The sequence below is a fragment of the Corynebacterium bouchesdurhonense genome, assembly GCF_900078305.2.
Classification (GTDB): Bacteria; Actinomycetota; Actinomycetes; order Mycobacteriales; family Mycobacteriaceae; genus Corynebacterium; species Corynebacterium bouchesdurhonense.
The window spans coordinates 55361-166830 of the sequence record NZ_LT546025.1 but is presented as its reverse complement, the minus strand read 5'-3'; the positions used below and the strand labels follow the sequence as shown (position 1 = coordinate 166830).

Annotated in this window: 112 protein-coding genes, 8 tRNA genes and 1 pseudogene (2 of these 121 running past the window's edge); 76 read left to right on the top strand and 45 right to left on the bottom strand. The window is 68.4% G+C overall.

What is annotated here, in order from left to right; translation table 11 throughout:
• Positions 1-2579, top strand: partial view of an ABC transporter permease gene (locus BN4252_RS02095; RefSeq protein ID WP_066524731.1) — the 3' portion only. Its footprint begins 13 nt before the window's first position; 2579 of the gene's 2592 nt are visible here — the last part of the coding sequence; the start codon falls outside the window, past its left edge; the stop codon is at positions 2577-2579.
• 47 nt (positions 2580-2626) lie between these two features.
• Here the strand turns inward: BN4252_RS02095 and BN4252_RS02090 are convergent, their stop codons facing one another.
• Together BN4252_RS02090 and BN4252_RS02085 are read right to left on the bottom strand one after the other, a co-directional pair.
• Positions 2627-2995, bottom strand: coding sequence for a fluoride efflux transporter FluC (locus BN4252_RS02090; protein ID WP_078056719.1), 369 nt, complete (start codon positions 2993-2995; stop codon positions 2627-2629).
• The gene (locus BN4252_RS02085) at positions 2988-3335 is read right to left on the bottom strand and encodes a CrcB family protein (RefSeq protein ID WP_230208542.1); all 348 of its coding nucleotides are present in this window, start codon (positions 3333-3335) and stop codon (positions 2988-2990) included. The genes BN4252_RS02090 and BN4252_RS02085 overlap by 8 nt, the downstream gene beginning before the upstream one ends.
• Here BN4252_RS02085 and pgm point away from each other — a divergent pair.
• From pgm to BN4252_RS02050, 7 genes are all read left to right on the top strand, one after another.
• Positions 3330-5006: a phosphoglucomutase (alpha-D-glucose-1,6-bisphosphate-dependent) gene (gene pgm, locus BN4252_RS02080; RefSeq protein ID WP_066524802.1), complete on the top strand. Its 1677-nt coding sequence runs from the start codon at positions 3330-3332 to the stop codon at positions 5004-5006. The genes BN4252_RS02085 and pgm overlap by 6 nt on opposite strands.
• 57 nt (positions 5007-5063) lie before the next feature.
• Positions 5064-5552, top strand: a complete 489-nt coding sequence (locus BN4252_RS02075) for a MauE/DoxX family redox-associated membrane protein (RefSeq protein ID WP_230208541.1) — start codon at positions 5064-5066, stop codon at positions 5550-5552.
• A 57-nt stretch (positions 5553-5609) separates the two neighbouring features.
• Positions 5610-6353, top strand: a complete 744-nt coding sequence (locus tag BN4252_RS02070) for a thioredoxin domain-containing protein (protein ID WP_066524728.1) — start codon at positions 5610-5612, stop codon at positions 6351-6353.
• Positions 6354-6448: 95 nt separating this feature from the next.
• Positions 6449-6521 (top strand) — tRNA-Ala (locus BN4252_RS02065).
• 41 nt (positions 6522-6562) lie between these two features.
• Positions 6563-6635, top strand: a tRNA-Ala gene (locus tag BN4252_RS02060).
• Between the two features lie 62 nt (positions 6636-6697).
• Positions 6698-7177 (top strand): methylated-DNA--[protein]-cysteine S-methyltransferase, encoded by a 480-nt coding sequence (locus BN4252_RS02055; protein WP_066524726.1) that lies wholly within the window; start codon positions 6698-6700, stop codon positions 7175-7177.
• Entirely contained in the window at positions 7170-7949 is a 780-nt protein-coding gene (locus BN4252_RS02050) for a fructosamine kinase family protein (protein ID WP_230208540.1), read from the top strand. The genes BN4252_RS02055 and BN4252_RS02050 overlap by 8 nt, the downstream gene beginning before the upstream one ends.
• Here BN4252_RS02050 and nadE read toward each other — a convergent pair.
• A complete protein-coding gene (nadE, locus tag BN4252_RS02045) occupies positions 7946-8818 on the bottom strand; it encodes an ammonia-dependent NAD(+) synthetase (RefSeq protein WP_066524725.1) in 873 nt (290 codons plus the stop codon). The genes BN4252_RS02050 and nadE overlap by 4 nt on opposite strands.
• 325 nt (positions 8819-9143) lie before the next feature.
• Between nadE and ykgO the strand changes: the two genes are divergently transcribed.
• The 4 genes and pseudogenes from ykgO to nrdE all read left to right on the top strand — a co-directional run bounded on the left by ykgO (position 9144) and on the right by nrdE (position 12659).
• Positions 9144-9266, top strand: coding sequence for a type B 50S ribosomal protein L36 (ykgO, locus tag BN4252_RS02040; protein ID WP_005511141.1), 123 nt, complete (start codon positions 9144-9146; stop codon positions 9264-9266).
• 327 nt (positions 9267-9593) lie between these two features.
• Positions 9594-9821 (top strand): glutaredoxin-like protein NrdH, encoded by a 228-nt coding sequence (gene nrdH / locus BN4252_RS02035; protein ID WP_066524723.1) that lies wholly within the window; start codon positions 9594-9596, stop codon positions 9819-9821.
• A gap of 24 nt (positions 9822-9845) precedes the next feature.
• A pseudogene (nrdI, locus tag BN4252_RS02030) lies at positions 9846-10268 on the top strand (class Ib ribonucleoside-diphosphate reductase assembly flavoprotein NrdI); the annotation flags it as partial.
• Positions 10269-10475: 207 nt separating this feature from the next.
• The gene (gene nrdE, locus BN4252_RS02025; RefSeq protein WP_066524718.1) at positions 10476-12659 is read left to right on the top strand and encodes a class 1b ribonucleoside-diphosphate reductase subunit alpha; all 2184 of its coding nucleotides are present in this window, start codon (positions 10476-10478) and stop codon (positions 12657-12659) included.
• Positions 12660-12724: 65 nt separating this feature from the next.
• Here the strand turns inward: nrdE and BN4252_RS02020 are convergent, their stop codons facing one another.
• A complete protein-coding gene (locus tag BN4252_RS02020) occupies positions 12725-13438 on the bottom strand; it encodes a FadR/GntR family transcriptional regulator (RefSeq protein WP_066524716.1) in 714 nt (237 codons plus the stop codon).
• Positions 13439-13588: 150 nt separating this feature from the next.
• Here BN4252_RS02020 and nrdF point away from each other — a divergent pair, with 150 nt between their 5' ends.
• From nrdF to BN4252_RS02000, 4 genes are all read left to right on the top strand, one after another.
• The gene (gene nrdF, locus BN4252_RS02015; protein WP_066524715.1) at positions 13589-14581 is read left to right on the top strand and encodes a class 1b ribonucleoside-diphosphate reductase subunit beta; all 993 of its coding nucleotides are present in this window, start codon (positions 13589-13591) and stop codon (positions 14579-14581) included.
• Between the two features lie 292 nt (positions 14582-14873).
• Entirely contained in the window at positions 14874-16661 is a 1788-nt protein-coding gene (gene ctaD, locus BN4252_RS02010) for an aa3-type cytochrome oxidase subunit I (RefSeq protein ID WP_066524713.1), read from the top strand.
• A gap of 78 nt (positions 16662-16739) precedes the next feature.
• Positions 16740-17972 (top strand): phosphoserine phosphatase SerB, encoded by a 1233-nt coding sequence (gene serB, locus BN4252_RS02005; RefSeq protein WP_066524708.1) that lies wholly within the window; start codon positions 16740-16742, stop codon positions 17970-17972.
• 2 nt (positions 17973-17974) lie between these two features.
• Entirely contained in the window at positions 17975-18715 is a 741-nt protein-coding gene (locus BN4252_RS02000) for an aminoacyl-tRNA hydrolase (protein WP_078056724.1), read from the top strand.
• A gap of 34 nt (positions 18716-18749) precedes the next feature.
• Here the strand turns inward: BN4252_RS02000 and BN4252_RS01995 are convergent, their stop codons facing one another.
• Both BN4252_RS01995 and BN4252_RS01990 read right to left on the bottom strand, forming a co-directional pair.
• Entirely contained in the window at positions 18750-20714 is a 1965-nt protein-coding gene (locus BN4252_RS01995; protein WP_066524697.1) for an ATP-dependent DNA helicase, read from the bottom strand.
• An 8-nt stretch (positions 20715-20722) separates the two neighbouring features.
• Complete coding sequence (locus BN4252_RS01990) at positions 20723-22090, bottom strand: nicotinate phosphoribosyltransferase (protein WP_066524694.1); 1368 nt, start codon at positions 22088-22090, stop codon at positions 20723-20725.
• A 356-nt stretch (positions 22091-22446) separates the two neighbouring features.
• Between BN4252_RS01990 and clpS the strand changes: the two genes are divergently transcribed.
• The 8 genes from clpS to rdgB all read left to right on the top strand — a co-directional run bounded on the left by clpS (position 22447) and on the right by rdgB (position 28105).
• Positions 22447-22746 carry an ATP-dependent Clp protease adapter ClpS gene (gene clpS / locus BN4252_RS01985; RefSeq protein ID WP_066524788.1) on the top strand — a complete coding sequence of 100 codons (300 nt, stop codon included), beginning with the start codon at positions 22447-22449 and terminating at the stop codon, positions 22744-22746.
• 16 nt (positions 22747-22762) lie between these two features.
• Positions 22763-23302 (top strand): DUF2017 domain-containing protein, encoded by a 540-nt coding sequence (locus tag BN4252_RS01980; protein WP_066524692.1) that lies wholly within the window; start codon positions 22763-22765, stop codon positions 23300-23302.
• Positions 23303-23315: 13 nt separating this feature from the next.
• Positions 23316-24266 carry a P1 family peptidase gene (locus BN4252_RS01975; protein ID WP_066524688.1) on the top strand — a complete coding sequence of 317 codons (951 nt, stop codon included), beginning with the start codon at positions 23316-23318 and terminating at the stop codon, positions 24264-24266.
• Between the two features lie 12 nt (positions 24267-24278).
• The gene (locus BN4252_RS01970) at positions 24279-25079 is read left to right on the top strand and encodes a rhomboid family intramembrane serine protease (protein ID WP_078056716.1); all 801 of its coding nucleotides are present in this window, start codon (positions 24279-24281) and stop codon (positions 25077-25079) included.
• A gap of 4 nt (positions 25080-25083) precedes the next feature.
• Positions 25084-25908 carry a glutamate racemase gene (gene murI, locus BN4252_RS01965; RefSeq protein ID WP_230208539.1) on the top strand — a complete coding sequence of 275 codons (825 nt, stop codon included), beginning with the start codon at positions 25084-25086 and terminating at the stop codon, positions 25906-25908.
• A gap of 66 nt (positions 25909-25974) precedes the next feature.
• Positions 25975-26745, top strand: coding sequence for an MBL fold metallo-hydrolase (locus BN4252_RS01960; RefSeq protein ID WP_066524683.1), 771 nt, complete (start codon positions 25975-25977; stop codon positions 26743-26745).
• Between the two features lie 29 nt (positions 26746-26774).
• The gene (rph, locus tag BN4252_RS01955) at positions 26775-27512 is read left to right on the top strand and encodes a ribonuclease PH (RefSeq protein WP_066524681.1); all 738 of its coding nucleotides are present in this window, start codon (positions 26775-26777) and stop codon (positions 27510-27512) included.
• A complete protein-coding gene (gene rdgB / locus BN4252_RS01950; protein ID WP_066524679.1) occupies positions 27509-28105 on the top strand; it encodes an RdgB/HAM1 family non-canonical purine NTP pyrophosphatase in 597 nt (198 codons plus the stop codon). Before rph ends, rdgB begins: the two co-directional genes overlap by 4 nt.
• Before the next feature lie 7 nt (positions 28106-28112).
• On the opposite strand, the gene BN4252_RS01945 is transcribed toward rdgB, so the two are convergent.
• Together BN4252_RS01945 and BN4252_RS01940 are read right to left on the bottom strand one after the other, a co-directional pair.
• Complete coding sequence (locus tag BN4252_RS01945; RefSeq protein ID WP_066524677.1) at positions 28113-28481, bottom strand: DUF3817 domain-containing protein; 369 nt, start codon at positions 28479-28481, stop codon at positions 28113-28115.
• A complete protein-coding gene (locus BN4252_RS01940) occupies positions 28481-28942 on the bottom strand; it encodes a hypothetical protein (RefSeq protein ID WP_066524675.1) in 462 nt (153 codons plus the stop codon). The genes BN4252_RS01945 and BN4252_RS01940 overlap by 1 nt, the downstream gene beginning before the upstream one ends.
• Before the next feature lie 97 nt (positions 28943-29039).
• Between BN4252_RS01940 and BN4252_RS01935 the strand changes: the two genes are divergently transcribed.
• A tRNA-Leu gene (locus BN4252_RS01935) sits at positions 29040-29121 on the top strand.
• 20 nt (positions 29122-29141) lie between these two features.
• Here BN4252_RS01935 and bcp read toward each other — a convergent pair.
• Positions 29142-29615, bottom strand: a complete 474-nt coding sequence (gene bcp / locus BN4252_RS01930) for a thioredoxin-dependent thiol peroxidase (RefSeq protein WP_066524673.1) — start codon at positions 29613-29615, stop codon at positions 29142-29144.
• A gap of 74 nt (positions 29616-29689) precedes the next feature.
• Here bcp and BN4252_RS01925 point away from each other — a divergent pair, with 74 nt between their 5' ends.
• Both BN4252_RS01925 and BN4252_RS01920 read left to right on the top strand, forming a co-directional pair.
• On the top strand, positions 29690-29965 hold the full coding sequence (locus BN4252_RS01925) for a DUF3618 domain-containing protein (protein WP_066524671.1): 276 nt from the start codon (positions 29690-29692) through the stop codon (positions 29963-29965).
• A 95-nt stretch (positions 29966-30060) separates the two neighbouring features.
• Positions 30061-30663, top strand: coding sequence for a DUF305 domain-containing protein (locus tag BN4252_RS01920; RefSeq protein ID WP_066524668.1), 603 nt, complete (start codon positions 30061-30063; stop codon positions 30661-30663).
• A 3-nt stretch (positions 30664-30666) separates the two neighbouring features.
• Here the strand turns inward: BN4252_RS01920 and BN4252_RS01915 are convergent, their stop codons facing one another.
• Both BN4252_RS01915 and BN4252_RS01910 read right to left on the bottom strand, forming a co-directional pair.
• Entirely contained in the window at positions 30667-31230 is a 564-nt protein-coding gene (locus tag BN4252_RS01915; RefSeq protein WP_066524667.1) for a nicotinamidase, read from the bottom strand.
• 94 nt (positions 31231-31324) lie between these two features.
• Positions 31325-31397, bottom strand: a tRNA-Lys gene (locus BN4252_RS01910).
• Between the two features lie 216 nt (positions 31398-31613).
• On the opposite strand from BN4252_RS01910, the gene BN4252_RS01905 reads away from it, so the two are divergent.
• The gene (locus BN4252_RS01905) at positions 31614-32813 is read left to right on the top strand and encodes a L,D-transpeptidase (RefSeq protein WP_066524665.1); all 1200 of its coding nucleotides are present in this window, start codon (positions 31614-31616) and stop codon (positions 32811-32813) included.
• 400 nt (positions 32814-33213) lie between these two features.
• Positions 33214-33876, top strand: coding sequence for a LysE family translocator (locus BN4252_RS01900; protein ID WP_066524663.1), 663 nt, complete (start codon positions 33214-33216; stop codon positions 33874-33876).
• A gap of 17 nt (positions 33877-33893) precedes the next feature.
• On the opposite strand, the gene BN4252_RS01895 is transcribed toward BN4252_RS01900, so the two are convergent.
• From BN4252_RS01895 to BN4252_RS01840, 13 genes are all read right to left on the bottom strand, one after another.
• Positions 33894-34229: a hypothetical protein gene (locus tag BN4252_RS01895; RefSeq protein ID WP_230208538.1), complete on the bottom strand. Its 336-nt coding sequence runs from the start codon at positions 34227-34229 to the stop codon at positions 33894-33896.
• A gap of 786 nt (positions 34230-35015) precedes the next feature.
• A tRNA-His gene (locus BN4252_RS01890) sits at positions 35016-35091 on the bottom strand.
• Positions 35092-35193: 102 nt separating this feature from the next.
• Positions 35194-36882, bottom strand: a complete 1689-nt coding sequence (locus BN4252_RS01885; protein ID WP_392389914.1) for a phospho-sugar mutase — start codon at positions 36880-36882, stop codon at positions 35194-35196.
• On the bottom strand, positions 36873-37529 hold the full coding sequence (gene deoC / locus BN4252_RS01880; protein WP_066524659.1) for a deoxyribose-phosphate aldolase: 657 nt from the start codon (positions 37527-37529) through the stop codon (positions 36873-36875). The genes BN4252_RS01885 and deoC overlap by 10 nt, the downstream gene beginning before the upstream one ends.
• A gap of 31 nt (positions 37530-37560) precedes the next feature.
• Entirely contained in the window at positions 37561-38946 is a 1386-nt protein-coding gene (locus tag BN4252_RS01875; RefSeq protein ID WP_066524657.1) for an MFS transporter, read from the bottom strand.
• Between the two features lie 205 nt (positions 38947-39151).
• Positions 39152-39871 carry a purine-nucleoside phosphorylase gene (gene deoD, locus BN4252_RS01870; RefSeq protein WP_066524656.1) on the bottom strand — a complete coding sequence of 240 codons (720 nt, stop codon included), beginning with the start codon at positions 39869-39871 and terminating at the stop codon, positions 39152-39154.
• Positions 39872-39926: 55 nt separating this feature from the next.
• Positions 39927-40583 (bottom strand): oligoribonuclease, encoded by a 657-nt coding sequence (gene orn, locus BN4252_RS01865; protein WP_066524654.1) that lies wholly within the window; start codon positions 40581-40583, stop codon positions 39927-39929.
• A complete protein-coding gene (gene cmrA / locus BN4252_RS01860; protein WP_066524651.1) occupies positions 40576-41391 on the bottom strand; it encodes a mycolate reductase in 816 nt (271 codons plus the stop codon). The genes orn and cmrA overlap by 8 nt, the downstream gene beginning before the upstream one ends.
• 31 nt (positions 41392-41422) lie before the next feature.
• The gene (locus BN4252_RS01855; protein WP_392389916.1) at positions 41423-41758 is read right to left on the bottom strand and encodes a transcriptional regulator; all 336 of its coding nucleotides are present in this window, start codon (positions 41756-41758) and stop codon (positions 41423-41425) included.
• A complete protein-coding gene (locus BN4252_RS01850) occupies positions 41758-42204 on the bottom strand; it encodes a hypothetical protein (RefSeq protein ID WP_066524645.1) in 447 nt (148 codons plus the stop codon). The genes BN4252_RS01855 and BN4252_RS01850 overlap by 1 nt, the downstream gene beginning before the upstream one ends.
• Before the next feature lie 107 nt (positions 42205-42311).
• Positions 42312-42563, bottom strand: a complete 252-nt coding sequence (locus BN4252_RS01845; RefSeq protein WP_066524640.1) for a hypothetical protein — start codon at positions 42561-42563, stop codon at positions 42312-42314.
• Positions 42564-42595: 32 nt separating this feature from the next.
• Positions 42596-42724 (bottom strand): hypothetical protein, encoded by a 129-nt coding sequence (locus tag BN4252_RS11535; protein ID WP_262360142.1) that lies wholly within the window; start codon positions 42722-42724, stop codon positions 42596-42598.
• A gap of 106 nt (positions 42725-42830) precedes the next feature.
• A tRNA-Arg gene (locus BN4252_RS01840) sits at positions 42831-42907 on the bottom strand.
• 116 nt (positions 42908-43023) lie between these two features.
• Between BN4252_RS01840 and BN4252_RS01835 the strand changes: the two genes are divergently transcribed.
• The 5 genes from BN4252_RS01835 (at position 43024) to BN4252_RS01815 (ending at position 48692) form a co-directional block, all read left to right on the top strand.
• Complete coding sequence (locus BN4252_RS01835; RefSeq protein ID WP_066524638.1) at positions 43024-44997, top strand: bifunctional copper resistance protein CopD/cytochrome c oxidase assembly protein; 1974 nt, start codon at positions 43024-43026, stop codon at positions 44995-44997.
• Positions 44998-45187: 190 nt separating this feature from the next.
• The gene (locus BN4252_RS01830) at positions 45188-45811 is read left to right on the top strand and encodes a single-stranded DNA-binding protein (protein ID WP_066524636.1); all 624 of its coding nucleotides are present in this window, start codon (positions 45188-45190) and stop codon (positions 45809-45811) included.
• An 86-nt stretch (positions 45812-45897) separates the two neighbouring features.
• A complete protein-coding gene (gene ettA, locus BN4252_RS01825) occupies positions 45898-47568 on the top strand; it encodes an energy-dependent translational throttle protein EttA (RefSeq protein ID WP_066524635.1) in 1671 nt (556 codons plus the stop codon).
• A gap of 37 nt (positions 47569-47605) precedes the next feature.
• Positions 47606-48025, top strand: coding sequence for an acyl-CoA thioesterase (locus BN4252_RS01820; RefSeq protein ID WP_066524632.1), 420 nt, complete (start codon positions 47606-47608; stop codon positions 48023-48025).
• A gap of 1 nt (position 48026) precedes the next feature.
• Complete coding sequence (locus tag BN4252_RS01815) at positions 48027-48692, top strand: hypothetical protein (RefSeq protein ID WP_066524631.1); 666 nt, start codon at positions 48027-48029, stop codon at positions 48690-48692.
• Between the two features lie 32 nt (positions 48693-48724).
• On the opposite strand, the gene BN4252_RS01810 is transcribed toward BN4252_RS01815, so the two are convergent.
• A complete protein-coding gene (locus BN4252_RS01810; protein WP_066524630.1) occupies positions 48725-49153 on the bottom strand; it encodes a globin in 429 nt (142 codons plus the stop codon).
• Positions 49125-50147 (bottom strand): mechanosensitive ion channel family protein, encoded by a 1023-nt coding sequence (locus tag BN4252_RS01805; RefSeq protein WP_078056714.1) that lies wholly within the window; start codon positions 50145-50147, stop codon positions 49125-49127. Before BN4252_RS01805 ends, BN4252_RS01810 begins: the two co-directional genes overlap by 29 nt.
• A 129-nt stretch (positions 50148-50276) precedes the next feature.
• On the opposite strand from BN4252_RS01805, the gene BN4252_RS01800 reads away from it, so the two are divergent.
• Positions 50277-51425, top strand: a complete 1149-nt coding sequence (locus BN4252_RS01800) for a cystathionine gamma-synthase (RefSeq protein WP_078056713.1) — start codon at positions 50277-50279, stop codon at positions 51423-51425.
• Positions 51426-51449: 24 nt separating this feature from the next.
• On the opposite strand, the gene pepN is transcribed toward BN4252_RS01800, so the two are convergent.
• The gene (gene pepN, locus BN4252_RS01795) at positions 51450-53846 is read right to left on the bottom strand and encodes an aminopeptidase N (protein ID WP_066524627.1); all 2397 of its coding nucleotides are present in this window, start codon (positions 53844-53846) and stop codon (positions 51450-51452) included.
• 43 nt (positions 53847-53889) lie between these two features.
• Here pepN and BN4252_RS01790 point away from each other — a divergent pair, with 43 nt between their 5' ends.
• Both BN4252_RS01790 and BN4252_RS01785 read left to right on the top strand, forming a co-directional pair.
• On the top strand, positions 53890-54507 hold the full coding sequence (locus BN4252_RS01790; RefSeq protein ID WP_066524770.1) for a mycothiol-dependent nitroreductase Rv2466c family protein: 618 nt from the start codon (positions 53890-53892) through the stop codon (positions 54505-54507).
• A 4-nt stretch (positions 54508-54511) separates the two neighbouring features.
• Positions 54512-54985 (top strand): ribose-5-phosphate isomerase, encoded by a 474-nt coding sequence (locus tag BN4252_RS01785; protein WP_066524626.1) that lies wholly within the window; start codon positions 54512-54514, stop codon positions 54983-54985.
• Positions 54986-55002: 17 nt separating this feature from the next.
• Here the strand turns inward: BN4252_RS01785 and BN4252_RS11260 are convergent, their stop codons facing one another.
• Genes BN4252_RS11260 through BN4252_RS01775 form a run of 3 tightly spaced genes read right to left on the bottom strand, consistent with a single transcriptional unit; the run spans position 55003 to position 57820 of the window.
• Positions 55003-56109, bottom strand: a complete 1107-nt coding sequence (locus BN4252_RS11260) for a glycosyltransferase family 2 protein (protein ID WP_187370907.1) — start codon at positions 56107-56109, stop codon at positions 55003-55005.
• A complete protein-coding gene (locus BN4252_RS11255) occupies positions 56085-56975 on the bottom strand; it encodes a glycosyltransferase family protein (protein ID WP_066524618.1) in 891 nt (296 codons plus the stop codon). Before BN4252_RS11255 ends, BN4252_RS11260 begins: the two co-directional genes overlap by 25 nt.
• Entirely contained in the window at positions 56972-57820 is an 849-nt protein-coding gene (locus BN4252_RS01775; protein ID WP_066524615.1) for a WcbI family polysaccharide biosynthesis putative acetyltransferase, read from the bottom strand. Before BN4252_RS01775 ends, BN4252_RS11255 begins: the two co-directional genes overlap by 4 nt.
• 49 nt (positions 57821-57869) lie before the next feature.
• On the opposite strand from BN4252_RS01775, the gene BN4252_RS01770 reads away from it, so the two are divergent.
• Genes BN4252_RS01770 through BN4252_RS01755 form a run of 4 tightly spaced genes read left to right on the top strand, consistent with a single transcriptional unit; the run spans position 57870 to position 62640 of the window.
• Entirely contained in the window at positions 57870-58862 is a 993-nt protein-coding gene (locus BN4252_RS01770; RefSeq protein ID WP_066524614.1) for a glycosyltransferase, read from the top strand.
• The gene (locus BN4252_RS01765; RefSeq protein WP_066524610.1) at positions 58859-59998 is read left to right on the top strand and encodes a glycosyltransferase; all 1140 of its coding nucleotides are present in this window, start codon (positions 58859-58861) and stop codon (positions 59996-59998) included. The genes BN4252_RS01770 and BN4252_RS01765 overlap by 4 nt, the downstream gene beginning before the upstream one ends.
• A 14-nt stretch (positions 59999-60012) precedes the next feature.
• Positions 60013-61782 (top strand): glycosyltransferase, encoded by a 1770-nt coding sequence (locus BN4252_RS01760; protein WP_066524609.1) that lies wholly within the window; start codon positions 60013-60015, stop codon positions 61780-61782.
• Positions 61783-61836: 54 nt separating this feature from the next.
• Positions 61837-62640, top strand: coding sequence for an N-formylglutamate amidohydrolase (locus BN4252_RS01755; RefSeq protein ID WP_066524608.1), 804 nt, complete (start codon positions 61837-61839; stop codon positions 62638-62640).
• A 34-nt stretch (positions 62641-62674) separates the two neighbouring features.
• Here BN4252_RS01755 and BN4252_RS01750 read toward each other — a convergent pair whose 3' ends face one another.
• From BN4252_RS01750 to BN4252_RS01735, 4 genes are all read right to left on the bottom strand, one after another.
• Positions 62675-64045, bottom strand: a complete 1371-nt coding sequence (locus BN4252_RS01750; RefSeq protein ID WP_078056711.1) for a cytochrome b/b6 domain-containing protein — start codon at positions 64043-64045, stop codon at positions 62675-62677.
• 2 nt (positions 64046-64047) lie between these two features.
• Complete coding sequence (locus BN4252_RS01745) at positions 64048-65001, bottom strand: electron transfer flavoprotein subunit alpha/FixB family protein (RefSeq protein ID WP_066524605.1); 954 nt, start codon at positions 64999-65001, stop codon at positions 64048-64050.
• 10 nt (positions 65002-65011) lie between these two features.
• Positions 65012-65791, bottom strand: a complete 780-nt coding sequence (locus BN4252_RS01740) for an electron transfer flavoprotein subunit beta/FixA family protein (protein ID WP_066524603.1) — start codon at positions 65789-65791, stop codon at positions 65012-65014.
• A 116-nt stretch (positions 65792-65907) separates the two neighbouring features.
• Positions 65908-66705, bottom strand: a complete 798-nt coding sequence (locus BN4252_RS01735) for a hypothetical protein (RefSeq protein WP_066524601.1) — start codon at positions 66703-66705, stop codon at positions 65908-65910.
• 130 nt (positions 66706-66835) lie between these two features.
• On the opposite strand from BN4252_RS01735, the gene BN4252_RS01730 reads away from it, so the two are divergent.
• From BN4252_RS01730 to BN4252_RS01710, 5 genes are all read left to right on the top strand, one after another.
• Positions 66836-66910: transfer RNA gene (locus tag BN4252_RS01730), tRNA-Gly, on the top strand.
• Between the two features lie 142 nt (positions 66911-67052).
• A tRNA-Pro gene (locus tag BN4252_RS01725) sits at positions 67053-67126 on the top strand.
• Positions 67127-67206: 80 nt separating this feature from the next.
• A complete protein-coding gene (gene tig / locus BN4252_RS01720; RefSeq protein ID WP_066524600.1) occupies positions 67207-68589 on the top strand; it encodes a trigger factor in 1383 nt (460 codons plus the stop codon).
• A gap of 187 nt (positions 68590-68776) precedes the next feature.
• Positions 68777-69367: an ATP-dependent Clp protease proteolytic subunit gene (locus BN4252_RS01715; RefSeq protein ID WP_066524597.1), complete on the top strand. Its 591-nt coding sequence runs from the start codon at positions 68777-68779 to the stop codon at positions 69365-69367.
• A 12-nt stretch (positions 69368-69379) separates the two neighbouring features.
• On the top strand, positions 69380-70000 hold the full coding sequence (locus tag BN4252_RS01710) for an ATP-dependent Clp protease proteolytic subunit (RefSeq protein ID WP_066524596.1): 621 nt from the start codon (positions 69380-69382) through the stop codon (positions 69998-70000).
• 87 nt (positions 70001-70087) lie between these two features.
• Here the strand turns inward: BN4252_RS01710 and BN4252_RS11160 are convergent, their stop codons facing one another.
• The gene (locus tag BN4252_RS11160; protein ID WP_154670151.1) at positions 70088-70252 is read right to left on the bottom strand and encodes a hypothetical protein; all 165 of its coding nucleotides are present in this window, start codon (positions 70250-70252) and stop codon (positions 70088-70090) included.
• A gap of 31 nt (positions 70253-70283) precedes the next feature.
• Between BN4252_RS11160 and BN4252_RS01705 the strand changes: the two genes are divergently transcribed.
• Positions 70284-70598 (top strand): hypothetical protein, encoded by a 315-nt coding sequence (locus BN4252_RS01705; protein ID WP_143341146.1) that lies wholly within the window; start codon positions 70284-70286, stop codon positions 70596-70598.
• A gap of 178 nt (positions 70599-70776) precedes the next feature.
• On the opposite strand, the gene BN4252_RS01700 is transcribed toward BN4252_RS01705, so the two are convergent.
• Positions 70777-71550 (bottom strand): alpha/beta fold hydrolase, encoded by a 774-nt coding sequence (locus BN4252_RS01700; RefSeq protein ID WP_066524590.1) that lies wholly within the window; start codon positions 71548-71550, stop codon positions 70777-70779.
• A 115-nt stretch (positions 71551-71665) separates the two neighbouring features.
• Here BN4252_RS01700 and clpX point away from each other — a divergent pair, with 115 nt between their 5' ends.
• Positions 71666-72943, top strand: coding sequence for an ATP-dependent Clp protease ATP-binding subunit ClpX (gene clpX, locus BN4252_RS01695; protein ID WP_066524586.1), 1278 nt, complete (start codon positions 71666-71668; stop codon positions 72941-72943).
• A 13-nt stretch (positions 72944-72956) separates the two neighbouring features.
• Here clpX and BN4252_RS01690 read toward each other — a convergent pair whose 3' ends face one another.
• Positions 72957-73700, bottom strand: a complete 744-nt coding sequence (locus tag BN4252_RS01690; protein ID WP_096877743.1) for a TetR/AcrR family transcriptional regulator — start codon at positions 73698-73700, stop codon at positions 72957-72959.
• 238 nt (positions 73701-73938) lie between these two features.
• Here BN4252_RS01690 and BN4252_RS01685 point away from each other — a divergent pair, with 238 nt between their 5' ends.
• From BN4252_RS01685 to BN4252_RS01665, 5 genes are read left to right on the top strand one after another with little or no spacing between them, the layout of a single operon-like run.
• A complete protein-coding gene (locus BN4252_RS01685; RefSeq protein WP_066524581.1) occupies positions 73939-74931 on the top strand; it encodes a malate dehydrogenase in 993 nt (330 codons plus the stop codon).
• 30 nt (positions 74932-74961) lie between these two features.
• The gene (locus tag BN4252_RS01680) at positions 74962-77706 is read left to right on the top strand and encodes a valine--tRNA ligase (protein ID WP_066524579.1); all 2745 of its coding nucleotides are present in this window, start codon (positions 74962-74964) and stop codon (positions 77704-77706) included.
• A 47-nt stretch (positions 77707-77753) separates the two neighbouring features.
• Entirely contained in the window at positions 77754-79280 is a 1527-nt protein-coding gene (locus BN4252_RS01675) for a bifunctional folylpolyglutamate synthase/dihydrofolate synthase (RefSeq protein WP_078056721.1), read from the top strand.
• The gene (locus BN4252_RS01670; protein WP_078056710.1) at positions 79277-80191 is read left to right on the top strand and encodes an ATP-grasp domain-containing protein; all 915 of its coding nucleotides are present in this window, start codon (positions 79277-79279) and stop codon (positions 80189-80191) included. The genes BN4252_RS01675 and BN4252_RS01670 overlap by 4 nt, the downstream gene beginning before the upstream one ends.
• Positions 80192-80201: 10 nt before the next feature.
• Positions 80202-80663: a DUF4233 domain-containing protein gene (locus BN4252_RS01665; protein WP_066524762.1), complete on the top strand. Its 462-nt coding sequence runs from the start codon at positions 80202-80204 to the stop codon at positions 80661-80663.
• Here BN4252_RS01665 and BN4252_RS01660 read toward each other — a convergent pair.
• The gene (locus BN4252_RS01660; protein ID WP_066524577.1) at positions 80660-82150 is read right to left on the bottom strand and encodes an AMP-binding protein; all 1491 of its coding nucleotides are present in this window, start codon (positions 82148-82150) and stop codon (positions 80660-80662) included. The two genes, BN4252_RS01665 and BN4252_RS01660, sit on opposite strands and share 4 nt — an antisense overlap.
• Positions 82151-82192: 42 nt before the next feature.
• Between BN4252_RS01660 and BN4252_RS01655 the strand changes: the two genes are divergently transcribed.
• The 8 genes from BN4252_RS01655 (at position 82193) to proB (ending at position 90504) form a co-directional block, all read left to right on the top strand.
• Entirely contained in the window at positions 82193-82498 is a 306-nt protein-coding gene (locus BN4252_RS01655) for a hypothetical protein (RefSeq protein ID WP_066524575.1), read from the top strand.
• Between the two features lie 36 nt (positions 82499-82534).
• Positions 82535-82945 carry a nucleoside-diphosphate kinase gene (gene ndk / locus BN4252_RS01650; protein WP_066524573.1) on the top strand — a complete coding sequence of 137 codons (411 nt, stop codon included), beginning with the start codon at positions 82535-82537 and terminating at the stop codon, positions 82943-82945.
• Positions 82946-83295: 350 nt separating this feature from the next.
• Positions 83296-86088: a translation initiation factor IF-2 N-terminal domain-containing protein gene (locus BN4252_RS01645; RefSeq protein ID WP_392389915.1), complete on the top strand. Its 2793-nt coding sequence runs from the start codon at positions 83296-83298 to the stop codon at positions 86086-86088.
• A gap of 185 nt (positions 86089-86273) precedes the next feature.
• Complete coding sequence (gene rplU / locus BN4252_RS01640; protein WP_066524569.1) at positions 86274-86579, top strand: 50S ribosomal protein L21; 306 nt, start codon at positions 86274-86276, stop codon at positions 86577-86579.
• Between the two features lie 40 nt (positions 86580-86619).
• Entirely contained in the window at positions 86620-86958 is a 339-nt protein-coding gene (gene rpmA / locus BN4252_RS01635) for a 50S ribosomal protein L27 (protein WP_066524568.1), read from the top strand.
• A gap of 79 nt (positions 86959-87037) precedes the next feature.
• Positions 87038-87832 carry a hypothetical protein gene (locus BN4252_RS01630; protein ID WP_143341145.1) on the top strand — a complete coding sequence of 265 codons (795 nt, stop codon included), beginning with the start codon at positions 87038-87040 and terminating at the stop codon, positions 87830-87832.
• Between the two features lie 37 nt (positions 87833-87869).
• Positions 87870-89375, top strand: coding sequence for a GTPase ObgE (gene obgE, locus BN4252_RS01625; RefSeq protein ID WP_066524563.1), 1506 nt, complete (start codon positions 87870-87872; stop codon positions 89373-89375).
• A complete protein-coding gene (proB, locus tag BN4252_RS01620; protein WP_066524561.1) occupies positions 89341-90504 on the top strand; it encodes a glutamate 5-kinase in 1164 nt (387 codons plus the stop codon). The genes obgE and proB overlap by 35 nt, the downstream gene beginning before the upstream one ends.
• A 6-nt stretch (positions 90505-90510) precedes the next feature.
• Here the strand turns inward: proB and BN4252_RS01615 are convergent, their stop codons facing one another.
• The gene (locus BN4252_RS01615) at positions 90511-90795 is read right to left on the bottom strand and encodes an ArsR/SmtB family transcription factor (RefSeq protein WP_078056709.1); all 285 of its coding nucleotides are present in this window, start codon (positions 90793-90795) and stop codon (positions 90511-90513) included.
• A 95-nt stretch (positions 90796-90890) separates the two neighbouring features.
• Here BN4252_RS01615 and arsB point away from each other — a divergent pair, with 95 nt between their 5' ends.
• From arsB to BN4252_RS01600, 3 genes are read left to right on the top strand one after another with little or no spacing between them, the layout of a single operon-like run.
• Complete coding sequence (gene arsB / locus BN4252_RS01610; protein WP_066524555.1) at positions 90891-91991, top strand: ACR3 family arsenite efflux transporter; 1101 nt, start codon at positions 90891-90893, stop codon at positions 91989-91991.
• A gap of 29 nt (positions 91992-92020) precedes the next feature.
• Positions 92021-92440: an arsenate-mycothiol transferase ArsC gene (locus BN4252_RS01605; RefSeq protein WP_066524553.1), complete on the top strand. Its 420-nt coding sequence runs from the start codon at positions 92021-92023 to the stop codon at positions 92438-92440.
• A 34-nt stretch (positions 92441-92474) separates the two neighbouring features.
• Positions 92475-93386, top strand: coding sequence for a D-isomer specific 2-hydroxyacid dehydrogenase family protein (locus BN4252_RS01600; protein ID WP_066524548.1), 912 nt, complete (start codon positions 92475-92477; stop codon positions 93384-93386).
• A 9-nt stretch (positions 93387-93395) separates the two neighbouring features.
• Here BN4252_RS01600 and BN4252_RS11625 read toward each other — a convergent pair whose 3' ends face one another.
• Positions 93396-93791: a type II toxin-antitoxin system VapC family toxin gene (locus BN4252_RS11625; protein ID WP_078056708.1), complete on the bottom strand. Its 396-nt coding sequence runs from the start codon at positions 93789-93791 to the stop codon at positions 93396-93398.
• A gap of 316 nt (positions 93792-94107) precedes the next feature.
• Between BN4252_RS11625 and BN4252_RS01590 the strand changes: the two genes are divergently transcribed.
• From BN4252_RS01590 to holA, 9 genes are all read left to right on the top strand, one after another.
• Positions 94108-95391 (top strand): glutamate-5-semialdehyde dehydrogenase, encoded by a 1284-nt coding sequence (locus tag BN4252_RS01590; protein WP_066524546.1) that lies wholly within the window; start codon positions 94108-94110, stop codon positions 95389-95391.
• Entirely contained in the window at positions 95392-96000 is a 609-nt protein-coding gene (gene nadD, locus BN4252_RS01585; protein ID WP_066524544.1) for a nicotinate-nucleotide adenylyltransferase, read from the top strand.
• Between the two features lie 79 nt (positions 96001-96079).
• Positions 96080-96556 (top strand): ribosome silencing factor, encoded by a 477-nt coding sequence (rsfS, locus tag BN4252_RS01580; RefSeq protein ID WP_066524543.1) that lies wholly within the window; start codon positions 96080-96082, stop codon positions 96554-96556.
• Complete coding sequence (locus BN4252_RS01575) at positions 96546-97217, top strand: histidine phosphatase family protein (RefSeq protein WP_078056707.1); 672 nt, start codon at positions 96546-96548, stop codon at positions 97215-97217. The genes rsfS and BN4252_RS01575 overlap by 11 nt, the downstream gene beginning before the upstream one ends.
• Positions 97214-98002: a DegV family protein gene (locus tag BN4252_RS01570; protein ID WP_066524540.1), complete on the top strand. Its 789-nt coding sequence runs from the start codon at positions 97214-97216 to the stop codon at positions 98000-98002. The genes BN4252_RS01575 and BN4252_RS01570 overlap by 4 nt, the downstream gene beginning before the upstream one ends.
• 94 nt (positions 98003-98096) lie before the next feature.
• Positions 98097-99032 (top strand): cutinase family protein, encoded by a 936-nt coding sequence (locus BN4252_RS01565; RefSeq protein ID WP_066524538.1) that lies wholly within the window; start codon positions 98097-98099, stop codon positions 99030-99032.
• A 246-nt stretch (positions 99033-99278) separates the two neighbouring features.
• On the top strand, positions 99279-99836 hold the full coding sequence (locus BN4252_RS01560) for a helix-hairpin-helix domain-containing protein (protein WP_316244769.1): 558 nt from the start codon (positions 99279-99281) through the stop codon (positions 99834-99836).
• Between the two features lie 2 nt (positions 99837-99838).
• Positions 99839-101500, top strand: a complete 1662-nt coding sequence (locus tag BN4252_RS01555) for a ComEC/Rec2 family competence protein (RefSeq protein WP_066524534.1) — start codon at positions 99839-99841, stop codon at positions 101498-101500.
• Positions 101460-102392, top strand: coding sequence for a DNA polymerase III subunit delta (holA, locus tag BN4252_RS01550; protein WP_066524532.1), 933 nt, complete (start codon positions 101460-101462; stop codon positions 102390-102392). The genes BN4252_RS01555 and holA overlap by 41 nt, the downstream gene beginning before the upstream one ends.
• A gap of 75 nt (positions 102393-102467) precedes the next feature.
• Here holA and rpsT read toward each other — a convergent pair whose 3' ends face one another.
• Positions 102468-102731: a 30S ribosomal protein S20 gene (gene rpsT, locus BN4252_RS01545; protein ID WP_066524530.1), complete on the bottom strand. Its 264-nt coding sequence runs from the start codon at positions 102729-102731 to the stop codon at positions 102468-102470.
• Between the two features lie 203 nt (positions 102732-102934).
• Entirely contained in the window at positions 102935-103435 is a 501-nt protein-coding gene (locus BN4252_RS01540; protein WP_230208535.1) for a type II toxin-antitoxin system PemK/MazF family toxin, read from the bottom strand.
• 151 nt (positions 103436-103586) lie between these two features.
• On the opposite strand from BN4252_RS01540, the gene lepA reads away from it, so the two are divergent.
• A complete protein-coding gene (lepA, locus tag BN4252_RS01535; RefSeq protein ID WP_066524527.1) occupies positions 103587-105443 on the top strand; it encodes a translation elongation factor 4 in 1857 nt (618 codons plus the stop codon).
• Between the two features lie 42 nt (positions 105444-105485).
• Here the strand turns inward: lepA and BN4252_RS01530 are convergent, their stop codons facing one another.
• On the bottom strand, positions 105486-107516 hold the full coding sequence (locus BN4252_RS01530; protein ID WP_066524526.1) for a hypothetical protein: 2031 nt from the start codon (positions 107514-107516) through the stop codon (positions 105486-105488).
• Positions 107517-107532: 16 nt separating this feature from the next.
• On the opposite strand from BN4252_RS01530, the gene BN4252_RS01525 reads away from it, so the two are divergent.
• Together BN4252_RS01525 and BN4252_RS01520 are read left to right on the top strand one after the other, a co-directional pair.
• Positions 107533-108750, top strand: coding sequence for an alpha/beta fold hydrolase (locus tag BN4252_RS01525; RefSeq protein ID WP_066524525.1), 1218 nt, complete (start codon positions 107533-107535; stop codon positions 108748-108750).
• A 50-nt stretch (positions 108751-108800) separates the two neighbouring features.
• Complete coding sequence (locus BN4252_RS01520) at positions 108801-110066, top strand: acid phosphatase (protein WP_230208534.1); 1266 nt, start codon at positions 108801-108803, stop codon at positions 110064-110066.
• Here BN4252_RS01520 and BN4252_RS01515 read toward each other — a convergent pair.
• Both BN4252_RS01515 and BN4252_RS01510 read right to left on the bottom strand, forming a co-directional pair.
• Positions 110029-110874 carry a CPBP family intramembrane glutamic endopeptidase gene (locus BN4252_RS01515; protein ID WP_066524522.1) on the bottom strand — a complete coding sequence of 282 codons (846 nt, stop codon included), beginning with the start codon at positions 110872-110874 and terminating at the stop codon, positions 110029-110031. The genes BN4252_RS01520 and BN4252_RS01515 overlap by 38 nt on opposite strands.
• An 11-nt stretch (positions 110875-110885) precedes the next feature.
• Positions 110886-111470: the 3' portion of an aldose epimerase family protein gene (locus BN4252_RS01510; protein ID WP_187370906.1), read on the bottom strand. 111 nt of this gene lie beyond the right edge of the window; the window shows 585 of its 696 coding nt (coding positions 112-696); its start codon lies beyond the right edge, outside the window; its stop codon occupies positions 110886-110888.

Below are 111470 nucleotides of genomic sequence, written 5' to 3'. Positions count from 1 at the left end.
ACCGGGCGCTGGCGAAGGTGTCGCTGCGCAACATTGGTGCGCACAAGCTGCGGCTCGGGTTGACGGTGCTGGCGGTCGTGTTGGGCACCGCGTTCATCGCCGGTTCGCTGATGTTCACCAACATGCTCGGGCGCACCTTCGACAGCGCCGTGGCCACCCGGTACTCGGGCGGCGATACGGTGGTGGAGCCGGCGGAGGAGGGTGGCTCGGTGAGCGCGGAGGACGCCGGTACCGCCGCCGCGCTGCCGGGTGCCGCGCGCGTGAACGTGATCGGTGCGAAGGTGGTTGTGGCGGCTACCGAAAGTGAGGAGCCGTTCCAGACGCGGCAGGGCTCCGCCAGCGCCGGTGTGTACTACGGGCCGGGGGAGTCGGTGGGCAAGCCGCCGGAGATCGCCCAGGGCCGGGCTCCCGAAGCCGGCGACGCGGGTGCCGGGATCCGCGACTCCGGCGCGGAGGCGGTGCTCAACCGCAACGGCGCCGAGCGGTACGGCATAGCGGTGGGCCAAAACCTCATCGTGGTGGACACCGCGGGACGGGCGAACTACTCGGTGGTGGGCCTCTACGAGGACCCGGACGTGCAGGACACGTCGCTGCGCTTCCTCGTACCCGAGGCGGACTACCTGGACATGTACTCGGCCGACGGCGCGCGCCCGGCGCTGCTCCTGGCGGCCGCTGACGGGACCTCGGCCGAGGAGCTGACGCGGGAGGCCGCGGAGGCGCTGCCCGGGTTGCGGGTTGTGGGTGCCGAGGAGGCTGCGGAGGAGGCGTCGAAAAGCGTGCGCGACGCGCTGAGCTTCATCTCCTACTTCCTCATCGCATTCGGGCTGGTGGGCCTTTTGGTGGGTACGTTCCTGATTGCCAACACGTTTGCGATGATCGTGGCGCAGCGCACCCGCGAGTTCGCGCTGCTGAGGGCGCTCGGGGCGTCGCGGCGGCAGATCACCCGCTCGGTGGCGGCGGAGGCGCTGGTGGTGGGACTGCTCGGCTCCGCGCTCGGCGTCGCTGCGGGTGCGGGCCTGGTTGCCCTGATCAAGCTCGTGATGGGCGGGCGCGGGATGGACCTCCCGGCAGGCGGGATCGGCTTGTCGCCGCGCGCGGTTTTGGTACCCATCGCGGCCGGCACCCTCGTCACGCTGCTCTCTGCGTGGGCGCCGGCGCGGCAGGCCGGCCGGGTGGAACCGGTGGCGGCGATGCGCTCCAGCGAAAGTGCCGCGCCCCAGCCGCTGACCGGCCGTACCGCGGCGGGCGGCCTCCTCATCGCGGCGGGCGTGGCCGCGGCGGCCGCGGGCCTGGCGTGGGATCAGCAGACCACGGGCAACCGCGCGAGCCTGATCGGCGTGGCGGCCGCCGCTGTGATCGCGGGGTTGTTCCTGGCCGGCCCCGCGCTGTCCCTGCCGGTGGTGCCGCCGCTGGGGAGGGTGTTGGGGGCGCCGTTCGGGAGCGTCGGCAAGCTAGCGTCAACAAACACCCGCCGCAACCCGCGGCGCACCTCCGCCACCGCGTTCGCCTTGATGCTGGGGATCGCGCTGGTGACCATCATCGGCATGCTGGGCGCGTCCATGAAGCAGTCCGTGGACACCGTGGCCGACAACGAGGTGAGCGCGGAGTACGTCCTGGCCGGGCCGGTCACGGGCGCGTTCCCCATACCCGGCGACCTGATGGAGCGGATCCCCGCGGTGCCGGGCGTAGGCGACGTGGCCGCGTACACTGAGGCGCCGATTACCGTGGACGGCGAGTACTCCAACAAGGTGGGCCAGTTCGGCTCGACCTCCGTGCTCTACGGTGACCCGGGCAACCTGATTACCATGGACATGGTCGCGGGCTCCTCCGCCCTCGAGGGCAATACGGTGATCGCCCCGCGCGAGTGGGCCGAGCGCCGCGGTTGGTCGGTGGGCGACACGGTGGAGGTGGCCGCGCCGGGGGTGGCCCCGGGCGCGGTAGAGGCCACGGTGGGCGGCATCTTCGAACACTCCTCCATCCTCACCTCGGTGGTGGTGGGCGCGGACGTGGCCAACCAGCTCGTGCCGGGCCGCGCCGACATGGTCATGCTGGGCGTGAGCGGGGACGGCAGCGTGGACGCCGAGCAGCTGCGGGCGAACCTCGAGGCCGAGGTCAAGCACGACATTGTGGTGAAGGTGCAGTCCAAGGACGACGTTTCGGGCGAGGTGCTGGACCTGATCGACCAGATGCTGTTCATCCTTTACGCCCTGCTCTCGCTGGCGGTGGTCATCGCCGTGCTGGGCATTGTCAATACGCTCACTCTCTCCGTGATCGAGCGCCGCCAGGAGATCGGCATGCTGCGCGCTGTGGGCACCCACCGCGGTCAGGTGCGCACCATGATCATCTTGGAATCGGTGCAGATGGCGCTCTTCGGCGCGTTAATCGGCGTGGCGCTGGGCTTGGGCCTGGGGTGGGCGTTTCTGACCGTGCTCGCGGACAAGGGCATCGAGGTAATCGTGGTGCCGTGGCCGCTGGTGTGGACGATGCTCGGCGGCAGCATCGTCGTGGGCATCCTTGCGGCCGTGTGGCCGGCCCAGCGCGCCGCGGCCACGCCGCCGCTCGATGCGATTGTGGAGTAGGGGATCGGGCTTTTTTGCATGCTTATCGACGCCCCCTTCGCCCGCGCCTAGCCCCCCAGCCACCACCGCCCGAGCCACATCCCCGTGAGGGCGGCGAGCAGCCCGCCGATAGCGGTCGCGCCGGCGTAGCCGAACGCCAGCGGGAGGTGGCGCCGCTGCAGCAATTCGCCGAGCTGGCGGGCCAAGAGCGCGAGCGTGGACAGTGCGCCGGCGAATCCGACGCCGATGGCAATCTGCCACTCGCCCGGCACCGCGGCCACGATCCCGACGATGAACGAGGCCGCCATGTTGGCCACGAAGGTGGCCACGCGCTGGTTTGCAATCAGCTGGGTGAGCAGCCAGCGGCAGAATCCCCCGGCGATCCCGCCGACGAAGACGCCGGCCACTGCGGCGGGCAGGCTGGGGGTACTAACCACTGCGCCTCCTGCAGGCGTCGCCCGCCAGCCAGGCGGCCACGGCCACGGCGACGCTGAGGGAGATGATGAACCACGCGAGCAGCGGCGGCATGGGCGCGCAGGCGAGGGCGACGGCGGAGAACGTGCTGAAGCCGCCGAGGAATCCCATGCCCCAGAACGGGCCGGGCTGCACAAGGCCCATGGCGAAGCAAGCGGACACGTTGATGGCGAAGGTGACGGCGAGGATCAGCGCCTCCGGCGAGGACGGCCCGGCGAGGTAGAGCACCAGCTCGCGCACGGTGGCCCCGGCGCCCGCCCCGAGGCCCACGGTGAGGCCTGTCCGGAGCGGTAATTGTTGCACCACTTCAGCCTACGCCGAGCGCGTCTCGCCCCGAAGGCCGCCCGCCCCGAAGACCTCATCGACATCGCCCAGCTGGTCACTGCCTACTACACCCGCGAGGTGGATCCGGAAAACCCGGACCAGCAGGTGGCCTTCGGCACCTCGGGGCACCGCGGCTCGTCTTTGGACAACGCGTTCAACGAGGCCCACATTCTGGCCACCACCCAGGCAATTGTGGATTACCGTCGGGAGCAGTCGATCGGCGGCCCGGTCTTCATCGGCCGCGACACCCACGCGCTCTCCGAGCCGGCGATGCTCTCGGCGCTGGAGGTGCTCATTGCCAACGAGGTAGCAGTGCTTGTCGACGCCGCGGGGAGGTACACGCCCACCCCAGCCGTCTCCCACGCCATCCTCTCGCACAACGCGGGCCTCGCCGGCGGGGTAACGGGCACGGACCCGAAGCGTGCCGACGGCATTGTGATCACCCCGTCCCACAACCCGCCGCGCGACGGCGGCTTCAAGTACAACCCGCCGAGCGGCGGCCCCGCGGGCACCGACGCCACGGACTGGATCGCCGAGCGCGCCAACGCCTACCTGCGCGCCGGGCTCGAAGGCGTGCGCCGCACCCCGGTTGCCGGCGTGCTGGACGATCGGGTGGAGCGCTTCGACTTCATGGGGCGCTACGTGGCCGACCTGGTCAACGTGGTGGACATCGACGCCATCCGTGGCTCGGACCTGCGCATCGGCGCCGACCCGATGGGCGGCGCCTCGGTGGACTACTGGGGCGCGATCGCCGACACGCACGGCCTGAACCTCACGGTGGTCAACCCGGAGGTGGACGCCACCTGGCGGTTCATGACGCTGGACACCGACGGCAAGATCCGGATGGACTGCTCCTCGCCGAACTCCATGGCGAGCTTGGTGCACAATAGTGACAAGTACGGCATCGCCACCGGCAACGACGCGGACGCGGACCGCCACGGCATTGTTACCCCGGACGCCGGGCTGATGAACCCGAACCACTACCTGGCGGTGGCCATCGAGTACCTCTTCAGCCACCGCGACGGCTGGCCGGAAACCACGGCGGTGGGCAAGACCCTGGTGTCCTCCTCGATGATTGACCGGGTGGTGGCCTCGCTGGGCCGCCGGCTAGTGGAGGTGCCGGTGGGCTTCAAGTGGTTCGTGCCGGGGCTGATCGACGGGAGCGTCGGCTTCGGCGGCGAGGAGTCCGCGGGGGCGTCGTTCCTGCGCAAGGATGGCACCGTCTGGTCCACCGACAAGGACGGCATCATCCTCGACTTGCTGGCCTCCGAAATGACCGCCGTGACGGGGAAGACCCCGTCGCAGCGCTACGCCGAGCTCGAAGCGCAGTTCGGCGCCCCCGCGTACGCGCGCATCGACGCGCCGGCGAACCGCGAGCAGAAGGCGGCGCTGAAAGCGCTCTCCCCGGACCAGGTGCCGGCGACCGAGCTGGCGGGGGAGGAGATCACCGCCAAACTCACTGAGGCGCCCGGCAACGGCGCGGCCATCGGCGGGCTGAAAGTGGTCACCGAGAACGCCTGGTTCGCGGCGCGGCCCTCCGGCACCGAGGACAAGTACAAGATTTACGCCGAGTCCTTCAAGGGCGCCGAGCACCTCGAGCAGGTGCAGGCGGAGGCGGTGAACATCGTCTCGGGCGTGCTGGGCGAGTAACCGGCACCACAGCCGTCGTGGGGCCGGGCGGCGTGCCGGTGCGCTAGGGTTTGACGGGTGAGCTCTACTGTTTCCGTCCAGCCGGCCGAGCGGCCCGGGGTGGCGAGCATCGTCCTGGACGTGCTGGCCGCGGCGGCGCGCTTTTTCCTCGCCTACGTGTGGATCTCGGCTGGTGTGTCAAAGATCGGCCACCACATGGAGGTGACGCAGTCGATCGAGGCGTACGAGGTGTTCACCCCGTACTGGTCGGAGATCCTCGCGCACCTCATTGGCCCGCTCGAGCTGGCGGGCGGCCTGTTCCTGCTGCTGGGCATCAAGCTGCGCTGGTCAGGGGCTGTGTCGCTGGTTGTCCTCGCGCTGTTCATCGCCGGTCTGTGGTCCGTGCACGCGCGCGGCATGGTCATTGACTGCGGCTGTTTCGACCCGGCGCAGGGCCACCCCGAGCCGGGGGATGTGCTGAAGACCATCTGGCGAGACCTCACCTTCGCGGCCGTCACCGTCTTCATGATGATCCGGCCGTTCCGGCGCCTGGCCATCTACCCGTAGACTCAGACACTTGGTAGCCATCTACCGCAACCCATCGTCGACACGTTAGGAACCACCGTGACTACTCGCAAAGTGCAGAACCCGAACCAGAAGGGCAACAGCGCCTTCATCTGGGCGCTCCTCGCTGTCGTGGCGATCGCCCTGCTGGTTATCGGCATCATCGTCTACAACGGCCGCAACCAGCAGGACGAGGCCCTGCAGCAGTATGCGGTGGACACCTCAGGCATCAACATCGAGTGGTCTGAGGGAGAGGACGTGATCCACTTGGCGGGCGAAGAGTCCGCGGCAGACGCCAAGACCGCAGACTACTTCGAGGACTTCTCCTGCTCCCACTGCGCGGACCTGCACATCGCGTCCGACGAGGCCATGATGGAGAAGCTTCGGGCCGGCGAGATCAAGGTCGACCTGCGCCCGATGACCGCGCTCGACCGCGGTACCGAGGGGCACTCAACGCGCGCGCTCGCGGCCGAGCTCGCACTGCTTGCCGACGGCGACTATGACGCAGCGTTCTCCCTGCGCAACTACCTCTTCCAGGACCAGGCCGAGGCCTACAAGGCAAAGATGGACAATGCAGCCTTCGCGGACAAGGCGGCAGCCTTTGGTGCGTCCGGCCAAGCGCAGCAGGACATCCGCGACGGGAAGTTCATCGACGCGGCGAAGAAGATGGGCGAGGACAACCAGAAACTCCAGAACGACACCACTGGCGAGTCTTGGACGCCGCGCGTGCTGATTGACGGCAAGGATGTCGAGGACATCAACCCCGACCGGGACGCGTGGCCGCAGACGCTGGCTGACCTCTAGGGCCGCGCTGCGGCACTGACAGCCGGCGGTGTGCTGGGGATTTGGTTGCCCGGCGCGCCGCCGGTATATTTAGCGAAGTTGCCCGCGGGCAAGCTGGGGCTATGGCGCAGCTGGTAGCGCACCACACTGGCAGTGTGGGGGTCACGGGTTCGAATCCCGTTAGCTCCACCCATACAACTTCATACACGCAGAGCCGCTTGCGGCTCCACGGGGCTATGGCGCAGCTGGTAGCGCACCACACTGGCAGTGTGGGGGTCACGGGTTCGAATCCCGTTAGCTCCACAACGTACGCACCTTTGGCGGCTCCTCGCCGGGGTCTGCTACATCCCGCTACGGTGGGGCCCATGGACGGGCTGAGCTTCCATCACATTGACACCCCGATTGGGCCGATCGGGCTCGTGGTGTCCCATGCCGGCGTTGCCAAGGTGCTCTTCGCCTCCGACGGCATCGTCGAGGAGCGCGAGCGCATCGGCGAGCACGCCGAGGTCCCGTTAGCGGCCCGCCAGCTGGAGGAGTACTTCGCGGGGCGGCGCCGCGCTTTCACCGTGCCCCTGGATTTCCGCTTTGCCAGCCGCTTCCGCGCCGGGGTCCTCGCCGAGCTGGCGAAGGTGCCGTTCGGCACCACCACCACGTACGGCGAGCTCGCCCGCGCGGCGGGCAACCCGAACGCCGTGCGGGCGGTAGGTGGGGCCTGCGCGCACAACCCGCTGCCGATCCTCGTCCCATGCCATCGCGTGCTGCGCTCCGACGGGGCGCTCGGGGGCTACCGCGGCGGCGCCGAGACGAAACGCCAGCTCCTCGCTCTGGAGGGTATACATGTCTGAGAAAACCATGCCTGAGAAACGCACGTTTGTGAAGCACGGCAGCGCACCGGGCGCGGCCGCGGCGGAGGCCGCGTACCTGCGCTGGCTGCGCGAGGGGTCGCACGCCGTGGTGGAGGTGCTCGACGTGGACGAGGGCGCCAACACGCTCACCATCGAGCGGGTGGACATCGCCCGCCCCACCGCGGACGCCGCCCGCGCCGCCGGCCGGGAGCTCGCGGCGATCCACGCCGCGGGCGCGGCCGCGTTCGGCGCGCCGGCCGACGGCTGGGAGGGACCGAACTTCATCGGCCGGGTCCGCCAGGAGTGCACACCCACTGACCGCTGGGCCGAGTTCTACGTGCACCAACGGGTGCTGCCCTTCCTGGAGCGCGCGCAGCGGGCGGGGAATGTTGGCGGCGGTGGGGGCGTCGTCAAGCAAGCGTGCGAAGCGATCCTCGCGCTGGATGAGGACGCTCCTCTAGCGCGCATCCACGGCGACCTCTGGGCGGGCAACCTTCTGTACTCGCCCGGCGGGCCGCGGTTCATCGACCCGGCTGCGCACGGCGGGCACCCGCTCACGGACATTGCCATGCTCGAGCTCTTCGGCGCGCCGCACCTCGATGCCCTTGTGGACGGCTACCTCGCCGCCGGGGGAGAGCTGGGCGAGGACTGGCGCCGGCGTATCCCCGTCCACCAGCTGCACCCGCTCGCGGTGCACGCGGCGACGCACGGCCCGGCGTACGGGGCCTCCCTGGTGCGGGCGGCAGAGGAAGCGTTGCGGGTACTGGCCTAGCGCCACCAGGTCTCGGCTGGCCCGGGCGGGAGGTGCCGCTTGTGCTGCCCCACCCGCCACAGGTGCTCGAGCCGTTCGCGGGCGTCCGGGGCGATGTGCTTGCCCTCGAGGTAGTCATCGATCTGCGCGTACGTCACGCCCAGGGCCTCTTCGTCAGGCAGCGCGGGGCGGTCCTCCTCCAGGTCCGCGGTGGGCACCTTCTCCCACAGCCGCGGGTCCGCCCCGAGGTGCTCGAGCATCTGCGCGCCCTGGCGCTTGTTCAGCCCCGCCAGCGGCACCAGGTCCGCCGCGCCGTCGCCGAACTTGGTGAAGAAGCCGGTGAGGTTCTCCGCCGCGTGGTCCGTGCCGATAACCAGCAGCCCCCGCTCGCCGGCGATGGCGTACTGCGCCACCATGCGCAACCTGGCCTTGACGTTGCCCTTGTTGAAATCCCCGAGTGCGTCCCCGCCCAGCGCCCCCGACACGGCCCCGGTCAAGGCGTCGGTGGCCGGCTTGATGTCCACCGTCACCGTGCGGTCCGGCCGGATGAAGCGCAGCGCGAGCTGGGCGTCGTCTTCGTCCGCCTGCACCCCGTGCGGCAGCCGCACCGCGACGAACTCCGCATCCGCTCCCCGGGCCCGTTGCTTTTCGACGGCCACCTGCGCCAGCCGCCCCGCCAGCGTCGAATCCTGGCCCCCCGATACGCCCAGCACGAAGCCCTGTGCGCCCGTTGCCTCGAGGTAGTCCGCGAGGAAGTTCACGCGCGCCTCCACCTCGGCGGCGGGGTCGATGCCTGGGCGCGCCCCCAGCGCCGCGATTATGTCGTTTTGGAGGGTATCTGCGGTGTCTTCGGTGTCTGCGGTGTCTGCGGTGTCTGCGGTGTCTGACATGGCCGCCATCGTAGACCGGGGAGCGGGTAGGCAGCGGGTACGTCAGGCCTGCAGCCCACATCTCGAATATGCCTGTTTGTCTGAATATGCCTAAACTTCAGTGGCTGGCGGGGCACTAGAAGCCCGGTGGGGCAGAGGTGGTGACCCTCTAAATCCAAACAGGCATATTGCGCTGGGCTGTTCACCTGCTGGGCATCGCCGGGATGCCGCTCCGGAGGTTTGGAGGTCGCCTGGGCGGTGTGTATTATCTATCGGCGTGTCGCGATGCGCCGGCATTCGCCGCGCCTCGCTTGAAATTACCAACCAGAGGAGAAAGGAGCGCCCGATGAAGGTCCGCAAGTCGCTTCGGTCGCTGAAGAACAAGCCGGGCGCCCAGGTTGTGCGCCGCCGCGGCAAGGTCTACGTGATCAACAAGAAGGAGCCGCGCTTCAAGGCTCGCCAGGGCTAATCCCAGCCCGAGAATCCCGCCTCCGGCACCCGCTGCCGGGGCGGGATTTTTGCGTTTTCCAGCCGCTGTGGCCGGCGGGGAGAAGTCTCAGCAAAAATTAATTCCACCGTTGTAAGCATTCGCGCACGCCGGTGGACTACATGTGGGTAATTCGCGGTACCCGTCCTGCGAGTTTCACCGGTGTAACTACTACATGTAGTATTGGTTGCCTTATATTGGCCCAAGGTATAGTGTCTCTGGTGTGTCGCCGAGGGGTTCGGCGAGGCGAGAAATCAACTGGGGAAGGCGCTGCGAACCGCCTTCGGAAGCAGCGTAGAAGGAAGCCAAATGTCTATCACCGTTTACACCAAGCCGGCGTGCCAGCAGTGCCGCGCCACCACCCGCGCCCTGGACAAGGCGGGCCTGGAATACACGCTCGTTGACATCTCGCTGGACAACAATGCGCGTGATTACGTCATGGCCCTCGGCCACCTGCAGGCGCCGGTTGTGGAGGTTGACGGCGAGCACTGGTCCGGGTTCCGCCCCGACCGCATTCGCACCCTCGCAGCGGCGTAGCGCCGCCGGAGGTTGGGGCGAGCTGTGCTGATCGTCTACTTTTCCTCCGCCACCGAGAACACGAAACGGTTCGTGGAACGGGTGGGCCTGCCCGCGCGCCGCATCCCGCTGCACCGCTCGGAGGGTGACCTCACCGTCGACGAGCCCTACGTCTTGGTGTGCCCGACGTACGGGGGAGGGGTGTCGATGACGCACCAGAACTCCCGGCCCGTGCCGCCTCAGGTCATCCGGTTCCTCAACAACGAGCACAACCGGGGGCTGATCCGCGGCGTCATCGCCGCGGGTAACTCCAACTTCGGCGAGGACTACTGCCGGGCTGGGGACGTCATCGCGGCGAAGTGCAGGGTGCCGTACCTGTACCGCTTCGAGCTCATGGGCATGCCCGGGGACGTCGAGCACGTGCGTTCCGAGCTGATCCGTCAGGCCGCCCGCCTCGGGCTGGAGCCGCTCAGCGCGCAGGCCGAGGCGGAGCTGCCGCGTTTGTGCGACGATAGCGCCCAGCGGCTCGCCTGGCTGCGGGCCAAGTACAGCCACCGGCCGCATACCGCGGGCGCCAAGTAGGAACAACCCACCACTCACTCAACTTGCAGTCCGCCACGCAGGCGGCGAACCTTTACATAACCTTTATAAAAGGACTCCAGGAAGGTAATACCCGTGACCACCCCCAGCCCTACGCCGTCCGCTGCACTCGGTAAGTCCGTGCCCGAGCCGGCCTCGCAAACCGACCAGCTGGATTACCACGCCCTCAACGCGCTGCTGAACCTGTACGACGAGCACGGCCAGATCCAGTTTGACAAGGACCGCGAGGCGGCCAACCAGTACTTCCTGCAGCACGTCAACCAGAACACCGTCTACTTCCACGACCTGGAAGAGAAGATGAAGTACCTGGTGGACAACAAGTACTACGAGCCGGGCGTGGTGGAGCAGTACGACTGGGAGTTTGTGAAGGACACGTTCAAGCGCGCCTACTCCTACAAGTTCCGCTTCAAGTCCTTCCTCGGCGCGTACAAGTACTACACCTCGTACACCCTGAAAACCTTCGACGGCCGCCGCTACCTGGAGCGCTTCGAGGACCGCGTGGCAATGACCGCCCTTTTCCTCGCCCACGGCGACACGGACTTGGCCACCGCGCTGGTGGACGAGATCATGACGGGCCGCTTCCAGCCCGCCACGCCGACCTTCCTCAACGCGGGCAAGGCGCAGCGCGGCGAGCTCGTGTCCTGCTTCCTCCTGCGCATCGAGGACAACATGGAGTCCATCGGCCGCGCCATCAACTCCGCACTCCAGCTGTCCAAGCGCGGCGGCGGCGTGGCGCTACTGCTGTCCAACATCCGCGAGGCCGGCGCGCCGATCAAGCACATTGAGAACCAGTCCTCTGGCGTGATCCCGGTGATGAAGCTGCTGGAGGACTCCTTCTCCTATGCCAACCAGCTGGGCGCGCGCCAGGGCGCGGGCGCGGTGTACCTCAACGCGCACCACCCGGACATCATGCGCTTCCTCGATACCAAGCGCGAGAACGCGGACGAGAAGATCCGCATCAAGACGCTCTCCCTCGGCGTGGTCATCCCGGACATCACCTTCGAGCTGGCGAAGCGCAACGACGACATGTACCTCTTCAGCCCGTACGACGTGGAGCGCGTGTACGGCGTGCCGTTCGCGGACATCTCCATCACGGAGAAGTACGAGGAGATGGTGGAGGATCCGCGGATCCGCAAGACCAAGATCAAGGCCCGCCAGTTCTTCCAAACCATCGCGGAGATCCAGTTCGAGTCCGGCTACCCGTACATCCTGTTCGAGGACACGGCCAACCGCGCGAACCCGGTGAAGACGGGCCGGATCAACATGTCCAACCTGTGCTCCGAGATCCTGCAGGTCAATTCGCCGTCCGTGTTCAACGAGGACCTGAGCTACCAGGAGATCGGCCACGACATCTCCTGCAACCTGGGCTCGCTGAACATCGCGATGACCATGGACTCGGACAATTTCTCCCGCACCATCGAGACCGCCATCCGCGGCCTGACGGCGGTGGCGGACTCGACCTCCATTGACTCGGTGCCGTCGGTGCGCGAGGGCAACGACGCCTCGCACGCCATCGGCCTGGGCCAGATGAACCTGCACGGCTACCTCGGCCGCGAGCACATCGAGTACGGCTCGGAGGAGGGCCTGGACTTCACCAACGCGTACTTCGCGGCCGTGATGTACGAGGCCATCCGCGCCTCCCACAAAATCGCGGTGGAAAAGGGCGAGGCGTTCCAGGACTTCGACAAGTCCGAGTACGCCACCGGCGCGTTCTTCGACCGCTACAACCCGGCTGACTTCCAGCCGAAGACGGAGAAGGTCAAGGCGCTGTTCGAGGCGTCTGATATCGCCGTTCCCACGGCCGAGGAATGGGCGCAGCTGAAGGCGGACGTGGCGCGCGACGGCATCTACAACCGCTACCTGCAGGCAATCCCACCGACCGGCTCGATCAGCTACATCAACAACTCCACGTCCTCGATCCACCCGATCGCCTCGAAGATCGAGATCCGCAAGGAGGGCAAGATCGGCCGCGTCTACTACCCGGCGCCGCACATGGACAACGAGAACGCCGCCTACTTCAAGGACGCGTACGAGATCGGCTTCGAGAAGATCATTGACACCTACGCCGAGGCCACCAAGTACGTGGACCAGGGCCTGTCGCTGACCCTCTTCTTCAAGGACACGGTGACCACCCGAGACATCAACCGCGCCCAGATCTACGCGTGGCGCAAGGGGATCAAGACCCTTTACTACATCCGCCTGCGCCAGATGGCACTGGAGGGCACCGAGGTTGAGGGTTGCGTGTCCTGCATGCTGTAGGTCAGTTTGGGGGCCTTTGCTTGTCGACGCACCCGTGACAAGGGAACGTCGACAAGCAAAGGCCCCTAAAACTCCATGAACGCGTTGATGCCGCGGAGCAGGTTGCGCGACGTGGCCTCGGCGGCCTCGGGGTCGCGCCGGGCGATGGCGTCGGCGAGGTCGCTGTGCAGGCGCATCGCGCCGAGCTCGGGTTCGTCGGGCATGATGCCGTAGCGCGTGCGGCCCTCGAGGACGTTCATGATGGGGGCTGCGAGCGCCGCGAACATCTCGTTACCGGAGGCGGTGAGCAGGAGGGTGTGGAACTCGACGTCGGCGGCGAGGAACTCGTCGGAGTTGCCCACGCGAGCCTCGGTGAGCTCGATGAGCTGCTGCGCAAGCTCGGTGAGCCTCGCCGTTTCCTCCGCGGAGGCGTTGAGGGCGGCGAGCCCGGCGGCGACCGGCTCCACCGCGGTGCGCAGCTGGTTGAGCGAGGTGATCTGGCCCGGGCGCTGTGCCTCCGCGGAGAGGCGCCACGTGATCACCGAGCGGTCGAACACCGCCCACCGGGACGCCGGGAGCACCTTGATGCCCACCCGCCGCGATGAGGAGACGAGCCCCAGCTGCTCGAGGGCCCGCATCGCCTCGCGCGCTACCGTGCGGGAGATGCCGAAGCGCGTGGAGAGGTCCTGCAGCGTAAAGGTATGGCCCTCCGGCATCTCGCCGGAGACGATCTCTTCTCCGAGCGTGTCAAGGATGGAAGCGAGCAGGGGAGCAGCCGAAGCATCGTTCGCAGGTGCCATACGGGGTCACACTTTCGTACCGCGTCAGGGGTGGTCGGGTGGGGGAAAATACTAAATTGTATTAGGTAGCATAACCGCCCCACTAGCGCGAACATACGCCCGCCGTCCCCGCACCCACTCGGCGCCGACCCGCTGGCTACTATTGGCACCATGAGCCACGAGGATTACGAGGGCTACATCGCAGCCCACCCCGCGCCGATGAGGGCGATCAACTGGAACGAGATCCCGGACGACAAAGACCAGGAAGTGTGGGACCGCCTGACCGGTAACTTCTGGCTGCCCGAGAAGATCCCGGTGTCCAACGACATCCAGAGCTGGAACACCCTCAACGACGCGGAGCGGCTCTCCACCATGCGTGTCTTTGCCAACCTGACGCTGCTGGACACGCTGCAGGGCACTGTCGGCGCCATCTCCCTGCTGCCGGACGCGCGCACGCTGCACGAGGAGGCGGTGCTGACCAACATCGCGTTCATGGAGTCCGTGCACGCGAAGAGTTACTCCAACATCTTCATGACGCTGGCCTCCACCCCCGAGATCAACGACGCGTTCCGCTGGACCGAGGAGAACGAGCAGGTGCAGCGCAAGGCGAAGATCATCGAGAGCTTCTACGTGGGCGATGACCCCCTGAAGCGCAAGATCGCCTCGGTGATGCTCGAGTCCTTCCTCTTCTACTCCGGTTTCTACCTGCCCCTGAACTGGTCGGTGCACTCCAAGCTGACCAACACCGCCGACATCATCCGCCTGATCATCCGTGACGAGGCGGTGCACGGCTACTACATCGGCTACAAGTACCAGGTGGGTGCGCGCGAGGAGTCGCCAGAGCGCCAGGAGGAGCTGAAGGAGTACGCCTTCGACCTGCTCTACGACCTCTACGACAACGAGACGCAGTACACCGAGGACCTCTACGACGAGCTGGGCTGGACCGAGGACGTGAAGCGCTTCCTGCGCTACAACGCCAACAAGGCGCTGAACAACCTGGGCTACGAGGGGCTGTTCCCGGCGGACGAGACCCGCGTCTCGCCCGCCATCCTCGCGTCGCTGGCGCCGAACGCGGACGAGAACCACGACTTCTTCTCCGGCTCCGGCTCCTCCTACGTCATCGGCCGCGCCGAGGACACCCAGGACGACGACTGGGATTTCTAGCACCGGCTTCCGGCACCGGCTTCCGGCACCGCACACGCCGCGCTCGACCCCCGTATGGGTGACACCCACGGTCGGGCGCGGCGCGTGTTTCTGCTGTTAAAAGAGATAAATAGGCGAGGGGCTCGCGGTTTCATTCGCCGGCCCGCCCCCGGGGTTAGACTGCAACTAGTGCTGGCCTGAGATGGCTGGCAATTCCATGTACCGGCGGTTATTATTGCCCGGTACCAAAAGTGGCCTCTTCACCGGTTTCGCTGCGGCGGGCAGGAGGGGAAGCCGTAGTCAGGAGGATCGTATGACCGCTGTGGCGCCAAGGCTGGACACTTACGTCCCGCCGACACGTCCGGAGCCGACGGGCAACGCTCGGCGTGGCTCCAAGTTTTACAAGCTGATCACCACGACTGACCACAAAGAACTGGGCATCCTGTACATCATCATGTCCTTCATCTGGTTCTTCGTCGGTGGCCTGATGGCGCTGCTGATCCGCGCCGAGCTTTTCAGCCCGGGCCTGCAGTTCCTGTCCAACGAGCAGTTCAACCAGCTGTTCACCATGCACGGCACCGTGATGCTGCTGGCGTTCGGTACGCCGGTGGTGTGGGGCTTTGCCAACTACATCTTGCCGCTGCAAATTGGCGCTCCGGACGTGGCGTTCCCGCGCCTGAACGCCTTCGGTTTCTGGATCACCCAGGTGGGTATCGTCGCGTTCCTCGCGGGCTTCCTCACCCCGGGTGGCGCGGCCGACTTCGGCTGGACCATGTACATGCCGCTGGCTGACGCGACCCACACCCCGTCCGTCTCCGCGAACCTCTGGATCGTCGGCGTCGGTGCTACCGGTGTCGGTACCGTGGCCTCCGCCGTGAACATGCTCACCACCGTGCTCACCCTGCGCGCGCCGGGCATGACCATGTTCCGCCTCCCGGTGTTCACCTGGACCATCTTCGTTACCTCGATCATCGCCCTGATGATCTTCCCGCTGCTGCTGGCCGCCGCCCTCGGCGTGCTGTACGACCGCCTGCTGGGCGCCCACATCTACGACACTGCGAACGGCGGTGCCATCCTCTGGCAGCACCTGTTCTGGTTCTTCGGCCACCCCGAGGTGTACGTCCTGGCTCTGCCGTTCTTTGGTGTCACCTCTGAGATCGTCCCGGTGTTCTCTCGTAAGCCGATCTTCGGCTACATCGGCCTGGTGTTCGCAACGCTCGCCATCGCTGGCCTGTCCATGGCCGTGTGGGCGCACCACATGTTCGCCACCGGCGCGATCCTGCTGCCGTTCTTCTCCTTCATGACCTTCCTCATCGCCGTGCCTACCGGTGTGAAGTTCTTCAACTGGCTCGGCACCATGTGGAACGGCCGCATCACCTTCGAGTCCCCGATGATGTGGGCGATGGGCTTCCTGTTCACCTTCCTCTTCGGCGGCCTGACCGGCATTATGCTGGCCTCCCCGCCGCTGGACTTCCACCTGCACGACTCCTACTTCGTGGTGGCGCACTTCCACTACACCCTGTTCGGCACCGTGGTGTTCTCCACCATCGCCGGCGTGCACTTCTGGTTCCCGAAGATGACGGGCCGCATGCTGGACGAGCGCCTGGCCAAGATTTCCTTCTGGCTCGTGTTCATCGGCTTCAACATGACCTTCCTGGTCCAGCACTGGCTGGGTAACATGGGCATGCCGCGCCGTTACGCCGACTACCTTGACACCGACGGCTTCACCTTCCTGAACCAAGTCTCCACTGTCGGCGCCCTGATCCTGGGCATCGGTATGCTGCCGTTCATCTGGAACGTGTTCAAGTCCTGGCGCTACGGGGAGGTTGTCACCGTGGATGACCCGTGGGGCTACGGCAACTCCCTCGAGTGGGCCACCTCCTGCCCGCCGCCGCGCCACAACTTCACCTCCCTGCCGCGTATCCGCTCCGAGCGCCCGGCGTTCGAGCTGCACTACCCGCACATGGTGGAGACGCTGCGCCGCGAGGCTCACACCGGCCACTCCTCGGACACTCCGGCCACCTGGAAGGGCGCCGGCCACGAGTTCGACCGTGGCGATGGCCCCGACGCGTCCACTGCGTCCGCCACGTCTAGCAAGTAGCACCCGCGCGACGCGCACTTCCTGACAGCGAGCCCCTCACCGCGACGGTGAGGGGCTCGCTTTTGCTATTGTCCCTGTATGCCAGCCGTACCGGTCGAAATGCAGCCAGGCCTGAAAGCCGCCGTCATCACCACCTCCGGGCCAGACCGCCCGGGTGTCTCCGCCGCCTTCTTCAACGCCCTCGCCTCGCACGGCGTACAGCTGTTGGACGCGGAGCAGACCAACTTCCGCGGCCAGCTCCTGCTGGCAGCGCTGGTGGGCATGGACCCGCAGAAGCTCGGGGACGTAGAGCGCGAGCTCCACACGGCGCTGTGGGAGTTCGGGCAGCGGGTGACCATCGAGACGGGTGTCGACCCGGACACCGTGCCGCGATCCAAGTCCACGCACGTGGTGGTGGCGCTAGGCAACCCGGTGACGGCCGCCGCGGTTTCCCGCCTCGGCGCCACGCTGGCGTCCCACGGCGCGAACATCAACGTGATCCGCGGCATTACCCAGTACCCCGTCACCGGGCTGGAGTTCCGCATTACGCTTCCGGATTACACCCCGGGCGCCGGTGCCGCGGTCCGCGCGTCACTTGCGGAGCTGTCCTCCGAGCTGGGGGTAGACCTTGCCATGGAGCACGCGGGCCTGCACCGCCGCGCGAAGCGCCTGGTCTGTTTCGACTGCGATTCAACCCTGATCACCGGTGAGGTCATTGAGATGCTCGCGGCCCACGCGGGCCGGGAGGCGGAGGTCGCGGCGGTGACGGAACGGGCCATGCGCGGCGAGCTGGATTTCGAGGAGTCGTTGAGGGAGCGGGTCAAGGCGCTCGCTGGCCTGGACGCTTCCGTCATCGACGAGGTTGCCGCTGCAATCGAGCTCACCCCGGGAGCGCGCACCACGATCCGCACGCTGAACTCGATGGGTTACCGCACCGCGGTGGTCTCGGGCGGCTTCATCCAGGTGCTCGAAGGCCTCGCGGAGGACCTAGAGCTCGACTACGTCCGCGCGAACACGCTCGAAATCGAGGACGGCAAGCTCACCGGCCGGGTCACCGGCCCGATCGTGGACCGCGCGGCGAAGGCGGACTTCCTCGCCGAGTTCGCGGAGGATTCGGGGCTGACGCTGAGCCAGACGGTGGCGGTGGGTGACGGCGCCAACGACATCGATATGCTCTCGCGCGCGGGCCTCGGCATCGCCTTCAACGCGAAGCCGGCGCTGCGCGAGGTCGCCGACACCTCGGTCAACCACCCATTCTTGGACGAGGTGCTCTACATCCTCGGCATTCCGCGCGAGGAGATCGACTCCGCCGCCGCGCGCCCCGCACGATGAGCATGGTGCTTGGCGACGCCTTCGTGGAAGCGCACCGCCTCCTCGCCGACCGCGTTGGCCCGGGGGCGAGGAGGCCGGGGTCGGGGCGCGATCCCGAGGACCCGGCGGCGGTGCAGGCTATGCAGCTGGTGTTGGAGGTGCCGCGTGAGGGGGGAGCGTCGAGAAGCGAGATGCTCCGCGACGCGGCTCAGGCCGCGGTGGCCGTGTGCTTGGACGAGCGGGCGGGGCGCGACGGGTTCTGGCGCGAACGGCTGGACGCGTGGTACTCGTTGCGCATCCGCAAGGTAGCGCGGCGGGCGCGCAACAAGGCGTGGGACGACGTGCAGGCGCTGCCGGGCGTGACCATCGGGTCGGTGCGGGCGTTTGTGCCGTCGGCGGTGGGGGAGGTGCCGCACGACATTCGCAAGCTGCAGATCAAAGGGACCGAGCTCCCGCTTGGTGACGGCCCGGCGCCGCTCGATCCGGACGCGCCCACGTTGCTACTCAACGCGGATTTGGAGATGTCCGCGGGCAAGGCAGCGGCGCAGGTGGGGCACGCATCGATGCTGTACGCGGCGGCGCTCGGGTTGGAGGAGGCGCGGGCGTGGGCCGCGGCCGGCTACCCGCTCAATGTGCGCGAGGTGGAGGCGGGGGAGTTCGGCGAGTACGCCGCGGCGGCGGGCGCGGTGCCGGTGCGCGACGCCGGCTTCACGGAGGTGGCGCCCGGCTCGGTGACCGTGGTGGCGGTGCCTCCGGGAGTGTGACGACGTGGCTAGTTGACCTAACTACTTGGCCTGACTACTTGGCCACGAGGCGCGTGAGAGCGCCGCGCACCACGGCCGGGTCCGTGGTGGTCCAGAACGGCAGCAGCGAGTTGCGGAGGAACTGGCCGTAGCGTTTCGTCACCAGCCGGTTATCCAGTACGGCGATCACGCCGCGGTCCCCGGTGGCGCGCAGGAGGCGGCCGGTGCCCTGCGCGAGCAGGAGGGCGGCGTGCGTGGCGGAGACCTCCATGAAGCCGGAGCGGCCCGCGGCATCGGCGGCCGCGGCGCGCGCCTGGAGCAGCGGGTCGTCGGGGCGGGGGAAAGGGATCCTGTCGATAATCACCAGCGACAGCGAGCTGCCGGGCACGTCCACGCCCTGCCAGAGCGTGAGCGTGCCGAAGAGGCAGGAGTTCTCGGACTTGGCAAAGGCATCCACCAGTGCGCCGGTGGAGTCCTCGCCCTGCAGGAAAACCTCGAAGGGCAGGCGGGCGCGCATCTCGTTGGCCGCCTGCTCCGCCGCGCGGCGCGAGGAGAACAAGGCCAGGGTGCGGCCGCCGGCGGCGGTGATGAGCTCCGCCATCTCGTCGAGGGTGGCCGGGGAGAGGCCCTCGCGCCCCGGGGCGGGCAGGTGCTTGGCGGTGTAGAGGATGCCGGCTTTGGCGGGGTTGAACGGGGTGCCCACGTCGAGGTGGTCCCACTTGCCCGCGGGCAGGCCCCAGGCCGCGGCCATCGCGTCGAAGTTGCCACCGACGGTGAGGGTGGCGGAGGTGAGGACGACCGGGGATGCGTCGAAAAGCGAAGTGCGCAACAGCGCTGATACCGAAAGCGGTGCGACCGACACCGAGTCCTCGTCGCGCTCGGAGCGCGTCAGCCACACCACGTCGCGGTGCTTGGTCACATCCTCCTCGTCGAAGACGGAGAGGATGCGGTCCACGGCGCCTGCAAGGTCCGCGAGGTGGTTCTTCAGGTTGCCGCGCTCGGCGAAGGTCTCCGGGTCGTTCTCGGACTCGCCGGGCCGAGGCTCCGCGATGGCGTCGTAGGTCTTGCGCAGCGCAGCGCTGAGCGCGGCGAAGGCGGCGCGGGCGGGCTCGGCGATGGTCTCCCAACGCCCCGGCTGCTCCGCGGCGAGGGCGAGGGTGACATCTTCTATCACGCCCTCGAGCACATCCTTGTCGCCGCCGATCCTGCCGGCGCGCCGGGCGGCGAGCGTCAGGGCGCGGGCCGAGATCACGTTCGTGGCCACGGAGGTGATGCGGCCCTCCAGCTCATGGGCCTCGTCGATGACTACCGCGGAGTGCTCGGGGAGGATGTTCACGTCCGACAGCGCGTCGATGGCCAGCAGTGCGTGGTTGGTCACCACCACGTCCACCTTCGACGCCTCCTCGCGGGCGAGCTGCGCGAAGCACTCGTCCCCGTGCGGGCAGCGGGCGGCGCCCAGGCACTCCGATGACGTCACGGACACCTGGCGCCACACCAGGTCGGAGACGCCGGGGACCAGGTCGTCGCGGTCGCCCGTCTCCGTCTCCTGGGCCCACTCGGCAACGCGCTTGACCTCGCGGCCGATGCGGCTGAGGTTGTCCTCCTCGATGAGCGCCTCCGGGGCGTCCTCCGGCAGGGAGAGCTTGTGCAGGCAGGCGTAGTTGTTGCGGCCCTTGAGGATGGCGAACGTGGGGCGGCGCTCCATGAGCGGCTCCAGCGCGTCGGCCAGCCGTGGCAGGTCGCGCTCCACCAGTTGCCGCTGCAGCGCGATGGTGGCCGTTGAGACCACCACAGTGGTTTTGGTGCGCTGCGCGTGAAGGATGGCCGGCACGAGGTAGGCCAAGGACTTGCCAGTGCCGGTGCCGGCCTGCACAGCCAGGTGACGCTCCCGCTCGAAAGCGCGCGTGACCGCCTGGGCCATCTTTAGCTGGCCGGGCCGGGTCGTGCCGCCGATCGCGCCCACGGCGGCGGCGAGGAGATCCTCGGTGGTCTGGCTCAACGGCTGTTCGTGGTCGCTCACGCGGGTGCCTATTCCGCCGGCTCGGGGAAGCCGACGAACTGCGTGGGGATCGCCACGTCGCCCTTGGACAGGGCCAGGCCCTCCCAGGGCAGCGTGGTGCGGGCTTCGCGGTGCAGCTCGCGGGCGTCGTTCAGGTCAAAGGGGCCGTCGACAGGCTGGCCCTCGCGAATCATCGGCACGGTGAGCTCCCGGTAGTCCAGGTGGGCCTTGCGCTCGATCTCGGCGCCGGCGGGGCTGATCACCTCGGACACCGCCACACCGGAGGCGCGGTAAGCGCGGGCGGCGGTCTTCGCGCCGCCGTACGTGCGCTTGCCGGAGGAGCGCTTGGACACGGGGTGGCCCTCCACCTCCACAAGCTTGTACACCAGGCCCGCGGTGGGGGCGCCGGAGCCGGTAACCACGGAGGTGCCCACGCCGAAGCCGTCCACCGGGTCCCCGCGGAGGCCGGCGATGGCGAACTCGTCCAGGTCGGAGGAGACGATGATGCGGGTGTTGAAGGCGCCGGCCTCATCCAGCTGGGCGCGGACGCGGCGCGACATGATGCCCAAGTCTCCGGAGTCGATGCGCACCGCGCCGAGCTCCGTACCGGCAACCTCGAGGGCGTTCTCCACGCCCTTGGTGATGTCGAAGGTGTCCACCAGCAGGGTGGTGCCCACTCCCGCGGCCTCGATCTGGGCCTTGAAGGCGGCCTTCTCGTCCGGCACGCCGTCCTCGTCCACGTGCAGCAAGGTCCACGCGTGGGCGGCGGTGCCGGAGGCGGGGATGCCGTAGCGCAGGGACGCCTCCATGTTGGACGTGGCGTCGAAGCCGGCGATGTAGGTGGCGCGCGCCGAGGTGACGGCGGACTGCTCGTGGGTGCGGCGCGAGCCCATCTCGATGATCGGGCGGCCGTCCGCCGCCAGCACCATGCGCGATGCAGCGGAGGCGACGGCCGAGTCCGAGTTGAAGATGGACAAAATTACCGTCTCCAGGATCACGCACTCCGCAAATGTGCCGCGCACGGTGAGGATGGGGGAGTAGGGGAAGTAGAGGTCGCCCTCCCGGTAGCCGTCCACGTCGCCGGTGAAGGAGTAGTTGCGCAGGTAGTCCTTCGCCACGTCGGAGAGGAACTCGGCGTTGTCGATCTGCTCGTCGGTGAAGCGGAAGTGGGAGATGGCGTCGATCACGCGCGCGGTGCCAGCCACTACGCCGTAGCGGCGCTCGGCGGGCAGGCGGCGGGTGAACACCTCGAACGCGCAGGCCCGGTGGGCGGTGCCGTCCTGCAGCGCGGCGTCGAGCATGGTCAGCTCGTACATATCCGTGAGGAACGCGGTGGACTCGTGGCACGTCTGGGTGCGCGCGTCGCTCACGCTGGATGGGGTGGGGGCGTCATTCATGCTGTACAAGGCTACCCCGTGAGCCGCGGGACGTGCGCCGGCCGACGGCAGTGGCGGGCGCCCGGCCGCAAACAGGCATATTCCAAACAGGCATATTCGCCCGCCGGAAAAACTGACCTGGGGTTATGCCTATTTGGAACCCTATGAAGCAGCCCAAGAGCCTATGAGGTTGGCAATGTAGGCTGCACCTGCAAGTTCAAAGGGCGAGAAAAAAGGAGATGAACACGATATTGAGCGTGGGCGGCTGCAGATGTGTATAAGCGCCAGCCGCACACCCCGCGCGCCCCGCGAGGGCGGGTAAGGTAGGCCACATGTACGCACGCTCTATGAATGCAGGCCGCGCGGATGCGCCCCGCATGGGCTCGCCGCTGGCCACGCCCGATCTGGACGAGGCGCTCAACGTCGAGGTGGCCACGGGCGAGAACCTGCCGTGGATGTGCATCGTGTGGGACGACCCGGTGAACCTGATGAGCTACGTGGCCTACGTGTTCCAGACCGTGCTGGGCTACGACCGCAAGCGCGCCACCGAGCTGATGATGCAGGTGCACACGGAGGGCAAGGCTGTGGTCTCCAGCGGCGAGAAGGACAAGGTGGAGGGCGACGTGAAGAAGCTGCACACCGCCGGTTTGTGGGCCACCATGCAGCAGGCCGGGTAAAAGGAGGAGTTTCCGCATGCAAGAGTGGCGCCGCAAGAAAGGCCTGATGCGCGCGAGCGCGAAGTTCTCCACCCGCTTCGAGCCGATGGAGCGGGAGGTGATCGGGGATCTCACCGCTACGGTGTCGGAGGCACTGATCGCCCGCGCGCAGTCCGCGCCGAAGGATGAGTTCGCGGAGATGCTGGGCGTTGCCACCGGCCACACCGAGGCGCCGCAGGATCCGAAGCTGGCCCGCCTCCTGCCGGATTTCGAGCGCGAGGGCGACGAGGAGTTCGACGGGGACAATGGGCTGCTGCGTTCCCTGCACGAGAACGACATTATTCGCGCCAAGCTGGAGAACCTCCAGGTGGTTAACGCCGCGCTCGGCCCCACCGGGGGCGTGGAGGTGACCATCGAGGAGGCGGACGCCCCGCGCTTCGTCGCCGCGCTCAATGACATGCGCCTCTACGTCTCTGAGGATGACCGCGGCGGCGAGGCCGCCCAGCAAGACCGCGAGATGCTCATGGAGTGGCTGGCCTACTGCCAGGATTCGCTGCTGCAGGCGATGATGGATTAAAAAGGGGGCCTTTTTGCTTATCGACGTCCCCGGTATCACCATCTCCCACACCTCCCTCGGCGACACCGGGGTGACGGCCGTGGTCGCCGCCGACCCGCGCGGGATGCGGGCTGCCGTGGACGTGCGCGGCGGCGGCCCCGGCACCCGCGAGACCGACCTGCTGGAGCCGCACAACACGGTCGAGCGGGTCAACGCCATCTTGCTGTGCGGCGGTTCGGCGTTCGGCCTGGCCGCGGCGGACGGCGCCATGGCCGAGCTTGAGCGCCGCCGCTTCGGCTTCGAGGTGTTTGGGCAGGGTGCGGGTGGGCCGGTGGTGCCCATCGTGCCCGCGGCCGTGATCTTCGACCTGGCGGTGGGGGATCCGGCGCACCGGCCGTCCGCCGCGGATGGTGCCGCAGCCGTGGCGGCGGCGCTGGAGGCCGGTGGGGGCGCGGAGGTGGCGTCGGGAAGCGTTGGCGCGGGCTGCAGCGCCACCGCGGGCGTGCTGCGCGGCGGGTTCGGCGCCGCGCGCGCCCGCGCCGCCGGCTACACGGTGGAGGCGTACGTGGTGGCCAACCCCGTGGGCTCCGTGGTGGACGCCACCACCGGGCGCCTCTACGGCGACGCGGCCAGACCGGCTGTAGACCTGTCGCGTTTCGCCGCCTTGACCCGCCCCGCGCCGCGGCTGAACACCACCATCGGGGTGGTGGCCACCGACGCCCCGCTGCGCACCCCGCAGCTCAAACGCCTGGCAATGACGGCGCACGACGGGATCGCGCGCGCCGTGCGCCCTGCGCACTCCCCGCTGGACGGCGACACCCTGTTTGCGGTTTCGGCTGGGGAGGGGCGTGGGGAGGTGGGCGTCGACAAGCAAATGCTCCTCGGCGAAGCCGCTGCGGACGCGGTCCAGGCCGCGATTGTAGACGCCGTGACGAGCGCGGAAAGCGCCCACGGGGTGACGGCTTGGCGCGACCTCACCCGCTAAGCTTGGGCGGCGATGACCAACTACCCTTCCCCCCAAGACGGCTGGGGCTACGGCCAGACCGGGCAGCCCGGGTACGGCAAGCCCTTCCAACGGCCCTTCTCCCACCCTGAGTCGCAGCCGCCCGCGTTCTCGCCGGTGCCCATGCCGCGCGGATACACCCCCGGCGGGCAGCCGGACCCGCGCGGCGCGCTGAAGGCCAAGCGCAAGGCCCAGCGCAACACGGGGCTCCGCTTCGCGGCGCTGTACGTGGTGGCGATCTGGCTGGTCTACATCATCAACCTCACTCTGTTCGACGGGAACCTGCTCTACTTCGGCATCCAGCCGCTGGACCCGGATTCGCTGCCGTGCATCCTCACCTCGCCGCTGCTGCACGGCAGCCTCGAGCACATCGTCTCCAACACGGTGCCCGGCGCGATCTTCGCCTTCCTGGTGGGCTACTCCGGCAAGCGCGTGTTCTGGGAGGTCACAGCGTTTGTGGTGTTCATCGGCGGCATTGGCACCTGGCTATTCGGCGGCGTGGGCACCAACCACATCGGCGCGTCCGGCCTGGTGTACGGGTGGCTGGCGTATCTGTTGGTGCGGGGCTTCTTCAACCGTTCCGGCTCCCAGATCTTCCTCGGCATCATCCTCGGTTTCCTCTATTCCGGTCTGGTGTGGGGCATGTTGCCGGGCACCCCGGGCGTGAGCTGGCAGGCGCACCTCTTCGGCGCCGTGGGCGGCGTGGTGGCCGCGATGATCATCACCTCGGATGACCCGCCGGAGCTCGCGGCGAAGCGTGAGCGGCGCCAGCTGGAGAAGCAGGGCGGCAGGTAGGCGCGTGGGCAGCGTTACCGTGCCGGGTGAGCAGGGCGATCCCGCGCCGATCGGCATCTTTGACTCCGGCGTGGGCGGGCTGACCGTCGCACGCGCTGTGATGGACCAGCTGCCGGGCGAGTCCATCATCTACATCGGCGACACCGCCAACAGCCCCTACGGGCCGCAGCCCATCGCGGACGTGCGGGCGCACGCGCAGTGCATCGCCGACGAGCTGGTGGAGCGCGGCTGCAAGATGCTGGTCATCGCCTGCAACACCGCCACCGCCGCTTTCCTGCACGACGCCCGCGAGCGTTACAGCATCCCGGTCGTGGAGGTGATCCAGCCAGCCGTGCGCCGCGCCATGGCCACCACCCGCAACGGCAAGGTGGGCGTGATCGGCACCGTGGGTACCATCCAGTCCGGCGCGTACCAGGATCTCTTCTCGCTCAACCCCAACATCGAGGTGACGGCCGCGGCGTGCCCCGCCTTCGTGGAGTTTGTGGAGCGCGGCGTGACCTCCGGCCGCCAGATCCTGGGCGTGGCGCAGGGCTACCTCGAGCCCCTGCAGGCCGCGGGGGTGGACACGCTGGTGCTCGGGTGCACGCACTACCCGCTGCTCTCCGGCGTGATCCAGCTGGCGGTGGGCGACCAGGTCACGCTGGTCTCCTCGGCGGAGGAGACGTCGAAGGACGTGTTGCGCATCCTCACGGAGCTGGACATGCTCGCCCCGCCCGGCCACACCCCCACCCGCGTGTTCGAGTCCACCGGGGACCCGGGCACCTTCGACCGGCTGGCCGAGCGCATCCTCGGGCCCCGGATCAGCGCTGTGGGCCACCCGCCGGTCTAGCCGGCACCGCAAAAATTTCCGCGTGGCCCGTTCGTCTTCGCTGGCAAAACGTGGCACAGTATTTCCATGCAACTCACCATCCTCGGATGTTCCGGGAGCCTGGGCGCGCCGGGCAACCCCGGATCCTCCTACGTGGTCTCCACGCCGGGAAACCCGGACGTGGTGCTGGACTTCGGACCGGGAGCCCTGGCGGCGATGCAGGAGCGCTTCAACCCGTCGGAGGCGCACGTGGTGTTCAGCCACTTGCACGCGGACCACTGCTCGGATATCGCGTCGCTGCTGGTGTGGCGCCGCTTCCACCCTGAGCTCGCGGCCACGCGCCGCCACCGCCTGCTAGGCCCCTCCTACGCGCCGCAGCATATCGGCACCCTCGGCGCGGACGGGCCGGATGCGCCGACGGACATCTCGGACACGTTCGAGTTCACCGCGCTGCGCGGCGGCGAGGCCGTGGAGCTTGACGGTGTGCGCATCACCCCGTTCCCCGTGGAGCACCCGGCGGCGGAGTCTCACGCGCTTCGCGTGCAGGAGCTCGCCACCGGCAGGGTGGTCACCTACACCGGAGATTCGGGCTTCACGCACTCGCTTGTCGACGCATCCTTAGGCGCCGACCTCCTCCTCTGCGAGTCCGCATGGGGCCCGGACTCCGCGGGCCAGCCGGCGGGCATGCACCTGTCCGGCCGCGAGGCCGGCCGGATCGCTCGCGAGGCCGGGGTGGGCAAGCTGGTGCTGGTGCACATCCAGCCGTGGAGCGACGCCGAAGCGACCCGCGCCGCCGCCGAGTCCGAGTTTGACGGCGAGGTGGTGGTGGGCGCAGCTGGCGCCGTCTTCGAGGTCTAGCGGCTCGGGCGTGCGTTACCCTTGGGCGCATGACTGACCCAGCTACATTCACCCGTCTCGACGGCCGCGCGCTCGACGAGATGCGCCCGGTGCGCATCACCCGCGGCTTCACCTCCAACCCCGCCGGCAGCGTGCTCATTGAGTTCGGCCGCACCCGCGTCATGTGCACCGCCACGGTGGAGGAAGGTGTGCCGCGCTTCAAGAAGGATTCCGGCGAGGGCTGGCTCACCGCCGAGTACTCCATGCTCCCGGCCGCCACGCACGAGCGCATGCCCCGCGAGTCCATGAAGGGAAAGGTAAAGGGCCGCACCCACGAGATCTCCCGCCTGGTCGGCCGCTCCCTGCGCGCCGCGGTGGACCTTGCGCAACTGGGGGAGAACACGATCCAGCTGGACTGCGACGTGTTGCAGGCTGACGGCGGCACGCGAACCGCCTCCATCACCGGCGCCTACGTGGCGCTGGCGGACGCGATCGCCGTGCTCAAGGAGCGTGGCGTGGTGCCCGGCGAGCCGCTGCTCGCGCCCGTCGCGGCGGTGTCCGCCGGCATCGTGGACGGCCGCGTGTGCCTGGACCTGCCGTACGAGGAGGACTCCCGCGCCGAGGTGGACCTGAACGTGGTGATGCAGGAGGGCAGCAACTTCGTGGAGATCCAGGGCACCGGCGAGCACGGGCTGTTCGGCCGCGCCGAGCTCAACCAGATGCTGGACGTGGCGGAGCTCGGTTGCACCCAGCTCATCGCCGCGCAGAAGGAGGCGCTGGGCCTGTGAAGCTGCTCGTGGCCTCCAACAACCCGAAGAAGCTGGCCGAGCTCGAGCAGGTGCTGGCGGAGCTGGGCATCGAGGGCGTAGGGCTCGTCTCGGCGCGCGACGCGGGCTATACCGGCGAGCCGAAGGAGGACGGCCTCACCTTCGAGGACAACGCCCTGATCAAGGCCCGCGCCGGCGCGGCCGCCACTGGGCTCGCGTGCGTGGCGGACGATTCCGGCCTGGCCGTCGACGCCCTCCGCGGCATGCCGGGCGTGCTCTCCGCGCGCTGGAGCGGCGCGCACGGCGACGACGAGGCCAATAACCGCCTCCTTCTTGCCCAGATGGAAGACATCGAGCTGCGCAGCGCCGCCTTCGTGTCGTGCTGCGCGCTCGTTGCCCCGGGGCGCGGCGAGTGGGTTGCCCAGGGCCGGTGGGAGGGCGAGCTGCTGCGCGCCCCGCGCGGGGAAAACGGCTTCGGCTATGATCCGCTCTTCGCCCCGGTGGACTGTGGCGGGCGCTCCTCGGCTGAGCTCACGGCGGAGGAGAAGAACGCCCGCTCCCACCGCGGCCGGGCGCTGCGCGAGCTCGCGCCCGCGATCGCGGCGTTGCGATAGGGCCGCGCTACAGCTGGAAGGTGCGCGCCACTTCCTTGCGGCGCTTGGACTCCACCACGAAGGACATGAACGGCACCACGCCGGAGACCGCGGTGAGGATCCACGTCTTCACCGGCCAGCGCGCCTTCATGCCCAGGTTCAGCGAGGCGAGAAGGAACAGCGCGAACGCGAAGCCGTGCACGCGCCCGACCCACGCCAACGCCGAGACGTCTTGGTGGAAGCCGTAGTCAAGCACCATGCGCAGCACCAACAGCAGCAGCAGGGTACCGGTGATCCACGCCGCCACCGAGAACAGGTTGAGCGCGGTGCGCACGCGGCGTTGGCGCTCCGGGTGGATGCGCGGGGCGGATCCTGGCTGGGGCTGGGGGGCTGTCATTAGTTCTCCTGGCTCAAATCGTCGCGGGTTTGGCGCGGCCGCCCGCGCCGCGGGGTGAGCATCTCGTTGTACTCCTCCACGTCGAGGCGGGGGCGCTCGGGGAGGAAGGCCTCATCGAGCTCGGTGGTGGCCGCGCCGCCGTAGCGCCGCAGGTCCGCCTCGTACAGGTCGTCCATGGTGCCGCCGGCGTTCTCGGCGTCGATCTTCTCGTTCTCCATCTTGATGCCCATACGGTAGGCGTAGACGAAGAAGGCGGCGAAGAACGGCCACTGCATGGCGTAGCCCAGGTTCTGAAACGTGCCGCTGCCGGACTGGTAGCGGTGCCACTGCCACCTCGCGAGGAGCAGGCAGGTCACCACCGCGGCGGCGAGGAGGAGGATGTGCCAGGCGCGCACCTTGATGCGGTTGCGCGGCGGGCGCTCTGGGCCGGCGCCGGGGTCCTGGTTCGGTCGCTCACTCACAGCGCCTCAGTCTACTCCGGTGGGCACGGGCACCAAACTAAAGTTGGAGGGGCCCGGCGCGTGGCGCGCGCGGGGCTGTGTAGAGTGAAGGGACGCTGCGCCCGTGGCGGAATTGGCAGACGCGCTGGATTTAGGTTCCAGTGTCTACGGACGTGGGAGTTCAAGTCTCCCCGGGCGCACCGCGAAAGCTTGGTGGAAGCTAGATGCCCCAATCCCGCAGCACCCGGCCCACGTGGCCGGAGGCGCGGACGTTGTACTGGGCCTGCTCGATTGTGCCGTCCGCGCCGACGAGGAACGAGGAGCGGATGACCCCCTCGACCACTTTGCCGTAATTCTTCTTCTCGCCGAAGGCACCCCAGGCGCGCAGGGTCTCCCGCGATTCGTCCGAGAGGAGCTCGATGGTGAGGTTGTGGTCGGCGCGGAACGTTGCCAGCTTCTCCACCGGGTCGGGGGAGATGCCCAGCACGGTCACCGACGCCTCGTTGAAGCGCTCGAGGTTCTCGCTGAAGTCGCACGCCTCGGTGGTGCAGCCAGGAGTGTTCGCGCGCGGATAGAAGTAGACCAGCACGCGCTGGCCCGCGAAGTCCGCCAGCGAGACCTCCTCGCCGCGGTCATTGCGCAGGGTGAAAGCGGGGGCGGCGTCGCCGGGTTCGAGGCGGATTGGTGCTGTCATGCTTCTCCGTTCTACACGGTTTTCCATTACTGTGGTCACAGGTAGCTACACAAACGAAATGTCAGGAGTTCACCGTGGCACGAGACATCAACGACATCGAGCGCGACCTCGCCCGCACCCGCACCCAGCTGGCCGGCACCTTGGATGAGCTGGCGGACCGCCTCAGCCCGTCCGCGCTCGCCGACAATGCGAAGGACCAGGCTTCGGCGTGGCTCCAGGACGAGACCGTGCAGAAGATCCTCGGCGGGATCGCGGCCGGCGCCGTTGCGCTGGTCGGCATTAAGTTCTTCAACGGCCGCAAGCGGAAGAAGGAGCTCAAGGAGCTGCAGCGCCTGCTGTCGCGCCGGTAGGGGCTTTCTGCTTATCGACGGTCCCCCAGGAGAGATCCGCAACAATCGCCACCCGAACCCCATCGGGCGGCGATTTTTTATGCTCTAATCAAAGTATGACCAATACCTCACGCCGGCCACTGTTCATCGGGCTCGCCATCGTGGCGGTCCTCACCCTCATCGCCGCGCTCGTCCTGCCCGGGCTGCGCGGCGGGGACGGGGATACCGCGGCGATGCCGGGCAACGACGTGGACGTGCACTTCCTGGGCATGATGGTGCCGCACCACGAGCAGGCGATCGAGATGTCCGACGTGCTGCTGGCCTCCGACGTCACCGACCCGCAGGTGCGAGACCTCGCCGAGCGCATCAAGGACGGCCAGGAGCGCGAGAACGAGCAGATGCGCGCCTGGGCCGACGAGTGGGGCATCCAGGAAGACATGGAGATGCACTCCAAGCACATCGCCAACGGCATGTTCCAGCCCGCCGAGCTTGAGGCCTTTGGCCGGCTGCGGGGCGACGAGCTGCGCACCACCTTCCTAGAGTGGATGCACTACCACCACGCCCACGTCATCGCCATGACCAGCGATGAAGTGAAAAACGGCGCCTACGGGCCGCTGAAGGACATGGCCGCCGAGATGGTCGATGTGCAGACGCGCGAGATGAAGGAGATGGAGGACCTCCTCGGCTACGTGCCCGACGGCTCCGTGCCGGCGGCCTAGCCGTTAGATGATCTCGGCACCGGCCTCGCGCATCTCCTCGAGGGCGGCCTCGCCGCGAGCCTCGTCCACGGGGGAGCACAGGGAGCTGAGCACGCGAACCGCAAAGCCCTCCGCGCGCGCGTCGAGGACCGTGGCGCGCACGCAGTGGTCCGTGGCGATACCGCACACGTCGAGCGCGTCGATGCCGCGTCCGCGCAGGTACTCGGCTAGGGCAGTGCCCTCCTCGTCCGCTCCCTCGAAGCCGGAGTAGGCGGCCGTGTACTCGCCCTTGCGGAAGTAGCGGGCGATCTGGGAGGTGTCCACCGGCTCGCGGATTTCGGCGCCCTCTGAGCCGGCGACGCAGTGCACCGGCCAGGAATCCACGAAGTCTGGGTGCTCGGAGAAGTGCGAGCCCGGGTCGATGTGCCAGTCCTGGGTGGCCAGGATCTCGCTGTAGCCGGCGGCGTCGGCCCCCGGGGCGATGAGGGCGGCGATGCTGGAAGCCACCTCATCGCCGCGATCGGTGCCGAGCGAGCCGCCGGGGCAGAAATCGTTCTGGACGTCAACGAGCAGCAGTGCGCGAGTCATGGCCATCACCTTACCCCCGGCTTGGGGTGGGTAAGGTGGTTAGCCAAAGAAAAGCGAGGCCGGGGGTGCCATCGCCCCTGACCTCGCTGTATAGTGCGCCATCAGGGAATCGAACCCCGAACCCACTGATTAAGAGTCAGTTGCTCTACCAATTGAGCTAATGGCGCTTTTTGTTCTTTGTCACCCTTCCGGGCAACGAAAAAGAACTATAGCAGCCACCTCCCAAGCTTTGAAATCGCCTGGTCAGGGTCAATTTTGGCGAGGTTTCGCGCTTCGACTGGCGGGCCCGCGGCGCAGTAACGTTTTCGGGACTCGAGGCGATAAGGTGTCCGAGAGACGTGCGCGGCCCGGCAGGGCCGGCCAGAGTGAGGAGCGTGGAGCGCATGCGGGTGCGGCGGCGGAGCGGGGTAGTGGTTGCGTTGGCTGCGGCGCTTACGCTCGGGCTTGCGGCCTGCGACGGCGGCGCCGCTGGGGGCTCACGCGGCGCACAGAACACGGTCAGCTCGACTGCCCAGAAGCACGGCCGGGAACACGGGGAGCCTCCCCGCCTGTCGGTGAAGGACGGGGAGGCCGGGGTGGAGCCTTTGGCGGGTGCGAAGGTGGCGTCGGCAAGCAAGCTCCAAGACGTGACCCTGACCAACGAGCAAGGGCGCGCGGTGAAGGCGGAGTACAACCCCGAGAAAACCGAGTGGGAGACCACGGAGCCGCTCGGCTACGGGCGCACCTACACCCTCGAGGCGCGAAACGAGGACGGGACGAGCTCCACCGCCACCTTCACCACCGTCAGCCCCGCCGAGCAGACCAACGTGGCCATCGGCCCGTACGACGGCGCGACGGTGGGCGTGGCGCAGGCCGTGACGTTCCGCTTCGGGTCCGCCATCACCGACACGAAGGCGGCCGAGGACGCGATTACGGTGGAGACCTCCAACGACACCGAGGGCGGATTTTTCTGGCAGAGCCCCTACGAGCTGCTCTGGCGGCCGAAGGAGTTCTGGGAGCCCGGCACCGCCGTGACCGTGCGCGCCGACATCTACGGCAAGGATTTCGGCGGCGGCGTGTGGGGCGCGGCCGACGCTGAGAACTCCTTCACCATCGGCGACCGAGTGGAGACGGTGGTGGACAACCGCGACAAGACCCTGCGCGTGTACCGGGACGGGGAGCTAGTGCGCTCCTTCCCCGTCTCGCTGGGCGCCGACGGCAAGTACGACACCCCGAATGGCACCTACGTCATCGGCGACTCGCACGAGCATTTGGTGATGGACTCCCGCTCCTACGGCCTCGGTCTGAACCAGGGCGGCTACGTCACTGACGTGGACTGGGCTACCCAGATGTCTTACTCCGGCATCTACGTGCACGCCGCGCCGTGGGCGACGTGGGCGCTGGGGGCGCAGAACCAGTCCCACGGCTGCGTCAACGCCTCGTCGGAGGACGCGAAGTGGTTCCAGCAGTACGTCCAAAGGGGAGACCCGGTGGAGGTAGTTGGCGCACTCGGCGGGACGCTGCCGGGCTACGACGGGCTGGGGTACTGGAACTACAGCTGGGAGGAGCGCTCCGGCGGTACCGAGGACCCCCGGGCGCAGTAGGCGCGCACACGAAAATCCCGGCCCGCGGGTGTGCGAGCCGGGATTCTTGCGTTGGGGTGGCTGACGGGACTCGAACCCGCGACACCCAGGATCTTGACGGACAACTTCAGTACCTGTAGGTATGTGGCCGTAGGTAGTTGTCAGCGATGTGTTATCTACTGTGGGCTACTGCCGGATACGTGCTGTTACTGAATCGCTTAACGTACTTTTTAACGTACTTCTACGTACCCGTCCGATTCCTGTAATTGGATCGGTCGATTTTGCAGGGAAGACACGATTCCTCACTAAAGGCAGGGCGGAAGCGTGCCACTAAAGTGGTGACTTGGGCCATGTTCCGATTCGTCGCCGGACCGGAGTGGCTGGCACATCAGCGTGGGACCACCAGGGTTTAGGGAGAGTAATGGTAATCGGAGATTTTCTCGCGCTCATCGGCGTGTTCGCTGCCGCGGTGGCAGTGCCTGGTCCTGATGTTGTACAGATCATTCGTTTCAGCGTGAAGTCCCGGGCCGCTGGCGTGGCGTGTGCTACGGGCATCATGGCGGGGTACGCAGTCTGGATCGCTGCATCGCTGCTGGGATTAAGCGCACTCATGCAAGCTGCGCCCCAGTTGCTCGCCGTTCTACAACTGGTTGGTGGGGCTTACCTTCTCTACATGGGGTTTGGCGCGGTGCGTGGCGGGCTTCGAGCCTGGCGATCGGGTGAGTCTGCGGCTCTGCCTACGAATATTCCCGATCAGTCAGTGGAAACGCGCAAGGCTTTTGGGGTTGGGATGGCAACAAACCTGTCGAACCCTAAATCGGTGCTGTTTTTCGGAGCAGTATTTGCGCAGTTTGTGAAACCCGATATGGGTGCAGAGTGGATGCTGCTGATTCTCGTCACTCTATTTGTTGTGGGCTTTGTGATGTCGGCTGGCTTTGCGCTTCTTGTTGATGTCTTTTCCAGCTTCCTGTCCCGCTACGGCCACTTCGTTGATATGGGCACAGGCTCGATTTTTATCGTGTTAGCTCTTTGGATGCTTGGAGAAGGCGCTGCGAGCTTGGCGTCAGCTCGCGAGTTCAACTGACTGCAGCGCACGCATGTCTACTTTGGTTCGTCCGCGGAGGGACGTGCTTGCGCGGTCGCACGAATGAGTGCTTCGACGTTGGCGCGGTCGTTGTAGTACTCGTCTGCGATCTGCTCGGTGTGGCCGAAAATGTTCGCCCGTGTCCTCGCGTCCATCACGTCGGCGTACACGCCGTGCAGTGTGGCGCGCCATGAGTGGCTGCGAAGGTCGCGAAGAATCTCGACATCCGTCTCGTCGGCGATCTGTGAGTACAGCTCCGGTACTTTGTCGTCGGCGTTGGTCGCGTCCCATGCGGTCGCCGTCGTCGTTGGTGAGCCTACGACGAAATGCTCGACCTGTGGCGCCTTCGCCACCGGAAGACGCCCCGATACCGCTAACTCTGCGCGGCGTGCTTTACGAGGCCGTGATACGAGCAAGCGGGGTATGGCTGGTTCGCTCTTCGGTTCGTCGCAACTAGATCTATGGTGCCAGTGAACGGGCGAGGCATGAGTAAGGGGGTTAGCTATTTTTCCCAATATCCCTTACGGATACGTGACCCGTAAGGTTTTCTCCCGGAAAGCAGATGGGGCTTTTTCCGAGATTTTCTCGTCTTTCATTGATGGAAAAAACGAAATGAGAAAATTGAGGGACGATCTGCACCGCTGGGAACTCCTCCCTCAATGTATACGTGATGTCCCAACCCTTGTCGTACCACCGAAACCGATCGAATTCTTCTCTCCACTTAGGTCGCTCGCGAAAGCTGTCGGGTTCCTCGATGAAATTTAATCCAAATTCTCTCGTCCACTCAAGGATCTCGTTTCCCAAAGCAGGCTTTATGCCTAAATCCGCGGGAAGATAGTAGCCCTTTCCTTCGGAACCGGTGCGTACTAGTTCTTTAGAAGGCCACAAGGAACTTGGATGGCCATATTCTGGCCGGAGGAAAATTCGTCGAGGTTCCATGAAACTAGGCTACCGTCAGCTTTACTGCCACGAAAATAGAAGCCCCTTGACACATCCTGCCCATCCTGCCCCGCGACACGCCGAACCAGACACACTTTTTGTTTTGTCGTTCAACCCCCAGATTTCTAGAATCTTTAACGTACCCGGCGATTAAAGCAATGTACCCCATAACCTGTTTTATGCAGGTCACGGGGTATTTTTGGGGTGGCTGACGGGACTCGAACCCGCGACACCCAGGATCACAACCTGGTGCTCTACCAGCTGAACTACAGCCACCATCGTTGCCGTGCGCCGGTGGCGCGGACAACTCCGCCTACCTTAGTACGGTGCCGCGCCTTTACAAAAACCGCACCACAGCAGCGGTTCGGTCCCGTCTCGTCACAGCCCGCAGAGCGCGCGGGTGGCCGCGGACAGCTCGCCCAGCCGGGCGCGGGCGGCGTCCCAATCGGGTGTCTCGGCCGCGTCGAGGACCACCTCCAGGTAGCACTTCAGCTTCGGCTCAGTGCCGCTGGGGCGGATGATCACGCGGTCATCGCGCTCGGTGCGCAGGAGGATCCCGTTGGTGCCCGGTGTCTGCCCGTAACCGTCGGCAAGGTCCACGTACTCGGTCACGCGCGCGCCAGCGAGCTGGCTCGGCACCGAGGCGCGCAACCGCTCCATCGCGGCCGAGATCACCTCCAAGTCCTTCACGCGGAAGGTCAGCGGCTGGGTGCGGTAGAGCCCGTAGCGCGCGGCCTGGCGGTCGAACAGGTCGAGCACGCCGAGCCCCGCGGCCTTCAGCTCGGCCACGGCGCTGGCAGCAACTACGGCGGCGGTGATGCCGTCCTTGTCGCGCACGTGCTCCGGGTCCGCGCAGTGCCCGATCGCCTCCTCGTAGCCGTACACCAGCTCCGGGGTGCGGCCGATCCACTTGAACCCGGTGAGCGTGGTGGCGTGATCTAGCCCGTGCGCCTGCGCGATGCGCCCGAGCAGCCTCCCCGAGACGATGGAACAGGCGGTCGACCCGCCGTCCGCGCGGCCTGCCAGGTAATCGCCCAGCAGCGCGCCCGTCTCGTCGCCGGAGAGCGCCACCCAGCCCCCGCCGATCGGGGTGCCGGCGCTGGGGGTATCGCGCGCGGGCACCGCGAGCGCGCACCGGTCCGCGTCGGGGTCCAGCGCGATGATCAGCTCCGCACCCACCTCGTTCGCCTTCGCCACCGCCAGATCCAACGCGCCCCGCTCCTCGGGGTTGGGGAACGCCACCGTGGGGAACTCCGGGTCAGGGGCCCATTGCTTATCGACGCCCACCACCGAGCCAAATCCCGCCTCCCCCAACGCCCGCAGCGCCAGCTCGCCACCCACCCCATGCATGGGCGTGAGCACGATGCGCACGTCCGCGGCGGGGGAGCCGAGCCGGCGCGCGGCGGCGCAGTAGGCGTCTCGGGTGTCTACCCGCTCAATGGCGTCGCCCAGGGGCAGCTCGTCCGCACCGGGCGCTGCGGCGATGCGGGCCGCGATCTCGGCGTCCGCCGGCGGGACGATCTGCACGCCCGCCGCGTCCCCCGCGGCGATGCGGCCGCCGAGGTAGACCTTGTACCCGTTGTCCCACTTCGGGTTATGCGACGCGGTGATCATCACGCCCGCGTCCGCGTCGAGCGCGCGCACGCTGAACGCGGTCAGGGGCGTGGGCTGGGCGAGCGGCAGCAACAGCGCCTCCCCGCCAGCGCCCGCGACCACCCGGGCCGCGGCCTCGGCGAACTGGGCGGAGCCGTGTCGCGCGTCGCAGCCGATTACCACGCGGGGGCGGCTCACCTGGGCGTTCAGCCAGTCCATCAGGCCCGCGGTGGCGCGCATGACCACCGCCTGGTTCATGGCGGATTCGCCGAACCCGATGGGACCCCGCAGCCCCGCCGTGCCGAACTCCAGCGGCCCGGCGAAGGCGGCGGCGAGCGCCGCGTCAGCTTCCGCCGAGCCGGCCTCGCTCGCCTCGATTGCGCGGCGCAGCTCCCCGCGCGTGGCGGGATCCGGGTCGTGCTCCAGCCAGGCCCGGGCCGTGGCGCGCAGGGCGTCGCCCACCGCTAGTCCCACCCGTCGAGGACGGCCTCGGTGCCGGAGAGGCCGAGTCGGCTGGCGCCGGCGTCGATCATCTCGCGGGCGGCCTCGGCGGTGCGGATGCCGCCGGAGGCTTTCACGCCTAGGGCGTCGCCGACGGTCTCGCGCATCAGCCGCACCGCGTGGGCGGAGGCGCCGCCGGCGGGGTGGAAGCCCGTGGATGTCTTCACGTACTCGGCGCCCGCGTCGGCTGCTGCTTGGCAGGCGCGCACTACCTGGGCGTCGTCAAGCACTGCGCTCTCGATAATGACCTTGAGCAACGCGCTGCCGCACGCGCGCTTCACCGCTGCGATGTCCTCGCGCACGGTGTCCCAGTCGTCCTCCTTGGCGGCGCCGATGTTGATCACCATGTCCACTTCGTCGGCGCCGTTGGCCACCGCGTACTCGGCCTCCGCGGCCTTGGCGGGCGTGGGCACGGCGCCGGAGGGGAAGCCGCACACCACGGCTACCTTCAGGCCCTCAGGGGTGTCCAGCGGCAGCATCGACGGCGAGACGCACACGGAATAGGCGCCGAGGCGCGCCGCGTCCGCGATCAGCGCCTCCACGTCGGCGTGGGTCGCCTCGGGCTTGAGCAGGGTGTGGTCCACCATTTGGGCCACGTCGGTGCGCGAAAGTGCGTGCATGGGTGCGATCTCCTTTTTGGTGAGGTGGGGTTTACGCGGGCTGCTTCATGCGGGCGGTCATCGCCGCGTAGAGCAGCGCGCCGCCGAGAGCGATGGCCGCGAGGATAAGCATGACCACCGGGTAGCTGCCGGCGCCGGAAGGCAGGAACCCGGGGGTGCCCAGGCCCATGTCCACCAGCTTGGCGCTGTACGCGATGCCGAGCGGCACCGCGACGTTGATGGTGAGGTTGTAGAAGCCGATCGCGATGCCGGACTTGGCGGCCGGGATCGCGCCGATGGCCGTGGCCATGAGCGGGGCGTAGAGCAGGGCGAAGCCGCTGGCGAAGAGCAGCGAGGACACCACGAACGCCCATGGGCCGGACTCCATGAAGAAAGCGAGCACCAGCAGCGCAACGGTGATCGAGACGAGCGCGGTGAAAATGGCCGTGCGCGTGGGCAGGAACTTTGCGATGCGCCCGGAGAGCACGCCCACCGCGATGGCCGCGGTGTAGCCCGGGATGAGCAGGTACGACGCGCCGTCCGCGCTCATGCCGTGCACCTCCTTGGCCATTGCGGGGAAGAGCACCAGGTAGCCCAGCTGCACCGAGTAGACGATGAAGACCAGGATGAGCGCGGTCACGTACGGGCGGTGGCGGAAAAACTCCGGGTTCACCAGCGGGCGCTCCGCGTTCTTGACGTGCATGGAGAACAGCACCACGGACGCCGCCAGCGGGATCAGCCATAGCCAGTTGAAGGCCTGCATAAACAGGATGGCGGTGGTGGCCAGCACGGCGATCAGGCCCAGCCCGATCCAGTCCACGTGGCCCGCCTCCAGCGATTCCTCCTCCGGCACCGTCTTGAGAATCACCGGGATGGCCAGGATCAGCACAAGCGGCACCAGGAACATGGCGGTCCACGAGACCTTGGTGGCGAGCAGCCCCGAGGTCAGCGCGCCGAAGAGGGTGGCGGCCTGGAACGCGGCGGTGGAGAAGCCGAGGTAGGTCTTCTGGTCCTGCTCGGAGAGGTGCTTGGTCACGTAAATGACGTAGAGCGTCTCGGCGGCGGCCAGGCCCGTGGTCTGGATGATGCGGCCGGTGAGCACCAGCGGCCACACGTTCTGGCCGAGGAAGCCGATCAGCGAGCCGATGAGCGTGAGGATAACGCCGGCGAGCAGCAGCTTGCGGATGCTAAACACGTCGGCCAGCGCCGCGTAGACCACCGCGCCGATGCCGATGATCACGCCGGCGAGCGACGCCTGCAGGCTGACCTCGTTGAGCGAGAGGTTGAGCGCCTCGCCCATCGAGTCGGTCATGAACTTGAAGCCGTTGTCGATGATCAGCGAGAAGACGAAGGTGAACAGGATGATGGGGACGGCGTGCTTGGGGTTCAGCGCGGTCCCGGCGCCGGCGGGTGCGGCCGGCTGCGGGCGTGATGCCATGCGGGGTTCCTTGGTGTCTGGGGTTGGGGAAGGGGGGGGGGAGGGGGCGTCGAAAAGCAATTGCCCCGGGGCGGGGTGGTTGGGGGTGCGGGGCGGCCCGGGGGCGGGGGGGGGGGGCCGGTGGCGGGCGGGATGCCATGGGGGGGGCGGGGGGGGGGGGGGTGGGGGAGGGGGGGGGGAAGGGGGCGTCGAAAAGCAATTGCCCCTAGACGGCGGCGAGCGGCAGCGCGAGCTCCATCATCTGGGTGAAGGCGCGCTCGCGCTGCTCGGCAGTGGCCTTCGCGCCGGAGCCGATGACGTCGGAGACGGTGAAGATGCCCAGGGCGTCAACGCCCGCCTCCGCCGCGGTGGCGTAAAGCCCGGCGGACTCCATCTCCACCCCGAGTACTCCCATGCGGGTCCAGCGGGCGTTCACGTCGTCTTGGAAGTTGTAGAAGATGTCCGAGGACAAGATGTTGCCCACGTGGATGTCAACCTGCTGCATCTGCGCCTGGCGGTACGTGGCCTCGAGCAGCTTCCACGACGCGGTGGGGGCGTAGGTGCCCGGCAGGTTGTACTGCTCGAGAAAATTCGAGTCGGTGGACGCGGAGGAGGCGACGATGATGTCGAACAGCTCCATGCCCGGCTGGAAACCGGCGCAGGAACCCACGCGCACCAGCTTTTTCGCGCCGAAGAAGTGGATCAGCTCGTAGGCGTAGAGGCTGATGGAGGGGATGCCCATGCCGGAGCCCATCACGGAGACCTCGTGGCCCTGGTATGTGCCGGTGAAGCCGAGCATGTTGCGCACGGCGTTGAACTGCACCGCGTCCTCGAGGTACGTCTCGGCGATGAACTTCGCGCGCAGCGGGTCGCCGGGCATGAGGACCGTTTCCGCGATCGGCCCGGTGGGCACGATGTGCGGGGTGGAGGTTGTCGGCGTTTCCATGGGTGCCGCCTTCCTTTCTTCCTGGGGTGGTGATCACCGCCAGTGTAGAAAAGGCTTAGAGGTAAGGAGCGAAGCGCTCGCTGGCGCCGGCGGCCGCGGTGCGGGCGGCGGCGCCGTCCGGCCCCGGCGCTGGGGCAAACACAGCGCGGCGGTAGTAGTCCAACTCCTGGATGGATTCGACGATGTCCGCCAACGCGCGGTGCGCCATGCCCTTGTCAGGCTGGTGCTGGTACACCTTTGGGTACCAGCGGCGGGTGAGCTCCTTGATGGTGGAGACGTCGATCATGCGGTAGTGCAGCGCGCGGTCCAGGCGCGGCATGTGGGCGCGGATAAAAGCGCGGTCGGTGGCGATGGAGTTGCCGGCCAGCGGCGCGGGGTGCGCGGGATCGCAGTGCTTGGCAACGAGCCCCAGCACGGCCTCCTCCGCCTCCCCGATCGTCACCGGCGAGGCCTTGATCTGCTCGATGAGGCCATTCTCGGAGTGCATGCGGGTGACAAAGTCGTCCATCTCCGCGAGCTCGGCGTCGCTCGCGTGGACCACCAAGTCAATGCCCTCGTCGAGGATGTTCAGCTCCGCGTCGGTGACCAGCGCCGCGACCTCCACGATCACGTGGCGCTTCGGGTCGAGCCCCGTCATTTCCAGGTCGACCCAGACGATTCGGTTGTCCTTGGGCGCGATAGTGGACGCGACAGTGGGCGCGATATCAGCCATGTTGTTCCTCTCCCATCTTGGCGTAGAAGGACCCGAGCAGCGGTGCGAGCGAGCCGCGGGGCGCGTAGGTGGACACCACGTCCATGGCCTTGGACAGGGGTCCGGGTACCACGCGGCGCTTGTTGCGGCGCATGGCGCGCAGCGTGTCCTCGGCGCAGGACTCGTAGGTGGTCCACAAGAAATCGGGCACGAGCCGGTCGATGAAGCTCTGCTCCTCCTCCGGGATTTCCGCCTCCCGGACTGGCCCCGGCGCGAGCAGCGTGCAGTGCACGCCGGTGGGTTTCAGCTCGTAGTGCAAAGACTCGGTGAAGGTGTTCACGCCGGCCTTGGTAAACACGTAGGTGGCGTTGTTGGGGATGGGGGAGTTGCCGGCGGCGGAGCCGACGTTGCACAGCGCGCCGCTGCCGCGCGGCACCATCTGGTCCAGCACGGCCTTGGTGATGCGGAACACCGCAGTGGCGTTCAGGTTGAACTGGTTCGTCTCGTACCCCCAGTCCTGCTCCATGAACGGGCCGAAGGAGGCAATGCCGGCGGAGTTGACGCAGATGGAGATCTCGCGCCGGGCGATGTGCGCAAGCAGCGCGTCCACGTCGCGCGCGTTGGACAGGTCGGCGGCGAACACCTCCACGTGAACTCCGTGCGTGCTGGCGAGCTCGTCCGCGATGCGGGTGAGCACTTCTTCGCGCCGCGCCACGAGGATCAGGTTGTAGCCGGCTGCCGCGAGTTTGCGGGCCATCGCCTCGCCGATGCCCTGGCTCGCCCCCGTGATGAGGGCATAGTTGCTTTTCGACGCCTGCGGGAAACTCATGCCCCTTACCGTACCCGCCCCTCCCACACGGCTATTGCCCGGCGAGCTGCCGCAAGGCCTCGAGGTGGGCGTTGTACGCCGCGAGCCCGTCGCCTGTGAGCGTGACCCAGACCGTGTCCTTCGCCCTGCTGGAGCCGTACTCCCGGAAGCGCGTGATGTAGCCGTGCTCCTCTAGCACGGTGAGCTGCTTGGACAAGGTGGCGTCTGAAAGGTCTGTGAGCTCCCGCAGGTGGGCGAACCTCATCTCCTTGCGCACCGTGCCCTCGGTGGCGCCGCCCGCCTTTAGCGCGGCGCAGATGCGCAGGCGGTTGATGGGGTGGATGACTGGGTCGAGCTGCGGGTCGAGCTGCGGGTCGGGCACTGCGATCACCGGATCCATCCGCGCTTCTGACCCCACCACATCCCGGAGGCCCACACGACGGCTGCCACGGCACCCGCCGCCGCCGAGACGCCGGTGTTGCCTTGGGGCAGCAGCTGCAGCGCAAGAAACATCACGCTGTAGGCCGCGACGAAGCCGAGGAAGGATTTCCAGCTCCACTCGCCTTCGGTGGTATCCACGTCCTGCTTCACGGCGAGCCGCACGTTCCGGTGGCGGGCGGTGCCGATCCAGACCCCCACGCCCATCAGCACAAAACATGTGATGAAGGTGGGGATAGGCCAGCCCTGGAGCGCGAAAAACACCACCAGCCCCGCGATGGCCCCAGTGAGGGCGATCGAAACCCCAGACACTCCGCCGGCCGGTGATGCTCCCGCGGCGCGGCGCTCCACGGCGTCCGCGGCGGCAAGCGCCTCGCGCACTTCGTTACTTTCCATACTGAAAACCATAATGATTTCCACTGTGGAAAACAAGGGTGATGCGCGAAAAAGCCGCCGGCCCCGGAACGGGGTCGGCGGTCGCGGCGGCGTGTGGCCCGGGGGGCTTAGCGATCTTCGCGGCCGGTGTTCTCCACACCGAGGCCGTCGGTGCTGCGCTCGTCCTGCACCGGGGTATCTGCACCGTCAGTACCGTCGGTGCCATCAATGCCCACGTCGGTGCGGTTTTCCGAGGCGTTGCTGTCGGCTTCCTCGAAGTCGTCGAAGGTCTTGCCGTTATCCGGCTCGTTGCCGATGCGGCGCGTAGCCGCATCCAGCAGGCGCTCGGTCTCGTTGTTCGGGTTGGTGGTGTCAGCCATGGTGGTGCTCTCCTGCTCGGTCCTGCTCGGTCCTATTCGGCGGGCTCGTTGTTGGAGTCCGTGTCGTCCGCCGAGGTCTCCTCCTGCAGCGCGTTCGTGGCGTCCGGATCGCCCAGGTCGTTGATGCTGTCTTCGCTCTTCGGCGGGGTTGTTTCGCTCATGGCGTGCTCCTCGTGGGGTTGCGGAAAGGCTGTATCCGCCCAGAGTACGCACAAACCCGCCCGCCCAGTCGGAAACCGTGCCCGGCGGGCCGTTTTCGCTGGTCAGTGGCGCCCCCAGCAGGACTCGAACCCGCGACACACCGGGTAGAAGCCGGTTGCTCTAATCCACTGAGCTATGGAGGCTATGGTGGCGTGGCTTTACAAGGGCGCGTCGAAAAGCAAAAGCCCTCGGCCAACGCACCGCATTCTATCGCACGGCCGGTTAGGAGCCGCAAACTGCCGAACGTAGGATCGGGCGCATGGCAAAAATGCGGGCAGCGAAGGCGGCGTGGCCGTTCTACCTGGCGGCGGTGCTTGTGGCGGCGGTGGTGGCCGGCGCGGTATCGCAGGCGATGGCGGGGGAGTCGCTGGCCGCGCTGGGCATCCCGGATCCGGGTTGGCCCACCACCTTCGGGCTGCCCGCGCTGCGCGGCGCCGCGTGGATGCTTGCCGCGCTGACCGTCGGCTCGTTCCTCTTCAGCGCGTTCCTCATCCCGCCGCGCCAGGAAGGGCGGGACTTGAACGGGGCGGCCTTGAGCGTGGACGGGCACATCGCGTCGCGCACGGGGGCATCGGCGGCCGCTGGCGTGGCGCTGATCGGCCTGGTGATGATCCCGCTCGTGCTTTCCGACGTCTCCGGCCAGCCGCTTTCCTCCGTCTTCTTCCAGGCCGCCGCCTGGTCCACCGCCGTGGAGCAGGTGCAGGAGGCCCAAGTGTGGCTGATCGTGGCGGGGGTCGCGGCGGTGGTGGCCGTTGGCGGGCGCGTGGCAACGCACTGGTGGCCGCAGGTGGCGCTCCTGCTCGGCGCCGTGGCCATGGTGATGCCGGTTGCGCTGACCGGGCACTCCGCCGCGGGCGGCAACCACGACTACGGCACCAACTCTTACATCTGGCACCTCGTGTTCGCCCTGGTGTGGGTGGGCGCGCTCATGGCGCTACTCGCACACGGGCGCCGGCTCGGCCCCGGGCTCGAGGCCGCGGTACGCCGCTACTCCGCGGTGGCGCTGTTCGCCTTCGCGGTGATGGCCGTCTCGGGCGTGGTCAACGCCGCGATCCGCATCCGAATCAGTGAGCTTGCCCAGTACCACTACGGCTGGGTGCTGATGGCCAAGTTTGTCGGCCTGCTCGTGCTCGGCGCGATGGGCTACGCGCACCGCCGCGCCACCATCCCCCGCCTGGCCACCGACCCGCGGGCGTTCCGGCGCCTCGCGGCGGTGGAGATCGCCGTGATGGCGGCGGTGACGGGCCTGGCCGCCACCCTGGGCCGCACCCCGCCGCCGCCCCCGCGGGTGACTGACCTGAGCGCCATGGAAGTGAAGCTGGGCTACGCCCTCACCGAGCCGCTCACGCCCGCCAACTGGCTCACCCTGTGGCGTCCGGAGCTGCTCTACAGCGTCATCGCGCTGCTCTTGGCCGCCTACTACCTCCACCTGGCGCGCCGGGTGCCCGGGTGGCAGGCCTCGCGCACGGCGTGGTGGTTGGCGGGCTGCGGCACGGTAGTGGTCACCCTCAGTTCGCGGCTGGGTATGCACATGGCCGCTTCGTACTCCGCGCACATGACGGTGCACATGGTGCTGTCCATGGTTGTGCCCGTCTTCCTCGTGCTCGGCGCCCCGTTGACGCTCGTGCGCGAGGCGTACCCGGCCGGCGAGTTCAACCCGCGGCTGTGGGCGGAGAGCTTCCAGCACTCGCGGTTCGTCCGCGTCGTCACCTTCCCGCCGGTGAACCTGGCGCAGTTCATCGTCCTCTTCTACGTCATGTACGTGTTCCTGCCCCTGTACGAGCTGATGATCTCGGAGCACGCCGGCCACGTGATCATGAACGGCATCTTCATGGTCTCCGGCTACTTCTACTTCTGGGAGCTGATCGGCCCGGACGAGCTGCCGCACCGCTCCAGCGCCAAGGTGCGCCTGGCGTGGCTGTGGGTCTCCATGCCGATCCACCTGTTCATGGGCGTGTACCTGATGCAGCTCAACGTGATCGCTGCGGAGGATTTCTACCGCTCGCTCGAGCTGCCGTGGAATCCGGACCTCTTGGCGGACCAGAAGGTGGGCGGCGGCATCGGCTGGGCGTCAGGCTCTTTCCCGCTGGTGATCGTCTTCGGCGTGCTCTTTCGGGATTGGTTGCGGGAGGACCGCGCTGATTCGCGGGATTCGGATCGCCGCGCGGAGGAGACGGACGACGAGGAGTGGCGCCGCTACAACGAGATGCTGGCGCAGTACAACCGCAAGTGAGCTGCGCATTTTCAATAACCTGTGGATAAGTTTCCCTCTATCCACAGGGCTATTTCGCCGGCCCTTCCCATAGCGCAGGTTTCGTGCGAAGGTTCAGGTGTTGCGTTTAGGGGTTTTGTGCACTGCTTATCGACGCCCCCTCGCAACGCCACACCCACACCACCCGAACCGCAATCCGAAGGGACCACCCATGGCAACCACGTTCGTTTCTGTCCAAGGCAACCTCGTTGAAAACCCGAGTCACTACACCAACACCCCCGGCCATCAGCTGACCAAGTTCCGCGTGGCCGCCTCCGGCCGCCGCCGCACCGACAAGACCACTCCCAACGGCCAGCCCATCTGGCAGGATGTGGACCAGCTCTACATCGACGTGGAGTGCTGGGGCGCGCTGGCGGACAACACCGCCGTCTCCCTGCGCAAGGGCTTCCCCGTGACTGTCAGCGGCAAGCTGGTTACCGAGACCTGGGAAGACCGCAGCGAAACCGGCGAGCCGATCCTGCGCTCCAAGATCAAGCTGAAGGCCACGCAGGTGGGCTTCAACCTGTCCAACTTCCAGGTCAACTCGGTGAAAACCACCAACGTCACCAACACCTTGCCCGGCAGCGAGGAAATGGCTGTGCGAAGTGCCAGCGAGCTCTACGGCTCCGAGCACCGCCTCAGCGCCGAGGACGGGGTGGCGCGGGCCGCGCAGCTCGAGCAGCGCGAGGAGCGCGAGGAGCGCGAGCCGGTGCTCGTGGGCGCCGGCGGGGGCGGCGACCTGTCCTTCGATGACCAGGCCGCGGACGCCGGGTCGGGGGAGGAGATGCCGTTTTAGCGGGACAAACCGGCGGTAGGTGGGCGCTTTGCCCGTGATGTACCCTGTGGAGTGAATTTTCACGCTTTTTACCAAGGGGAATCCACGTGGCTGAGTTCATCTACACGATGAAGAATGTTCGCAGGGCCATCGGTGACAAGGTCATTTTGGACAACGTCACCATGGCCTTCTACCCCGGCGCCAAGATCGGCGTTGTGGGCCCGAACGGCGCGGGTAAGTCGTCGCTGCTGAAGATCATGGCGGGCATCGACCAGCCGAACAACGGCGAGGCCTTCCTCCAGCCGGGCGCCACGGTGGGCATCCTCCTCCAGGAGCCGCCGCTGAACGAGGAGAAGACCGTCCGCGGCAACGTGGAGGAGGGGCTCGGCGAGATCTTCGAGAAGAAGCAGCGCTTCGAGGAGATTGCCGAGGAGATGGCCACCAACTACTCCGACGAGCTGATGGAGGAGATGGGCAAGCTCCAGGAAGAGCTCGACGCGGCGGACGCCTGGGAGGTTGATTCCAAGATCGAGCAGGCCATGGAGGCGCTGCGCTGCCCGCCGTCCGATGCGCCGGTGACCAACCTTTCCGGTGGCGAGCGGCGTCGAGTAGCGCTTGCGAAGCTCCTCCTCTCCGAGCCGGACCTCCTCCTGCTTGACGAGCCCACCAACCACCTCGACGCGGAGAGCGTCCTGTGGCTGGAGAAGCACCTGCAGTCCTACCCGGGCGCCGTGCTGGCTGTGACCCACGACCGCTACTTCCTGGACAACGTCGCCGAGTGGATCTGCGAGGTGGACCGCGGCAAGCTCTACCCGTACGAGGGCAACTACTCCACCTACCTGGAGAAGAAGGCCGAGCGCCTCGAGGTGGCCGGCAAGAAGGACCAGAAGCTGCAGAAGCGGCTCAAGAACGAGCTGGAGTGGGTGCGCTCCTCGCCGAGGGCCCGCCGGGCCAAGAACAAGGCCCGCCTGGAGCGCTACGAGGAGATGGCTGCCGAGGCCGAGCAGTACCGCAAGCTCGACTTCGAGGAGATCCAGATCCCCACCCCGCCGCGCCTGGGCAACAAGGTGGTCGAGGTGGAGAACCTGGACAAGGGCTTCGACGGCCGCGTGCTGATCAAGGACCTCTCGTTCACTCTGCCGCGCAACGGCATCGTGGGCGTGATCGGCCCCAACGGCGTGGGCAAGTCGACCCTGTTCAAGACCATCGTGGGCTTCGAGGACCCGGACGACGGCTCTGTGGAGGTCGGCGAGACCGTGAAGATCTCGTACGTGGACCAGAACCGCGAGAACATCGACCCGGAGAAGACGGTCTGGGAGGTCGTCTCCGACGGGCTCGACTACATCCACGTGGGCCAGAACGAGATGCCGTCCCGCGCGTACCTCTCGGCGTTCGGCTTCAAGGGCCCGGACCAGCAGAAGCCGTCCAAGGTGCTCTCCGGTGGCGAGCGCAACCGCCTCAACCTGGCGCTGACCCTGAAGCAGGGCGGTAACCTCATCCTCCTCGATGAGCCCACCAACGACCTGGACGTGGAGACGCTCGGCTCGCTGGAGAACGCGCTGCAGAACTTCCCGGGCTGCGCCGTGGTGATCTCGCACGACCGCTGGTTCCTGGATCGCACCTGCACCCACATCCTTGCCTGGGAGGGCAACGTGGAGGAGGGCCAGTGGTTCTGGTTCGAGGGCAACTTCGGCGACTACGAGCGCAACAAGGTCGAGCGCCTCGGCGAGGAGGCCGCGAAGCCTTCCCGCGTGACGCACCGCAAGCTGACCCGGTAGGGTTGGGCGCATGGCTGACCAGGGTGTAGCAGGCCGCATGCCGAGCAGCGGGGCAAGCAACGTGCACGTGCACGAGATCCCCCTTCGCTGGGGCGACTTCGACCGCTACGGGCACGTGACCAACTCGGCGTACATTGAGCTGGCCCAGGAAGCGCGGCTCGCGTTCGCCCAGGAGTTCTTCTACTCCCAGGGCCACGAGTTTGTGGTCTTCGTGCGCCGCCTCGAGGCGGACTACGTTCGCCCGATTCTGCCCAACACCACGGCGGTGTCGGTGGAGACGCAGGTGGCGCGCGTGGGCAACACCTCCTTCACCACCCGCCAGGAGATTAAGGATTCCCAGGGCCGGGTGTGCTGCACGGTCGAGTGCGTGCAGGTGGCGGTGGACAACACCACCACCTCGCCGCGCGAGATCACCCAGAAGGAGATCGGGATCCTCTCCCAAACGGTGGCGCAGTAACGTGGCCGAGGAGCTTTTGCTTGGCGACGGCACGGGGGGCCTCACCACCCTCCTCCGACGCGCCGCCGCGCTCGACGCGGATGCCTCCGCGCGGTGGCAGGCCGTGGGCGAAGGCGCGCTCGACGTGTTTGTGACCACCCCCTTCGACTGCCTCGCCGCCCGCCGGGTGCGCGGGCGGGCGGCGCGCGACGGCGCCGCCGTTCGCGCCAAGACCCTGCTCGACGCTATGGAGGCCACTGGCGCGCTTGCGCCTGCGGAACCGGGGGAGCCCGTACGCCTCGAGGTCGGGCCCGCGAGCGACGCGTCCTGGCCCGGCGCCCTGCCGCCGGCCGGCGGGTTCACCGAGCGCGACACCATCCCGGTCGGCGTGGCCAGCCGTCTCGCCGATGAGGGCCGCGCCCTCGCCCGCCAGTTCTCCGGCCCCGCCGGCCCGCCTCGCTCGCTGCTGGATTCCACGGTGATTACGGCCGACACCGAGTCCGGGGATCCCGTGGACATCCCCATGCGCATGGTGTTCGCGTGCACGTCGCTGGGCCTGATCCCCGGCTTCGAGGCGTCCGCCGGGGTGCCCCGGCACCTGCGCGTGTCCACCCGGGGCCGGTGGGTGCGCCTTGACGCGCCCTTCGGCTCCGTCTACCGCAATAGCGGCCTCGGGCTGCTGTTCTAGCCGGTCTAGCCGGTCTAGCCGGTCTAGCCGGGTTAGAGGGCGCGGGGGCCCTGGTTGATCATCATGTAGGCCACGCGCTGCATGTGGTTCCACAGCTGGGCGCGGTAGGCGGGCGGCAGCTGCTCCTCGCTGAACTGATCGAGGGAGCGGCCCATCAGCTCGAGCCAGCGGTCCGCCTCCGCCTCGCCGATGGGGAAGGGGAGGTGGCGGCGGCGCAGCATCGGGTTGCCGCGCTGCTCCTGGTAGGTGCGCGGCCCGCCCCAGTACTGCTCCAAGAACCAGCGCAGCCGGTTCTCGGCGCCCTCCCAGTCTTGGTCCGGGTACATGGGGCCGATGAGGTCGTCCTCCTTGACCTGGGCGTAGAAGCGGGCGACCAGGGGGCGGAAGAAGGTGTCTCCCCCGAGTGCGTCGAAAAGCGAATGCTCCGGCTCGCTACTGCGCGGAATCGGCGTGATGTCCATCTTGGGATCCTTTCTTGTTGGCGAACTCAACCAGTACCGAATCCATGGGGGCGAGCACCACGTTGCCGCGGTGCAGCTCCGCCAGGATGCGGTGGTGCATGTGGCGGGCCACGGCCCACTGCTCGCCCGGCATCGTCTTCACCGTGAGGCGGAAGGAGACGTAGTTGGGGTTGAAGTCGGAGGGGCCGAGCATCTGCGGGGCCTCCATGATCATGCCGCGGATCTCCGGGTCCTTCGCGGCGGCTAGGGCGGCTTTCTCGATCACCGCGTTGACCTTGTCCGGATTCGCCATCACGGAAACCGGGATCTGCAGGCGGGCCACGGAGTATTGGATGGAGTGGTTGCCCACCTTGTCAATGTCGCCGTTGCGGATGTACCACAGCGCGCCGTCCATGTCGCGCAGCGTGGTCATGCGCAGGGTCATCTCCTCGACGGTGCCCACCACGTCGTTGACCTCGATGGTGTCGCCCACGCCGTACTGGTTCTCCAGCAGGATGAAGACGCCACTGAAGAAGTCTTTGACGAGGGACTGGGCGCCGAAACCGATGGCCACGCCCACCACACCGGCGGAGGCGATCAGCGGCGCGACGTTCACGTCCAATTGGTCCAGGACGGCCAACACCGCCCATGTCCAGATGATGATGGCGGCTACGGAGCGCCCCACGTTCGCCAGCGTGCGCATCCGCTGCTGGCGGCGATTCTCCTGGGCGCGGGACTGCGGAGTGTTGTCCACCTCGCGTCCAAGCAGGCCGGGTGGGTTGTCGATGCCGCGCTGGGCCGCGCGGCGGATCAGGTGGGCGGCGAGCCGGTCCAGCACCAGCGCCACGATGAGGATCAGGAGGATCTTCAGGGGCCGCTCGACAAACGCGTCTCGGGTGGAGGGGTCGTTCCACCAGCTGGTGACGTCGCTCACCGCGGTGTCGACCTTTTGGGTTGCGTCGGCGGCGGCATCGCCCACGGCGCCCTGCGCGAGGATTCTGTACATAGTGCTCATCGGGCCAATAGTTTACGCGGTGCATAAAAGTCGGACAGAACGGACAGCTTGGTCTAGTTTGTGGTTTAGGATTCGACCCAACCGACCGTGCGCGCCCGCGCGCCCGCTTTTTCGACGAAAGGTGTAACCGTGACTATCGGCCCGAACCGAGCAACCTCCACCGCCGCGATCCACGCCGGCTACGAGCCGGACAACCTGTACGGGCCGATCAACACCCCGATCTACGCCTCCACCACCTTCGCGCAGGACGGCCTGGCCAAGCTGCGCGGCGGCTACGAGTACACCCGCGTTGGCAACCCGACGGTCACCGCGCTGGAGAAGACCGTTGCCGCGCTCGAGGGCTCGGACTACGCGGTGGCCTTCGCCTCGGGCATGGCCGCGGTGGACACCGTGCTGCGCGCCCTTCTGCGCCCGGGCGACCACGTGGTGGTGAGCAACGACGCCTACGGCGGCACCTACCGCCTGATCCAGCAGGTGTTCACCCAATGGGGCATTGAGAACACCGTGGTGGACATGACGGACGTGGACGCCGTGGCCGCGGCAATTCAAGACAACACCAAGGTGGTGTGGGTGGAAAGCCCGACCAACCCGCTGCTGGACATCGCGGACATCGAGGCGCTGTCCAAGGTCAAGGGCGGCGCGAAGCTGGTGGTGGACAACACCTTCGCCTCGCCGTACCTGCAGCAGCCGTTCACGCTCGGCGCCGACATTGTGGTGCACTCCACCACCAAGTACATCGGCGGCCACTCCGACGTGGTCGGCGGCGTGGTGTGCGGTAACGACCCGGAGCTGCATGAGCAGCTGCGCTTCTTCTTCGGCTGGGTGGGCGCGATCCCGTCCCCGTTCGACACCTACCTCACCGCGCGCGGCTTGAAGACGCTGCCGGTGCGCATGGAGCGCCACTGCGACAACGCCGAGGCCGTGGCCGCGTTCTTGCAGGAGCAGGACGTGGTGGTCAAGGTGTGCTACCCCGGGCTGCCCGATCACCCGGGCCACGAGGTGGCCAAGCGCCAGATGCGGCGCTTCGGCGGCATGGTGTCCGTGCTGTTCGAGACGGAGGCGCAGGCGAAGAAGTTCTGCCTCTCCACCAACCTCTTCTGCCTCGCCGAGTCCCTCGGAGGGGTGGAGAGCCTGGTTGAGCACCCGGCGTCCATGACGCACGTGAGCGTGGCGGGCTCGGCGCTGGAGGTGCCCGCGGAGCTGGTGCGCATTTCCGTCGGCATCGAGGACGAGGAGGACCTGATCGCTGACCTGCGCCAGGCACTTTCCCGCCTGTAGCAGAGGCCCCGCGGCTCAAGGCCGTTACTGCACTGCAGCAGCTGTAGCGTCCACCTGGCGGTTGCGCACGGCCCGCGCCGCGCGGTCCTGCCCCTCGGCCACCACGCGCTTCAGGCCCGCGGGAGCGTCGCTGTTCAACAGCGCGTTTGCCTTGTCGACGCTCCCTTCATCAACCTCCCACCCCGGGTACATACCCTCGAGGGTGCGCTGCGCCATCTCGTTGGTCAGGCGGTCCCACAGGGCGGGCGCGACGCGGAAGTACTCGTCGGCAAGTCCCTCGAGCCCCTCGTCGGTGAAGGTGAGGCCGTCCATGAGGTAGCGAGCCTCTAGGTTGGTCAGATCCTCGTTGACCAGCTTGTCCCACGCCCAGCGCTTGTCCGCCACCGCGCGCACCCGCAAGCGCGAGATGCGGCCCTCGGAGGTGTCGTCCTGCTCCTCGTCGGCGGCCTGCACCGGTAGCGCACCCGCCGCGACCAGGCTGGTCAAGGCGAGCCAGCGCACCTCCTGGTTCTCGCTCGTCTCGAGCAGACCCTTGAGGTAGCCCACGGTTTCCTCGGTGGGGGTGAGGCGTGCGAGCGCGCGGTCGAAGATCGCCGCCGGCTGCGCGCCGCGGAAGGCGTTGTTCAAAAGGTCCATGCCTTCGCCGCGCCACGCCGGGTCGACGTACTGGCGCACCGCCAGGGTGGCCTGGGCGAGGAGGCGCTCCTGCACGCTCGGGTGGGTCTCCGCGGGGGCGAGGCGCGCCACGAGGCGGACGAACTCGCGGGCCGGCAGGAGGCCGTCGCGCACGGCCTCCCACAGGCTCGACCACACCAGGGTGCGCGCCAGGGAATCCTCGATTTGGCCCAGGTGCTCGAGCGCGAAGCGCTGGTGCTCCCCGGTCAGGCCCATCTTGCAGTAGGTGAGGTCTTCGTCGTTGACCAGGGCGAGGTCGTGCTCCACCCCGGCGAGCTCGGGGACCACGGTGCGCTCACCGGTGATGTCGGTGCGGACGTGGTGGGTGCGCTGCAAGGTGCCGTCGACAAGCGAATACAGCCCGATGCCCACGCGGTGCGTGCGCACAACGTCGGACTCCTGCACCACTACGAACTCCTCGCCGATCTCCGGCCGCAGCCGCGAGACACCCGTGGTGCGCAGCCACTGCTCGGCCCAATCGGACAGGTCGCGGCCGGACGCCTCCTCGAGCGCGTGCAGGAGGTCGGCGAAGGTGGCGTTGCCGTACGCGTGGTTGTCAAAGTGCCGTCGCACGCCGGCAAAGAACTCCTCGTAGCCCACGTAGGCCTGCAGCTGCTTCAGCACGGAGGCGCCCTTGGCGTACGTGATGCCGTCGAAGTTCTGCTCCGCGGTCTCAATGTCCGGGGCGTCGGCGGCGATCGGGTGCGTGGTGGGCAGCTGGTCCTGGCTGTAAGCCCAGGCCTTCTCCACCGCGGCGAACGTGGTCCACGCGTCCGCGTACTCCCCGATGCCGGTCTGCGCGGTGGCGGCGGACCAGGTGGCGAAGGACTCGTTGAGCCACAGGTCGTCCCACCACTGCATGGTCACCAGGTCCCCGAACCACATGTGCGCCATCTCGTGCAGGATCGTGTCATTGCGGCGCTCGAGGCGGTACGGCGTGGGCTCCGAGGTGAACACGTACTCGTCGCGGTACGTCACCGCCCCGACGTGCTCCATCGCGCCCATGTTGTACTCGGGGCAGAAGATCTGGTCGTACTTGTCCCCGAACGGGTAGGTGCGGCCGAAGTGCGCGTGGTAGAAGTCGAAGCCGTCCTTGGTCTGACGGAAGATGCGCTCCGCGTCCATGTGCTCGATGAGCGAGGCGCGGGCGTAGAGGCCCAAGTCGATCACGCGGCCGTCGCCCGCCTCATATGTGTCGCCGATGCGCTCGTACTCGCCGGCCACGATCGCTATGAGGTAGGTGGACAGCGGGTAATCAATGCGGGTTGACCACGTGTTTCCCTCGCGCGTTGCGGCCTCGTTGAGCACCACGGTGTAGCGCTCCGGCGCGGTGACGCGGATGGTGTAGGTGGCCTTCAGGTCCGGCTGGTCGAACCCGGCGAACACCTTCATCGCCATCGCAGGCTCGAACTGGGTGTAAAGGTAGTCCTTGCCGTCCACCGGGTCGGTGAACTTGTGCAGGCCCTCGCCGGTGCGGTTGTAGGTGATGGTCGCGTCCACGACGAGCTCGTGACGGCCGGCGGAGAGGCGCAGCTCGCGGCCCTTCAGCGCGTCCCCGTCCAGGGTGGCGGAGAACTCGTCTGCCACCAGGTCGAAGAAGGTGTCGCCCTCCTTGGATTCGAAGGTGACGGTGCTGCGGGACGTGAACTGCTCCGCGCCCGTGACGTCCACCTCGATGGTGTAGTGGACGTTGGAGATAAGGTCCGCGCGGTGCCGCGCGTCTGTACGTGCGAGGTTCGTCTTCATGGGCCCCAACTTACATGCGGGCAATTCCTCTATCGTGGGCACCATGGCTGAAAAAGTAACCTTTTACTTCGACGTTTCCTGCCCGTTTGCGTGGCAGACCTCCCGCTGGATGAAGGAGGTGGAGAAGGTCCGCGACGTGGACATCGAATGGACCCCGATGTCCCTCGCGGTCTTGAACGACGGCCGCGACCTGCCCGCCGATTACGCGCAGATGATGGAGGCCAACTGGGGCCCGGCACGAGTGTTTGCCAAGGTGAAGCAGGAGGCCCCGGAGAAGATCGACGAGCTTTACACCGTGATGGGCACCAAGGTCCACGCGGAGGGCCAGGGCGGCAAGAAGGGCTACGGCGCGTACGACGCCATCATCGCCGAGGCGCTCGCCGAGGTTGGCCTGCCTGCCTCCTTCGCCGAGGTGGCCAACACCTCGGACGATGACGATTTGCTGCGCGGCTACCACCAGCAGGCCATCGACGCGGTGGGCGACGAAGTTGGCACCCCGGTGCTCAAGCTCGAGGGCCACGCCTTCTTCGGGCCGGTGATCACGCGCGTGCCGGAGGGGGAGGAAGCGGGCAAGCTTTTCGACGCAGCCGTGGAGCTCGCCTCCTACGACTACTTCTTTGAACTCAAGCGCACGCGCACCGAGGACCCGCAGGTACGCTAGCCGCATGCGTATTTACCTTGGAGCAGACCACGCCGGATTCGAGCGGAAGAACCAGATCAAGGCGCACCTCGAGGCACGCGGCTTCGAGGTGACCGACTGCGGTGCCCACGAGTACGACGCGGCGGATGACTACCCGGCGTACTGCATCGCCGCCGCGCAGGCCACCGTGGACGACCCGGGCTCTTTGGGCATCGTGCTCGGCGGCTCGGGCAACGGCGAGCAGATTGCCGCGAACAAGGTGAAGGGCGCCCGCTGCGCCCTCGCGTGGTCGGTGGAGACGGCGAAGCTGGCGCGCGAGCACAACAACGCCCAGCTCATCGGCATCGGCGGCCGCATGCACACCGAGGAGGAGGCGCTGGCGATCGTGGACGCGTTCGTGTCCCAGCCTTGGAGCGGCGAGGAGCGCCACCAGCGCCGCATTGACATCCTGGCCGAGTACGAGGCGACCGGGCAGGCACCGGAGCTGCCGCAGCAGTAGCCGGCGGGCGCGGGCAGCTACCAGCCCGCGAAGTACCGCTCGAGCTGGAGCGGGCCGCTGACCGGGGTCAGGCCCACCGATTCGGGGGAGGCGGTCACCGGCTCGAGCCCGAGCGCTGCGGCCCGCGCCGTGCGGACCATCGTCCCGTCGGGGCACAGGACGTACTCGCACGCCAACAGCGCGTCCAAGTCCTGCGGCGCCCAGCCGGCGCCGACGGCGACGGACACGCGGGCGCGCACCTCGCCGCTGCCCACCCGCGGGTCGGCGGCGAACAGGTTCGGCACCTGCGCAACCTGGACGTACGCGCCGACTTTCACCCACTCGGAGATGACGAACTCCATCACGCCCTCGCCGTCGAGCGGCGGGACGGTCACGGCGATGTCGAAGTCGGGGAACAGCACGTGCTCCGGGCGCGCCAGCGGGTGGCTGATGCGCTGCGCCAGCGCGGGCGTCTCGGCGTTCTTCCCCCGCACGGCCTCGGCGGGATCAGCGAAGCGCCCGCCGAAGTCCTCCTCGGGGTGCACCGCCACTGCGCCCGGCTCGTGCACGAACGTCGCGCCGGCGTTCCATGCGCGCCACCCGAACTCCCAGTCCTCGCCGCCGTAGCCGACGAAGGAGCCGTCGAAGCCGCCTGCGCGTTTGAAAAACGCCGCGGAGCAGCTTACAACCGCGGAGATGATGTAGCGCCACGACGTGTGGTCCGCCGCGCGCAGGTGGTCGGTGCGTTCCCACGCGTCTTGCAGCCACTGCGGCTCTTCGCGCGCCGCTCCGGTGAGGCGCGTGCCCACCACCACGGCGCGCTCGTCGCCCATGATGTGCGGCACCACCGCCGAGAGGTACCCCGGCTCCGGCACCGTGTCCGCGTCCAGGAAGGCGAGCACTTCGCCGCCCGCCGCGCCGGCGCCGAGGTTGCGGGCCGCGGCCGCTCGGAACCCCACGTCCTCCTGCCGCACCAGCCGCACGCCGGCGATCTGGGGCAGGTGCTCTGAGCCGTCGTCGGCGACCACGATCTCAACGTCGCCCGCATAATCCTGGGCGCGCACGGCCCGCACCACGCGCTCGAGCGACTCGTGCGAGTTGTAGTGCGGGATCACCACGCTCACAGAAGGCCAGCTGAACGCCATGCGTCCTCCCATTCCTGCGCCCCCTCGGCCCCCCCGTCCGCGGGCGGTGCCGTACCCTGCGGCTCGAAGGCCTCCACCGCGCCGCGCCACGCGCCGCCCGCCACACGGGTGATGCGCCCGGGCAACCACGCGTCGATCTCGCGGGTGTAGTCCGAATCCGTGGCCAAGACGTTCCGGCCAGCGCCCAGCCACGTCATCAGCGACCCGGAGGCGGAGAAGTGCCGGTGGGCGCACACGGGCACCTCGATGCGCCCCATCTCCTGGGCCAGCTCGTCGTCGGTGAGCCAGCCGGTGATCTCCGCGTGCGCGGCCAGCTCGCGGGCCCACGCCTCGTGGCCGGGGGAGACGGAGCCGAGGAAGCGCAGCCGCCGCCCCGAGCCCTGGAGCGCACGGATCAGCTCCTCGTGGCCCTTGCCGGGGTAGATGAAGCCCAGCACCCCAACGGTGCCCGGCTCGGGGGCGAAGGGGGCGTCGATCGCGGGCACCGGCAGCCGGATCACGCGCGTAGCGCCGAAGAACCGCGCCTCGTGGTCGGAGTTGGTGGCGGAGATTGCGGCGTGCTCATGGAGGCGTCGATAAGCAACAGCCCGCCTCTCGTAGCGATCGTGCCCCTCCTCGGGCTGGGGAACGTCGTGGAAACTCACCGAGAGCGGGCGCCGACCCACGCGCGAGAGCAGCAAGTCCGCGGCCTCCGCGGGGCCCGCACCAAATAGGTGGTCGGTGAACGCAACGTGGACCGCCTCGTCCGGCAGCTCGCGGTCCGTGAACGCCTCCTCGCGGATGACGTCGGCGCCGGTCGCGCGCGCGAGCTGCAGGGCGTACTCGGTCACGCCGTGGCCGTCGGGGCCGACAATCAGGTGCTTCACGGCATCAACCCTAGGTTGGCCAGGCGCTCGGCGTGGCGGGTCAGCCCGTGCTCGACCAGCCCCGGGCGGGCGCGGTAGTGCTCCAACTGGGCGCTCGCGATGTCCGCCTCGTCGATGGGGCCGGTGGTGCGGTCGCGCCACTGCCCGCGGCCCGGCACCTCGACGCCGAGGGCGGCGGCCGCCTCCGGGTCCACCGGGGCATCGAGCTGGCCCAGCATCTCGTAATCCGGCAGCTGCGGGTGCGCATCGATGCCCAGGGCGTCCAAGATCCGCTGTGCCAGCACGCCGAGGGTGGCGTTGTCCGGGTGGTTCACGGTGTGCCATACGGGGGTGGTTTCGAGGAAGTCGGAGATGGCCACCGCGCCGTGAGCCCGCTCGCGGGTGCGGATCTGCGCCACCGACATCGCCGCCGCGCGCGCCAGCGCCTCCGCTTCCGGGTGGGCTTCAACCGGGGCGTCAAGCCCGCGTGCGGCGGCCGCGAGAATGCGCAGGTCATGGTACGGCACCACCGGCGGGTTCTCCGAGGTGTCCGCCGGGTTGCGGATGATGGCCTGGTACGGCATCAGGCCGTCGAAGCGCAGCACCGGCACCACCACGTGCTTCGCGCCGCGGGGGAGGTGCGGCAGCATTTGGGCGGTGCCGACGGGCACGCCGCGGTAGTCATTGCGGATCGGCTGCGTGACCAGCACGTCCGTGCGCGCGAGCAGGTCCGTGAACCAGCCGAGGTCCTCCGGCTCGATCTCGTGCACGGGTTTGATGCGCTCCGACTCGAAGGCGCCGGTGGACATGAGCAGGCGGCGCGTCGATTCCGCCTGGCAGTTGCCGACAACGGTCAGCGTGGGCATAGGCACTCCTGAGAAAACCGAACGATGCGAAAAAGATTATATTAATGGGGTGCAGTCCGAGCAGCGCGCCGTGAAGATCCTGGCAATCCCGGCAGAACACCCGTACACGCAGGCCGTGCGGCCCGCCGGTGTGGAGTACCTGCCGGACCCGGACATCGACGGCAACTGGTGGCCGCACCCGGCGCTCACCGCACGGTACTGGGAGCAGCTCGACCCCGCCGACCGGCCCGATGCGATGCACGTGCACTTCGGCTTCGAGCACTTCTCCCCGGCCGAGATCCGGGAACTGGTGGAAGCGCTGCCGGTGCCGCTGGTAGTGACGGTGCACGACATAGACAATCCCCACCTGTCGGACCAGCGCGAGCACCACGAGCGCCTGCAGATCCTCGTTGACGCGGCCGCCGCGGTTCTCACGCTCACCGAGTGCGCGGCCGAGGTCTTGCGGCACCGCTTCGGGGTGGCCGAGCCGGTTGTGGTCCCGCACCCGCGCATCGCATTGCCTATCGACGCACCCAAGAGCGGCCGCGCCGCCGTCTTTCTGAAATCCCTGCGCGGCAACGTTGTCGCGGACCCGCAGTTCTACCTGGATGCCGCGGCCGGCGTGCCGCTGGACGTCTACGTGCACGACGTGGAGGCGACCCGCGCGCTGCGCGAGGCTTTGCAGGGCGCGGACCTGCGCCTGCGCGTGCACGAACCGATGGGCGACCCCGAGCTGCACGCGGCGGTGGCGAGCGCCGGGGTGTGCATCCTCCCCTACACCCGGGGTACCCACTCGGGCTGGCTGGAAATGTGCCGCGACCAGGCAACCAGCGTGGCCGTCCCGGATGTGGGGTGCTACGCGGGTCAAGCGGACACGCCTGCCGCCGTGGCGGAGTACCGTGCTGGCAACGGAGAATCCGCGGGCGAGGCGGCCGCTGCGCTGCTCGCCGGCGGCGAGGTGCCCCTGGCGGTGGACCGCGCGGCACAGCTCGAACGGGTGTGCGAGGTGCACCGGGCAATCTATGCTGGCTTGGCTTTGGAAGGAGGACGCGGACGCCGATGACGATCACTTCCACGCCCTGCACCACCGCGGCGGGCCGCCGCGCGCCGGTGCAGAAGCTGCGCATCGCGTTCATCGGGCCGGCCCGCTACCCGGTGCGGGAGCCGTACGCCGGGGGGCTCGAGGCCTTCTGCCACACCATGGTCCACGCCCTTCGCGCCCAGGGCCACGAGGTGGACTTCTTTGCGGCACAGGGCTCCGACGGCAACGATAAGGGCTTCGAGCTGCCCGGCGTGGACTGGGGCGACTCGCTCGAGGACGCCACCGACACCACCTACCCCGAGGGCGGGAAGGAGCGGGAGGACCGCGCCTTTATCCGGCTTCGCCGCTTGCTGGTGGAGCGGGGCTACGACGTGGTGCACAACAACAGCCTCAACCCCTACATCTTCCCGGGCGCGCACAGCCCGGAGCCGCTGCCGATGGTGACCACCCTGCACACCCCGCAGGTGGAGGAGATTCAGGCCGCCATCACCGCCGCCGGCCCCCGCGCCGGCCGCTTCGCCGCGGTCAGCCACACCACCGCGTGCGATTGGAGCCTGCCCGGCCGGACCGCGGTGATTCCCAACGGCGTCAACGTGTCCAAGTGGCGCCCCGGCCCCGGCGGCGAGCAGGCGGTGTGGTTCGGCCGCCTCGTGCCCGAAAAGGGCGCGCACATGGCCATGGACGCCGCCCGCGAGGCGGGCATCGAACTGGTGCTGGCGGGGCGCAACGGAGACCACCACTACGTGCGCGAGGAGATTGAGCCGCGCCTGGCCGCGGGCCAGGCCACGTGGCTAGGGGAGATGTCCCACGCCGAGCTGCGCCGGCTGGTGGCGCACTGCTCCGTGGCCGTGGTTAGCCCGCGGTGGGAGGAGCCCTTCGGCCTCGTGGCCTTCGAAGCCATGGCCTGCGGCACGCCGGTGGCCGCGTTTGAGCGCGGCGGGCTTGGCGAGCTGCTGCACAGTGCGCCGGCCGCCCTCGCGCCGCCGGACGACACGGCGGCCCTCGCCGAGGCCATCAAGGCGGCGCGGCACATCGACCGGGCCGCTGTGCGGCAATGGGTGGTGGACCACCACTCCCTCACGCAGACCGCCCGCAATTATGTCCACCTCTACGCGCAGGTGCGGGACGCCCACCGCGCCGCGTCGCCGCATCTCTAGGGAGGCCACACACTTTGGCGCAGCACGTCATCGGCATCTACGCCCACCACCACGGCGCGGGCCACATCCAGCGGTGCAGGGAGATCCAGCGGGAGCTCGAGCGCCTGGGCCACCGCGCGACAATCCTGTCCACGGCACCCGACGCCGACGTTGCGCTGCCCGACGACGCGGGCCACGGCCACTACGGCCGCGCAATGACCGCGGGGGGCACGCTGCACTACGCCCCCTACGGCAACGCGGGGCTGCGAGAACGCTTCGCCGTGATCGCCCGGTGGGTGGCGGACAACGCGCCGGACGCCTTCTACGTGGACGTCTCCGTGGAGGTGGGTGCGTTCATCCGATTGATGGGCGTGCCCATAGTTACGCTGGCAATGCCCGGGCTGCGCGACGACGCCCCCCACCAGCTGGCCTACGCCCAGGCGGACGCCATCATCGCCGCCTGGCCCGACTGGGTGCCCGTGCCCGAGTACCTGCAGGCCCACGCGGATCGGCTCCACGCCGTCGGCGGCATCTCCCGCCTCACGCCCAAACCCGGGGTGGAGCGCGACCCGCGCCACGTGGTGGTGATGGCGGGCAAGGGCGGCTCCACCTGGGAACCTTCCGATTGGGACGCCGTGGAGGCCGCCTGCCCCGGCTACCGCTTCACCCACCTAACCGGTGAGAACCGGGTGGAGGACCCGACCGAGCTCCTCCAGTCCGCGGGCGTGGTGGTCACCGCGGGCGGGCAGAACTCCATCGCGGACATCGCCGTCACCGGCGCGCCCGCGGTCCTGCTGCCGCAGCCGCGGCCCTTCATTGAGCAGAAGACCAACGCGGCCACCTTACGCGACGCCGGCCTTGCCGTGGTGCCGGACGGTTTTCCGCCCGCGGCGCAGTGGCCGGCGCTGCTCGACCAGGCCCGCGCCCTGGAGGCGGACTGGTCGCGCTGGCAGACGCGCGGGGCGGCGCGCCGGGCCGCCGAGGTGATCGCGGACGTGGCCTCGGACCCCGCCCAACCCAAGGTCGCCGTAGTCACCCTCGCCGACGCGAACCGCAAAACCCACCTGACACACCAGGTCAACCTCCTGCCGGAGGGCACGCACCACATCACCGTCGCCCTGGCTGACGCCGAGGAGATAGGGAAGGCGGTGCCGAAGAGTGACGTCGTCAAGCACAATGCCCCGAACCGCAACCTCGCAGCCGCCCGCAACCTCGCCGCGCGGACCGCGATCGAGCGCGGCGCAGAGATCATCATCTTCCTCGACGCGGACTGCGTGGCCTCGGGCGACCTGATCAGCCACTACATGCGGGCCCTCGAGCGCCACCCCGACGCGGTGGTGGCGGGCCCCGTGACGTACATGCGCCCCGGCGAGCTGCGCACCGTGCGGCCCGACCCGCACCCCGCGCGGCCGAACCCCGCGCCGGGCGAGGTGGTGCCGGCGCAGGACTACAACCTCTTCTGGTCCCTGTCCTTCGCGCTAACGGCCGATACTTGGCGGCGCATCGAGGCGGAGTTCGGCGGCTTCGACGAGGGCTTCTCCGGCTACGGCGGCGAGGACACGGACTTCGCGCGCCAGCTGCGCGAGCACGGTGTCGCCCTGTTGTGGGTCGGCGGCGCGCACGCGTTCCACCAGTGGCACCCGGTGAGTTCGCCGCCGGTCGAGCACCTCGACGACATCCTGCGCAACGCCGCGCGCTTCCGCGACAAGTGGGGCGAGTGGCCGATGCAGGGGTGGCTCGACGCGTTCGAGGAGCAAGGGGCTATTGCGCTTATCGACGGCACCTACCAACGCACCGCCCCCTAGCTCACCCCTCACTCGCCGAGCGCAACCCAGCCGCGCGCCCTAGCATTCCTGGGTATGAGCGACATCCTCAACGTCACCGCCGGGGCCGCCGACTGCCCCGTGATCCTGCACGTGCCGCACGACTCACGCTTCATCCCCGACGACGTGGCCGCGGACTTTGTGGCCACGCCGGAGGAGGTCGCCGCCGAGCTGGACAAGGTCACCGATAAAGGCACGGGGGCGCTGGCGGAGGCCGCCCGCGGGGAGGCGGGCGAGCGCGCCTGGCTGCTGCGCAACGAGGTGTCGCGGCTGGTGGCGGACCCGGGCCGGTTCTACAACCAGCGCGCGTCCATGGAGGCGTCCGGGCGCGGCGCGGTGTACACCCGGCTGAGCGACGGCGGCGTGCTGCGCCCCGCCGGCTTCGACCCGGCCGACCTGAAGGCGAAGTACTTCTTCCCCTACGACGACGCGGTGGGCGAGGTTGTGCGCCAGCGCCTCGAGGCCCTCGGCGCGACCGTGATCGTGGACGTGCACTCGTATGCCGACCAGCCCGAGGAGTACCGCATCCACGCAGGCAAACTGCTGCCGGACGTGTGCATCGGCACCCACTCCGTCCACTCCCCGGCGGTGCTCACCGACGCGGCCGCGCGCATCTTCACCGAGGCCGGCTTCCACGTGGAGCGAAACACTCCGTTCACCGGCGTGTATGTGCCGGAGGCCTACGAGAACAACGCGCGCGTGCTGGGCATCATGTTCGAGGTCCGCGACGACCTGCTGGAGGAGGGCAGCGACACCGCCGGCCGCGTGGCCGCAGCCCTCGCCGAGGTGCTGCGCGAGGCCGAGCGGATCGCCGGTTTAGAGGTCGGCCGCCCGCTGTAGGCGCCCGCGTTCGACCGTTTGGCGCTTAAACGCGCTAGCGCTGGCTGACGCTGCCGAACTTGCCCGCCACCGGGGCGACCACCAGCGGCCGCACCGCGAACCAGCCGGCGACGGTGGCGAGCGCCGCGCCGAGGAAGATGATCACGCCCGTCCACCCGGCCGGGTCCTGGCGCATCGCGAACATCGCGTTGAGGTTCCCGCGCACGCCCGTGAGCAGCACGAGGGTGATGTGCACGACGAGGAACAGCACGAAGAACACCATGACCGAGAAGTGGACTCGGCGCGCGGCCTTCATCGGCACCCCGGTCCAGCCCTTCGGCCACAGCGGGCTCATGCGCCACCCGGAGAGGATTGCCAGCGGCGCCGCGATGAACACAACCGCGAAGTAGCTCAGCTCCTGCAGGGCGTTGTAGTGCAGCCACGGGTCCTCCTCCGGCCAGTCCAGCGAGAGGTACTGCAACCCCGCGGAGACGGCGTTGGGCACGGTTTCCCAGCTCGTGGGCACGATCCGCACCCACTGCCCGGTGGTGAACAGCAGCACGTAGAACACCGCGCCGAGCGCGATCCACGCCGCGTCGAGCACCAGGTGTGTCCACTGCGTGAGCGAGATCTTTGCGCGCGGTGCGGACTTCGGCGCCCAGTACGCGGGGGCCTTCGTCTCTTTGCGCACCTGCCAGCCCGTCTTCACAATCAGGGCCATCAGGAACATGTTGAAGAAGTGCGCCCACCCCAGCCACGCGGGGAAGCCGGTCGGCGCGTCCGCGGGCAGGGGCTGGGTGCCGTCGTAGCGCTCCACGAAGTCCGCGCCCGTTGGCGTGCCCAGGAACCACCGCGAGAGCAGCACGCCAACCGCCAGCACCGCCACCGCAGCCGCGGGCCACAGCCAGGTACGCCGTGTGGGAGCGTGCTTGTCGACGCTCCCTTCCGCCGCCGCGGCAGCCTTGGGTGCAGGCACGGGTGCCGGACGTGGCTCGGGTTCGGGTTGCGGCGTGGGTTCGGGCGCGGGCGCCTCGGCGCGCTCGCGCAGCTCCGGTGCGCCGGGCGCGACGGTTGCGGTCTCCACCGGCGGCCACGGCTCGCCGCCCGGGCTGCGCGGCAGCCCGCGGCGCAGCGGTACCGCGGTCCCCTCGGCGTCCGCGACCTTGGCCGGCGCCGCGTTATCCGCCTGCGCTCGCGCGGGCAGCGTGACGCGCACGCTGTTGACGGGCGGCCACGGCTCGCCGCCGGGGGAGCGGGGCAGGCCGCGGCGAACGGGCACCTCGGTCAGCTCGCCTGGTTCGGCCGGGGCGGGGGTCGTTGCCGGGCGGAGGCCCGGAACGAGGCCCGGAACGTCGACGGTGGAGACCGGCGGCCATGGCTCGCCGCCCGGGGTGCGGGGAAGGCCGCGGCGCACGGGTACCTGCATGCCTACTGCTCAGCCTCCCCGGATGCGCGGCGCTCCACCTCGGCGATGATCTCCGGCACGAGGTCGAAGATGTCGCCGATGATGCCGAAGTCCGCAATGTCGAAGATCGGGGCGTCCTCGTCGGTGTTTATGGCCACGATCGTGTCCGCGGTCTGCATGCCCACCAGGTGCTGCACGGCGCCGGAGATGCCCACGCCGATGTACAGCTTGGGGCTGATCAACACGCCGGTCTGGCCGATCTGCGCCTCGTAGGGCACCTGGCCCTCGTCCACGGCGGAGCGGGTTGCGCCCACCGCGGCGCCGAGCGCGTCGGCGAGCCCGCCCACGAGCTCCTCGAACATGTCGTCGCTGCCGAGGGACACGCCGCCGGCCACCACCTTGTCGGCGGTGAGCAGGTCCGGGCGCGAGGAGGCGCGCTCCACGCGCTCCACGGACACCACCTCGGCGGCGCGCTTGCCGGACGGCGTCACGGCCAGCTCAGTGACCTCGGGTTGCACGGCCTCGGCGCGGGCCTCGACACTGCCCACGCGCAGGGTGATCACGGGCGCGAGGTGCGTCGCCGCGGCCACGGCGCTGTAGGTCCCGCCGTAGTTGGAGTGGTCGGTGATGATGCCTTGGTCGTCGCGGCGGATGCCGGTGGCGTCGGTAAGCAATGCTCGGCCCACGCGCACCGCGAAGCGCGCCGCCGCATCGCGGCCGGCAATCGTGTGCGCGAACACCACAGCGTCCGGCCCGAGCTCGTCGAAGGCGGCTTGGGCCGCATCCGCGGCGTCCGCGCCCTCCGGGGCGACGAGCACACGGGCCGCACCGAGCTGGCCGAGCGCGTCCGCGTCATCGACGCGCGAGGCGACCACCGCGGGCGCACCCACGGCAGCCGCCGCCCCGATCAGCTCCGCGGCGGTGGGGGTGAGGCCGCCGTCGACGGTGTCGAGCACTACAAGAATCGTGTGTTGCATAGCTGGCCTCCTACACCAGTCCGCGGGAGTCGAGGAAGTCCACCAGCGCGGCTGCGGCGCCCGGACCTGCGTCGATGATTTCGCCGCGCTCGCGGGCCGGCCGGCGCTCGATGCCAACCATGATCGCCCGCGGCCGCGCGTAATCGGCCGCGTCGATGCCCAGGTCGGCCAGCGTGACGTGGTCCAGCTCCTGCTTCTTCGCCGCCATCAGGCCCTTGAAGTTGGGGAAGCGCGCGTCGGGGAACTCGTCCGAGACCGCGGCAACCGCGGGGAGGGGAGCTTTTAGCTTGACGACGCTCCCGTCACCCGCCTGCGTCGCCTCGGCCACGCCCCCCTCGACCGCGAGATCGGTGAGGTTGGTCAGCGCCGGCCAGTCCAGCAGCTCGCCCAGCATGGGTGCGATCACGCCCGAGCCGCCGTCCGATGACTCGGCGCCGGTGATGACGAGGTCGTACTCGCCGCGGCGGATCAGCGCGGCGAGCACCTCTGCGGTGAGGGTGAGGTCAGCGCCGGCCAACGCGTCGTCGGTAAGCAAAATGCCCTCGTTCGCGCCCATGGCGATGCCGCGGCGCACCGCGTCGGCCGCGGACGCCGGGCCGATGGAAAGGACGTCCACCTGCGTCGTGTCCTTGCCCGCCTTCTCGGCGATACGCAGCGCAGCTTCGACGGCGCGCTCGCACACCTCGTCAGCCGCAACGTCGCCGGTGCGGTCGGTCAGGCCCGTCTCCAAGTTCATGGCCCGGTCGCTGTAGGTGTCCGGGACCTCTTTCATCAGCACGGCAATGCGCACGGGCGCTCCTTGTGGTCGCTGGGTTGTCACTGGGTTGTGACTGGGTTGTAACTCGGCGTTATTGTGCTGCGAGTTTAGCGCACGGCACCCACGCCCAAACCGGGGCGGGGAGCCGGCTAGAAGTCGAAGCCGAAATCGAAGCCGCCGAAGTCGCCCCCATCGAAGCCGCCGAAGTCGCCCCCGCCGAAGTCGCCCCCGTCGAAGTCCGCGCCAGTGTCCCCACCCAAGTCACCTGCCTCGAACGCCGCCGGAGACGGGGCGCCCGCCATCCCGGCGAACATCGAGGAATACAGCATCATGGAGCTCGCGGCCCACATGCCGGTCATCATCGCCGGCGCCCACCAGGCCACCGAGTACCAGCCCGCGGGCACCGGGCGGCCGGCCACCGCGCCGCCGGGGTAGTAGTGCGGCGTCTGCGCCGTGGCGCGCGGGGAGGCGGTGACCACGGTGCCGTCCTCCTGGCGCACGGTGCGCTCCTCCGTCACCCGGCCGGCCTGGCGCTGGCCCTCCAGCTCGGGCAGCTGCGGGCCGGCGGGCAGGCCCATGATTTCCCGCGCCGCGTTGACGTAGTGCAGTCCCTCCAGCGCCGATTCGCGGGCCAGCATCGCCTGCCTCGGGGTGCGCGCGTCCGCCAAGCCCGCGGAGGCGGCGGTGAAGCGCTCGGACGCGTCGGCCATCGCCTGCTTCGAGGCCGGGTCGGTCCCGTCGAGGTTCAGCACCTGCGAGCCGAGCCGGTCGGTCCAGCGCTTGGCGTCAGCCATGGCGTCGTCAAGCGAAAGCTCCTCCTGGCGCCGCAATTGACGCGGTGGTTGTGTTGCGCCGACAGGGTATGTTGGGCCGCGCTGGCCGCTGCTCATCTGCATGAGGCCGAACAGCGGGATGAGGAACACGAACAACATGAACAGGGTCAGCATGGTCTCTACTCCTTGAGGGGCGGGGCCGCTTTCGGTGCCGGCGGCGCGGCGGGTTCGTGTTTGGTTCAACGAACCGGGCTGCGCTACCATTCCATGAGGCATAGAGATCGTAGAGATACACAGATGCTGTGGGAATGTCGTATAGTGGCTAATACCTCAGCCTTCCAAGCTGAAGACGCGGGTTCGATTCCCGTCATTCCCTCCATACCCCGGTTCCGGCGCTCCAGCGGTTGCTGAACCGGGCTTTTGCATTTATGGCACCCCAATCGCCGGTGTGTGGAGGGGCCGGTACAATTGGCCGTCGTGAGTTGCGCGAAGCGGCTCACGCCGCGGCGGGAAACCGTCCGCGGGGCGTGGCGCAGCTTGGTAGCGCACCTGCTTTGGGAGCAGGGGGTCGCAGGTTCAAATCCTGTCGCCCCGACAAGGGCAAGCCCGTCCGCACAGGCGGGCTTGCTGCACATAACAGACTTGCAATCCACTGATCTAGTACAGGAGTAATCCGTGAAGACTAACGTCGAGAAGCTCAGCGACACCCGGGTCAAGCTGAACGTCTCCGTCCCGTTCGACGAGCTGGGCAAGGAGATCGATCAGGCTTACAGCGTGATCGCGCAGCAGGTCACCATCCCCGGTTTCCGTCGCGGTAAGGCCCCGCGCCAGCTTATCGACGCACGATTTGGGCGCGGCCCCATCCTCGAGCAGGTGGTCAACGACATGCTGCCGACCCGCTACGAGCAGGCCCTCCAGGAGAACGACCTGAACCCGATCGGCCAGCCCGAGATCGACATCACCAAGATTGAGGACAACGACGTGGTGGAGTTCACTGCCGAGCTCGACGTGCGCCCCGAGATCACCGTGCCGGACTTCTCCGCGATCTCCGTCACCGTCCCGGCCATCAAGGTGGACGACGCGGCTGTGGAGGAGGAGCTGGACAACCTGCGCTCCCGCTTCGGCGAGCTGAAGGACACGAAGCGCAAGCTGAAGAAGGACGACTTCGCCATCATCGACATCCTCGCGGAGGTTGACGGCGAGAAGCTGGATGACGCCTCGACCGAGGGCCTGACCTACCAGCTGGGCTCCGACGACCTGATCACGGGCTTGGACAAGGCGATCAAGGGGCTGAAGACGGGCGAGGAGGCCGAGTTCACCACCACCATCGAGCACGGTGAGCACAAGGGCGAAGAGGCCACCGTGAAGGTGACCGTCCAGCAGACCAAGGAGCGCACGCTGCCTGAGCTGGACGACGACTTCGCGCAGCTTGCCTCCGAGTTCGACACCGTGGAGGAGCTGCGCGAGTCCACCAAGACCCAGCTCGAGGAGAACCTCAAGGCGCAGCAGGCCGCCGACATCCGCGACGAGGTGCTCAAGGCGGCGCTCGCGGAGTCCGAGTTCGAGCTGCCGCAGTCCATCGTGGACGAGCAGGTGCACAACCAGCTCCACCAGATCCTGGGCCAGCTGGCGCACGACGAGAACGCGCTCGCCCAGCTGCTCGAGGCGCAGGGCACCACCCGCGAGGAGTTCGACGCGAACTCCCGCGAGCAGGCCGAGGAGTCCGTGCGCACCCAGCTGTTCCTCGACGCGGTCGCCGAGCAGGAGCAGCCGGAGGTCTCCCAGGAGGAGCTGACCGACCACATTCTGTTCACCGCCCAGTCCTACGGCATGGACCCGAACCAGTTCGTGGCCCAGCTGCAGCAGTCCGGCCAGATTGCCAACCTCTTCTCCGACGTCCGCCGCGGCAAGGCGCTCGCCGCCGCGATCTCCCGCACCAACGTGCAGGACGAGGACGGCAACACCATCGATCCGAACGAGTACTTCGGCGAGATCGAGGAAGACGATGCGGAGGCCGTGGAGGCCGTGGAGACCACCGAGGAGACCGAGGAGAACTAACCCTCGGATTCCTGCGACAGGCCACCAGCCGCCCGGCGGCGCTGGTGGCTTTTTGCGCGCCACCTCCACTCGAATACTCGGACAGCGCCGTACGCCGGTAGCGAACAAGCCGGGTGCACCGGAAATGCGCGGGTAGGGTGGTGGCGTTACACAGAGCACCGCAACTCTTACGAGAAGGAGCAGCTAGATGACATCGCCAAACGGAATGAACTTGGGCGACTCGGTATATGAGCGCCTGCTGCGCGAGCGCATCATCTTCCTCGGCCAAGAGGTGGACGACGAGATCGCGAACAAGCTGTGCGCGCAGATCCTCCTGTTGTCCGCCGAGGACCCGACCCGCGACATTTCGCTTTACATCAACTCCCCGGGCGGCTCTGTGACCGCGGGGATGGCCATCTACGACACGATGCGATACTCCCCGTGCGACGTGGCCACCTACGGCATGGGCCTCGCCGCCTCGATGGGCCAGTTCCTGCTGTCCGGCGGCACGAAGGGCAAGCGCTACGCCCTGCCGCACGCCCGCATCATGATGCACCAGCCCTCCGCCGGCGTCGGCGGCACCGCGGCGGACATCGCCATCCAGGCGGAGCAGTTCGCGCAGACGAAGCGCGAGATGGCCGAGCTCATCGCGAAGCACACCGGGCAGACCTTCGAGCAGATCACCAAGGACTCGGACCGGGACCGCTGGTTCAACGCCTACGAGGCGCGGGACTACGGCATCGTGGACCACGTGATTGAGAACGCTGCCCAGGCTACGAACGGCACCGTCGGAAACTAAGGAGAAGCGACTATGACTTTCCAGATGCCCACTTCCCGCTACGTGCTGCCGCAGTTCCTGGAGGAGACCTCCTTCGGCACCAAGCAGATCGACCCGTACGGCAAGCTCTTCGAGGAGCGCATCGTCTTCCTGGGCACCCAGGTGGACGACACGTCGGCGAACGACATCATGGCTCAGCTGCTGGTGCTCGAGTCCCAGGACCCGGACCGCGACATCACCATGTACATCAACTCGCCGGGCGGCTCCTTCACCGCGCTGATGGCAATCTACGACACGATGCAGTACGTCCGCCCGGACGTGCAGACCGTGTGCCTGGGTCAGGCGGCGTCCGCCGCCGCGGTGATCCTCGCCGCCGGTGCACCGGGGAAGCGCGCCGCGCTGCCGAACTCGCGCGTGCTGATCCACCAGCCGGCCACCGAGGGCACCCGCGGCCAGGTCTCCGACCTGGAGATCCAGGCCGCCGAGATCGAGCGCATGCGTCGCCTGATGGAGGAGACGCTGGCGCACCACTCCGGCCGCACGGCGGAGCAGGTCCGTATTGACACGGACCGCGACAAGATCCTCACCGCGGCCGAGGCCAAGGAGTACGGGATCATCGACCAGGTCTTCGACTACCGCAAGCTCAACGCCTAAGGGGCCTTTGCTTGCCGACGCCACCGGCGCCGCCCGTTCCCGGGCGGCGCCGGTGCGTTCGTCTGCGGGGGTGCGTGCGCGCCGCTGCTACTCCGGATCGCAGAACACTGCGGCGTTGCGGATGGCTTCCGGCGCGCCCTCGAAGTCCTTGGGGTTCCAGCACACCCCGTTTTCGGCCTGCCCGGCCGGGTCGATGCTGACCCAGCCCGCCCCCTTTGCCCGCCAGAAGTACTGCTGCTCCGTGGACGGCATAACGGTGCGGGCCCACTCGCGGTCGCAGAAGGTGCTGAACTCCTTGTCCCGCGACTCGTTCTGGCTGGGCCACGCGCAGGCTGCACCCGGCTCGACCGGCGCCGGCTGTTCCTCTACGCGGGCGGGCGGGGCCGCGGGCGCCGGTGCCGGCTCATCGTCGTCGTTGCGCGAGGAGTTTTGGGCGGCGGAGCGGGTGCTTGTCGACGTCCGCGTGGACGTGGACGACTTCGACGACGAGCTGCTCGAGCTCGAAGACGAGGAGCTGGTGGTGGACGACGCGGTGGTTGTTGCGGACGTGCTTGCCTGCGTGGTGGTGGGGGTGGGCGCCGCCGTGGTGCTGGTGTAGGGGAAATCCAGCTCCGGCTCTGCCAGCCGCACCTCGGTCTCGCTGGTGCAACCCGCCAGCAGCGCCGCAGCGATCACTGCGGTCGCGCAGGCGGGCACGGCACGGTTGCTTCTCACGGCGCGGGTTTCCTTCCGGTCGGCGGCGGGGACGCTGTCCAAGTCCCCTCTAGGCTAGCGGATCAGCTGCGGAGGAACCTCGTGAGTGCGGCGTTGAATTCCGCCGGGTTCTCGATGGCCACCTGGTGCGAGCCCGGGTCGATGACCACGGACTCCGCCGGGCCGGCTACGCCCGAGGCGATTGCGGCCAGCTCCGCCGGGGTGGTGCTCGGGTCTTGGGCGCCCGCGATGGTGAGCACCGGGCAGGTGATCTTGCCCAGCTCTCCAACGAAATCCCATTCCGCCAGCGCGTCGCCGTTTTGGGCGTAGCCCTCCGGATCCACGCCCGCGATCATCTCGCGCACGCTGGCGACGCGGTCCGGTTGCCCGGCGCGGAACCCCTCGGTGAACCAGTTCTCCAGGAACCCGTCGGCCATGGCGTCCAGGCCCTGCTCCCTGGCGGTGCGGGTGCGCTCAGACCACCGCTCTTCGCCGCCCAGGTAGGTGGCGGTGGAGGCGAAGACGGCCTTCTCCACGCGGCCGGAGTTGGCGGCGAGCCACTGGGCCAAGACGCCGCCGAGGGACAGGCCCACCACGGCGAAGCGGTTGACGCCGGCGGAATCGAGGGCGTGGAGGAGATCGTCGCAAAGCAACTGCACCGTCGACGAGCCCGGCTCGACCTTGGCCACCTCCGAACCGCCGTGCCCGCGGTGGTCGACCGTGATGACGCGGTAGTCCTCCTCGAGCGCGGGGATCTGCTGCGCCCACGCCTCGTGCGTGGTGGCGATGGAGCTGAGGAGGACAACGGTAGTATCACTGCCTGAACGGCCGTACTCGTGCACGCTGAGGTTGCTCATGGCGACCAGCGTAGCCGTCGGGTGCAGTGTTGGGTGGGGCATGTTTGACTAGGCCAGTATGCTGGAAAGACCACGAACTGGAACGTGAACAACAATGCGGGAGTAAGTCAGGTACATGGCAGTTACGCACGACAGCTCGGAGCTTTTGAAGTGCTCGTTCTGCGGCAAGACGCAGAAGCAGGTGCGCAAGCTCATCGCCGGGGGCGGCGTCTACATTTGTGACGAATGCATTGAGCTGTGCAACGAGATCATCGAAGAAGAGCTTGCCGGCGCGAACCAGCAGGCCCGGGACGGTGAGGAGCGCCTGCCGCGGCCGTCGGAAATTACGGCGTTCTTGGACGAGTACGTGATCGGGCAGGACACCGCCAAGCGCACGTTGGCGGTGGCGGTGTACAACCACTACAAGCGCATCCGCGCCGAGCAGACCGTGCTGGGCAGCCGCCGCCGGGACGAGGAGGTGGAGATTGCCAAGTCCAACATCCTCCTGCTCGGCCCGACCGGCTCCGGCAAGACGTATCTCGCGCAGACGCTGGCGCGCATGCTCAACGTGCCGTTTGCCATCGCGGACGCGACGAGCCTGACCGAGGCCGGCTACGTGGGCGAGGACGTGGAGAACATCCTGCTCAAGCTGCTGCAGGCGGCGGACTTTGACGTGAATCGGGCGCAGACCGGCATTATCTACGTGGACGAGGTGGACAAGATCTCGCGCAAGAGCGAGAACCCGTCGATTACGCGCGACGTGTCCGGTGAGGGCGTACAGCAGGCGCTGTTGAAGATCCTGGAGGGCACGGTCGCCTCCGTGCCGCCGCAGGGCGGGCGCAAGCACCCCAACCAGGAGTTCATCCAGCTAGACACCACCAACATCCTCTTCATCGTGGCCGGTGCGTTCGCCGGCCTGGACAAGGTGATTGCGGAGCGCGTGGGTAAGAAGGGCATCGGCTTCGGTGCGGAGATTGACTCGAAGGCGGAGCGCGACGAGTCCAACCTCATGGCGCAGGTGCAGCCCGGGGACCTGGTCAAGTTCGGCCTCATCCCCGAGTTCATCGGCCGCTTGCCCATCATCGCCCACGTGGACGACCTGGACCGGGACTCCATGGTGCGCGTGCTGACCGAGCCGAAGAATTCGCTGGTGAAGCAGTACCAACGCCTCTTCGCCATGGACGGCGCGGAGCTGACCATCAGCGACGACGCGCTGGGGGAGATCGCCGACAAGGCGGCTGAGCGCAAGACCGGCGCCCGCGGCCTGCGCGCGATCATGGAGGAGCTGCTCGTGCCGGTCATGTACGAGCTGCCGGACCGCGAGGACGTGGCAGAGGTGGTGGTCACCGGCGCGGTGGTACGCGGCGAGGCCGAGCCGGAGTTTCTGGCCAAGGACGAAAAGGCCTCCGCCTAAGGGCCCGCCGGGGCTAGTAGATGCCGGGGGCTTCCACCTCGTAGAACTGCGGCGACGCGGGCTGCGGTTTCGCCGCGGCAGCGGCGGGGCGCAGGTAGCTTTCGTAGCCCGAGTAGGCGATGTTCGAGGTGAGGAAGGCCAGCACGGTGTCGATCACCATGCGGCGCATACCGTCCACGTTGCGGCGGTCGCGGAAGTCGACGCGGCCCGCTGCGTAGATGCCGCGCTCGTGCGCGACGTGAAACTCGCACAGGGAGACCACCAGTGCGAGCATGTCCTGGGCGCTGATGCCCGGGCGGAAGGCACCCGCGTCTTGGCCGAGGAGCAGCAGCCGCTCGGCGTGCAGCGAGACGAGGTTGTCGCGCTGGCCGGGTTCGGATTCGCCCGCTTCCAGGACGGGCGCGAGGTTCTCGCGCAGCAGCAGCCGCACGCAATCGGGATGGTCGAGGAAGGCGTGGAAGAGCGCGTCGATGAAGCGGCGCATGCCGTCCACGGGGACCGCGGACGAGCGCTCCAGCACCGCTGTCGGAGGCGTGAGACGCTCCTCGGCGAGCGCGAGCGACTGGATGTAGAGGCCCCGCTTGTCCCCGAAGTGGTAGTGGATCATGCGTTTGGAAATGCCGGCCTGCCGAGCCACCGCCTCGAGCTTGGTCTCTGCGTACCCGCGCCGGGCGAACAGCTCCAGCGCCGCGTCCAGGGCGGCCGCGGCGTCGGCGGCGGGGAGCTGCCCGCCGGTGCCGCCCTGCTGAGCCTCCATACCGGGTCCGTCCTTCCCGTCGCCGAGCAACCGGCTGTTCCTGTCACAGTTCCTGTCACCGTTTTCCTAACACAGTTATCGTGCCCTACTTCAAGCCCCCGGCGCGCTGATTGGTACTACCCGGGTGGGGCGGTTGCCCAAAACGGGGGGAGCTCGCGGCCGGCCGCGCGTGTGCACCGATTCGTATACTGGGGTTGTAGACAAATCCGTTTGTCAGCCGACAGCAAAGGAGCCCAGAATGACTGCTTCCACTTCCTCGCACACCCCGGTCCGCGTCACCGTCACCGGTGCGGCCGGCAACATCGCCTACTCGCTGTTGTGGCGCATCGCAGCGGGCGATGTCTTCGGCCCGGAGCAGCCTGTGCACCTGACCCTGCTGGAGATCCCCGACGCCGTCCGCGCTGCGGAGGGCACCGCGATGGAGCTGGCTGACTCTGCGCTGCCGCTGCTGCACGGCGTGGACGTGCGCGATGATCAGCGCGCCGCCTTCGAGGGCGTCAACGCAGCCTTCCTGGTGGGCGCGAAGCCGCGCGGCAAGGGCGAATCCCGCTCGGACATGCTCGAGGCAAACGGCAAGATCTTCCTGGAGCAGGGCGCGGCAATCAATGCTGGCGCGGCAGAGGACGTGCGCGTGCTGGTGGTTGGTAACCCCGCCAACACAAACGCCTACATCACCTACAAGGCGGCCGGGGACATCCCGCGCGACCGCTTCAACGCGCTCATGCGCCTGGACCACAACCGCGCGCTGTCCATGCTGGGCCAGAAGCTGGGCGCCAGCCCCGCGGAGTTTTCGAAGGTCGCGGTGTGGGGCAACCACTCGGACACCCAGTTCCCGGACATCACCTACGCCACGCTGCGGGGCGAACGCCTCGCGGACCAGGTTGACCGCGACTGGTACACGGGCGAGTTCATCCCGCGCGTGGCCAAGCGCGGCGGCGAGATCATCGAGGTGCGCGGCAAGTCCTCGGCGGCGTCCGCGGCATCGGCAGCCGTAGACCACATGCGGGACTGGGTTCACGGCACCGATGGCCGGTGGGTCACTGCCGCGGTGCCGTCGGCAAGCGAATACGGCGTGGATGAAGGCCTCGTCTTCGGCTACCCGGTGGTGGGGCGCGACGGTGCGTGGGAGATCGTGGAGGGCCTCGAGATCGACGAGTTCCAGCGTCCGCGCATCGACGCCAACATCGAGGCGCTGCGGGGCGAGGCGGAGGTTGCCAACCGCCTGTTTTAGGCCTCCTACTATGGCCTACAATGGCCTAGCGTGACTGAAGCGAACCGCGAGAACAACGATCTGGTAGGCACCAACCGCGCTGACGCGCTCCCCAAGTCCTGGGAGCCGCAGGACCACGAGCGCGAGCTGTACGAGGGCTGGGTCGAGGCCGGGTACTTCACGGCGGACCCAGCCTCCGGCAAGCCGGCGTACTCCATCGTGCTGCCGCCGCCGAACGTGACCGGTCAGCTTCACATGGGACACGCGCTCGACCACACGCTGATGGATTCTCTGGTGCGCCGCAAGCGCATGCAGGGCTACGAGGTGCTGTGGCTGCCGGGCATGGACCACGCCGGCATCGCCACCCAGACCAAGGTCGAGGCGAAGCTAAAGGCCGAGGAGGGCAAGGACCGCTACGACTACGGGCGCGAGGAGTTCATCGACCGCGTCTGGGAGTGGAAGCACGAGTTCGGCGGCACCATCACCAAGCAGATGCGGGCGATCGGCGACTCCGTCGATTGGTCCCGGGAGCGCTTCACGCTCGACGAGGGGCTCTCGCGCGCCGTCCAGACCATCTTCAAGCAGCTCTACGACGCGGGCATGATTTACCAGGACTACCGGCTGGTGAACTGGTCGCCGGTGCTGGAGACGGCCGTGTCCGACATCGAGGTGGTGTACAAGGACGTCGACGGCGAGTTCGTGTCCATCCGCTACGGCTCGCTCGACGACGATGAGCCGCACCTGGTGGTGGCCACCACCCGCGTGGAGACCATGCTGGGAGACGTCGCAATTGCCGTGCACCCGGAGGACGAGCGCTACGCGCACCTGGTGGGCCAGGAGTTCGCCCACCCCTTCCGCGAGGACCTCACGATCCAGGTGATCGCGGACGACTACGTGGACCGCGAGCTGGGCACCGGCGCGGTGAAGATCACCCCGGCGCACGACCCGAACGACTACGAGATGGGGCTGCGCCACAACCTGGACATGCCCATCATCATGGACGAGCAGGGCCACATCGCGGACACGGGCACCCGCTTCGACGGCATGACCCGCGAGGAAGCCCGCGTGGCGGTGCGCGAGGCGCTGGCCGAGCAGGGGCGCATTGTCAAGGAGGTGCGCCCGTACGTGCACTCCGTGGGCCACTCCGAGCGCTCCGGCGAGCCGATCGAGCCGCGCCTGAGCCTGCAGTGGTTTGTCAAGGTTGACGAGCTCGCCCGCATGTCGGCCGAGGCGGTGCGCTCCGGCGACACCGTGATCCACCCGCAGTCGATGGAGAAGCGCTACTTCGACTGGGTGGACAACATGCACGACTGGACCATCTCGCGCCAGCTGTGGTGGGGCCACCGCATCCCCATCTGGTACGGCCCGGCGGACGAAACGGGGCAGCGCGACGTGGTGTGCGTGGGCCCGGACGAGGAGCCGCCCGCCGGCTACGAGCAGGACCCGGACGTGCTGGACACGTGGTTCTCCTCTGCGCTGTGGCCGTTTTCCACGATGGGCTGGCCGGAGAAGACACCGGAGCTGGACGCCTTCTACCCCACCTCGGTACTGGTTACGGCGTACGACATCCTGTTCTTCTGGGTGGCGCGCATGATGATGTTCGGCACGTTCGCGGCTACGCAGACCCCGGAGATCCTGGGGGAGGGCAACGGCGGCCGCCCGCAAGTCCCGTTCACCGACCTTTACCTCCACGGCCTGGTGCGCGACGAGAAGGGCCGCAAGATGTCGAAGTCCCTGGGCAACGGCATCGACCCGATGGACTGGGTGGAGCGCTACGGCGCGGATGCGCTGCGCTTCGCCCTTGCCCGCGGCGCGAACCCGGGCGTGGACTTGCCGATCGGCGAGGACAACGCCACCAGCGCCCGCAACTTCGCCACCAAGCTGTTTAACGCCGCCAAGTTCGCGCTGATGAACGGCGCCGCGGTGGGCGAGCTGCCGGCCCGGGAGGCGCTGACCGACGCGGACCGCTGGATCCTCGACCGCTGCGAGGAGGTGCGCGCCAAGGTGGACGCGTACCTGGATGACTACCAGTTTGCTAAGGCCAATGAGGAGCTCTACCACTTCGCGTGGGACGAGCTGTGCGACTGGTATCTCGAGATTGCCAAGACCCAGATTCCGCGCGATGAGGAGGCGGCGACGGCGGAGGAGCTCGAGCGCGGCCGCGCCACCCAGATCGTGCTCGGCCGCGTCCTCGACGTGGTCCTGCGCCTGCTGCACCCCACCATGCCGTTCATTACCGAGGTGCTGTGGAGGGCCCTGACCGGCGGCGAAACCGTGACGGTGGCGCCGTGGCCCACCGACGCGGACACCAACGGCGGTGCGGAGACAGACCTGACCGCCCGGCGCCGCATCGAGGACTCCATCAAGCTGATCACCGAGCTGCGCCGCTTCCGCGCTGACCAGGGCGTGAAGCCGAGCCAGAAGGTGCCGGCCGCGCTCGACTTCGCTGAAGCGGACCTCGCCGGGCAGGAGGCGTTGGTGCGCAGCATCGCGCGCGTGGAGGAGCCTGGTGAGGGCTTCGGGGCGTCGGCAAGCATCGAAGTGCGCTTGAGCCAGGCCACGCTGAACGCAGCGCTGGACACCTCCGGCACGGTGGACGTGGCGGCCGAGCGAAAGCGCCTGGAGAAGGAGCTCGCGGCGGCGCAGAAGGAGCTCGACACCACCGGCGGCAAGCTGGGCAACGAGCAGTTCCTGGCCAATGCGCCGGAACAGGTGGTGGAGAAGATCCGCGAGCGCCAGCGCGTGGCGCAGGAAGAGTTCGACCGCGTCACCGCCCGCCTGGAGGGCCTGCACTAATGGCGCAGCTCGACCCGGAGACCCGCGCCGCGTTTGAGGCGCTGCGCATGCAGCTGGGCAGCGAGGCGCTCGAGGGGCTCGACGAGTCCGATCTCGAGCCCGCGCGCGACACCGACTTCGGCCGTATCGAGATGACAGACTCCGGCATCACGCTCAACCTCGGCGAGCCGCCCGCGGCCGCGCCGGAGGTGGGGGAGGAGGGCACGCACCCGGAGTTCGAGGAGCTTTGTTCGCTTTTCGACGCCCGCGCCGCCGCCACCGACCCCAACCCCACGCTCGAGCGGGTGGCGATGCTGATGGACCTCCTCGGCTCCCCGCAGCAATCCTTCGACGTGATCCAGGTCGCCGGCACGAACGGCAAGACCTCCACGGCGCGGATGGCGGATTCGCTGCTGCGCTCCCTGAACCGGCGGACGGGGCTGTTCACCAGCCCGGAGCTGCGCCGCATCACCGAGTGCATCGTGATCGACGGCGAAGAGATCTCCCAGGCCAGGTTCGTGGATGTCTACCGCGACATCGAGCCGTACGTGCGGATGGTGGACGAGCACTTCGAGGCCCAGGGCAAGCCGGCGATGAGCCGCTTCGAGCTGCTGGTGGGCGTGGCGTACGCCGCGTTCGCCGACGCCCCGGTGGACGTGGCCGTGATCGAGGTGGGCATGGGCGGCACCTGGGACGCCACGAACGTCGTTGAGGCCGACGTCGCCGTCATCACGCCGGTCGGGCTGGACCACCAGCGCTTCCTGGGTGAGACGCTGGGTGAGATCGCGGCGCACAAGGCCGGCATCATCAAGCCGCGCGCCGAGGGCGGCTACGGCCCGGCGGAGAACGTGGCCATCGTGGCGGAGCAGGAGCCCGAGGCCATGGAGGCGATCCTGCGCCGCGCCGTGGAGGCGGACGCCGCAGTGGCGCGGCTGGGTCGCGACTTCGCGGTCGCCGAGTCCCGCGTGGCCGTCGGCGGGCAACAGCTCGTCCTCAACGGGCTCGGCGGGGAATACGGCGAGATCTTCCTACCCCTGGCCGGGGCGCACCAGGCGGCCAATGCCGCGGTGGCGCTGGCGGCAGTGGAGAGCTTCTTCGGCGTGACGCGCGAGCACCCGCTGAACGCGGACGCGGTGCGCGAAGGCTTCGCGGCCGTGGAGGTGCCGGGCCGCGTCGAGCGGGTGCACGGGGAGCCGGTGGTGCTTGTCGACGCCGCGCACAACCCCCACGGCGCCGCCACCCTCGCCGCGACGCTTGAGCGCGACTTCAACTTCCGCTCCGTCATCGGCGTGGTCTCGGTCTTCGCCGACAAGGACGCCCGAGCCATGCTCGAATCCCTGCGCCCGGTGCTCAGCGAGGTGGTGGTCACCCGCAACTCTTCGCCGCGCGCCATGGAGGCAGGCGACCTCGCGGAGGTGGCCTACGAGGTGTTCGGCGATGACCTGGTCCGCGTGGAGGAGCACTTCGGCGCCGCCCTCGAGCTGGCCGTAGAACTGGCCGAGGAACAGGGCCCAGAGGGCGTGGGCGTGCTGGCCACCGGCTCGGTTGCGACCGCGGGCGACGCGCGGGCCTACTTTCGCACCTACCGGCCGTGAGCGCTGTGAGCGCCGTGAGCACCGTGAGCGCCGCGAGCGCCGCGAGCGCCTGGCTCGTGACCAACCGGTGGCTCGAGTGGGACAAGTTTGAGCAGCAGTTCGCCCAGCTGCAGCAGGCGGCGGCCCGCGCCGGCCTTGAGCTTCAGCGGGTGACCACCGACGATGCCGTAGCGCACCTCGACGGCCCGCTGCCGCCGCTCGCGCTGATCATGGACAAGGACGTGGCCGCTGCCGCGCAGCTCGAGGCGCGGGGCGTGCGCTGCGTCAACTCGGCGCGCGCGATTGCGCTGTGCGACAACAAGGCCTACACCCACGCGGTGCTGGCACGCCACGGCATCACCCACGCGCCCACCGTGACCGCGCCGCTTACCTACCGCCCGCTGAGCGAGGCGGAGTGGGAGGGGAGCGCGTTTGTCGGGGGCGTCGAAAAGCAGCTCGGCTACCCGGTGGTGCTCAAGCACGCCGTCGGGTCCTGGGGCAGCGGCGTGTTCCTCGCGCGCTCGCGCGCCGAGCTGGTGCGGATGCTCGCGGAAGCCGGTACACGGCCGCTGATCGCGGAGGCGTTCATTGCCGAATCGGCAGGCCATGACGCCCGCATCTACATGGTGGGCAATGCGCCGGTGGCCGCCATGCGCCGCCGCGGCGCGGAGGGGGATTTCCGCTCCAACATCACCGGCGGGGGCAGCGCCGAGCCGTGGGTGCCCCCGGCGCCGTACGTTGCTGCGGCGCGCGAGGCGATGGGCGCGCTCGGCCTCGACATCGGCTCGGTGGACTTCCTCAACCCCGGCGCCGCGGAGCCCATGGTGGGTGAGGTGAACTCCAACGCGCAGTTTGTCACGCTGGCGCACACCACAGGCGTGGACGTTGCGGGGCACGTGGCCGACTACCTCCGCGGTCTCGCCCGGCGCTAGCATGAGCCGCATGGCTGCCAAGGAACACTCGCGCGAGACCCGCCCCGCCTACGGCCCGCTCGGCCCGGGGCACGAACCGGTCAAGGACCCGATGCAGGGGCTCAGCGGCGTGCTCTCCGGCACGCTGGTGCTCGAGGCGATTACCGTCTTCCTCATTCTGCTGGTGGTGCTGAAGGTGGACGAGGGCGCGCACTGGACCACGTTCAACTGGGTCTACATCACAGTGCTGGGCGCGGCGCACCTCGTCATGGCGTTCTTCCAGCGGGTGCCCGGCGCGCTGTGGATTAACTTGGCGCTGCAGATCCCGCTCATCCTCGGCTTCTTCGTCCACTGGTCCGTGACGGCCGTGGGCATCATCTTCGGCATCGTGTGGTTCTACATTGTCAAGCTGCGCTCGGAGATGGCGCAGCGCATGCGCGGGGGATACCTGGTCACGCAGCACCTCGGCTCGTCGGCGGATCCGGCGCGCTAGCGCAGCTCGCGGCGCAGGATCTTGCCGGCGGCGTTGCGGGGGATCGCGCCCACAAATTCCACGTCGCGGATCTTCTTGTAGGGGGCGACGCGTTCCGCCACCCACGCCATAAGAGCTTCTTTGCTTGTCGACGCCCCCTTCGCCACCACAAAGGCCTTCGGCACTTCCTCCCCGTCCGCGGCGCGGCGCACGCCCACCACGGCGGCATCGCGCACACCCGGGTGGGTCAGCAGCAGGGCCTCCAGCTCCGCGGGCGCCACTTGGTAGCCGCGGTACTTGATCACCTCTTTGACGCGGTCGATGATCCACACGCTGCCGTCTGGGCGCGCGCGGGCGAGGTCCCCGGTGCGCAGCCAGCCGTGGATAAGCGAGCGCTCAGTTGCGGCGGGGTCGCCGCGGTAGCCGCGCATGAGCTGTGGGCCGCGGACGACGAGCTCGCCGGGCTGGCCTGGGGCGGCGTCGGCAAGCGTGCCCGGCTCGACCACGCGGAATTGCGTGTTGGGCACGGCGTAGCCGATGGAGCCGGGGTTCGAGCGGCCCGCGATGCCGACGTGGGTGACGGGGGCCGATTCCGTGGTGCCGTAGCCCTGCAGGATGGTGGTGCCTAGGCGGCGCTCGACGGCGCGGGCGAGGCCCTCGTCGAGCGGGGCGGCGCCGCAGACCATCCAGCGTGAGGCGGCAAAGGCGGCAGCGTCGATGCCCTCGTTTTTGGCAAGGGCGAGCGCGATCGGGGGCGCGATGAAGCTCAGCTCGATACCGTGGCGCGCGTGGGCGTCGGCGAACTGGGCGAGGTCGAAGCGCGCCGCGGTGTGCACGTGGTGGCCGGCGGCGAGCGAGGACAGCAGCAGGGTGTTCAGGCCGTAGATGTGGCTGAACGGCAACGGGGCTGCGACGCGCCGGCCAGGTTGCACACCGCTTGCCGCCAGCGCGGCGGCGAACTGCGCGGCGTTGGCCGTCACGGCGGCGTGCGTGAGCTCCACTGCCTTGGGCAGGCCGGTGGTGCCGGAGGAGAAGGCGATGACGGTGAGGTCCTCCGGCGCCGGGGCGGGGGCGTTCGCGGGGGCATTCGCGGTGGTATCAGCGGCTGCGGTGGCTGTCGCCCCCGCGATGTCCGCGGCCGTGAGCTCCGCGGAGGCGCCCGCGAGCGCGGTGAGCTCCGCTGCCTCCCGCTCGGTGAAAAGCGGGCTCAGCAGCGCCGCGGCGGCACCCGAGCGGGCGATGCCGAGCAGGCCTGCGGCGAAGTCGATCGAGTTGGGCAGGCGCAGCGCCACCACGTCCCCGCGCCCGACGCCGCGCGCCACGAGCTCCGCGGCCACTCGCTCCGCGCGCTGCCGCAGCTCCGCGTAGGTGGTGCTGCGCCCGGTGTCGATTTCCGTGATCGCGGGCCGGGACGTGTCGGATACCGGGCCGAATGCCGCACCGAAAACCATGTCGAAGACGTTGGTGCGGGGAAGCTCGATGTCCGGCAGCGGGCTCGTGAACAGCATGGGTGAGAGGGTACGCGCGGTATAAACCGGTATAAACGAGCTATGCGCTACCTCGCCTTCACACTCGCCGGTGTCTTCTCCTTGGCCGCAATCGCCGGCCAGTGGCTCGGGTGGTCGCGACCGGTGACCATCGGGGCGCTAATACTCGCCGGCGCGTTTCTGGCCTGGGGGTTTTGGGACGCGGCGCAGAAGGCGCCGGCGGAGGAGCGGGAGCTGGACGAGGAGCAGCGGGCGACTATCCGGCGCATGAAGTCCGAGGGCAACACGCAGTTGGCCATCCAGCAGGTGCAGCTGTGGTTCCGCAATACCTCACAGGAGGAGGCGGCCGCCATCGTGCGCGGTGTGTAGCGCGGGGTGGTTGGGGATTCGCTAAAATCGGCAACCATGACTGAACGCACTCTGATTCTGATCAAGCCGGACGGCGTGGCAAACGGCCACATCGGCGAAATCATCACCCGCATCGAGCGCAAGGGCCTGAAGCTGGTGGAGATGGACCTACGCACCGCGGACCGCGAGACCGCCGAGGCCCACTACGCCGAGCACAAGGACAAGCCGTTCTTCGGCGAGCTGGTTGACTTCATCACCTCCGCTCCGCTGGTCGCCGGCATCGTGGAGGGCGAGTCCGCCATCGCCGCGTGGCGCCAGCTCGCGGGCGGCACCCACCCGGTGGAGAAGGCCACCCCGGGCACCATCCGCGGCGACTTCGCCCTCACCGTGGGCGAGAACGTGGTTCACGGCTCGGACTCCCCGGAGTCGGCCGAGCGCGAGATCGCCATCTGGTTCCCCAACAAGTAGGAACCGCGCCGAGCAGCAGCCCCGCCAAGTGCGGGGCTGTTTCGCGTTGTGCACCACCCGCGCGCACACGCCGCCCGCGCCCGCTTTGGCCACGTGTGGAACAATGGTGGGCATGCGCGGGCCGGACCGGCCGGCGCAGATGAGACTTCACACCGTTTGGTTCGCGCGGCGATCACCGCCCGCGGCACTGTGCGGCGGCGGCGGGCACGGATCCGCCAGCGCCCGGTGCCGCCGGCCCGCCGCGCGGTGGCAACATAAGGACATAGGAGAATACCGTGGCAGACGCTTCAGAGGCGCAGGAGCAGGGGCAGCAGGAGAAGAAGGCGGCGCGTAAGGCGAGTCGGAAGCGGGTGAAGAAGGGGAGCGTCGACAAACAGCACGCTCCCTCCGCTTCGTTCGACCGCTCGCAGCTGGGGGAGAAGACGCGCGTGTTCCAGCTGGCCAAGGCGCTGGACGTGCCGTCGAAGGAGCTGATTGTGGCCCTGTCCGAGATGGGTGTGGTTAAAGTCGCGCAGTCTTCGCTCACGCGCGCTGAGGCCGAGCAGCTGCTGGACGCTTTGGCCGCCGAGCCCGCCACGGAGCCCGAGGCCGCGGACGAGAAGATCCGCGACCGCGTGCGCAAGGACGTGGCCAACGAGATCACGCAGATTGAGCGCAAGGTGGACGCGGAGCTTTCGGAGAGCATCTCGCTTGACGACGACACCGATGCCCTCGCCGACCCAGAAGACATCGTCGAGGCGGCCGACCCGGCAGGGGACACCGAGGGGACCGGGGCCACCGGGCCCCTCACCGACGTCGAGCCCGAGGTCACGCCCGCGCCCGAGGAGGACGACGCGGGTGCCTACGCACCGCTCTTCAAGGCACCGACGCGCTCCGGCCGCCGCCGCGCGAGCCGCCCGGCGGAGACCCCTGCCGCGCCCGCGGGGGTCGCCGCGCCCGCGGTAGAAACCGCCGAGCCTGTTGAGGAAACCGCGGACGCCGCAGGCGCTGCCGCGGCTGCCGAGGTCCTGCAGGAGCCGAAGGCCATTAAGGGCTCGTCCCGCCTGGAGGCGCAGCGACGCCGGCGCAGTGAGAAGCGCGAGGAGGAGCGCAAGCGCTCGCGCATCGTCTCCCAGGCCGAGTTCCTCGCCCGCCGCGAATCCGTCACCCGCACGATGGTGGTGCGAGAACGCGAGCGCCACGACGGTGCTGGCAAGATCACGCAGGTGGGCGTGCTGGAAGACGGCTTGCTGGTGGAGCACTTTGTTACCTCGGACCAGCAGGCTTCCATGATCGGCAATATCTACCTCGGCCGTGTGCAGAACGTCCTGCCGAGCATGGAGGCCGCGTTCATCGACATCGGGCAGGGCCGCAACGGTGTGCTCTACGCCGGCGAGGTGGACTGGAAGGCCGCTGGGCTGGGTGGGCGTTCCCGGCGCATCGAGCACGCCCTGAAGTCCGGCGACCAGGTAGTGGTGCAGGTGACCAAGGACCCGGTGGGCCACAAGGGCGCGCGCCTGACCACCCAGATTTCCCTGGCCGGCCGCTTCTTGGTGTACGTGCCTGGCGGGCGCAGCGCGGGCATCTCCCGCAAGCTGCCGGCGCCGGAGCGCAAGCGCCTGAAGGAGATCTTGAGCAACGTGGTGCCCGGCAAGGGCGGCGCCATCATCCGCACCGCCGCCGAGGGCGTGCCGGAGGACGCTATCGCCGCGGACGTCAACCGCCTGCACACGCAGTGGGAGACCATCCAGGAGGCCGCCGAGAAGCACAAAAAGGCCAAGGGTGCGAAGCCGGTTACCCTCTACGAGGAGCCGAACCTGCTGGTCAAGGTGGTGCGCGACCTATTTAACGAGGACTTCTCCGCGCTTGTCGTGGACGGCAAGAAGCCGTGGAACACCGTCAACGCCTACGTGCAGTCCGTGGCCCCCGACCTGCTGGACCGCCTCGAGCGCTTCGACCGCAACGAGCACGGCGGCAAGGACGCCTTCGAGGTTTACCGCGTGGACGAGCAGATCCAGAAGGCCCTGTCGCGCTCGGTGTGGCTGCCGTCGGGCGGCTCGCTGATCATCGACCGCACCGAGGCCATGACCGTCATCGACGTCAACACCGGCAAGTTCACCGGCTCCGGCGGCTCGCTGGAGGAGACCGTGACTTCCAACAACCTGGAGGCTGCGGAGGAGATCGTGCGCCAGATACGGCTGCGGGACATCGGCGGGATCATCATCATCGACTTCATCGACATGATCCTCCCGGAGAACCAGGACTTGGTGCTGCGCCGCCTGAAGGAAGCGCTGGGCCGCGACCGCACCAAGCACCAAGTCTCCGAGGTGACCTCGCTGGGCCTCGTGCAGCTGACCCGCAAGCGCCTGGGCACCGGACTGTTGGAGACGTTCTCCGAGCCCTGCGAGCACTGCGGAGGCCGCGGCATCATCCTCGCCGAGGACCCGATCGATCCCTTCGACCTCCCGCGCGCCCGGTCCCAGGAGGAGCAGCGCCCGAAGCGCAAGAAGGAGCCGTTGCTTGCCGACGAAGAGCTGGAGGCCATCGCCGGCTCCGTCGTGCCCGACGCTCCCGAGGTCAACGCAGGCAACGAGGACAACGAGGGGGGCGAGAGCGGCGATACCTCGGACGGCAGCGAGGGTGAGAAGCGCTCCCGCCGGCGCGGGCGCCGCGGCGGCTCCCGCGGGCGCGGCAAGCAGGTGAGCGGGGAGCGCAGCCAGGACACAGCGCCCGACGCCGCGCAGGACACAGCGCCCGACACAGCGCGGGGCGAGGAGGCCTTCGAGGCGGCCGTGGCCGAGTTCGAGGCGTCGCCGCGCCGCAAGCGCCGGACCCGGGGCAACTCGCGTTCTGACCACCGGCCGCGCCGCGAGGATTACGTCGACAAGCAGCGCGAAGATCACCAGGATTCGCAGGACCGCGCCGCCGAGCGCGAAACGGAGCGGCCTCGCGAGGAGAAGCCGCAGCGACCCGCGCGCGGGCGCCGGCGCGCGACCCGCAAGTCCGACGCTTCGGCGCGCGGCCAGGCACAGCCCGCCGAGCGCCGGGCGGACAGGGAGCCGGAGCGCACTGAGCGGCGGGGCGGGGGCGGCAGCGAGCGCGGCACCCAGCCCACGGCGCGTCGCGGGCGCCGCCGGGCCACGCGGCGGAGTACCTCGAGCTAGTTTGGAGAACTGCGGTTTGGCGGTGTAGTCTTTGACAGTCGCTGTTTCGGGGCGCTCCCGCCCCGTCGCCCTCGCATGCGGGCACGGCGGGCCCAGCTAAGGCCCCGGAACATTGAAAAAGCACTGTTCCACACGCCGCCGAAGCATGCCGGGGGCGTACGAGTAGAGATAAGGGGTAACCCTCTATGTACGCGATCGTCAAGACCGGCGGCAAGCAGTACAAGGTTGCCGAGGGCGACCTCGTCAAGGTCGAGAAGCTGGAGGGTGAAGCAGGCGACAAGGTTGCACTCACCCCGGTCCTTCTCGTTGATGGCGCAGACGTCACCTCCGGCCAGGACAAGCTGTCCCAGGTCACCGTTGAGGCCGAGATCGTCGAGCACGGCAAGGGCAAGAAGGTCGACATCCTCAAGTACAAGAACAAGACCGGCTACAAGAAGCGCCAGGGCCACCGCCAGCCGCTGACCACCGTCAAGATCACCGGTATCAAGTAAGCCCAGCAGCAAACGACTTTCTATCAAGGAGATTTGAACAATGGCACACAAGAAGGGTGCATCCAGCTCCGCGAACGGCCGTGACTCCGAGTCCAAGCGCCTCGGCGTGAAGCGCTTCGGCGGCCAGCAGGTCAAGGCCGGCGAGATCCTCGTCCGCCAGCGCGGCACCAAGTTCCACCCGGGCGACAACGTCGGCCGCGGCGGCGATGACACGCTGTTCGCGCTGGCCGCCGGCGCCGTCCAGTTCGGCATCAAGAAGGGTCGCCGCGTGGTCAACATCGTCCCCGCCGACGGCGAGGGCGTGGCCGCCGAGGTCCTCGAGCAGGCTGAGGCCGCAGGTGTGGTTGAGGAAGGCACCGTGGCGGAGGCTACCGCGTAGGGCACGTTTTTGACGATGGGCGCGTTGCAGGATCCGAGGATCCGCAGCGCGTCTTTCGCGTTTTCTCCAGTCGTGCCGTATGTATAACGACACATCCCGAGCGGTGGGCCCGTCGTCGAACCTCGAGGCGGCACTCGCGTCCGTGGCTCCGGGCGACGGGCTTGAGCTGGCTGGCGGAGATTACTTCCTTCACCGCCCCCTGTTTGTTGATGACCGCTTCTTGCAGGGCAACGGCGCCGACGTCGTCCGCATCCACGGCACGGTGGTGTTGTCCGGGACGTTGTCCCAGGTGTGGGGGATCGGCGTCCACGCACCCAAGGACGGCCCGGCCTTCGACGTGGTCTCCGGATTTCCCACACTGATCCACTGCGCGGCGCGCCTGCGTCCAGACGCTGAGGAGGTTGCGATCCGCGTCAACGACGCCGGTTTGGAGATCGACGACTGCGTGGTCGAGGAGACCGAGGAGCGCCCCGCCCTCGTTGCCAGGAAGGCGCGTCTATCCATCGAGCGCTCCCGGGTGGGCCACATTACCGTCGGCGGTGGGTCGAAGCTGTCCGTTTTCCAGTCCACGCTGGGCGCGGTGCGCGTAAACAGCGACGCGATTGTCGTGCTTGGCGGGGCTTGCACGCTGGTGCCTGCGGGCAAGGGCCCGGGTCTCGTGGTCGATTCCGGCGGAACGTTCACCGCCCCGCAGCTCTACTACAAGGGCAATAGCCCCTACATCCACATCGACGACGCGACAGTGGACATCTCCCGCATCCAAACCGACGGCGCGCGCGTCCGAATCAGCGTCGAGGGCGACGCCCACATCAACGTTGACCCGGAGATGTGCGTCGTTGTGGGCAGCGGGGCGAACGAGGGCCCGGTCCTCTGAGGTCCTCTGAGGTCCTGCCCAAGTAGGCTGAGAGACTATGGCGCAATTTGTTGACCAAGCTGTTCTGCACCTGCAAGCCGGTGACGGCGGGCACGGCTGCGTGTCAGTGCACCGCGAAAAGTTTAAGCCGCTCGGCGGGCCTGACGGCGGCAACGGCGGCCACGGCGGTGACATCATCTTGGAAGTCTCCCCGCAAGTGCACACGCTGCTGGATTTCCAGTACCGCCCGCACGTGAAGGCGAAGCGCGGCGGCAACGGCGAGGGCGATCACCGCAACGGCGCCCGCGGCGAGGACTTGGTGCTGGAGGTTCCCGTCGGCACCGTCGTGCGCAGCGAGGACGGTGAGATCCTGGCGGATCTCACCGTTCCCGGCACCCGCTTCGTCGCCGCCGAGGGCGGCTTCGGGGGCCTGGGCAACGCGGCGCTGGCCACCGCGAAGCGCAAGGCCCCCGGTTTTGCGCTGAAGGGCGAGCCGGGTGAGGCGCTCGACCTGATCCTGGAGCTGAAGTCCATGGCGGACGTGGGCCTGGTGGGCTTCCCCTCAGCCGGCAAGTCTTCGCTCATCTCTGTGCTCTCGGCCGCGAAGCCGAAGATCGCGGACTACCCGTTCACCACGCTGGCGCCGAATCTGGGCGTGGTCGACGTTGGGCACGACACCTTCACCATTGCGGACGTGCCCGGGCTGATCCCGGGCGCGAGCCAGGGCAAGGGCTTGGGACTAGACTTCCTGCGCCACATCGAGCGCACGGCCGTGCTCGCGCACGTGGTGGACACCGCCACCATGGAGCCGGGGCGTGACCCGCTTTCAGACATCGAGGCGCTCGAGGGTGAGCTGGCCAATTACGCCGAGGCGCTGGACATGGATTCCGGCCTCGGCGACCTGCGCGAACGTCCGCGCATCGTGGTGCTGAACAAGGTGGACGTGCCCGAGGCGAAGGAGCTCGCCGAGTTCCTCCGCGCAGACATCGTGGAGCGCTTCGGCTGGCCCGTCTACCTCACCTCCACCGCCACGCGCGAGGGGCTCGACGAGCTCAAGTGGGCGTTGTGGGATGTGGTGAAGGGGTCGCGCTCGCAGCGGGCGACGGCAAGCGAAGCCCAAAAACCCGAGGTTATCCGCCCCCAGGACGCGAACCGCTCGCGGAACGCCGGCATCCGCGTGGAGCGAGATCCGCTGTACCCGCAGGGCTGGCTGGTCACCGGCGAGAAGGCGGAGCGGTGGATCCGCCAGACAGATTTTGAGAACGACGAGGCGGTGGGCTACCTGTCCGACAGGCTGGAGAAGGCCGGCGTGGAGGACGCGCTGCGCAAGATCGGCGCGCAGGAGGGCGACACGGTGACCATCGGCGACATTTCCTTCGACTGGGAGCCCTCGCGCGGCGGCGACCCGACCCTGGCCGGTCGCGGGCAGGACGCGCGCCTGGGAGGCACCACCCGCGCGTCCGCCGAGGAGCGCAAGCGCGCCTCGCAGGCCCGCCGCGGCCTGATCGACGAGTACGACTTCGGCACCGATGAGGCCGCCGACCGCGAGCGCTGGCAGGGGTAGGGCCGTGGCTGTGCCGACCGACCTGCGCGGGCAGATCGCCTCCGCTCGGCGGATTGTGGTCAAGCTGGGTACGAGCTCGCTTGTCGACGCAACCGGGGCCGTGTCCAAGGCAAAAGTGGACCGCATCGTCGACGCGATCGAGGCCCGCATCGCGCGCGGCACCGACGTGGTGGTCGTCTCCTCCGGCGCGATCGCGGCCGGCATGGCGCCACTTGGGCTGCGCGCCCGGCCGCGCGACCTGGCCACCAAGCAGGCGGCGGCGTCGGTGGGGCAGATCCACCTGGCGCAGGTGTGGGGCGCCTCGTTCGCGCGCTACGGCCGCACGGTGGGGCAGGTGCTGCTGACCCAGTCAGACGCCGGGTCGCGCGAGCGCGCCCGCAACGCGCAGCGCACCATCGACCGGCTGCGCCAGATGGGGGCGGTGCCGATTGTGAACGAGAACGACACGGTGGCCACGTCCGAAATGCGCTTCGGCGACAACGACCGGCTCAGTGCGATCGTGGCCACGCTGATCTCGGCGGATGCGCTCGTGCTGCTCTCCGACGTGGACGGGCTGTATGACCGCAACCCCGCCGTGCCGGGCGCCCGGTTCATCGGCGAGGTGCGAAGTGGCAGCGACCTGGAGGCGGTGCGGGCCGGGGACGGCGGCGTGTTCGGCACCGGCGGCATGGCAGCGAAGGTCTCCGCGGCGCGCCTAGCAGCGCGCGGCGGGGTACCGGTGCTTTTGACCTCCACCGCCAGCATCGACGCCGCGCTCGGTGCCGCTGACGTGGGCACCGTCTTCCACACCCGCCCGGGCCGCAAGCTCTCGGCGTGGAAGTTCTGGGCGCTCTACGCGGCCGACGCGGAGGGCGTGCTGCGGCTCGACGCCGGCGCGGTGGAGGCGGTCACCCGCGGCGGCACCAGCCTGCTCGCGGTGGGCATCACCGGTATCGAGGGCGAGTTCCACGCGGGCGACATCGTGGAAATCCTCGGCCCCGATTCCGCGGTGATCGGCCGCGGCGAGGTGGCGTACAACGCCGCGGAGCTCGCCGGCATGCTGGGCAAGCCCACGGCGGACCTACCGGAGCACCAGCGCCGCCCGGTGGTGCACGCGGACTACCTGTCCAACTACGCGTCGCGCCTGTAGGGCCGATCAATCCATCTGGAGCACGGTGCGAAGATCTGCAAACGGGGCGGAGCAGACCTGATGTGTGACGGTTCTGCCCGTGCGGACTTTTTCCAGCAACCCAGCTTCCGTGAGTTTCTTCAGGTGGTGTGAAACGGTGGGCTGGCTCAACCCAGAGCCCTGAGCGAGTTCAGTCACGCTCATCGGTTCGCACTCCTCGGCAGCCAAACGTGAAAGCAGTTGCAGGCGGGCGGGGTCTGCGAGCACTTTGAAAATATCGGCGTAATGCTCCGCTTCCTCAGCGGTGAGCAAACCCGCTCCGAGTGAGCAGCAATTCGGACGACTAGACAATCTCCCTCACCTCTAAGTATTGACATACGTCGATATGACGACTAGTTTTCATATCGATGAACGTCAATATACAGGCGAAACCTGCCCGACTGTCTTTCCTTGACCGGTTCCTTCCGGTGTGGATTCTTCTGGCGATGGCGCTGGGGCTTGCACTCGGGCATGCGGTCCCGGAGCTGGGCCACGTGCTCAAAGGGCTGGAAGTGGGTGGCATTTCCATTCCGATCGCCCTCGGCCTGCTGGTGATGATGTACCCGCCGCTGGCTAAAGTGCGCTACGACAAAACCCGCGAGCTGACGCGCGACACCCGGTTGATGGTCGTTTCCACCGTGCTCAACTGGGTCGTCGGACCCGCGTTCATGTTCGCGCTGGCGTGGACTTTCCTGCCCGAGGAGCCGGAGCTTCGCACCGGGTTGATCATCGTCGGACTGGCGCGCTGCATCGCGATGGTGCTCGTGTGGTCCGATCTCGCCTGCGCCGATCGAGAGGCAACCGCGGTGCTGGTGGCAATCAACTCGGTGTTCCAGGTCGCGATGTTCGGCGTGCTGGGATGGTTCTACTTGCAAATCCTGCCCGGCTGGCTGGGCCTTCCCACGACTTCCGCGGACTTTTCGTTCTGGTCGATCGTGTCCTCGGTGCTGGTCTTCCTGGGCATCCCGCTGCTTGCCGGGGTGTGCTCGCGCATCGTCGGCGAGCAGACCAAGGGCCGCGACTGGTACGAGCGCACCTTTCTGCCGGCGATCTCGCCGCTGGCGTTGGTCGGACTGCTGTACACCATTGTCCTGCTCTTCTCGCTCCAAGGGGAACAGATCATCGCACGCCCGTGGACCGTGGCCCGGGTGGCGCTGCCGCTGTTGATCTACTTCGTGGGCATGTTCGCCGTGGCGCTCATCGTTGCACAGGCAACGGGGATGGGGTACGCGCAATCCGCATCCGTCGCTTTTACCGCCGCCGGCAACAACTTCGAGCTGGCGATCGCGGTATCGATCGGCACCTTCGGCGCGGCGTCCGCCCAAGCACTCGCCGGCACGATCGGTCCGCTCATCGAGATCCCGGTGCTTGTCGGGCTCGTCTACGTCATGAGGTTCCTCGGGCCAAGATTGTTCCCGGGGGATCCCGCCTTGCCGCCCGCCCACTCATCGGCTCCAGCCGCGACTTAGCGGGAACCTATTAGGAAGGAACTGCCACTATGCAATCTACGCCTCAAGTACTATTCATCTGCGTCCGGAACAGCGGGAAGTCCCAGATGGCTGCGGCTTTGGCCCAGCATCATGCGGGGGAGCGGCTCGAAGTGTTCTCCGCGGGCACCGAGCCGGGCGCGTCGCTGAACCAGCAGTCGGTAGAGGCGCTTGCAGAGGTCGGAGTGGACATGGCGAAAGGCCATCCGAAGCCGATTGATGGGAAGCTCTTGCGCTCCGCTGACCGCGTTGTCGTGCTGGGGCAGGAGGCGAGCGTTGATCTGCCCGCTGACGCAAGTGGCACACTGGAGCAATGGCTCATCGACGAGCCTTCGGAGTGCGGCATCGAGGGGATGGAGCGCATGCGGTTGGTGCGCGGCGATATTGACGCGAAGGTGCGCGACCTGGTGGACGAGATACTCAAAGCGTGACGCGAGGCTGGCGCGAGCGCTACCTTGGGCAGGCATGAAGTTCGCATTCTTGCCTAAGCCATGGGACGAAGTCGTGCATGCACTCGAGGCGGAAGGCCACGAGTTCGTCGAGCTTAGCGATAACCCGGACATGCTGATCTACCGCGGCGGCCCGGACGAGTTCCCGGAGACCCTGCCAGAGAGCGTCAAGGTCGTCCAGATCGCCTACGCGGGCGTGGACAACCTGTTGTCCGCCGGTGTGCTCACTGCCCACGACGTACGTTGGGCCAACGCCGCCGGGCTTTACGATGACACCGTTGCAGAGTCGACGCTCGCGCTCATCCTCGCCGTGCTGCACCGCCACAAGGCCGTCTCGCGCGAGTGGAACCAAAAGGAGCTCGCCGAGGAAACAGGTTTCCTTTTCGACGGCCAGAAGCTCGCCCTGATCGGTGCCGGCGGCATCGGCAAGAAGCTGATCGAGTTCATTGCCCCGTTTGGCGTCGAGGTCACGGCAGTGAATCGCTCTGGCAACGACGTCGAAGGTGCGGCGCGCACGGTGAAGATCGACGAGGCCGACAAAGTGTGGACGGAAAACGACATCTTCGTGCTGCTCACCCCGCTCACCGACCAGACCCGCCACATTGTCGACGCGGATGTGCTGGCCAAGATGAAGGACACCGCGGTGGTGGTCAACGTAGGCCGCGGCCCGTTGATTGACACCGACGCTCTCACAGAAGCGCTACGTAACGGCGCAATCGGTGGTGCTGGTCTCGATGTCACCGACCCCGAACCGCTCCCGTCCGACCACCCGCTGTGGGATCTGGATAACTGCGTGATCACACCGCACACCGCGAACATTCCGCGGTACATGAAGCGCCGCGTGGGCCCGCTTGCAGCGAAGAACTGGGAGCTCTTCCAGGCCGGGGAGAAGATGCAGACCGAGGTCGATGTCGACGCCGGGTACTAAGAGCGGAATTCAACGAATCAGGACTACTTCAGCGGATGATCCCGGAGCGTTTGAGAGCCGCGCATCTGCGGTGACAAGAGTGGCCCCCAAATGCTCCGCGAGGGAAGTGAAGGTGGCATCGTAGGCGGACATATTGTCACGGAGTTCCCAAACCCGATCGATAAGGCTACCGTGGCCGTAATAAATAACATCGAGATCTCGAAGATTGGCAATCGCTACCTGAGCCTCCGATTCCGTGAGCGCTCCCGAACGCATCAACCGGCGGAGCACCTGAAGAGTCTCAGTTATCAATAACTCAGGGGCGGCGATCGCGGTTGCAGGATCGCGAAATACCGCAGCGACGCGCTGTCCGCGGGGCGTCGCCAGAATCAGCTCGATCGCCGCGGAAGAATCTAGGACTTTCAACGTGAGTCCCGCTCCGAACGCACCGCGCGGACGATTTCGTCTTCTCTAAGGCTTGCTGGCGCTTGTGCTGCGATTCGGTCTAGAACCTCATTTCGCGTCGGTCGGCGGAGCGATTCCGACAGCTCCGCCACGACTAGGGCAGAAATGGTGAGGCCCCGACCCTGGGCTTTCTCGCTCAGACGCTCCATCAGTTCCTCTGGAACATTGTCCACCTTCAACTCAGCCATGTTTTGATGGTGGCGCGGGCCCTGCTGCGTGTCAAGGCTCCTTCGACTGGTGCGCTCCCCGGACTTGGCCGCTCCGCTACGATTGCCCCATGACTGAGCCCACCGCACAACGCCAGGCAGAACGCGACGAAGTCCTTGCCAAGGCCCGCGCCGCGAAGCAGGTCGCGCCAACACTTGCCACGCTGAGCACACCGAAGAAGAACGAGACGCTCCTCGCTGCGGCGGACACACTCGAGTCCCGCGCAGCGGAGATCCTCGAGGCGAACCGGCAGGACATCGACGCTGGCCGCGCTGGCGGTATGGCTGAGTCGCTGCTGGATCGCTTGGCGCTCAGCGAGGAACGCATCAACGGCATCGCCGGAGGGCTGCGCCAAGTCGCTGGCCTGGAGGACCCGGTGGGGGAGGTGCTACGCGGCCACACCATGGATAACGGCATCGCCATGAAGCAGGTGCGCGTGCCGCTCGGCGTGATGGGCATGGTCTACGAGGCGCGTCCCAACGTCACCGTCGACGCGTTCGGCCTCGCACTGAAGTCCGGCAACGCCGCGCTGCTGCGCGGCTCGAAGACTGCCAGGCACTCCAACGCCCAGCTCGTGGAGGTGCTCCAGGACGTGCTCGCCGCGCACGACCTCCCGCGCGAAGCCGTGCAGCTCCTGCCGTGCGAGACGCACGACTCGGTGCAGGACCTCATCACCGCGCGCGGCCTGGTGGACGTGGTGATCCCCCGCGGCGGGGCGCGCCTGATCGAGGCCGTGGTGACCGGCGCCACCGTGCCCACCATCGAGACGGGCACGGGCAACTGCCACTTCTACGTGGATAAGGCCGCGGACCTGGACAAGGCGATCGCGATGCTGATAAACGGCAAGACGCGGCGCGTGTCCGTCTGCAACGCAACCGAGACCGTGCTGCTCGACGCCGCCCTGCCCGACGCCGACAAGCTCGCGGTGATCCAGGCGCTGCAGCAGGCGGGCGTGCGGGTGCACGGCGACATGGACGCCCACGCCGCCTTCGGCGCGCGGGTGGAGCCCGCCACCGAGGCGGATTTCGCCGAGGAGTACCTGAGCATGGACATTGCAAGCGCGGTGGTGGACGGCGTTGACGGCGCCGTTTCGCACATCGCCCGCTACTCCAGCGGCCACACCGACGCCATCGCCTCCCAGGACGCAGACGCGCTGCGGCGCTTCGCCGGCGCCGTGGATTCCGCCGCGGTGGTGCTCAACGCCTCTACAGCCTTCACGGACGGCGAGCAGTACGGCATGGGCGCGGAGATCGGCATCTCCACCCAGAAGCTGCACGCGCGCGGGCCGATGGCGCTGCCGGAGCTCACCACCACCAAGTGGATTCTTGAGGGCTCGGGCCAGGTGAGGGCGTAGATGGGTGCGTCGACAAGCAACAAGCTCCGGGTGGGGGTGATGGGCGGCACCTTCGACCCCATCCACCACGGCCACCTGGTGGCCGCGAGCGAGGCGGCGCACCGCTTTGGGCTGGACGAGGTGGTGTTCGTGCCCACCGGCGAGCCATGGCAGAAAGCCGGGCGGAAAATCTCGCCCGCGGAGGACCGCTACCTGATGACGGTGATTGCCACCGCCTCCAACCCGCGATTCACCGTCTCCCGCGTGGACATCGACCGCGCAGGTCCGACCTACACCATCGACACCCTGCGCGACGTGCGGGGCGACTACCCGGACGCGGATCTCTACTTCATCACCGGCGCCGACGCGCTCAGCTCGATCATGTCCTGGCACGACTGGGAGGACATGTTCGCGCTGGCGGAGTTCGTCGGCGTGACGCGCCCCGGCTACGAGCTAACCGAGGACATGCTGCCGGCCGACATTCAGGAACGCGTCCACCTGCTGGACATCCCCGCGATGGCGATCTCCTCCACCGACTGCCGCGCGCGCGCCGCCGCCGGGCGGCCCGTGTGGTACCTGGTGCCCGACGGCGTGGTGCAGTACATAGCCAAGCACCGCCTCTACGCCTGACGGCCGGGCGCGTGCGCTCGGCAAGCTGCCAGTACACTAGGGGCAATTGCCAGCGTTTCTCCGGATATAAGGATGTAGCTTGACTGCTTCGCAGATCTCCATCGACCAAGCGAAAATCGCCGCCAAGGCCGCGGACGAGAAGCTCGGCGCGAACATCGCCGTCATCGACGTCTCCAACGTCATGGCCATCACCGACATCTTCGTCGTGGCCTCGGCCGAGACCGAGCGCCAGGTGGCGGCGATTGTTGAGGAGGTGGAAGACGAGCTGACCAAGGCCGGCCTTGAGCCCAAGCGGCGCGAAGGCAACCGGGAGTACCGCTGGGTGCTTTTGGATTACGGGCACTTTGTGGTGCACGTCCAGCGCGAGGCGGAGCGCGACTTCTACGGCCTGGACCGCTTGTACGCTGACTGCCCCGTCATCGAGGTCGAGGGCCTCGAGCCGTACCAGCGCCCGGGCTCGTTCGCCGACGCCGCGGATTCCGCCGGGGTGCGCGAGGCAGCCCGGATCGAGGACCTCCCGCTCGCCGGCGAGGGCCCTGACGCGGATGAGATCTAGGCGGCTCATCCTCCTGCGCCACGGGCAGACGGAATACAACGCCACGCGCCGGATGCAAGGGCAACTGGACACGGAGCTGTCCGCCACCGGGGTGGCGCAGGCCCGCGCCGCCGCGCAGACCTTGCGGGGGCAGCGCGTGGTGAAGATCATCTCCTCCGACCTGGCGCGCGCCCGGCGCACCGCCGAGATCATCGCCGCCGAGCTCGGCCACGAGGTCAGCGTGGACGAGCGGCTGCGCGAGACGCACCTGGGGGAGTGGCAGGGCCTCACGCACGACGAGGTGGACGCCCGGGACGCCGGCATCCGCGCGCACTGGCGCCACAACGCCGGATGGGCCCCGCCGGCAGGGGAGAGCCGCCTCGACGTTGCGCGCCGATCCCGCCCCGTGGTGGACGAGTTGATGCGGGACTTCCCGCAGTGGGACGGCAACGCGGTGCTGCTGGTAGCGCACGGCGGCACCATTTCCGCGCTGACCTCCAACCTCCTAGGCCTTGAGGAGCACCAGTACCCGCTGCTCAAAGGGCTGGGCAACACCAACACGGCCCGCCTCCACGCGCTGCCGCGCTACCGGGGCGAGGACGCGGGTGCCGGGGACGCGCCGGCAGGAGGCGACGTGCAGTGGTACCTGGAGGCCTGGAACCAGGGGTTGAGCGAGACGTGAGCGTTCGCATCGTCGTAGATTCCACGGCCAGCCTGCCGCCGGAGATCGTCGAGGAGCTCGGCATCACCGTGATCCCCCTACACGTGATGGGGGAGTCCGAGGGCGAGGAGTCCACCTCCGGCCTCAGCGCGCTGGAACTTTGCGCGTGCTACGCCCGGCAGCTGGAGCGCGGCGGGGACGACGGGGTCCTGGCGCTGCACCTGTCCAAGACCCTGTCCTCCACCTGGTCTGCCGCCGTGACCGCCGCCGCGGTGTTCCCGGGCACCGTCCGCGTGGTGGAGACGGACACGGTGGGGATGGCCATCGGCGCCGCCGCGATGGCAGCGGCCGCGGTGGCCCGCGAGGGCGGTGACCTGGATGCCTGCGAAGCAATGGCAAAGTCCACCCTCGAGCGCGCGGGCACGTGGCTCTACCTGCACCAGCTGGAGGATCTGCGCAAGTCCGGCCGGCTCTCCGCGGGTACGGCGTTGTCCGCGACTCTGCTGGCCACCAAACCGATCCTGCACCTGCACGGGGGCAAGCTTGAGCTGGCGGCCAAGACCCGCACGCAGACGAAGGCCTTCGCGCGCCTGGCGGAGCTCGTCATGGAGCCCGCGGGTGACCAGCCCGTCTTCGCCGCGGTGCAGCACGCTGAGGCGCCCGAGGCGGCCCAGCAGGTCGCCGCGACCCTCGAGGAGGTCCTGCCGGACGGCTCAAAAGTGCTGGTCGGGCCGCTCGCGGAGGTGCTCGCGGCGCACACCGGCCCGGGCGCGATCGGGCTGTCGGTGGTGTTTGCCTCCGAGTAGTGGGCCTGCGCCAGCCGGCTGCTTGTCGACGGCCCCTTGGAAAACCCTGTCCCTTCACTAAGACAGCCATGACTGTCACCGCTATGCTCTGTTCGTGCTTTCCACTTACAGGTTCCGCGTGCGCTCAGTCGCTGCCGCGCTGATCGCGGCGTTCGCGCTCTCTTTCGTTGTCCCCCTCTCCCACGCGCCCGAGGCCCAGGCCCAGCGCCGCTGCCCCGCGGTTGCGGTGATCGCTGCGCGCGGTTCCGGGCAGAACGGCCACATTTTCCCCACCAGCTACTCCCCGCAGGCGCCGTGGGTGTCCAACGGCTGGGAAGGCGAGACCATCCGCGCGTTCCTGCGCCAGGCGGAAAACCGCTACCAGGCCACGCACGGCGGCGCGTCCTTGATGAAGGACGTGGAGGTCATCGGCCTCGAGCCCCGCTACTACCCGGCCATTTACCCGGAGTACGAGGTCCCGGCCGTCTCCGTGCCGGCCACCGCGGCCCAGGCCGCGCTGATCGCGCTCGAATACGCCTTGCCGGTGCTGCGAACCGCGCGCCGGGCGGCCACCGAGTTCACCGGCTCCGTGCAGGTGGGGCGCGCGGGCGTGATGCGCCAGATCAACGACTACGAGGCCGCCACCGGCTGCCACCCGTCCTACGTGCTTTCCGGCTACTCGCAGGGCGCGATGATCCTGCTGGAGCATGAGCGCACGCTGGCGCGGCGCGGCCAACTGGCGGGCGCGGTGTACTTTGGCAACCCCAACACCGCGCCGGGCGACCCGGCCACCGTGGGCGTGCCGGGCGGCGGCGCTGGCGGCATGCTCGGCTTCCTGCCCTTTAACTCGCTCTCCGCGGCCGGCTCGACCAACCGAGTGAACTACTGCCTGCCGCAAGACGCGGTGTGCGACCTGTCGGTGCCCACCCTGCAGGCCTCCGCGCAGTCCGGCGGCGGCAACCACGGGCGCTACTACCTGTGGCCGTCGCAGTGGGACAACCAGGTCTCGGACTCCTTTGGCCGCTTCGTGGACCAGGTCCGCTACCGCTAGCCCCGCTAGCCGTTTCCATTTCCGGCCCCCGCGTTTTCAATAGGGGCCATGACTGTGGATAACCCGACGCGCCCGCTCGGCGCCGCCGCCGGGTTATCCACAGTTTCGTTTTCGCACCTTCCGCTTCGATTATCCGTGGTTTACGGTGCCGGTATGAGCGCCGCCGCCGACCGCATCCAAGACCTGTTGAGACCCACCGGGGAAGAAGATCTCCTCCCTGTTCGCTACCCATCCCCTCGAGTGCGCGTGGAGCCGAAGCAGGCGTTGGCGGCGGGGGCGGTGGCGCTCGCCCTCGTCGGCGGCTGGGCGTTCAGCCGCCATCCCGAGCCGCAGGCTCCGCCGCAGTGGGAGGCCGCCGCTGACACCGCGGCCCCTGCCCAGCTCGTCGTCTCCGTGGTGGGGGAGGTGGACAACCCCGGCCTGGTCACCCTCGAGCAGGGCGCGCGGGTAGCCGACGCGCTCGGTACCGCCCGCCCCCGCCCGGAGGCCGACCTGCTCGCGCTGAACCAGGCGCAGTTGCTTGTCGACGGCCAGCAGATCCTCGTCCTTCCCCGCGGCGCCGCCGCACCCCCGCAGGGCGCGCCGCCCGGCGCCGCCGCCGCGGGCGCGGGCGCGGGCGTGTCAATCAATTCGGCCGGCCCCGCCGAGCTGACCACCCTGCCCGGGGTGGGTGCGGCCACGGCCGCCGCGATCGTGGCGCACCGGGAGGCGAGCGGACCGTTCGCGTCCGTCGAAGGCCTGATGGATGTCAAGGGCATCGGGCCAGCCAAGTTTGAGGCCCTGCGCGACCTGGTCACGCTGTAGCCATGAGCGAACTGCGCCTGGTTCCGGCGGCGCTTGCGGTGTGGCTGGCCAGCCTGGCCTGCATTCTCTCCGGCGCCCGGGCCGCCGCCGCGGCGGTGGCGTGCCTGGCCGTGGCCTGCTGCGCCGCACGCCAGTGGGGTCAGGCCGTCCTGGTGGCCCTGCTGGGCTCGGCGTCCGCGGCCGTGGCTCTAGTGAGGCTCCGCGTGGCCCGCACCTGGGTGTTCCCGCACCGTGTGGTCGGCGAGGTGAGCGGCCAACCGAAGCAGCTCCAAAGCGGCGCGTGGCTGGTGCGCCTGAGGGTGGAGGGCTACCCCTCCACCCTCAGCGTGTTCGCCGACGACCTCCCCGCCGGGGCGGTGCCCGGCGCTGGTGTGGAGGCGACGGGCCGGCTGCGGCCGTCGACGTTTCCCGGGGTCAGCCGTGAGGTGCTCACGGGCACGGTGGAGGTCACCGACTCGCCGCGCGGTCTCGCGGCGTTCGCTCAGCACGTTCGCTCCACCTTTGGGGAGTCCGTCGCCGCCCACACGGGGCCGGCCTCGCGGGGGCTCATCCCCGGCATGGTGTTGGGGGACACGAGCGCCCAAACCGCGGCGGAGCAGCAGGCGTACGTGGACACCGGGCTGTCCCACTTGAGCGCCGTGAGCGGGGCGAACGTGGCAATAGTCACCACTTTCGCGGTGGTTGCGGCGACCGCAATGCGGCTCGGCCTGCGCGCCCGCCTGGCCACCGCCGCCGCGGCCCTGCTCGGATTCGCCGCGCTGGTTGGCCCGGAGCCGAGCGTGCTGCGCGCCTCGGTGACGGGGCTGGTGGGGCTGATCGCTGTTGTATCCACGCGCAGGGCGGAGCCGCTGCACGCGCTGTGCCTCTCCGTGATCGTGCTCGTGCTGGTGGATTCTGACCTTGCCGTGCACTACGGCTTCGCGCTCTCGGTGGCGGCCACGGCGGGCATCGTCGCGCTCTACCCGCTGCTTTACCGCGCGCTCGCCCCCACCGGGTGGCCGGACATCCTGGTGCGCGCCCTGGCAGTTGCGGTTGCGGCGGACGTGGTCACCATGCCGATCGTGGCGCTCATGGCGGGCCGCGTGTCCCTGGTCTCCGTCCTGGCCAACGTGCTGGTCGCGCCGGTCACCGCCGCGGTTACGGTGCTGGGTCTCACTGCCGCGGCGCTGAGCCTTGCGCCAGGTGGCCTCGAGGCGCCGCTGCTGGCGCTCATCGAACCCCTGACGTGGTGGGTGCACAAGGTGGCGGTGGTGGGGGCGGGCCTGCCCGTGGCAACCATCTCGGCCACCCCGGCGGCGGTGGCGGTGTGCTACGGCTGGGTGTTGGCCGGGCTTTTCGCGCACCGTCCCCGCCTTACGGCCGGCGCGGTGGCCGCTGTGCTCGCTGTAGGTCAGGTCCAGCTGCCGCAAGCCCCGCTGATGGACATCTCGAGCCTGCGGGCCCACGTGGTGGCCACCCGCGCGGACATCGAGCCGGTGCCGCCGGGCACCCAGCTGGTGGTGGTGCTCGAGGCGGGCTCGCCCACGAAGCGTCCCACGGTCACACCCGCCGGCATCCCGGTGGTCTTCCCTAACCGGGACGGGCCCGTGCTGCTGCGCACCGACGGGACGCGGGAGATCTATGATGGGCCGCATGCTCAACCCCGTCCACCTCGTCCTGGGTGATGAGGAGTTCCTTGCAGAGCGCCTGACCAAGCAGATCATCCAGTCCGCCGGACCGGGCGCTGAGGTGACCACGATGCGCGCCTCGGAGGTGACGCGGGATGCGATCGCGATGGCCGCGAGCCCCTCCCTGTTTGCGGAAGACCGCGTGGTGGTGGTGGAGAAGACCGAGCTGGCGGGCAAGGACGCCACCGACGCCCTGCTGAAATCCTGCGTGGACGTGGCGCCCGGCGTGACGCTCATCATCCAGCACACGGGCGGCGGCCGCCAGAAGGCCATGGTGGGCAAATTCAAAAAGGTTGCCGAGGTCCACGAGGCAACCATCGACGACCGGGACCGGCACGCCTGGGTCACCGCCGAGTTCCGCAGCCACGGCGTGCGCCCGACGCCGGACGTGGCGGCAGCGCTCATGGAGTCGGTGGGCTCGGACCTGCGCGAGCTTGCGTCCGCGGTGAGCCAGCTGGTGGCGGACACCGAGGGCGACATCACGGTCGCCTCGGTGCGGGACTACTACACGGGCGTGGCGGAGGTCGAAGGCTTCGACATCGCGGACGAGGCCGTGACGGGCCGGGTGGACCGCGCGCTTGCCTCCACGCGGCGCGCGTTGCAGCTCGGCACCTCGCCCGTGGCCATCGCCGCGGCGCTCGGGCACAAGGTGGGGGACGTGGCCAAACTGTACGGAGTGCGCGGCAACCCCAACCAGCTGGCCGGCGAGCTGGGGATGCACCCGTTTGTGGTGCGCAAGACCATGCAGGTGGCCCGCCAGTGGTCGGGAGACGCCGTTTCGGAGGCCGTTATCATCGTGGCCGATCTCGACGCGGAGGTGAAGGGCAACGGCGGCGAGGCCGAGTTCGCGGTGGAAAACGCCGTGCGCCGGATCGCTGAGCTGGTGTAGGGGCTGGAGCTGGAGGGGGCGTCGGCAAGCAAAAAGCCCCCGACCCGTGTAGGTCGAGGGCTCTGGCGCGGCGCGTTACGCCATCTTGTTCAGGGCGCGGGCCATGTTGGACTTCTTGTTCGCCGCGGAGTTGCGGTGGAACACGCCCTTGGTCACGGCCTTGTCCAGCTTGCGCGAGGCGACGCGCAGCTGTGCCTCGGCGGCTGCCTTGTCACCGGACTCGACGGCTTCGCGGAACTTGCGGATCTCCGTGCGGGTCGCGGAACGGACGGACTTGTTGCGCACGCGACGCTTCTCGTTAGTGAGAACGCGCTTCTTCTGCTGCTTGATGTTTGCCATGGTTGCACCTCTTGGATTTCGATTCGATGGAACTGTCGAAGATCCGGCGGGGCGACAAACGGCCGGCGCATTTCAAACGCGGACCCAAGGTCCTGCCCGCGCAGCGCCGCCTACCCCGGTTGACCCGGATACGAACAACTGCCCCAATGTAGCAGGCGGCGGCCCCGGGCACCAAAACCGCCGGGGCACCGCCAGCGCCCACGTCAGGTCCAGTCGAAGTGGTCCCGCAGCCGGGTGGCCACCCGGTCGAACCGCGGCCGGGGCACGGTGGTGCCACGCCGGTGCACGTCGGTCTCGGGCACGAGCAGCGTCTTGTCCAGGCGCACCCAGCAGGGTGCTCCGGACGCGTCCCACTCGCCGGCGCCGATGCCCAGCCAGCGGGAATCGTCCGCGTGCTGCGCGCCGGGGGAGATGAGCAGGCCTAGCACGTCGTGGTGCTCGCGGCCGACCACCAGCATCGAGCGCTCGGACGGCGGCTGGGAGGGCACGGTCACCCACACCACCTCGCCGGGCTCGGTGTTGCCGTCCATGTCGGGCGCGTAGTAGATGTTGCGCGGCACGTTGGAGGTGGGCTGCACGCGCACGCGGGCGGCGAGTTTGGCGCGGTGCTGGGAGACGGGGTTGGCTAGGCGCTCGCCGAGCATGGCCAGCCCCTGGTCGAGCGAGCCGCCTCGCGAGCGCGAGCGCCTGAACTTCCTCGGCACCGTAAAGCCACCTCCTGCGCCGGCCGTTCGCGCGGATGTCCCGCGGTTGGCAGGTGCGTCTCCTGTTCACCATAGGGGGCAAAATGGGCGGCCACAAGCGATCCGCGCCGATATGTCTTCTGGGAATTCGGCCCGGTAGGATGTGGTAATTATGGCTGCTCAAAAGAAGAACTTTGCGGAGGAGACGTTCACGGATCCCAGTCGCATCCGCAACTTCTGCATCATCGCGCACATCGACCACGGTAAGTCCACGCTGGCGGACCGCATCCTCCAGCTCTCCAACGTGGTTGACGCCCGCGATATGCGCGACCAGTACTTGGACAACATGGACATCGAGCGCGAGCGCGGCATCACCATCAAGGCGCAGAACGTCCGCCTGCCGTGGACGCCGTCCACCGGCGAGTTCGCCGGCGAGCAGATGGTGCTGCAGATGATCGACACCCCCGGCCACGTGGACTTCTCCTACGAGGTTGCGCGCTCCCTCGACGCGTGCGAGGGGGCCATCCTGCTTGTCGACGCAGCCCAGGGCATCGAAGCCCAAACCCTGGCCAACCTCTACATGGCCATGGACAATGACCTGGAAATCATCCCGGTCCTGAACAAGATCGACCTCCCGGCGGCGGATCCGGAGAAGTACGCGCTGGAGATCGCCAACATCATCGGTTGCGAGCCCGAAGAGGTGCTGCGCGTCTCCGGCAAGACCGGCGAGGGCGTGCCGGAGCTTCTGGACAAGGTGGTCGAGCTGGTGCCAGCGCCCGCCACGGACCACCCGGTGGACGCGCCGGCCCGCGCCCTGATCTTCGACTCGGTCTACGACACGTACCGCGGCGTGGTCACCTACATCCGCATGGTGGACGGCAAGCTCACGCCCAACCAGCAGGTGCAGATGATGAACACCGGCACGAAGCTGGAGATCCTGGAAATCGGCGTCGTCTCGCCCACGATGAAGAAGACCAAGGGGCTCGGCCCCGGCGAGGTGGGCTACCTCATCACCGGCGTGAAGGACGTGCGCGAGACCCGCGTCGGCGACACCGTGACCTGGGCATCGAAGGGTGCCACCGAGCCCCTCGAGGGGTTTGAGGAGGTCAAGCCGATGGTGTACTCGGGCCTGTTCCCGGTCAGCCAGGAGGACTTCCCGGCCCTGCGCGAGTCGTTGGAGAAGCTGCAGCTTAACGACGCATCCTTGACCTGGGAGCCCGAAACCTCCGTAGCCCTGGGCTTCGGCTTCCGCTGCGGCTTCCTCGGCCTGCTCCACATGGAGATCACCCGCGACCGCCTCGAGCGTGAATTCGACTTGGACCTCATCTCCACCGCGCCGAGCGTGACCTACCGGGTGATCCGCGAGGACGGCACCGAGCAGGTCGTGCACAACCCCTCCGACTGGCCGGGCGGCAAGATCGAAGAGGTCTACGAGCCGATCGTCAACATGACCATCATCGTGCCCCAGGAGTTCGTGGGCACGACGATGGAGCTGTGCCAATCCAAGCGCGGCACCATGAAGAACATGGAGTACCTCTCCGAGGACCGCGTCGAGCTGCGCTACATCATGCCTCTCGGCGAGATCATCTTCGACTTCTTCGACATGCTGAAGTCCCGCACCAAGGGCTACGCCTCCCTGAACTACGAGGACGCCGGCGAGCAGCTCGGCGACCTGGTCAAGGTGGACATCCTCCTCCAGGGCGAGCCGGTGGACGCGTTCTCCGCCATCGTGCACAAAGACTCGGCGCAGTGGTACGGCAACAAGATGACCAAGAAGCTCAAGGAGCTCATCCCGCGCCAGCAGTTCGAGGTGCCCGTGCAGGCGGCCATCGGCTCGAAGATCATCGCTCGCGAGAACATCCGAGCGTTGCGCAAGGACGTGCTGTCCAAGTGCTACGGCGGCGACATCTCGCGAAAGCGCAAGCTGCTTGAGAAGCAGAAGGCCGGTAAGAAGCGCATGAAGTCCATCGGCTCGGTCACCGTGCCGCAGGAGGCCTTTGTGGCCGCGCTGTCCACGGACGAGGAGTAGGGGGGAGTAGGGCAGCCCGGGGCGCTCGGGGCGGTTGGGCCGCTAGCGCCTGCGGTGGCGTCCTAAAGCGAACAGCCCCTGCACCACCCAAACCACGGCGAACATCAGCACGAAGATGACCGCCGCGAGCCCGAGCATGCCTGGCAGGGAGGTCACGCCCACCACGTCTGCCCAGTCCGGCGCGCCGATCGCGGCCGCGACGAAGCCGAGCACGAGGTTCATAGCCTCGGCGCGCTTGGACTCCTCGTCCGCGATCGCGCCGGAGAGCTGCTCGAACTGGGTGCGGATCACGTTCTGGCGCGAGTGGACCTTCGAATCGAAATCGTCGCGCAGCTGGTTAAAGTCGGTGGCTTGCTGCAGGCCCTTGAGCACGCGGGTGTCAATGTCGCGGCCCGGCACGGAGCGGAACCACAGCTTGTCGCGGATCTCAATGTGGTCAAGCTGCAGCTTCTCCAACCGCTTGAGGTCCGCCTGCAGCTCGCGCTGGTGCGTCTTGCGCTCCGCGGCGCCGTGGGCGGCGGTGCTCTTCTCGCCCACGATTTGCAGGGACTTGCGCAGGTGCGCCTCGCCCGCCTGGGCGCGCATCTGCAGCATCACCAGGTCCACGAACCGGGTGCCCGCCATTGACCAGTAGCGCATCCCCTCGCGGCTGGCCGATTTGGTGCGCACCATGCCCACGCCGCTGTCCGAGGTGAAGATGGTCCAGGACGATAACTTCGCGGCGAGGAACCCGCGCAGCGCCTCCGGAGTCTGCGCCGGGACGGACTCCGGGTAGGAGTCGGCGCCAGTGAGGATCTGCCACGCCCACTGCTCGTGCCACTCCCAGGACCGCTCCGGGGTGCCCGCGAGCGCCAGCGGGGGGTCGATGCGCTCCGGCACAGAGCCGTTGTTGCCCTCGCCGAGCGTGCCCTCCGGGGCTGCGTCCATCCCGGGACGCGCCGGGTTGGGCACCGCGAACGCCACCCGCTGCGGGGCCGGAAGGGTGAAGGTGCCCGCCTCGCCGGGCGCGGCCGCGGTGGCCTCCAGGGCGCCGCCGGTGGTTAGGCGCATCGAGCGCTCCCGCCCCAGCGCCCGGTCAATCTGCGCCACGGCCAGGTTGGTGAACTTGGTCAGCGCGTGCAGCTGCGGCGGGCTCTCATGGTAGTGCCGGTCCTCCTCGTAGAACTGGGAGGAGTTGCGGGGCCGGTTGAGCGTGGCGCTGAGGAAGGCCAGCGTGGCCGAGGAGACGTTCTCCGCTGAGACGTTGAGCACGAGGAAGTCGCTGGTGGTGTGCGACGGCTCCGGCACCGCGGCCGAGAGGTTGGTCAGCTTCAGGTCGTGGAACTGCACCACCTCAGCGGACAGCAGGCGCAGCGTGGCCGTGCCGTGGCTGCCGCGCTCGCCGCGCCGCTGGTCCTCCCACGGCAGCTGCTCGTCGTAGTTGACCAGTTCGAACTCCGTCTCGTTGCGCCTCGGCGCGAAGAGGAAGTGGTGGGCGCCGATCTCCGGGTTCCAGCCCGCATCCGCCAATGTGGTTTCGCGCCCGGGCGCGGCCTGCCGGGCATCCCGCTCCTGGTGCCCCTCGGCGCGGCGCTGCGCGTCCTCGTGGCGCAGCACCTCGCGTTCCGCCGCCGACTGTCCGGAAGCGCCGGGCGCATCGGGGGAGTGGGGCGAGCGCCGCTCCACGTCCACGTCCACCGAGGCGGCACCCGTTGCCTTGTCCAGCGGGTCCACGAACCGCGAGCGCGCATCGTTGTAGAACGGCCGGCCGCCCTCCACGATCGGCTCGCCGTAGTAGCCGTAGCGCGTGGTGGGCGCGCGGAACACCTGCCGCGCCGCATCCCACTGCGGGTTCTCTATGGTGCGCACACCCTTGTCCCGCCCGTAGCGCCAGCCGATGCCGTCGCGCCCGGCCGGGGAGGTCGGCGCGGCCTGCGCGAAGTCGAACGGGGCGTCCGCCGCCAAGGCCGCGGCGCGCGGGATCGGCAGCACAATGGAGAAAACCGCCAACCGCCACTCGGGTAGGATCGGGGCCTCGAACGCGTCCGGTACGAGAAAGTCGTGCCCGAGGTGGTCCAACGACTGCAGCTGCATACCTGGGAGGATACCTGTGAGCTCGACCGTCTATTTCCCCGGCGTAACCAGCCGCGAGCACGAGATCCAGGTTCCCCTCGACCGCGACAACCCCGCCGCCGGCGAGATCAGCGTTTTCGCCCGCGAACTGTTCACGGACGAGACGCTGCCGCCTTTGATCTACTTCCAGGGCGGCCCGGGCAAGCCCGGTCCCCGCACGGTGATGGAGTGGATGCCTGAGGCCCTGCGCCGGTATCGCATCGTGCTTCTCGACGAACGCGGCACCGGCCGCTCCACCAAAGTGGACAAAACCACGCCCGAGCGCATCACCCCGCAGTACCTGTCCCACCTGCGCCCGCCGGACGTTGCCGCGGACGCGGAGGCGCTGCGCCAGCACTTGGGCATCGAGCAGTGGGACCTTCTGGGCAACTCCTTCGGCGCCGCGTGCGCCGGGTCCTACCTGTCCTACTTCCCCCACGGCGTACGCCGCGCCCACCTGGTCGGATCGGTGCCCGAGCCCGAGATGGACGTGGACGCATTCAACCGCGCTGGCTACCGCCTGCTGGCTGGGCGCCAGCGGGAGTTGTTTGCCGAGGTGCCGTGGTTGCAGGCCCGCGTGGAGGAGGTGGCGCGCCACGTGGACACGCACGACGAGCGGATGCCCACCGGCGAGCGCCTCTCCTCGACGCGCCTGCGCAGCTCCGGCGTGCTGCTGGGGGAGGAGGGCGACTTCGGCGCGCTGGCCAACCTCTTCGAGGCCCCCTTTACCGCCCACCGGGGCGAGCTGCGCCTGCGCGGGGACTTCCTGGCGCAGCTGGGTGGCATCATCTCCACCGAAACAATGCCGCTGTGGGCCGTGGTGCACGAAACGGTCATGGCGCGCCCCGGCCACCCCGTGAACTGGTCCGCCGAGCGCATCTACCGGGAGGAGTTCGCGGACTTGACCCTGCTGGGCAACCAGTTCTTCACCACCCACTTCGAGGAGGACCCGGCGCTGCGCCCCTTCTTCGAGGCGGTGGACGAGGTGCACCGGATGGACAGCCTGAAAGCCCAGTCGGGGGACGTCTCGGGTAACCAGGTACCCGCCGCCGCGCTGCTGTTCACCAACGACGTCTACCTGCCGTACGAGCTGTCCATCCAGTCCGCGGCCAAGGTGGGCAACCTCCAGGTGTGGACGCACGAGCAGTGGCTTCACGACGCCATCTGGGTGCACGGCGACGCCGTGGCCAAGGGCATCTTCGGCATGCTGGATTAGGGCCCGCTTCCCGCGCTGCGGGCCCGGTTGCCGCGCCGTAGTATTTCGCTGTGCGCCAACGTAGCCCCTCCTCTGTCCTGACCCCTGCCCTGGCCACTGCCGTGACTTCCGTCGCGCTCGCCGTGTCCCTCACCGTCCCGGCGGCGCAGGCGCTGCCGGCCGCTCCGCAGTTGCAGAGTCAGGTGACGGGATCGTCGACAGGCAAAGCCCCGATCCAGCACCCGGGTGCGCCCGTGCCGCGCCCGTTCACCCCGGACTACCTGGCGGGCTACATCTCGGACATCTCGCCCTATCAGTACGGCATCTACGCCGAGGTCAACCGGCTCTTCCCGCAGGTGCGCGACACCCAGCCGCAGACGATGGCGGCCAATATGGACACGGTGGTGCGGATCAACAACACGGCGAGCCCCGAGCAGATCACCAAGGCTCAGCTCGACGCGGCCGCGGCCGAGGGCGGGCTGTTGGCCAATATCTCGGCGGCGCTCGGCGCGGAGTTCGGGGCCGCGTTCCGCACCTCGCTCGCGGAGGGACGCCTGCCCAAGACGGCGTACCTGCTGGATAACGGCTACTTCGCCCGCGCCGGCGGCCTGGCCAGCTCCACGCTGGTGGAAAAGCAGGTGTTCAACTACCCCCGCCCGCACGTGGCGGCGCCGGAGCGCATTCGGCGCTACAACACCGCCGAGACGGGGGACTTGTACCTCACCTCCCCGTCCTTCCCCTCGGGCCACACCAACCAGGCCGTGTGGGTGACCACGCTGCTGGCCTACATGATCCCCGAGCTCGCCCCGCAGCTTCTGTACCGCGGCGCGGAGGCCGGCAACTCGCGCGTGGTGCTCGGCGTGCACTACCCGCTGGACGTGATCGGCGGGCGCATGTCCGGCTACGCCGCGGCCGCGGACCGCCTCAATGACCCGAAGATGCGCGACGCGCTGAACCAGGCGGGCGCGGAGCTACGCGCAGAGATGGAGTGGCGCACGGGGAAGCCGATCGCGCAGCTGGTGGCATCGGACGCCCCGTACATCGCCACGGCGGACGCGGTGGGGCAGATGCAGGGCTGGATGGGCTACGGCCTTCCCATGGTCTACGTGCCGGACGCGCCGATGCAGGTGCCGCAGGCAGCGCCGGTGCTGCTCGCCGCCCGGTTCCCGCACCTGACGTGGGAGCAGCGCGCCGAGGTGCTGCGCCGCACGGCCGCGCCTGCGGGAAACCCCCTGGACTGGCAGGGGCCGGGCGGGTCCTGGCAGCGCATCAACCTGGTCGCCGCGACCGCCGCGCAGGTCAGCGTGAACCCGGACGGGTCGCTGTCAATCCGCTAGGGAGCGCTTGCGCGGATGCGCTTCCGCCCCACCGCGCAACCGCCGCCGTCACCGCCACGGTGAGGAGCGCGGTGCCCAGCCCCTCTGCCCAGCCGATGTCGGTGGTGGGCAGCACGCCGGGGCGCAGCGCCTGCGGGATGAACACGGACAGGTTGGAACAGGCGTGGACCACAATTGCCTGCTCCAACCCGCCGCTGCGCCAGGTGAGGTAGGACAGGCACAGGCAGATCACCAGCACGTCCACCAGCCCGATCCAGTTGTAGATGTGCAGCGCAACAAAGGGCGCGGCGGCGGCGCCGTAGGCGAGCCACGGCGACCGGATCCAGTTGCCCACGATCTGCGGCAGCGCCCCGCGGAACACCGCCTCCTCGGTGGCGGCCTGCAGGGGCACCACGGCGAGGAACACCGCCGCTGTCAGCAGCGTGCCGGCGGTAAGCGTGACCTCCTCTGAGGCGAGATCCACCGCCGCCACCACGGCGTAGACCGGCGCTGCCACGGCGAGCGCCCGGCCCACCAGCGGCCACCGCACCCTGCGCTCCACAGAAAGGAGAGCGCCCGGGTCACGCCCGGTAAGGCGCGCAGCTACAAACGCCGCCGGCAGGGACAGGGCGATGGCGAAGATGTCGAAAGCCCCGGCGCCGCCGGTTGCCACCGATTCCTCCACCGCGCCCGGGTTGATCAGGCCGAGCGCCAACACGGCCAGCACCTGCAAGCCGATGAACGCGACGGCCAGCAGGGCGAGCTCCGCAAGCGCCTTCCACCCGCTGCGCGGGCGGGCCGCAAGGTGAAAATCAGGGTGATAGTCCATGCCTCCCACGCTTACCACGCGGTGGTGACCCGAACGCGCATGCCGATGCGCGCCTCGTCCCCGGGCGCCAGCACCACGCCGCCGCGGTCCGCGCCGAGCAGCGCCGGCTCGAGGCAGGCGAAACGCTCCCAGTCCTCATCTTCCAGCGCCGGCGCCTTGCGGCACTCCACCGGCCCGGGGTTCCACACCACGGCGTGGTCGGCGCCGGTGAGGGTGAGGTGGACGGCGCGGGTGGCGTCGACAAGCGAAAGCTCCCGAACCCCGGCGAAGACGAAGTCCGTCTCCTCGCCGAAGCGCAGCTCGCCCGCGAAGCGCTTTACGCGGCCGTCGGTCTTGTCCAGGTAGGCGGCGCCGTCGAGGCCAACCACCCGCGCAGCGGGGGCGTCCACGGCCCAGTAGGGGTGCAGGGCGAGCTGCACCCGGCGCGGCTTGGCGGTTGTGTTGCGGCAGGACAGCGTGAAATCGAGGCCGTCGGCGGTGAAGGTGAGCGCGAGTCCGTCGTGCTCCAGCGCGCATGCGGTGTCGGAGACGCGCCGCCACGGCAGCGCGCGGGCCCAGCCGTGCATCTGCTCGCCCAGGGTCTGCGCGAACCACGG

Excerpts from the sequence above, each read along its gene's own strand:
- BN4252_RS02055 (WP_066524726.1), top strand. The coding sequence starts at position 6,698 with ATGGACGGGCTGAGCTTCCATCACATTGACACCCCGATTGGGCCGATC.
- BN4252_RS02050 (WP_230208540.1), top strand. The coding sequence starts at position 7,170 with ATGTCTGAGAAAACCATGCCTGAGAAACGCACGTTTGTGAAGCACGGC.
- nadE (WP_066524725.1), bottom strand. The coding sequence starts at position 8,818 with ATGTCAGACACCGCAGACACCGCAGACACCGCAGACACCGAAGACACC.
- ykgO (WP_005511141.1), top strand. The coding sequence starts at position 9,144 with ATGAAGGTCCGCAAGTCGCTTCGGTCGCTGAAGAACAAGCCGGGCGCC.
- nrdH (WP_066524723.1), top strand. The coding sequence starts at position 9,594 with ATGTCTATCACCGTTTACACCAAGCCGGCGTGCCAGCAGTGCCGCGCC.
- BN4252_RS02020 (WP_066524716.1), bottom strand. The coding sequence starts at position 13,438 with ATGGCACCTGCGAACGATGCTTCGGCTGCTCCCCTGCTCGCTTCCATC.
- nrdF (WP_066524715.1), top strand. The coding sequence starts at position 13,589 with ATGAGCCACGAGGATTACGAGGGCTACATCGCAGCCCACCCCGCGCCG.
- ctaD (WP_066524713.1), top strand. The coding sequence starts at position 14,874 with ATGACCGCTGTGGCGCCAAGGCTGGACACTTACGTCCCGCCGACACGT.
- serB (WP_066524708.1), top strand. The coding sequence starts at position 16,740 with ATGCCAGCCGTACCGGTCGAAATGCAGCCAGGCCTGAAAGCCGCCGTC.
- BN4252_RS02000 (WP_078056724.1), top strand. The coding sequence starts at position 17,975 with ATGGTGCTTGGCGACGCCTTCGTGGAAGCGCACCGCCTCCTCGCCGAC.
- BN4252_RS01990 (WP_066524694.1), bottom strand. The coding sequence starts at position 22,090 with ATGAATGACGCCCCCACCCCATCCAGCGTGAGCGACGCGCGCACCCAG.
- clpS (WP_066524788.1), top strand. The coding sequence starts at position 22,447 with ATGGGCTCGCCGCTGGCCACGCCCGATCTGGACGAGGCGCTCAACGTC.
- BN4252_RS01980 (WP_066524692.1), top strand. The coding sequence starts at position 22,763 with ATGCAAGAGTGGCGCCGCAAGAAAGGCCTGATGCGCGCGAGCGCGAAG.
- BN4252_RS01970 (WP_078056716.1), top strand. The coding sequence starts at position 24,279 with ATGACCAACTACCCTTCCCCCCAAGACGGCTGGGGCTACGGCCAGACC.
- BN4252_RS01960 (WP_066524683.1), top strand. The coding sequence starts at position 25,975 with ATGCAACTCACCATCCTCGGATGTTCCGGGAGCCTGGGCGCGCCGGGC.
- rph (WP_066524681.1), top strand. The coding sequence starts at position 26,775 with ATGACTGACCCAGCTACATTCACCCGTCTCGACGGCCGCGCGCTCGAC.
- BN4252_RS01945 (WP_066524677.1), bottom strand. The coding sequence starts at position 28,481 with ATGACAGCCCCCCAGCCCCAGCCAGGATCCGCCCCGCGCATCCACCCG.
- bcp (WP_066524673.1), bottom strand. The coding sequence starts at position 29,615 with ATGACAGCACCAATCCGCCTCGAACCCGGCGACGCCGCCCCCGCTTTC.
- BN4252_RS01920 (WP_066524668.1), top strand. The coding sequence starts at position 30,061 with ATGACCAATACCTCACGCCGGCCACTGTTCATCGGGCTCGCCATCGTG.
- BN4252_RS01915 (WP_066524667.1), bottom strand. The coding sequence starts at position 31,230 with ATGACTCGCGCACTGCTGCTCGTTGACGTCCAGAACGATTTCTGCCCC.
- BN4252_RS01905 (WP_066524665.1), top strand. The coding sequence starts at position 31,614 with ATGCGGGTGCGGCGGCGGAGCGGGGTAGTGGTTGCGTTGGCTGCGGCG.
- BN4252_RS01900 (WP_066524663.1), top strand. The coding sequence starts at position 33,214 with ATGGTAATCGGAGATTTTCTCGCGCTCATCGGCGTGTTCGCTGCCGCG.
- deoC (WP_066524659.1), bottom strand. The coding sequence starts at position 37,529 with ATGCACGCACTTTCGCGCACCGACGTGGCCCAAATGGTGGACCACACC.
- BN4252_RS01875 (WP_066524657.1), bottom strand. The coding sequence starts at position 38,946 with ATGGCATCACGCCCGCAGCCGGCCGCACCCGCCGGCGCCGGGACCGCG.
- deoD (WP_066524656.1), bottom strand. The coding sequence starts at position 39,871 with ATGGAAACGCCGACAACCTCCACCCCGCACATCGTGCCCACCGGGCCG.
- orn (WP_066524654.1), bottom strand. The coding sequence starts at position 40,583 with ATGGCTGATATCGCGCCCACTGTCGCGTCCACTATCGCGCCCAAGGAC.
- cmrA (WP_066524651.1), bottom strand. The coding sequence starts at position 41,391 with ATGAGTTTCCCGCAGGCGTCGAAAAGCAACTATGCCCTCATCACGGGG.
- BN4252_RS01850 (WP_066524645.1), bottom strand. The coding sequence starts at position 42,204 with ATGGAAAGTAACGAAGTGCGCGAGGCGCTTGCCGCCGCGGACGCCGTG.
- BN4252_RS01845 (WP_066524640.1), bottom strand. The coding sequence starts at position 42,563 with ATGGCTGACACCACCAACCCGAACAACGAGACCGAGCGCCTGCTGGAT.
- BN4252_RS11535 (WP_262360142.1), bottom strand. The coding sequence starts at position 42,724 with ATGAGCGAAACAACCCCGCCGAAGAGCGAAGACAGCATCAACGACCTG.
- BN4252_RS01835 (WP_066524638.1), top strand. The coding sequence starts at position 43,024 with ATGGCAAAAATGCGGGCAGCGAAGGCGGCGTGGCCGTTCTACCTGGCG.
- BN4252_RS01830 (WP_066524636.1), top strand. The coding sequence starts at position 45,188 with ATGGCAACCACGTTCGTTTCTGTCCAAGGCAACCTCGTTGAAAACCCG.
- BN4252_RS01820 (WP_066524632.1), top strand. The coding sequence starts at position 47,606 with ATGCCGAGCAGCGGGGCAAGCAACGTGCACGTGCACGAGATCCCCCTT.
- BN4252_RS01810 (WP_066524630.1), bottom strand. The coding sequence starts at position 49,153 with ATGGACATCACGCCGATTCCGCGCAGTAGCGAGCCGGAGCATTCGCTT.
- BN4252_RS01805 (WP_078056714.1), bottom strand. The coding sequence starts at position 50,147 with ATGAGCACTATGTACAGAATCCTCGCGCAGGGCGCCGTGGGCGATGCC.
- pepN (WP_066524627.1), bottom strand. The coding sequence starts at position 53,846 with ATGAAGACGAACCTCGCACGTACAGACGCGCGGCACCGCGCGGACCTT.
- BN4252_RS01790 (WP_066524770.1), top strand. The coding sequence starts at position 53,890 with ATGGCTGAAAAAGTAACCTTTTACTTCGACGTTTCCTGCCCGTTTGCG.
- BN4252_RS01785 (WP_066524626.1), top strand. The coding sequence starts at position 54,512 with ATGCGTATTTACCTTGGAGCAGACCACGCCGGATTCGAGCGGAAGAAC.
- BN4252_RS11260 (WP_187370907.1), bottom strand. The coding sequence starts at position 56,109 with ATGGCGTTCAGCTGGCCTTCTGTGAGCGTGGTGATCCCGCACTACAAC.
- BN4252_RS01775 (WP_066524615.1), bottom strand. The coding sequence starts at position 57,820 with ATGCCCACGCTGACCGTTGTCGGCAACTGCCAGGCGGAATCGACGCGC.
- BN4252_RS01765 (WP_066524610.1), top strand. The coding sequence starts at position 58,859 with ATGACGATCACTTCCACGCCCTGCACCACCGCGGCGGGCCGCCGCGCG.
- BN4252_RS01755 (WP_066524608.1), top strand. The coding sequence starts at position 61,837 with ATGAGCGACATCCTCAACGTCACCGCCGGGGCCGCCGACTGCCCCGTG.
- BN4252_RS01750 (WP_078056711.1), bottom strand. The coding sequence starts at position 64,045 with ATGCAGGTACCCGTGCGCCGCGGCCTTCCCCGCACCCCGGGCGGCGAG.
- BN4252_RS01745 (WP_066524605.1), bottom strand. The coding sequence starts at position 65,001 with ATGCAACACACGATTCTTGTAGTGCTCGACACCGTCGACGGCGGCCTC.
- BN4252_RS01735 (WP_066524601.1), bottom strand. The coding sequence starts at position 66,705 with ATGCTGACCCTGTTCATGTTGTTCGTGTTCCTCATCCCGCTGTTCGGC.
- BN4252_RS01715 (WP_066524597.1), top strand. The coding sequence starts at position 68,777 with ATGACATCGCCAAACGGAATGAACTTGGGCGACTCGGTATATGAGCGC.
- BN4252_RS01710 (WP_066524596.1), top strand. The coding sequence starts at position 69,380 with ATGACTTTCCAGATGCCCACTTCCCGCTACGTGCTGCCGCAGTTCCTG.
- BN4252_RS11160 (WP_154670151.1), bottom strand. The coding sequence starts at position 70,252 with ATGCCGTCCACGGAGCAGCAGTACTTCTGGCGGGCAAAGGGGGCGGGC.
- BN4252_RS01700 (WP_066524590.1), bottom strand. The coding sequence starts at position 71,550 with ATGAGCAACCTCAGCGTGCACGAGTACGGCCGTTCAGGCAGTGATACT.
- clpX (WP_066524586.1), top strand. The coding sequence starts at position 71,666 with ATGGCAGTTACGCACGACAGCTCGGAGCTTTTGAAGTGCTCGTTCTGC.
- BN4252_RS01690 (WP_096877743.1), bottom strand. The coding sequence starts at position 73,700 with ATGGAGGCTCAGCAGGGCGGCACCGGCGGGCAGCTCCCCGCCGCCGAC.
- BN4252_RS01685 (WP_066524581.1), top strand. The coding sequence starts at position 73,939 with ATGACTGCTTCCACTTCCTCGCACACCCCGGTCCGCGTCACCGTCACC.
- BN4252_RS01675 (WP_078056721.1), top strand. The coding sequence starts at position 77,754 with ATGCAGCTGGGCAGCGAGGCGCTCGAGGGGCTCGACGAGTCCGATCTC.
- BN4252_RS01665 (WP_066524762.1), top strand. The coding sequence starts at position 80,202 with ATGGCTGCCAAGGAACACTCGCGCGAGACCCGCCCCGCCTACGGCCCG.
- BN4252_RS01660 (WP_066524577.1), bottom strand. The coding sequence starts at position 82,150 with ATGCTGTTCACGAGCCCGCTGCCGGACATCGAGCTTCCCCGCACCAAC.
- BN4252_RS01655 (WP_066524575.1), top strand. The coding sequence starts at position 82,193 with ATGCGCTACCTCGCCTTCACACTCGCCGGTGTCTTCTCCTTGGCCGCA.
- ndk (WP_066524573.1), top strand. The coding sequence starts at position 82,535 with ATGACTGAACGCACTCTGATTCTGATCAAGCCGGACGGCGTGGCAAAC.
- rplU (WP_066524569.1), top strand. The coding sequence starts at position 86,274 with ATGTACGCGATCGTCAAGACCGGCGGCAAGCAGTACAAGGTTGCCGAG.
- rpmA (WP_066524568.1), top strand. The coding sequence starts at position 86,620 with ATGGCACACAAGAAGGGTGCATCCAGCTCCGCGAACGGCCGTGACTCC.
- BN4252_RS01630 (WP_143341145.1), top strand. The coding sequence starts at position 87,038 with ATGTATAACGACACATCCCGAGCGGTGGGCCCGTCGTCGAACCTCGAG.
- obgE (WP_066524563.1), top strand. The coding sequence starts at position 87,870 with ATGGCGCAATTTGTTGACCAAGCTGTTCTGCACCTGCAAGCCGGTGAC.
- proB (WP_066524561.1), top strand. The coding sequence starts at position 89,341 with ATGAGGCCGCCGACCGCGAGCGCTGGCAGGGGTAGGGCCGTGGCTGTG.
- arsB (WP_066524555.1), top strand. The coding sequence starts at position 90,891 with ATGAACGTCAATATACAGGCGAAACCTGCCCGACTGTCTTTCCTTGAC.
- BN4252_RS01605 (WP_066524553.1), top strand. The coding sequence starts at position 92,021 with ATGCAATCTACGCCTCAAGTACTATTCATCTGCGTCCGGAACAGCGGG.
- BN4252_RS01600 (WP_066524548.1), top strand. The coding sequence starts at position 92,475 with ATGAAGTTCGCATTCTTGCCTAAGCCATGGGACGAAGTCGTGCATGCA.
- BN4252_RS01590 (WP_066524546.1), top strand. The coding sequence starts at position 94,108 with ATGACTGAGCCCACCGCACAACGCCAGGCAGAACGCGACGAAGTCCTT.
- nadD (WP_066524544.1), top strand. The coding sequence starts at position 95,392 with ATGGGTGCGTCGACAAGCAACAAGCTCCGGGTGGGGGTGATGGGCGGC.
- BN4252_RS01575 (WP_078056707.1), top strand. The coding sequence starts at position 96,546 with ATGAGATCTAGGCGGCTCATCCTCCTGCGCCACGGGCAGACGGAATAC.
- BN4252_RS01555 (WP_066524534.1), top strand. The coding sequence starts at position 99,839 with ATGAGCGAACTGCGCCTGGTTCCGGCGGCGCTTGCGGTGTGGCTGGCC.
- holA (WP_066524532.1), top strand. The coding sequence starts at position 101,460 with ATGGGCCGCATGCTCAACCCCGTCCACCTCGTCCTGGGTGATGAGGAG.
- rpsT (WP_066524530.1), bottom strand. The coding sequence starts at position 102,731 with ATGGCAAACATCAAGCAGCAGAAGAAGCGCGTTCTCACTAACGAGAAG.
- lepA (WP_066524527.1), top strand. The coding sequence starts at position 103,587 with ATGGCTGCTCAAAAGAAGAACTTTGCGGAGGAGACGTTCACGGATCCC.
- BN4252_RS01530 (WP_066524526.1), bottom strand. The coding sequence starts at position 107,516 with ATGCAGCTGCAGTCGTTGGACCACCTCGGGCACGACTTTCTCGTACCG.
- BN4252_RS01515 (WP_066524522.1), bottom strand. The coding sequence starts at position 110,874 with ATGGACTATCACCCTGATTTTCACCTTGCGGCCCGCCCGCGCAGCGGG.